We start from the raw sequence: 115343 nt of genomic DNA, 5'->3' as shown, positions 1-115343 counted from the left end.
TCGGTCAAATCCATCAGGTCGCGGTAATCGGTATACGCCTGATAGAACTCCAGCATGGTGAACTCGGGATTATGGCGAGTGGACAAGCCCTCGTTGCGGAAATTGCGGTTGATTTCATAGACCCGCTCGAAACCGCCCACCACCAAGCGCTTCAGATACAGTTCCGGCGCGATGCGCAGATACAGCTCCATATCCAAGGCATTGTGGTGGGTGATGAACGGTCGCGCCGTCGCGCCGCCGGGAATCGGCTGCATCATCGGCGTCTCGACTTCCAGGAAGTCACGCCGGTTAAAAAAGTCGCGGATGTAAGCCACCATGGCCGAACGCAAGCGGAAAGTAGCGCGAGTGGACTCGTTCATGATCAAGTCCACATAGCGCTGCCGGTAGCGGGTTTCCTGATCGGCCAAGCCATGGAATTTCTCCGGCAACGGCCGTAACGATTTGGTCAGCAAGCGCAGCGCGTCCACCTTGACCGACAGTTCGCCGGTCTTGGTCTTGAATACCGTGCCTTCGGCACCCAGGATGTCACCCAAGTCCCAGCCTTTGAAGTCCTCATATCGTCCGTCCGGCAGGGCGCTTTTCTGAATAAACAGTTGCATGTCGCCGGACTGGTCACGCAGGCGCGCAAAACTGGCCTTGCCCATGATCCGCTTGGCCAGCATTCGCCCAGCGATGCAAACCCGCCGGGGTTCAGCGTCCAATTCCACACTCCCTTTATCACCACAGGCAGCGTGCAGTTCCGCCGCCAACGCATCGCGACGGAAATCGGTGGGATAAGCACTGGCAGCCTGGCGCAACTCGTGCAATTTCTGGCGGCGCAAGGCGATCAGTTTGTTCTCATCGAGGTGTTCTTCGGAAATGGCGGTGGGATTTTGTGGTTCCAGGGACATGGGACGAAAACCGGTTTGGGTGAACGAAGGAACGGCTTACAGCCCACTCTTCAGGCTGGCCTCGATGAAGGCATCCAGATCGCCATCCAGCACCGCCTGGGTATTACCGGTTTCGAGCCCGGTACGCAGATCCTTGATGCGTGATTGATCCAGTACGTAAGAACGGATCTGGCTACCCCAGCCGATGTCGGATTTACTGTCTTCCACCACCTGGGCCTGGGCGTTGCGCTTTTGCAACTCCAGCTCGTACAGCTTGGCCTTGAGTTGCTTCATCGCGGTGGAGCGGTTCTTGTGCTGGGAACGGTCGTTCTGGCATTGCACAACGGTATTGGTCGGCAGGTGGGTGATGCGCACCGCCGACTCGGTACGGTTGACGTGCTGGCCGCCAGCTCCGGAGGCGCGGTAGACATCGACACGCAAATCAGCCGGATTGATCTCCACCTCAATGCTGTCGTCGATTTCCGGCGACACGAAGACCGCCGCGAACGAGGTGTGGCGGCGATTGCCGGAATCGAATGGCGACTTGCGCACCAGGCGATGGACACCGATCTCGGTCCGCAGCCAGCCAAAGGCGTAGCTGCCCTCGAAACTGACGCTGGCACTCTTGATTCCCGCCACTTCCCCCGGCGACACCTCCAGCAGTTCGGTCTTGAAACCGCGCCGCTCGCCCCAGCGCAAGTACATCCGCAGCAGCATCTCCGCCCAATCCTGGGCCTCGGTACCACCGGAGCCGGCCTGAATGTCGAGAAAAGCGTTGCTGGCATCCAACTCGCCGGAAAACATCCGCTGGAATTCCAGATCGGCGACCACTCGGCCGTAACCGTCCAGATCGCGAACCACTGCGATCACCGCCGTCTCGTCGCCCTCTTCGCCAGCCAGCGTCAGTAATTCAGCGACTTCGTTCAGACCCCGGTCGAGGCTCTCCAGTCGGTTTACCACGGCTTCGAGCTGGGCGCGTTCCTTGCCCAGCATCTGCGCCCGCTCTGGATCATTCCAGACATTGGACTCTTGCAGTTCCCGGTTGACCTCGTCCAGCTGCTCGCGCCGGGTCTCGAAGTCAAAGATACCCCCTCAGAGACGCGCAGCGCCCCTGGAGGTCTTGAATCTGATGAAAGTAAGGGTTGAGTTCCTGCACGATACAGCTCCGGGCCTAGTGAAAAGGAGTGAATGTCATAAAACCAACATGGTGCGACTCGGCATAGGTTTGACCATGCCGCTGGCCACCGTATTGGCGCCGATGAGTCCGAACACCCCTAATATTTTCTGAAATAAATCTTCGGAAAAAAAAGCCCACCGAAAACCCGGCAGGCTTTTTCCGTACTTAACAGCCAGCAATCAGCAAGCAGCGGTTCTCACGCCGCCAGCGACTTGCCCTTGGAACCAAGATCGGCGAACGCCTCGTTCAACCGCGCCACCATGTTCTGCTCCGCCAGGCGCAGATACTTGCGCGGGTCATAGAACTTCTTGTAAGGCTTGTCGGTTTCCGGGTCGATCTGATACAGAAACGCCTTGGGGTTCTCGCTGACGAACTTGCCGATGGCTTCGGAATAGGCGAACTGCAGGTCGGTGTCGATGTTCATCTTGAACACCCCGTAACTGACTGCCTCGGTGATCTTCGCCTTCTCCGAACCGGAGCCGCCGTGGAAAACCAGATTCAGCGGCTTCGGGCCGGTGCCGCGCTGCTTCTCAATCAGTGCCTGTGAGTTCTTGAGGATTTCCGGGCGCAGTTGGACGTTGCCGGGCTTGTACACCCCATGCACGTTACCGAAAGACGCGGCGACCGAGAAATGGCCGATGGGCGACAAGCGCTCGTAAGCCTGCAACACATCTTCCGGCTGCGTGTAAAGATGGGAATTGTCAGCGCTTTCGTCGAGCTCGCCACCAATACCGTCTTCCTCGCCGCCAGTGACGCCGAGTTCGATTTCCAGGCTCATGTCCAAAGGAGCCATGCGAGCTAGAACACGGGCACACTCGCCAAGGTTGAATTCCATCGGGTCTTCGGAAAGATCCAGCATGTGCGAGCTGAACAGCGGCTTGCCGTGCTGCTTGAAATAGACCTCACCGTGATCCAGCAGCGCATCGACCCAGGGAATCAGGCCCTTGTTGGCATGGTCGGTGTGCAACACCACGCAAACCCCGTAGTGCTCGGCCAGCAAATGCACATGGTAGGCCGCCGCCACCGCGCCCAACACCTTGGCCTTGAAACCATCTTTCATGCCTTGGCCAGCGTAGAACTGCGCGCCGCCGTTGGAAAGCTGGACGATGACGTCGGAATTATTCTTCGCCGCAGCTTCCAGCACCGCGTTGATCGTGCTGCTGCTGGCGACATTGACCGCCGGCAGAGCGTAACCGCCCGCCTTCGCGGCAGCCACGAGAGTAAGGTAGTCTTTGCCAGAAACGACACCGGGTTTGAGCTGCGCCATAAAAAAATCCTCTTATATAGCAATAAGTTGTCTTAGGAGCTACGCTTGATTCAGGGATAATCCGAGTCTTAGTATAGACCGGGTTTGCCAGGGTCACGAACAAAAAACGCAAGACTCAGCGAGCATCTCGCCCATCGCCGCCCGCGGCCTCGCACGCAAGTTCCCGGAAGCGGGGCTGTTGGCTGTTGCGAACCGCCGCCGCTACCGCCTTGCCGCACAACGGATGACAAGCGGACGAGGGAAAAGGTTGGCTTGCACTCAACTCAAGTCCACCAGTCATAATCGCACTTGGGGGCCATGATGAAATTCACCGATCGCTTTGTCCAGAACCCTAAACCCCAAACCAGCCTTCGTGAAGTGTGGGAAGGAACTTGGCTAGGCGTTCGCGTATCCAGAAAAGGCCGCGCGTCTTGGATCATGAGCTGTCGTCACCAAGCCAGGTCGCGTTTATACCACGCATGGAGCCCATCCGGCCATGTTCGTGGCCTTGGCGGCCAAGGCCATCGCGGCCATAGGGATATTGATGAGGACTGGGCAAGCGGACTTCACGGTACCGCCATTCATGCGAGAGGCGGACCCCGTGGAGACGCTACCCGACCGCCGTCCATCTTTTGCCAACCGGCCCGATCCCCACCGCTTCGGCTTTGGAAAAGCCAAAGAAAAACGGCTCGACGTTTTAATGTCAAGCCGCTGTTTTCGTTGGTCGGGGCGAGAGGATTTGAACCTCCGACCACCTGCACCCCATGCAGGTGCGCTACCAGGCTGCGCTACGCCCCGGTTTGCGGCGGATCACCCGCCGCAAGGGTTGGCAATGTTAATTCAATCCATGCCGCTTGCCAAGCGCTTCGTCATGAACGACCTACTGCGCTTCCCCCTTAAAAGCGTCTACCCGTGCCTTGAGCTTCTGTCCAGGCCGAAAAGTCACCACCCGTCGCGCGGTAATGGGGATTTCCTCACCCGTTTTAGGATTGCGGCCCGGGCGCTGGTTCTTATCGCGCAGGTCGAAATTGCCAAACCCGGACAACTTCACTTGTCGCCCCCGTTCCAGAGCGCTGCGGATCTCCTCGAAAAAGATCTCCACCAAATCCTTGGCCTCGCGCTTGTTAATGCCCAGTTCTTCGAACAAACGTTCCGCCATATCGGCTTTTGTCAGTGCCATGCTCTAAACCCTAAGCGTTGCGCCAAACTGTTCCGCCAGTCCAGCGATGATGCCGGATACGGTTTCATCGACCACATTGTCGGTAAGATTGCGCGATAAATCCTGTAAAATCAATCCTAAAGCCAAACTTTTCCAGCCTTCGGAAATTCCCGGACCCCCATACACATCGAAAAGCAACACATCGCGCAATAATTCGCCACCATACCGACGTATGCAATCCTGAACCGCCTGAACCGGGGTCGCCTCATCCACCACAATCGCGATATCGCGGCGACTGGCCGGAAAGCGGGACAATTCGTGAAAGGCTGGCGCCCGCGCCGGTTGCAAATTCGCCAGCGCCAGCTCGAATACGAAGGTGTCGCCCTCCACATCCAGTTCCCGCCCCACTCGTGGGTGTAATGTGCCCAGCCAACCGACCGGTACACCAGCCCTCTCGATCCGTGCGCACTGACCTGGGTGCAACGCCGGGTGAACGGTCGCCACGAAGGCAAACGCCTCCGGCTCGCCGGTCAACGCCAACAGTGCCTCGACATCGCCCTTGAGGTCGAAAAAATCCGCCGCCCGTTTCGGCAATCCCCACTGTTCCGGCAAAGCGGTGCCCGCCAGCACCCCGCCGAGATACGGTTCCTGTCGCAGACCGTCGTTGGCCGGAACAAACGTCAGGCCGTGCTCGAACAGCCTGACCCGCGGTTGCTGACGCTTCTGGTTGTGGATCAGCGCCTTGAGCAGACCGGGCCACAAGCTGGTGCGCATCGCCGCCAAGTCGGCGGAAATCGGATTGGCCAAGGCCAGCGGTTGCCGCGCCGGGTCGAGCGCGGCCTGGAACACCGGATCGACAAAGCTATAGGTGATCGCCTCCTGAAAGCCGCGCTGCACCAGCGCCTCCTTAAACCGCGCCAGCGCAACCTGTCCTTCCGATTGCGGCGGCATCTCCATGCGGGTCAGGGACCGGTTGCCCGGCAGCCGGTCATAACCATGCACTCGGGCGATTTCTTCGATCAGATCCACCTCCAGGCGAATATCGAAGCGGCTGCTGGGAGGAACGACCAACCAGTGATTCACCTCGACCGCCACCGCCATGCCCAACCGCCGCAGGGTGTCCTCGACTTCGACGGCGGGGATGTCCAGACCCAACAACAGGCGGACTCGTTCCGGCCGCAACCGGATAGCCGACTCCGCCGGCAGGAATTCCGGTGCCACCACCTCGACGATCGGTCCGGGCTGGCCACCGGCGATATCCAGCAACAGCCGGGTGGCCCGCTCGGCGGCGCGGCGCTGCAATTGTGGATCGACACCACGCTCGAAGCGGTGCGACGCATCGGTTTGCAGGCCGTGGCGGCGGGCGCGGCCGGCAATGCTGGTCGGAGTGAAGAAGGCGCTTTCCAGAAACACGTCGCGGGTCACATCGGTGCAGGAGCTGATCTCGCCGCCCATGATCCCCGCCAGCGCCAATGGGCCACGCCCGTCGGCGATCAGCAGGGTTTCCCCATCCGGCTCCACCACTACCCCGTTCAGCAGCTCCAGACGGTCGCCGGGCCGGGCACGGCGCACTTCGATGCCGTCGCTCAGTCGACCCAGATCGAAGGCGTGCATCGGCTGGCCGAGTTCCAGCATCACATAATTGGTCACGTCCACCAGCGGCCCCAGGCCGCGCAGGCCAGCGCGACGCAGACGCTCCTTCATCCACAGCGGCGTCTCGGCAGCCGGATCGACGCCACGGATGACCCGACCCACATAGCGCGGACAATCGGCCGGATCGAGCAGGGTCACCGAAAATACCGCGTCCACTACCGGTTTCACCGCCTCGACCGGCAACGGCCGGAACTCGCAACGGTTGAGCGCCGCCACCTCGCGGGCGATGCCTTCCATGCCCAAACAGTCGCCGCGATTCGGCGTCAGCTCGATCTCGATAACGACATCGTCCAGCGCCAGCAACTCGCGCAGGTTCTGGCCGGGCCGGCTATCCGGCGGCAACGGCAACAAGCCTTCCGATGTTTCCGCCAACCCCAATTCCTTGGCCGAACACAACATGCCCCGCGACTCGACGCCGCGCAGAGTGGTTCCTTCGATGGCCAACCCACCGGGCAGCACCGCACCGATCAATGCCGTCGGCGCGCACAGGCCAACGGTCACATTCGGCGCGCCGCAAACGATTTGCAGCGGTTCCGTACCGCCCACATCCACTGTCGCCACGCGCAGCCGGTCGGCCTGGGGATGCGGGATCAGCGCCATCACCCGGCCGACCACGACCTGCTCGAAGACCGGAGCGGCCGGCTCGATACGATCCACTTCCAGACCAGCCATGGTCAGTTGCGCCGCCAGTTCGGCGCTGGACACCGCGGGATCGATCCATTCCCGCAACCATTGTTCGCTTGCTTTCACCTCGGATCTCCCAGTATCGCTCTACTGAAACTGCCGCAGAAAGCGCAGATCGTTATCGAAGAACAGCCGCAGGTCATTGACGCCGTAGCGCAGCATGGCCAACCGCTCGACGCCCATGCCGAAGGCATAACCGGTGTAGCGTTCGGCGTCGATGCCAATCTGCTCGAACACCGCCGGATGCACCATGCCGCAACCCAGTATCTCCAGCCAGCCGCTGTGTTTGCAGACCCGGCAACCGCTACCGCCGCAGATCACGCATTGAATGTCCACCTCGGCGGACGGCTCGGTGAACGGAAAATAAGAGGGCCGGAAACGTACCGCCAAATCGCGTTCGAAGAACTGGCGCAGGAAATCGTCCAACACGCCCCTCAGGTCCGCGAAACTGACCGCTTCATCCACCAGCAATCCCTCGACCTGATGGAACATCGGGCTGTGGGTCACATCCGAATCGCAGCGGTAAACTCGGCCGGGCGCGATGATCCGCACCGGCGGGTCCTGTCGTTCCATCACCCGGATCTGCACCGGCGAGGTGTGGGTGCGCAGCAGGGTATGCGCGTCGAAATAGAAGGTGTCGTGCATGGCCCGCGCCGGATGATGGGCGGGAATGTTGAGCGCCTCGAAGTTGTGGAAATCGTCCTCGACCTCTGGACCTTCGACGACCGTGAAACCGACCTGGGCGAACAGCGCCTCGATGCGGGCCAGAGTGCGGCTGACCGGATGGTGACCACCCGAGCGCTGGCCGCGCCCCGGCAACGTCACATCGATGGCCTCGCCCGCCAGCCGGGTATCCAGCGCCATCGCCTCCAACTCGGCCTTGCGGGCGACCAGCGCGGTTTCCAGCGCCTGCTTGGCCTCGTTGATCGCCTGACCGGCCTGACGCCGCTCCTCGGGCGGCAGCCGCCCCAGTTCCTTCAGGCGCTCGGTGAGCGCGCCTTTCTTGCCCAGATAGCGCACGCGCGTCTGGTCCAAGGCAGCGAGATCGCTGGCCCCGGCAATCGCGGCTTGGGCAATTTGCAGCAGTTCGGGCAATGCATCCACGCGAGTGCTCTCTCCAACTATCAAACAGCCACTCACTCCCCTTGCCCGCTGGCGGGAGAGGGGTTGAAGCGAGGGTGGATTACAAACGAAAAAGGGAAAGGACCACGCCCTTCCCTCGTTGCGGAATCCCGCGAGCCGCCAGACCGGAATCCGGCCCGGCGGACGACTCAGGCGATACCGAGCGCGGCTTTGGCGCGGCTGGCCAATTCGGCAAAGGCCGGCTTGTCCAACACCGCCAGATCGGCCAGCACCTTGCGGTCGACCTCGATGGCGGCCAGCTTCAAGCCGTTGATCAGCCGGCTGTAGGACAGGCCGTTTTCGTGGGCACCGGCGTTGATGCGGACGATCCACAGCGCGCGGAATTCGCGCTTCTTCTGGCGGCGGTCGCGATAAGCGTATTGACCGGCCTTGATCACGGCCTGCTTGGCAACCCGGTACACCTTGCTGCGGGCGCCGTAATAGCCTTTGGCCAGCTTCAGAACTTTTTTATGGCGGGCGTGGGCGGTAACGCCACGTTTCACTCGGGGCATGGCTTATTTTCTCCGGTCCGGTGGCATCAAGTGTAAGGCAGCATCCGACGCACCGCCGGGGTATCCACCGCGGCGACGATCGTGGTACCGCGCAACTGGCGTTTCCGCTTGGTGCTCTTCTTGGTCAGAATGTGCCGGAGATGCGAGTGAGAACATTTGTACCGGCCGGACCCGGTACGGCTGAAACGCTTGGCCGCACCGCGGTTGGTTTTCATCTTGGGCATTGCATGGCTCCGCAATTTTCAAAAAGTCGGTTCAGGGATTAACCCTGATCTGCGTCAGAGGATGGGAGAATCAACGCCTGGCGGGAAGGATTATTGCTTTTTCAGTGGCGCAATGGTCATGACCATCTGCCGCCCTTCCATCCGAGGCCGCTGTTCCACCGTACCATATTGAATCAAGTCGCCCTCGACGCGCTTGAGAAGGTTGACGCCAAGCTCCTGGTGTGCCATTTCGCGGCCCCGAAACCGCAGCGTCACCTTGGCCTTGTCGCCTTCACTCAGGAAACGGATCAGGTTGCGTAGTTTGACCTGATAGTCCCCTTCGTCCGTACCCGGACGGAATTTGATTTCCTTGACCTGGATTTGTTTTTGCTTCTTCCGGGCCTCATTCTGCTTTTTGGCCTGCTCGAACCGGAATTTGCCATAATCCATGATGCGACAAACCGGCGGCTTGGCGCTCGGGGAGATCTCCACCAAGTCCAGTTCGGCTTCCTCGGCCATTCGCCTGGCTTGCATCAGGAGCACAACCCCCGCCTGCTCGCCATCCTGATCGATCAGACGCACTTCGCGCCCGGTAATCTCTTCATTGAGCCGGAGTTCGTTGTTCGCGGCGATGTTGCTGTCCTCCTAAGGATTATTCGACTCGTCCGCGCCGGGCGATGTCGGCTTGCAGGCGCTCGGCGAAAGCCGCCAGTGTCATGACGCCCAGATCCTGGCCGGCGCGGGTGCGTGCGGCGACGGTCTCCGTTTCCAGTTCCCGGTCGCCAGCCACCAGTAAGTATGGGACGCGTTGCAAGGTATGCTCGCGGATTTTAAAGCCGATCTTCTCGTTTCTCAAGTCAGTCGCAACACGGAAACCTTGTTGCATAAGGAATTTTTCGACCTGGGAGACATAATCGGCCTGATGGTCGGTGATGTTGAGCACCACGACCTGCACTGGCGCCAACCAGGCCGGCAGCGCGCCGGCATACTGCTCGATCAAAATACCGATGAACCGTTCCAGTGAGCCGAGAATCGCCCGGTGCAACATGACCGGTACCCGTTTGCCGCCGTCCTCGGCGATATAGTGGGCATCCAGCCGACCGGGCATGGAAAAATCCACCTGAATGGTACCGCACTGCCAGAGTCGGTCCAGGCAATCGCGCAACACGAATTCGATCTTGGGGCCGTAAAAGGCCCCCTCTCCGGGCTTGAGCTTCCAGGGCAATTCGGTGCGGTTCAGCGCCAGTTCCAACGCCTTTTCCGCCTTGTCCCACACCTCGTCGCCACCGACTCGCTGGTCGGGGCGGGTGGCCAGGGCCAGTTGCACTTCGTTGAAACCGAAATCGGCATAGACCCGGAACAGCAGATCCATGAACGCCGATACCTCGACCTGAATCTGTTCTTCGGTGCAGAAAATGTGGGCGTCGTCCTGCACGAAATTGCGCACCCGCATCAATCCGTGCAGCGTACCGGACGGCTCGTTGCGATGGCAGGAGCCAAACTCGGCCATGCGCAGCGGTAGGTCGCGATAGCTTTTCAGCCCCTGATTGAAAATCTGAATATGGCCGGGGCAGTTCATCGGCTTGACCGCGTAGTCGCGGTTTTCCGAAGCCGTGGTGAACATGTCGGCGCGGAACTTTTCCCAGTGTCCGGAACGTTCCCACAAGCTGCGGTCGATAATCTGCGGCGTGTGGACTTCCTGATAACCGTGTTCGCGCAACATCTGGCGGATGTAATTCTGAACTTCGACGTAGACCCGCCAGCCATGATCGTGCCAGAACACCATGCCCGGCGCTTCTTCCTGGACATGGAACAGGTCGAGTGCCTTGCCAACCCGGCGATGATCGCGCTTTTCCGCCTCTTCCAAGCGGTGCAGGTAGGCTTTCAGCGCCTTCTGATCGATCCAGGCCGTGCCGTAGATACGCTGCAACATCTCGTTGCGGGAATCACCGCGCCAGTAGGCGCCGGCCAGCTTCATCAGCTTGAAGGCTTTGAGCTTGCCGGTGGAGGGCACATGCGGGCCACGGCAGAGGTCGATGAAGTCGTCCTGCCGGTACAACGAAATTTCCTGGCTGGCCGGAATGTCGGCGATGATCCGCGCCTTGTACTCCTCGCCCATGTCGCGAAAAAAAGTCACGGCCTCGTCGCGCGGCATAACCGAGCGGGACACGGGGATATCGCGGGCGGCCAACTCCTCCATCCGGGTCTGGATGCGCTCCAAATCCTCGGGAGTAAAGGCGCGTTCGAAGGCGAAGTCGTAGTAGAAGCCGTTTTCGATGACCGGGCCGATGGTGACCTGAGCGCCTGGATACAACTGCTTGACGGCATGCGCCAGCAGATGCGCGCTGGAATGGCGCACGATCTCCAACCCTTCCGGGTCGCGTTCGGTGACGATAGCCAGATTCGCATCCCCGGTGATGAGGTGCGAGGTATCCACCAGCCGGCCGTCCACCTTGCCCGCCAGAGCAGCCTTGGCTAATCCCGCGCCGATCGCGGCGGCAACTTGGTGAACGCTAACCGGCTCGTCGAAAACGCGCTGGCTGCCATCTGGAAGCGTGATTACCGGCATCGCTGCAATTCTCTCGATCCGTTTGTTTAGCCTAGGCTTGTAAATAGTAAAGGGCGCGCCATGAAACCCTTCTTTTGGAAGGAAGGCGCGCCCTTTTGCAAAACGGTCTGTGTGCGCAACTCAACAAAAATCTGGTAGGCGCGATTGGACTCGAACCAACGACCCCCACCATGTCAAGGTGGTGCTCTAACCAACTGAGCTACGCGCCTAATGCGATAGGAGCGGAAGGGTACCCAATGGCGGCCGGCTTGGCAAGAGGTTAAAGGTATTTTTGCGATCCATGCTCGAGTCCCCGTGCCCCAAATCGGCTTGGCACTCATCGCAAAAAGATAATAATTAATTGATAGTTAACGCGATGTTCGACTTTTCAGGCGATCAGGCTCTCAAACTGCAGGTCTGACCGACCGATTTGCCGGTTCATGAAAATACCCAAGGTGTGCGCCAAGATTTTTCGGGCGATCCGACTCGTCAAGTGCCAAACATCCCGCGCCCGGATTTTCTCAAAATGAAACTGCTCGGTCAGTTGACCGATGACGGTTTCCACGAGGCGGCGGGTTCTCGTCAGTTGTTGGATGATCCAAGGCGCACGGGAATCGGCCATGTTCGCCCGCAAGGGGGTTTGCAAATCGATCCCCGTGGTTGCCAGTTCCGCCTGAAGACAGGCGCTCAGGTATCCCTTGTCGCCAATGACCAAGCCGTGAACGCCGTCCGTCAAATCCCAAAGCGCTTCGCGTTCATCACCGGCGGCGGGGGTCACCGTCCACGCCGTGATCACGCCATCGAATGTGATCATCAAGTGACCATGAAGTCCATAATAATACTGCTTTTTTGCCGCGCAATAGCCGAAGCCGGCCGCCTCGGGAAAACATCGGCATTGCGGGGCACGGGTCAGCATACACACCGGCATGGGGCAGCCATCGACGAGGTGAATAGGGTCCGTCACCGCCCCCAAGTCGATCAGCAGATGCCGATGCAGCCGCTGTTTGACGACCCAGAGATTGGCCGCTTGCTGGGCAAACGTGGTTCGCGATCCGAGTCTTGGAAACCACGACGGCCAATGACGACGGAAATACTTCCAGATGCCCACATCGGTATCCAAACCCAGAAACTCACCCACCACCTCCATGGTGATCACTTCGCTGTCCGCCAACTTCGGGGCAAAACCACGCTGGCGCAAGCGATGATCCCCCAGCAGGGCTTCCAGGTGTTCTTCTACCCAGCAAAACACCGTGATGATAAAGTCTTCAAGCGGCATGGCGGTCTCTCCGTGCGGTTGAGGTGGTTGGTTCCTCTCAGCTTAGCTCGCACCGTCATGCCGCATCGGTCTGCCCTCATCTCTCCTCGAAAAAGTCGAACATCGCGTTAGTTAGTGATTATATAGTTAAATCGGCGATGATGGGCCGCAGTACCAGTGCGTCGGATAGCTTGGGTTCAGCGGTTCGATCATGAGATGGGTTTGCCGCAACCTGGCGATCTGCCGCGCCGGTTCGTGATCGAAGGGAAATTCCGGGCGGATGCGAGACGCGGTTCCCCAGTAACCTAATACCATTTACGATTAGATTTTGTTATCATACTCATTTAACCTACTTTTATTGATCCAGTCATGAGCCGCTCATTACAAGTCGAAATCCACGAATCCTCCGAAGAACTAAAGCGCATAATGAATGAACAAACTCACGCCAAGTTTCGAGAGCGATTACAAATTCTATATTGGATTAAAAGTGAGATTTTTCATTCTTTACAAGAGTTAGCCGATCATTTAGGGCGATCGAAATCCGTCATTGTCAAGTGGCTCAAAGTATATCGTACCCAAGGCTTAATCGGGCTGTTGCAGTGGAATTATCATGGCGGCCGTCGTTCGAGAATTACCGAAGCTATGAGAGAGGCACTCCAGCGCCGTCTGGACGATCCGACTCATGGATTTCATAGTTACGGACAAATCCAGCAGTGGCTTCTCCAGGAATACGAGGTCGATATTCCTTATTCAACAGTGCATCAAGTCGTTCGTTATCAACTCAAAGCAAAACTTAAAGTGGCGCGGCCAACGAGCGTTCATCGCCATGAAGAGGCGGTGGTTTCTTTTAAAAAAAACTTCCACGACAACTTGAATTAATTGATATCCTTCAGCAAGTTGAAAATGAAGCAGTCCGGCCTTTACGGTATTGGTGCCAAGATGAAAGTCGCTTTGGATTAAAAACGATCACCCGGCGGGTCATCACCGCACTGGGGATTAAGCCAGTTGGTCCAGTTCAATGGACCTTTCAATCATTTTGGCTCTATGGTGCCATTGAGCCACTGAGTGGCGAAAACTTCTTTTTAGAATTTTCCCATTTAGATGCTGATTGCTTTCAGTGGTTTTTGAATGAATTTTCTAAAACTTATCCGCACAGCCTCAACGTAATTCAATTGGATAACGGTCGCTTTCATTCTGCCAAAAAACTCGTAATCCCCGATAATGTCGTCTTATTATTCCAACCGCCTTACAGTCCCGATGTGAACCCCATTGAGCGTGTTTGGCAATCAATGAAAGATCAATTGTGTTGGATCAATTTAAAAACCCTAGATGAACTACGTAAAAAAGTGGATGAACTCATTCAATCGCTTCTCCCAAGCGAAGTGGTTTCTTTGACCAGTTTTGATTTTATCTTATCCGCACTAAAGTAGTAAAATCTATTAGTAATCGGTATAAACCTTGATCCAGTCGCACCGTCCAGCTGTCGCCGTCGTTCCAAGTCAAGGTCAATTCGCGGGCATGAGGCAGCTTGCGGGAGGGTTTTTCCTGCCAGACCCAGGTTGGCCAAGTGCCCGCAAACCACGTTTCAACCACGCGCCGGCGATCTCCGGCGTCGCGCCAGTCATGAAACAACAGGCGGGGCATTTCCACGGCGGGCCGATCCAGTTCGGCGGTTTCGATGCCGATGGCCGTTTCCGGCGTCAGGCCGCCGGGATAACGGGTCAGACCGGTCAGCACACTATGCAGCAGCAGGAAAACCAGTGGCGAGCGCAGATAACGGTCGGCATAACGTACCGAACGCAAGGGCGTCGTACCGTGCAGGCGTTCGGCCCATTCTGGAACCTGCCGTTCCAGCAATTGCCACATGCGCTCGCCGAAGGTCGCGGATGGGCCATCGAGTTCGCGGGTTATGGACAGGGCGATGAGGCCCGGCGTGGCTTGGCGCAGGTCGGCTGGGGCAAGTCGTCGCCATGTGTCGGGCAAGGGTGTCAGGGGTTCAGATTCGGTTACGCGCACGAAGGGACCGCCATTCTTTCCTCCGCCCCAGGCCGGCCAAGGAATCAGCGCGGCAGGTTCGCGCGCCGCCCAGCGCACCCGCTGATCGACACCACCCATCTCCACCATTAGTGGCAAGTCTGCCGCCCGGCTCACGTCGGGCGCGCGATACAGTTCCGCGTCGGTGTAGGCCACCAGCGCTGCGAGTTCATCGCGCTGGCTGGCGTTGAGCTTGTCCAGCGTTGCCGCCGGGCCAATCAGGCGCACGCGGGTTCCGGCCTGCTTCCATCGTGTCAGATCGTCACGCAGCCGCCAGGCCAGCGGTTCCCAGTCCCGCGCCTCGCCCCCCAGATAAACCCGCAGTTCGGTTGCATCCAGCGATTGCCCTTCGCGGTTCAATGCCAAGACCAGCGGTTCCATTTCCAAGCGACTGTTGGCTCCGAAAGCCCGCAATTCGTCCGGCAACTCCAGCGCGGCCAGAAAATCAGCCGCCAGCAGGGCAATCGCGGCATGGCGATCGAGATGCTCCCGGTGATGTTGGGTATCGTGAGTCAGCAGGCAGCTTTGACAAGCGGCGTCGCAGTCGCGCGGACACTCCAGCGCTTTGCGGGCTTGTCGCAACAGCTCGGGCAAGTGGGAAGCAATCTGGCTGACATAGCCCGCGCCGCCCGTCGCCATATCGTACAGATAGAGCGAATAGGTGGCTTGATCGTCGGCATCATGCCGCTGTTGGGCTGCCGACACGCCGACTTCGGCTTCCTCGATGCCCAGATGCAGGCATAAGGCGCGGCGCAACGCCACGGCCAGGGTGTAAGCGGTCGTCTGGTCGATGGGTCTGCCAGCGAAATCGGACGGTTGTAGCTCGAAAATTTCGGTGTGCGCCACCACGCCCAACCGCACCTCACGCTGGATTGCCCAACTGGCTTCTTGGTTGCCGGGACAAAGTTGTTCCCGGTCGTTGAGGCGCCCACCGCGCAGGCGTTTGTGATTTTTTAGCGTCGAAGGCAAAACGCCCTGCTCGCTTTCCGAATCGGCCCGCCCGCAACGCAAACACAGCGCATAGCCTTCACCGTAAAGTCCGTCGCTGTAGTGGAACAGAGAGCCTTGAGCAGTCGTTCGGTAGCAACCCAACACCGGATTCGGCAACGGCATCCAATCCGCGCCTTCCAGCGAGATGAGCGGATTACGCACCGGGATGTACTGGGGCAAGGTGATGTCATTGTGAGGTTTATCGCGAAGATCGACAGCAAAACCCGCCGGTTGGATGAAGCGATAGTAGTTGAAACTGTTGCGACCGCTCGCGCCGCAATGCGGGCAACGCTCGGGCATGGTGATCCGGGTTCCGTTGTGGCCGCACTTTCGGCAGCGCCAGACCCAGCGCAAGTTCTGAATTTCCGGCTCCGCTTCGGCTTCGGCAGGGATTTGCCAGTTCAGAGTCACGCCGCTGCTGTGATAAACCCGCCCGTCCAGTACGGTGTCCGTGCCGGGCGCATAGTCGCGTATGGCGATAGCAAGATGGCGACTCGGATAGCCAGCCCGACGTGAACGGTTATCCTCGCGCTCGTTGCCGCTGTTTTTCTTCTTCCCAGCCAAGTCTTCCATCGTCGTGGTGACGAACGGCACGACATCGGTGGGAAAACCGTAACCCGGCAGGAATCCCAGATTGGCCAGTTCGCCCAGTAGATATTCACCGCGCAGCCGCTGCAACTGAATCGCGACAGCCTGTTCCGGCTTGCTGTCGCCTTCGCGAGTTGCAACGATCTTTTGTTGGTCCAGCAAAGCGTCCAACTCGCGCCGCCAGCGTTCGGCAACCCGGCGCATGGTTTGCGCGGTGCGAGCCAGCAGGTAGGCGGTGGATCGGCCTGCCAGCACGGTGCGATGGGTCAGGGCGGCCAGCCCCGCGGCCATTTGGTCAGCGGATGATGCTTCCTCGCACCAGGCGGCGAAGCGGTCGCAGGGTGCCGAAGTTTCCGCATCGGCGGATTCAAAAAACCAGCCGGTATGCAGGCGGCGAATGTCGGGCGCGCAGGCGCGCAAAAAAGCCGCCAGCGCCAAGGCATTGAGGTGGCGTTGCACGATGGGTTCGCTTTGCAGGGCGACGCGCGGCAGACCGAGCCGGCTGACGAACGGCCAGAGCGGGTTTTGGAACACCGCCTCGCCTTGGGGAGTGGCCTTGCAAAGCGTGAAACTGAGCGCGGCGGTTTCGCCCCGGCGTCCGGCCCTCCCGGCCCGTTGCAGGAAGTTGGCCGGGTGCGGTGGGACATTGTTCATGGCGACGGCGGTCAAGCCACCGATGTCCACTCCCATCTCCATGGTGGTGGAGCAACTCAACAGATTGATCTGACCGGCCTTGAATGCGGTTTCGCGGCGGGTCAGGTTTGCGCCGGCAATTTGCGCCGAGTGCTCCATGACGCGAATGTAGCGGCGATGTCGGGCCAGCCGGTCGCTGAGGTCGGGCCAGGCGCCCAATGCCCGTAATGCGCGGACCTGTGGATCAGATTCCAGCCAGTTATCGGCTTCTCCAGGATCGCGGCCCAGCCAGAACGGATGCGGAACACGAGGCATTTCGACCCGGTGGCATTGCGTCAGGGCGTCGGGCGCGGGCAGCCCCGGTAGATAGGGCGTGGTCTCGCGGAACACGACGGGCAGCAGACGGCGGGTCATCGGGCAAAACCAGGCTTCGCGTACCTCGGTCAGCACGGCCTGTTTTTCCAATTCCAATTGAAAACCGTTTTCGGTTTGGGAGAGCAAGGGGCGAATGCCGTCCCAGATGGCGATGAGCATTTCCTCCAATTGGCCGCGTTGTTCCGCATCCTCGATATCCAGGCGGAACACATGACCGAGCAGGCGGATCAGGCGAGTTCGCTTGGCCCAGGGGGAATAGGCTGAAGGCCAGGCACGTTGAATTTTCCGATTGACCACTGGCACACCTGGTGTCAGCAGAAAATTAGGCCAGCCGGGATAACCAAGCCAACGAGTCACATCCGGCGGCGCTTGAACGGTCGGTTTTCCGCTGCGCAGAAAGTAATCGACTGCGACTTGCAGCAGCGCCCGCCACTCTTTCGGTTTGACGCCACGCTGCTTCATCACCGCCGGTGGGTCAGCCTTTTCCAAAACCGGGTAGCACAATTGCGCCAGTCCCAGACCCTCCAGTGAAAACTGCCGTCTGGGACGCAGGAAGAATTCTCGTAACAGGCAGAGCTTGACCAATAAACGATCAGATAACAGGCCGAAGGTCAGTTCCTTGAGCGCCGGCAACAACCAGCGATGGAAGTCGTCGGCACCGAGTAGCTTGTTCTCGGCTTCTTCCCACGTCAGGCGGCCCAGCGGCGGCGCTTCCAGTTTCGTCAGTTCCTGGCGCTGTCGCGCAAGCATTCCTTTCAGGTCGGGCACCAATTTGACCGCTTGTTCCAACTTGGCAATATCGGCTTGGATTTTTGCAATTTCCGCCGAAGCGGTTGGTTGAGCGCTGGCGATCAGGGAGTGGTAAAGCAGGCTCCGCACATAGTCGCGTTCGCTTTCCTGCTGCAACTTGGCGGCGAAGCGAGCGGTGCCCTGGCGGCTGTCGGTGAAGGTGATCAGCCGCCGCCCATCGAGCGGTCGGGGTTCCTGTCCCTCGATCAACGGCGGCATGGCTTCAAGCAGAGTTGGAATAGCGACACCCAGCAGAAACGGTGCCCCGACACGCACTGGACGAAACAGCATTCGCTCGCGCTCTTTATCCCCGCAAACCGCGCATTCCAACCCCTTTTCGCCAGGGAACCGCAGATGCACGGGAATACCGGTCGAGCCTGACGAGTCGAGCCGCCCATTCGCAGCCAAGCCCCAATTTTGTTGCGTGGCTTGATCGAATCGGGTCAACAGTCGCGGTTGTTGCATCGTTGGCGCGCTGGGCGTCGTGGCACTTTCCTCACCCTCGTCGTCGGTTATGGGTTCCAGTTCCTGCTGAAACTCGTCCTCGTTCAGATCGCACTCACGCGGAACCAACCAGTCGTTACCGTTTTCGTGCTGTTCGGCGGCTGCCAGATATTCAGCTCCGCATTCCCCGCACTGCACCAGTTCAAAAACCGGATTCCCGCAATGCCGGCAGTGCTCCCGCCGTTCCAGAAACACCGCGCCAAACGGCCAGGCCGATTGATCCAGCACAGTACCGGTTCGCCCGGAACACGCGCCGTTGGCGCAGGCCCACAAGCCGCTGACAGTCCGCTGGAACAGGTGGCCGCGCAATGGCAGGAACGGTTCGTCCTGAGCATTTTCCGCTTGGGCGCAGAGATCGAGCCATTGCAAGGTCTCCCGACGGGCCGACGCATCGTCGCGATTCAGCAGCGTTTGCGCCAGTTCGCTCAACCGGCTGGCTCGCTCCACCAATCGGGCGCGCAACTCACGCATTCGCCCGTCGCTCGCCAAGGCGATAAAGCGTTCCTGGGCGGATCGAGCGCGCAGCGTTTCCAGATCGGGACAAGGCAAGTTGTTATTGAGCAATGCCTCCGGTAGAGCGGGGATTTCGCGCCGGCCTTCGATGACCCGTACCCGATCCACCGATACGCCCGCCACATCCGCCAGAAATTCGGCCAATTGCCGGCGGGAGGTTTCGCTGGCCTCGCCGAGCGTGGCCGACGTGGCGATGAAGCGCACTTCTCCGGGGTGGCAACCGAACGTGTGCAGCACCCGCCGCAACAACAGGGTCAATTCCGCCGCCTGCGAACCAGCGTAGGTATGCGCTTCGTCGATCACGATCCAGCGCAATTGGCCCCGCGATTGTTCGATGATCGGCCGGTCCTCATTGCGCACCAGCAGGTATTCCAGCATGGTCGAGTTGGTGACCAGCAACGGCGGCGGATTCGCGCGCAAGGTTCGGCGGTCGGCCACCTCACATTGCCAGTCGCTGCTTCTGGCCTGATCCGGCGTGTCGCCGTTGTAGAGGCAGAAGCGGATACCGCCGTTGAACGGTTCCGACCAGGCGACCAACCGATCCTTCTGGCTCTTGATCAGCGCGTTAAGCGGGTAGAGAAACAGCGCCATGACCCCGGTCAGTGGCGCTTTCTGGCGCTGTTCGAGTTCTACCGCCAGATCGTTGAGGATCGGGATCAGGAAGCATTCGGTTTTGCCGGAGCCGGTGCCGCTGGTGACCAGAATCGAGCGCGGTGGCTGATCTTGAATCAGGGTTTGCCAGGCTTCCAACTGATGACGGTAAGGCCGTCGTCGGGCGGGAAAGCTGTAATCCTCGCTTAACCCCTTTTTTTGCGGTTCGCGCAAGGCCCGAACCAAATCGGGATGCAGCAGCTTGCCTTCGAGTCCACCGAGCGTCCGCTCTGCCGGTTGCCAGCCAAAGCTGGCCTCGAAAACTGGATCAGCCAAAAATGCGCCCGGTGTGCCCGCCTGCCGGTCGAATAGCGCGCGCAGATACTCGCGCAGAGCATCGTTGCGGAAACCGCACAAACCCAGGACCGCGCGCGTGGCGCGGCGGCCCAGTTGCTCGACCAGCGTGCTGTAAAATTGCGTGCGTTCCATGATTCAGGCTTCCGGCGGTCGTTGAGCGAGGCCCAGGGTCAACGCGATGGCATGGACATTATCGAACCACTCCCGGTCGAAAGCGCGCAGCAGGCGCAGTTCGTAGATCAATCGCTCGTTGGGAGTGACGCCATTCAGGCTTAGATGCGCGGCGACGAAGGGCGCGCACCGTACCGGCTGATAGAAGGGAGCGAGGTGGGCAAAACGGTATTTTGGAGCAATGTCTCGCCGCCAGCCCATCACCTCAACGCTCTCCGGCCATTTTTCTTCTGCGTCATGGCGTCCCATCAATTCCTGCTCCAGCACTTCAATCTGCTGTTCCAAGCATGACGGATAGCAGCGCGCCATACTCAGTTCACTGCCTTGCAGCGGCTGTTCGGGAAATAACAATTCCTGAAGCCAGTCGCACAACGGTCGCCAATAAGGACGACGGGCGCTGGCGCGTTCCCGGAATCCTTGGAACAGGCCAAAAACCATCTCCGCGCCCTCCTCCATTTCCGCCAGCGTAGCCTGAAGTCCCTCAAAATAGGTGATTGCCGCCTCCCGCCAAGTGTTGACCGCCAGCAAAACCCACAAAAACGGCATTTGCCGGGAAAGCGACCAGACCGGCTCGAAAGTCTCATCATCGGCTTTGAATAAGGCCAGCGCCAACGTGTGGGGGTGAGTCGGCAACCCGCGCAGTACATCCAGCGAACTCGGTGGAAATTCCCGCGCCAGTCGCACATAGTCAAATAACAGCGGCCAGTCAGGATGATCGGGGTTTTGCCCCAGTTCGGCGAGAATGGCGTTTAATTTCCGCTCTCGTTGCTCGGAATCGGCTTCCCGAATCGCCACCATCAACGAGCCATCGGAAAATTCGACAGGCGGATCGTCAGCGGTTGCGACCCAGAGCAGCGGGCGAAACCGCGCCCAGTCGCCATCCCGTCCCACCACCCACCAAGGACCAGGATCGAGATCAGGAGGGACTTCCCAACAAGCTGTCTGGTTCGGGCTGGCCTGCGGAACGACAGGTGGATCTGCTGGCGCCCAGAGTCGGATCATCTGCAACTGGACGCGCGTCTTCCATTCTGGGCCAAGCCGGGTCAGGGAATCCTCGGGAATACGCACCAGGCCTGCCGCGCGGTCGGGTTCGATCACTGCATCAAAACGGGACGCTCGTATTTTCGCGAGCCGTTCACCTTGGGCGGTCTCGACCACCAACCGCACTTGAGCATCCAGATTGCGACTGCTGGCCAGCAGGGAAGCGATGCGCTCCTGCCAGGGAAGCAACAAAACTTCGAGTCGCCCCTGTTCGAGAAATGGCAGGCATTCGTGAAATCTTTGGCGAAAGTCTTGCGCGGTTTCGCCCGCGCAAGCGATCAGTTCGCCTTTCAGCCAGAAGTGACGGCCACTGGCCGGGTCCTGAACGAACAGGCGCAGACCGCCCAGTCGATCCAGAGGAATCCAATCATCGTTGGGCAACGACTGTCCTGCCAGTCGAAAAAACGCGCCCCGCTGGGGATAGGGCAGAATCAGCGCAATTGGTTGCGATCCAGGCCAACTCAGCAGAAGGGTCAACGGCGGTGGCAAGACGCCCGGCAAGGACGGGCATACGATCCGCGCCTGATCCTCGGTATGGTTGATGGAGACATCAGCGGGGCTATCCGGGTCGAGCCGCACTTCGGCTCCGGCCAGTCCGGTCAATCGCACGACGCCGACTTGGTTTCCTGTGCCGATATCGGCTTCGATGTGAAAATTGCAGGGCGCCACATCAGTCTGCCGCCGGCAACATTCCGCGCCGCTGGCGTCAATCAGCCGCACCCAAATCCTCCCTCGCGCCGCTTCGCAGCTTTCCCGCCAGGGCTCGGTATTGCCCAGAAACCGCCATTGCCGTGGCCCGATAGCCGGTTGTCGCCGACCCTCCCGATCAAACGCCTGAAAGTGTGGAATACCGCGATACAACGGCCGCTGCTGAAGTGCTTGGGGAATGGTGTCGCCGACCACAACGAAGGTTTCCGCCGACTCGGTTTCCGCTCGGCAGGCGATGCGGTAGCGATCCTGTTGCGGGGTCAATAGCTCGATCTCACCGCTGACCCGGTACACCACTCGGTCGAGTTCGGCGATGGTTCCCAAGCCTTCGCAAACGCCCGCTACCTCTCGTGGAATGAGTTCCGGGGCGGCCAAAACCCAAGCCTGTTCCGACCGGGTGCGGGCCGAACCTTCGGTCAACCATTCCCTTTCTCCCGACGCCCCCCGCCCGACAAATACCCAAGGAGAATCGCCCCACGGTTCGCCATCCCGTACCGTCAGGGCGTACTCCTGCTGGCCGTCGTGCAAGCTCAACCAGTGAGGTTGCCAGACCGCCGCGCCGGCGAGTATCACCCCGCCGTGCCGCAGCCATTCCCGACGGTACGAAGCGGATTTGCCCTCACCTTGAATCCGCGTCAACCAAGCTACTGCTTCGGTACCGGCGGATGTATGCAGCAGCAGGCGCCAGCGGGGCCGATCCACCGCTGACGAACCGATCCATTCGCCGATCTGAACGCCGGTCGGACGCTCCGGCACTTCCAGGCACTTTTCCACCTGCCAGCCGGACAGGGTTTCCCGTAACCGTCCCCGCCAGCGCAGCTGGGCCGTACTCTCACGAGCCAGTTCGCCGGAACGGCGCACCAAACCCGTCAACAGTGTTTCCGCCACTCGATCTTCCAGCCGCAACGGCAAGTTCCGCCGCCAGTCCGGAACTTTGGCGTCAAGCGCCGCGAGGGGATCGACGGCCTCACCGATCAACGATTGCAATTCACCGACTTTGGCAATGAGCGTGCCAGCCAGATGAAACACAGCGTCTTGACGCAGGCTGCGCGGCAAACGGTGGGCTTGTTGCTGGGCAATGAGCGTAGCGGCTTGAACGTCGCCCCGACCGGTTCGGTAATAGCTTTCGAGAACGGTGCGGAAAAACTGGGTCAGGTGGGCATTTTCCTGCTGGAGCAGGCGCAGCGGCAACCCGCCTTCACAGACCATCGTCATTAGGAACAGCCGGCTGCCGTGTGTACTGCGCAGTAGGGGGCGTCGCCACCACTTCAGGCCCTTTTCGACCCACTCACTGATTTGCTGATGAGGTGGCGCTTCCATGCCCAGCGGACGGAACACCGTTTCCCACGTCCAGTTACCCTCGGCGTGTTCCCGGCGGAAGGTCTCAGCGGCGTAGAGGCAGAAAATGGGCGCAAAGCGGGTTGCCAACCGACCTTGCGGGTCCAGGAGAATGATTTGATGAAAGTGGGTTCGGAAGTCCACGTATTGAACATCGCCCATTTTGTACGCATACAACGGGCGACCGTCAGGCGTGGTTTGCCGGGTGTGGGTAAAGAGAAATCGCGCCAACCAGTCCATATCGTCGTTTCCAAATTGGAGTGATACCTGTCATAAAAGTAGTCACTCTGACGCATTTTGCTGGATTCAGTAGACATCCGCGATTTGGCGAAACAGCTCGTTTCAGGTGATTGCGATTCCCTCTCGGTGTTAACGATGGCTCACTGCGGGCATTCCCAACCCCAACCGCTGAATCCGCTGAATTTCATCCCGCAGTTTCGCGGCTTCCTCGAATTCCAGATCGCGGGCGTGGCGATACATCGCCTGTTCCAACTGCTTGATCTTCTTCATCAGCAGCGCCGGTGATTCGCGGGCGTAGGCGGCGGTTTCCTCGGCGACCTTGGCGTATTGCATCGCCGGCGTCGGCGCGCCCGGATACGCGCCTTCCATGATGTCGGCCACCGCCTTCTGAATCCCGCGCGGGGTGATGCTGTGCGCCTGGTTATACGTCTGCTGCTTGGTCCGACGCCGATCGGTTTCGTCCAGCGCCCGCCGCATCGAACCGGTGATCCGGTCGGCGTACAGAATCGCCTTGCCGCGCAGATTACGGGCGGCGCGGCCGATGGTCTGAATCAGCGAGCGCTCGGAGCGCAGGAACCCTTCCTTGTCGGCGTCGAGAATCGCCACCAGCGACACCTCCGGTAAATCCAGCCCTTCCCGCAACAGGTTGATGCCGACCAGCACGTCGAACTGACCCAAGCGCAGATCGCGGATGATCTCGACCCGCTCCACCGTGTCGATGTCGGCGTGCAGATAACGCACCCGCACCCCGTTCTCGGCCAGATACCCGGTCAAATCCTCGGCCATGCGTTTGGTCAAGGTGGTGACCAGCACCCGTTCCTTGCGATCCGCGCGCTCGCGAATTTCGCCGAGCAGATCGTCCACCTGATGCTGGGCGGGACGCACTTCGACCTCGGGGTCCACCAAGCCGGTGGGACGCACCACCTGCTCCACCACCGCGTCGCCGGAATGCGCCAACTCGAACGGGCCGGGCGTGGCGGAAATGAACGCGGTCTGACCGCTCAACCGCTCGAATTCGTCGAAGCGCAAGGGCCGATTATCCAGCGCCGACGGCAGCCGAAACCCGTAATCGACCAGCGTTTCCTTGCGCGAACGGTCGCCCTTGTACATCGCGCCCAATTGCGGCACGGTCACATGGCTCTCGTCGATGAAAATCAGCGCGTTCGGCGGCAAGTAATCGAACAGGGTCGGCGGCGCTTCGCCCACCTCGCGGCCGGACAGATGGCGGGAATAGTTCTCGATGCCGCTGCAATAACCCAGTTCCAGCATCATCTCGATATCGAAGCGGGTGCGCTGCTCCAAACGCTGCGCTTCCAGCAGCTTGTTGGCGGTGTGCATCTCGGCCAGCCGTTCGCGCAATTCATCCTTGACCGCGTCCACCGCCCGCAAAAGCTGCTCGCGCGGGGTGACGTAATGAGTCTTGGGATACACGGTATAGCGCGGCGTCTTGCGCAACACATGCCCGGTCAACGGATCGAACAGACTAAGCGACTCGATCTCGTCGTCGAACAATTCCACCCGCACCGCCTCGGTATCGGATTCGGCCGGATGGATGTCGATCACCTCGCCACGGACCCGAAAGGTGCCACGCGCCAACTCCAGGTCGTTGCGGGTGTATTGCAAATCCGCCAGCCGGCGCAGGATGGCGCGCTGATCGACCCGCTCGCCGCGCACCAGATGCAGCAACATCTTCATATACGACTCGGGGTCGCCCAAGCCGTAAATCGCCGATACGGTGGCCACGATGATGGTATCGGGCCGCTCCAGGATGGCCTTGGTCGCCGACAGCCGCATCTGCTCGATGTGTTCGTTGATCGAGGCATCCTTCTCGATATAGGTATCGGACGAGGGCACGTAGGCTTCCGGCTGGTAGTAGTCGTAATAGGAGACGAAATACTCCACCGCGTTGTCGGGGAAAAACGCCTTCATCTCGCCGTACAGTTGCGCCGCCAGGGTCTTGTTGGGCGCCAGCACCAGCGCCGGACGCTGCACGGCGGCAATGACGTTGGCAATGGTGAAGGTCTTACCGCTACCGGTCACGCCAAGCAGCGTTTGATGCGCCAAGCCGTCGTTCAGACCGGCGACCAGCGCGCGGATGGCGTCCGGCTGATCGCCGGCGGGTTGGAAGCGGGCGCGAAGGGTAAAAGGCTTTTTCGTTTGCATGGGGAAATTGGTTGGCATGGGAATTTTCAGTATGATCCGACAATCTGAGCCATTTCCGTGTTCAACTTTTCGGTCCGTATCCAGGAGTCCCCGTGAGTACCCCTCTTTCCGAACGTGTACAGCGCATCAAACCTTCCCCTACTCTGGCGGTGACCGCCAAAGCCAACGAACTGAAGGCCGCCGGCAAGGATGTGGTCGGCCTGGGCGCCGGCGAGCCGGATTTCGACACGCCCGACTTCATCAAGGATGCCGCCATCCAGGCCATCCACGCCGGTTTCACCAAATACACGCCGGTGGGTGGCACGGCGAGCCTGAAGAAAGCCATCATCGCCAAGTTCCAGCGCGATAACGGCCTGAGCTACGAGCCGAAGCAGATTCTGGTGTCCTGCGGCGGCAAGCAGAGCTTTTACAACCTGGCCCAGGCGTTGCTGGACAGCGGCGACGAAGTGATCATCCCCGCGCCGTACTGGGTGTCCTACCCCGATATGGTGCTGCTGGCCGACGGCACGCCGGTGATCGTCGAGGCCGGCATCGAACAGCATTTCAAGATCACCGCCGCGCAACTGGAAGCCGCCATCACCCCGCGCACCAAGCTGCTGGTGATCAACAGCCCCTCCAATCCGACCGGCGTCGCCTACAACGCCGCCGAATTGAGCGCGCTGGGCGAAGTGCTGCGCCGGCATCCTCAGGTTTATATCGCCACCGATGACATGTATGAGCATATCCAGTGGACGGGAGAACCATTCCGCAACATCCTCAACGTCTGCCCGGATCTCTATGATCGCACCATCGTGCTGAATGGCGTCTCCAAGGTGTATTCGATGACCGGCTGGCGCATTGGCTACTGTGGCGGTCCCAGCGACTTGATTACCGCCATGACCAATATCCAGTCGCAGAGCACCTCCAACCCGACCTCGATCTCCCAGGTCGCGGCGGAAGCCGGGATCAACGGCGATCAGTCTTGCGTCGCGACCATGACCCAGGCGTTCAAGGAGCGTCACGACTACGTCTATCAGATGCTGAAGGCAATGGAAGGGGTCGAGGTCGCGCCGGCCGATGGCACCTTCTACATCTTCCCCAGCTTCCAGAAGGTGATCGAGCGGCTGGGCCTGGCCAACGATATCGCCTTTGCGGAGCTACTGCTGAACGAAGGCGGCGTGGCGCTGGTGCCGGGCTCGGCCTTCGGCGCCGAAGGCTGCGCGCGCATCTCCTTCGCGACCAGCATGGACAATCTGGTTAAGGCACTGGAGCGCATCCAGCGGGTGATCGCGCGCTGAAGATCGCGCCATGCGGCCGGTCACCCGCATTTCAGGGGACCGGCGGTCGCCAAACCCGGCGCGATTCGGCTAAAGTGACCCCTCCCGATTGACTGTTCCCCGGCCCCCTGGCCGGGGATTTGGCCCGAGATGCCTTGCCCATCATGCGCGACTACCTGATCGCACCCTCGATTCTCTCCGCCGACTTCGCCCGGCTCGGCGCGGAAGTGGACGCCGTGCTGGCGGCGGGCGCGGACTGGGTGCATTTCGACGTTATGGATAATCACTACGTCCCCAACCTGACGGTCGGCCCCCTGGTGTGCGAGGCGCTGCGCAAGCACGGGGTCACCGCGCCCATCGACGCCCATCTAATGATCCGGCCGGTGGACCGCATCATCCCCGACTTCGCCCAAGCCGGCGCGACCTACATCACCTTTCACCCGGAAACCAGCGACCATATCGACCGCAGCCTGCAATTGATCCGCGACTGTGGCTGCCGCTCCGGGCTGGTATTCAATCCCGCCACTCCGCTGGAATACCTGAAATACGTGATGGATAAGGTGGATATGGTGCTACTGATGTCGGTCAACCCCGGTTTCGGTGGCCAAAGCTTCATCAACGGCACCCTGAAAAAATTGCGCGAGGCCCGGCGGCTGATCGACGACAGCGGCTATCCGATCCGGCTGGAAGTGGACGGCGGCGTCAAGATCGACAACATCCGGCTCATCGCCGAAGCGGGCGCCGACACCTTCGTCGCCGGCTCGGCCATCTTCAACACTCCCGACTATCGGGCCACCCTCGCCGCCCTGCGCGCCGAACTGGCTCAGGCGGACCCCTAACCATGTTTGAGAATATCGCGGCCCTTTTCTTCGATCTCGACGGTACCCTGGTGGACAGCGTCCCCGACCTGACCGCGGCGATCAATGTCATGTTGCGGCAACTGAAGCTGCCGGCGCGCGAAGAAGCGCAGGTACGCACCTGGGTCGGCAACGGCATGGACAACCTGATTCGCCGTGCCTTGGTCGGCAAGATGGACGGCAGCCGGGTCGAGCCCGAACTGTTCGCCCGCGCCAAACCGCTGTACCGGGCCGCCTACGCCGACCATATCAGCGTCTACAGCGCGGTTTACCCCGGCGTCCGCGCGGGGCTCGCCGATTTGCATGCCGCCGGTTTTCCCATGGCCTGCGTCACCAACAAGCCCGCCGAGTTCGCGCAACCGCTGCTGGAACGGCTCGGCATCGGCGAGTTCTTTGCCACCGTGGTCGGCGGTGAATGCATCCCCCAGCCCAAACCGGCCCCGGACGCGCTGCTGCTGTGCGCGGAACGCCTGCGCGTGCCGGTCGCGCAAGGGCTCATGATCGGCGACTCGATCAACGATGTGGGCGCTGCCCGTAATGCCGGTTGTCCCATCGTGTGCGTGCCCTATGGCTACAACCACGGCCGCGACATCCGCGATGCCCAACCGGACGCCGTGATCGACTCCATCGCCGAGTTGCCCGCCCTGCTGCGAAAGACGACCTGATGTCTCCTCCTCCGCTCCGCCGCCCCGCGCTCCCGAAACCGGCCCCGGATTTTCGATGGCGTCGCCCGGACTGACGCCTTCCGCTTTTTTGACGCCGTTTCCCGTTTCCGTTGCCCGAGGCTGTTTCACCCATGAGCCCGAACGAATTTCAACGCCTGCTTGGCGAGGGTTTCAACCGCATTCCGGTCGCCCGCGAAGTGCTGGCCGACCTCGATACTCCGCTCAGCACCTACCTTAAATTGGCCGACGCACCGTACAGCTACCTGCTGGAATCGGTGCAGGGCGGCGAGAAATGGGGCCGCTATTCGATCATCGGTCTGCCCTGCCGCAAGATCGTCCGGGTACGCGGCCAGCGGATCACCGTCGAACACGCTGGCGAAATCGTCGAAGCGCTGGAGTGTCCCGACCCGCTGGACTGGATTCAGGATTTCCAGAGCCGCTACCGGGTGCCGGCCACCGGCGAAGGCTTGCCGCGCTTCATCGGCGGGCTGGTCGGCTATTTCGGCTACGACACCGTCCGCTATATCGAGCCCCGGCTGGCCACCTGCCCGAATCCCGATCCGCTGGACAACCCGGACATTTTGCTACTGGTGTCCGAGGATCTGGTGGTGTTCGACAATCTGGCCGGACGACTGTACCTGATCACCCTGGTGGACCCGGCGGTGGAACGTGCCCTGGCCCGCGCCCAGCAACGGCTGGACGAGTGGGTGGAGAAACTGCGCGCGCCCCGCTCGCTCTACGCCCCGCGCCGTCCAAGTCCCGAGGTGGACGAGATCCAATTCGTCTCCGGCTTCACCCAGCAGGGTTATGAAAACGCGGTCGAGCGGATCAAGAAGTACATTCTGGCCGGCGACTGCATGCAGGTGGTGCCCTCGCAGCGCCTGTCGGCGCCGTTCCGGGCCGCGCCGCTGGATCTGTACCGGGCGCTGCGCGGCTTGAACCCCTCGCCCTACATGTATTTCCTCAACCTGGGCGACTTGCATATCGTCGGCTCCTCGCCGGAAATCCTGACCCGGCTGGAAGACGGGCTGGTGACGGTGCGGCCGATCGCCGGCACCCGCCGTCGCGGCGCCACCGAGGAACAGGATCGGGCGCTGGAAGCCGAGATGCTGGCTGATCCCAAGGAGCTGGCGGAACACCTGATGTTGATCGATCTGGGCCGCAACGACGTCGGCCGGGTCAGTGAGATCGGCAGCGTCCGCCTGACCGAGAAGATGGTGGTCGAGCGCTACTCGCACGTCATGCACATCGTCTCCAACGTGACCGGGCGGCTGCGTCCCGAACTGAGCACCATCGACGCGTTGCGCGCCACCTTTCCGGCCGGCACGGTCAGCGGCGCGCCCAAGATCCGGGCGATGGAGATCATCGACGAACTGGAGCCGGTCAAGCGCGGGGTCTACGCCGGGGCGGTCGGCTATCTATCCTGGTCCGGCAATATGGATACCGCCATCGCCATTCGCACCGCCGTGATCAAGGATGGGTTTTTGCACGTTCAGGCCGGCGCCGGCATCGTCGCCGATTCCGTGCCGGAAAACGAATGGGAAGAGACCATGAACAAGGGCCGTGCCCTGTTCCGGGCGGCGGCGCTGGCGGAACGGGGGCTGGACGAACCCAGGGCGGTGGGGAAAAAGACCTGAGGCCCAGCGGGAAAGGCGGCCGCCTTCAATCCTGGTCGCCTTCCTCGTACCAGCGGGACCAGACGAACCCGCTGCCACCCATCGGAATCTCCGTTTCGGCATGACCGCTTTCGCGAGTGGTGGGCGCGGGTCCCGGTCTGATCCCGCCGTATTGCCGGAGCTGCTGAAGCTCCGGGTTGATCGCGTTCAGCACCTGTTGCGCGTGGGTAGCGCCCTGGGTGTAGAAGGAAAAACCGCAGACAACCTCACCGGTACTGGCGACCCCGTCTCCCACTCGCCCTACCCCATGCGAATTCCAACGAACCGCATCGAACCCGTACAATGCAGCCAGCACACCAACGAACAAAACGGGTTCCCACCCGGATATCCAGAATATCTGTTGGACGCACTCCCTAGCCGCGCCAAGAGGTTCACTCGTCATGTTGCTCATGATCGACAACCACGACTCCTTCCGGTCAAGAAAAGCGCTTGCACGTCGTCGATAACTTTGCAATTTGGGGAGTGATCGACTCCCACGGCCGCCGGACTTTCTCTGCAAATCAAGGAGATACCATGAGTTCCGCAGCAGCACCACAACCCGTGCCCAGCGTCATACGCACCGAGCTCGCACTCTGGGCAGGCCTAGTCACCACCCTGCTTTTCCTGGTCTTTGGGGACCGCTGGGTGGCCGACCTGTCGAACCTGCTCTGGTATGGCCTGCTCTTCACCTGGCTCTTCGTGGTGATCGCATGGCTGGCGTTCAGCGTCGTCCGGCACGCCGACGCACTGGCCATCCTGCTTGGCGAGCCCTACGGCACGATCATCCTCACACTCTCGGTGATCGTCATCGAGGTGGCCATGATCTCCGCGGTGATGCTCACCGGCGCGGATAATCCCACCCTCGCGCGGGACACCCTCTTCTCGGTCTTGATGATCGTGCTGAACGGCATGCTGGGAGTCACGCTGCTCGTGGGAGGTCTCCGGCATCGCGAGCAGAGCTACAACCTTCAGGGCGCCGCCACCTACCTGGGCGTTCTCATCCCCCTGGCGGGTCTGAGCCTGATTCTGCCGCGCTACATGGAGGGCGCGCCGGGCGGTGAGGTGACACTGCTGGTGGAGGGATGGCTGGTCGTGGTCTCGGCCGGCTTGTACGGAGCCTTCCTCTGGATTCAGACCTTGCGCCACAGCAGCTACTTCACCCAACTCCAACCCCACGACGGCACCGAAGCAGTCTACCCCGATCACCACGGTCATCCACCTGTACGTTCCATTGGATATCACGCCCTCTTTCTACCACTCACCATGCTCCCGATCGTGCTGCTCTCGAAGAAAATGGCGCTGCTGGTCGAGCACGGTCTCAGCAGCCTGGGTGGACCCCAAGCCTTGGGGGGCCTCTTCATCGCGGTGCTCGTGCTGGCGCCGGAAGGCGTCGCGGCCATCAAGGCCGCCCTGGAAAACCAACTCCAGCGCACCGTCAACATTGCCATGGGCTCGGCGCTCTCGACCATCGGGCTGACCATCCCGGCCGTGCTGGTCATCGGCATGGTCACGGGCAAGACGGTGGAGCTCGGACTCAGCCCCGCCAACATCCACCTGTTGCTTCTGACCCTGCTGGTCACCGTCGTGAATTTCAGCGCCGCGCGCACCAACGTCCTGCACGGCATCGTTCACCTCGTGCTCTTCATCACCTATCTGGTATTGATCTTCGACTGAGTACGGTTTTCGTACCATCTCTTGGCTACCAAGCGCTTGAACCCCCTCCCACCTGTATGGACCGGAGAGATGGATAACAGGTGTTCGGGGACATCGGGGTCGTCCAAGAGCAAGGAGACGACACGGTCGCTCCGGAAAAATCCGAGGCCGATCAAGTCAGTTGTGATTTCCCGAAAAACTCGCGCTGCGTGGCCTGGACGACCGCGACGATGGCCGGATGTAGCAGCCGGCGTTCGGTGGTGATGGCGTAGAGCTGCTCGGCCACCGAGTCGATACGCCCAATCGCCTGGACGGCGTATTGCCGGCACACGTACTCGGAAATCGCCGTGGGTGCCACGAACAGGCCGGCGCCGGCCTGACCGAAAGCCTTGAGCAGGGCGCTGTCGTCAAATTCGCCCACGATGCACGGATACAAATGCTGTGCCTCGAACCATTGAATCAGTTTGGGTCGAGTGGCAACGTCTTCTCCCGGCATCAGGAACGGCGCCTTGTCGAGCAGCGCGGGAAACGTCCCCGTCAGGGACCGCGCCAAACCCGGCGTGGCGAACACCGTCAGATCGCTTTCCCCAAGAAAGTGGCTGTAGCCCCGAACGTTCAGATTGGTGGGCATGGGCCGGTCGGCGATCACCAGATCGAGATGATGAACCGCCATCTCCGCCAGCAGTGGCGCCAGCCGGCCCTCCCGGCAGATAAGCCGTACCGGTTCATCGATACGCAGCGCCGGTTCGACCACGCGATAAGCCACCGACTTCGGCACTGAATCGGCGATGCCGACCCGAAACGGCAGGCTCTTGCGCGCCGTCCGGTCGAGAGCGACTTCCAGCAGTTCGTTGCCGAGCGCGAAGATCTCGTCCGCGTAACTGAAGATGCGCCGCCCCATTTCGGTCAGTTCCAGACCGCGCCCGACGCGGCGAAACAGCTCGATACCGAGACTCTCCTCCAGTTCGCCCAATTGACCGCTGATGGATTGCGGCGTCAGATGCAATTGCTTGCTGGCGCTGGCGACGCTGCCCGCCTTGGCGACCATCCAGAAATAACGCAGGTGCTTGAAGTTGAGGTTGGCCATAAGCCTGCAATACATCGAATAAATCGAATGATTATTAAACATTATTCGGATTGTTGGATATTTCATTCATCCCTACACTTCATGATGTTTTCAACTCGATTAAGGAGTGGCTTCATGAAGATCAACATCCAGGCGCGAGGTTTTGAACTGGCCGACAGCTTGCGCGAGCACGCCGAACGGCACCTGCGATTCGCACTCGGTTGGGCCGACGACCACCTGCGTCAGGTCTCGGTCCGCCTTTCCAGTCAAAGCGGTCCCCGCGCAAGCAAGAACAAACGCTGCCTGATCCAAATCGACTTTCCCGGCGCGCAGGACGTGATCATCGAGGATATCGAAGACGATATCTACATCGCCATCGACCGGGCCGCTGACCGGGCCAGCCGCTCGGTGGCGCGCCAGTTGGAGCGACTGCGCGACCATCGTCATGGCCCGGCTCCCGCGGTCGGCGCGGATGACACGAACACCCTACCTCTCCACTGAATCCGATGCGGGCCGCTCCGCGCGGCCTGGGAAAAACCCGATGAAATACCTGCCGGAACTTTTTAGCGCCAACGCCCGCTGGGCCGAGGAGACGCGGGCCGCCGACCCCAATTTTTTTGTTGGATTGGCGGCGCTGCAAACTCCCGCCTACCTGTGGATCGGCTGTTCGGACAGCCGCGTGCCCGCCAATCAGATCACCGGCCTGAAGCCGGGCGAGGTGTTCGTCCATCGCAACGTGGCCAACGTGGTGGTGCACACCGATCTTAACTGCCTCTCGGTGATGCAATTCGCCATCGAGGCGCTCAAGGTCCAGCACATCATCGTCTGTGGTCATTACGGCTGCGGCGGCGTGAAGGCGGCCCTGGAGGGGGCGTCACTGGGGCTGATCGACAACTGGCTGCGCCATATTCAGGACGTGCGCGACCGATATGCGGATTTCCTCGCCAGCCTGCCGGACCCAGAGACACGCTGGCGCGCTCTGTGCGAGTTGAACGTGATCGAACAGGTGCGCAACGTCGCCCGCACCACCCTGGTGGGCGATGCCTGGCGGCGAGAGCAACCGCTGATGCTGCATGGCTGGATCTACGGCCTGACGGATGGTCGCCTGCAGGATCTTCAGGCTTCCATCAAGGAAAGCGCCGAACTCCAATCGACCATCGACCTGGCGACAGCGGGCGTGCGGTCGCGCTACATGGCAACTTGAGATCCGTCTCAATCGGATTCCCTGTGTTTTACCGACCGCACCGTTGTGGACCGTGCGGAAATATCACGAATATCCAACCTCGAAAACTAATGAGGATATAAGCATGGCTAAAGAACTCTACGCCTTAGGAGAACAACCGCCGCTAGGCGAAATTCCCGAAAAGATGCACGCCTGGCTGATCCGCGCCGAGCGATTTGGCACACCGATGGAAGCCTTCCAGCAGGAAGTGGTCAAGGTCCCGCCGATCGCGGATGACGAAGTCCTGGTCTACGTCATGGCCGCCGGCATCAACTACAACAACGTCTGGGCCGGATTGGGGATTCCAGTCAACGTCATTGGCGCGCGCAACAAGGCCGGCGAACCGGAAGACTTCCACATCGGCGGCAGCGACGCCTCCGGCATCGTCTACAAAATCGGCAAGGACGTCACCCACGTTAAGGTCGGCGACGAGGTAGTGGTGCATTGCGGCACCTGGGATCGCAACTGTTCCTGGGTCAAGAGCGGTGGCGATCCCATGTACTCGCCCACCTTCCGCATCTGGGGTTACGAAACCAACTACGGCAGCTTCGCCCAATTCACCAAGGTGCAGGCCCAGCAGTGCATGCCCAAGCCCAAGCACATGAATTGGGAAGAAGCCGCCGCCTACGTGCTGGTCGCCGCCACCGCCTGGCGCATGCTGCACGGCTGGGGCGCCAACGCCATCAAGAAAGGCGACGTCGCCCTGATCTGGGGCGGCGCCGGCGGGCTCGGTTCCATGGCCATCCAGATCGTCAAAGCGGCCGGCGCCACCCCGATCGCCATGGTGTCCGGCCAGGACAAGTTCGACTATTGCATGAAGTTGGGCGCCAAGGGCTGCATCAACCGCAACGACTTCGACCACTGGGGCATGTTGCCGCACTGGAAGGACAGCGTCGGCTACGCCAAGTGGCTCAAAGGGGTGCGGGCCTTCGGCGCCAAGATCTGGGAGGTGCTGGGCGAGAAGCGGGCGCCCAACATCGTCTTTGAACACCCCGGCGAAACCACCATTCCCACCTCCATCTTCGTCTGCGACACCGGCGGCATGGTCGCGGTCTGCGCCGGCACCACCGGCTACAACGCCACCGTCGATCTGCGCTACCTGTGGATGCGGCAAAAGCGTCTGCAAGGCTCGCATTTCGCCAATGCCGAGCAGTCCTACCAAATGAACGAACTGGCGCTGCGCGGGTTGCTCGACCCCTGTCTGTCGCGGGCCTTCACCTATGCCGAACTGCCGGTCGCCCATCAGCTTATGCACGATAATAAGCATCCGCACGGCAACATGTCGGTGCTGGTCGGCGCCACCGCATTTGGCCAGGGCGCCAGCGGCCAGCCGCCGGTCACGACCCCTCACCCGACGCTACCCCAAGGCGACATGCACACCACCCCACATCCCTACCCGATGTCCGAGCCGCTGCCCGGCATCGCCGAGGCCGAGGCGATCGTCATCACCGACGACGGCACCCGGGTCAAGGATCTGATGCATCGCGGGATCATCGCCTGCGGGCCGGACGATACGGTGGCCCAAGTGGCGAAACTGATGATCGACCAGGAAATCCACGCCGTGGTGGTCATGGACGGCGGTCAGGCCACCGGCGTGGTGTCGCAAACCGACCTGGTGCTGGCCCGTCAGGGCCGCACCCCCGAGGAGGCCCGGGCGCTGTTGGCCCGCGCCATCATGACCCCCGGCTGCGCCACCTGCGACGCGGCAATGCTCTTGAGCGAGGCGGTCAGCCTGATGACCGGTCGGCGCATGCACCGCCTGGTGGTCACCGAAAACAACCAGCCCACCGGGGTGATCTCCATGACCGATGTGGTCCGTAAACTCATCGGGGCGTAAATCGGCGAACATAGGGAGGGGTGCTCACGCGCCCCTATCCGGCCTTCTCATACCAATTCTGAATAGGTTTTCGTCATTCCCGCGAATGCGGGAATCCAGGCCGCCGCTGAAAAACGGGATACCCGCTTTCGCGGGTATGACGAACAGGGTGGTTATTGGCCTCCGAAAAGAACAAAACCTATCGGGAAACGATATCACTCCGTTTAGCGTCTTCAAGCCTATGGAGGTGAAGTTGCGACTGATCGAGATCAAGAGCAGCAGACAGGTTCGACTTCACCGTTTGCGGCATCTCGTCAGTTGCACGGCCTCTCAACCCTTCGCCCAAGTCTCGATCCGATAGCTGTAGCCCTGCTCGGTCAGAAACAGTTGCCGGTGACGGGCGAAATCCTCCTCGCAGGTACGCAGGCTGACCAGGGTATAAAACCGCGCCCGCCGGCCGTCCTTCTTCGGCCGCAGCACCCGCCCTAAACGCTGCGCCTCTTCCTGACGCGAACCGTACCTGCCGGATACCTGCACCAGCACATCCGCGTCCGGCAGGTCCACCGCGAAATTGCCCACCCGCGACAGCACCAGCCCCGGCACCGTCCGCTCGCGGAAACCTTGGTACAAGCGTTCCCGCTCCAATTGCGGGGTCTTGCCGGTCAGCAGCGGAAAGCCGGTGTCCACCGCCAGATCCTCCAACTGGCTGATGTACTCGCCGATCACCAAAATCCGATGCCCGGCCTCCTGCTTCAACAGCTCCGCCACCACCGCCCGCTTGCGGGGATTCTCCGCCGCGATCCGGAACTGGTTGCGACGCGGCGCCAGCGCGTATTCCATATCCCGGTCCGGCGTCTGGGCGACGCGGATTTCGGTACAGTCGGCGGCAGCGATCCAGCCCTGCCCTTCCAGTTCGCGCCACGGTACGTCGTAGCGCTTGGGACCGATCAGCGCAAACACATCCTTTTCCAGGCCGTCCTCGCGGATCAGGGTCGCGGTCAGCCCCAGCCGGCGGCGCGATTGCAGCTCGGCGGTAATGCGGAACACCGGCGCCGGCAGCAGATGCACCTCGTCGTAGATGATCAACCCCCAGGACCGGGCGTGAAACAGACCGAAATGGGCGAATTCGGCATCCTGACTCGGCCGGTAGGTCAACATCTGATAGGTCGCCAGCGTCACCGGCCCGGTATCCTTGCGCTGGCTGCTGTACTCGGCGACGGCGTCCGCCGGTAGATCGGTCTTGTCCAGCAACTCCCGCCGCCACTGTTCCATCGAAGTCTGGCTGGTGGTCAGAATCAGGGTGTTTTCCTGGACCAGCGCCATCACCGCCATGCCCACAATGGTCTTGCCGGCGCCGCAGGGCAGCACGATCACCCCGCTGCCACCCTGTGCCCGCCCGCCCTGATGGAAGGCCGCCGCCGCCGCCCGCTGGTAATCGCGAACCAGGAACGGCTCGCCGCCGCTCAGCTCACGCAGCCGCAGCGGCAATTCCTGTCCCTCGTTGTAACCGGCCAGATCGTCGGCCGGATAACCGATGGCGACCAGCGCCTGCTTGAGCAGGCCGCGTACCCCCAGGCGGACGCGAAACACCCGCTCCGCCAGCCGTTCGCCCAGCAGCGGCGCCACCTTGCGGTCGCGGGCCAGCAGTTCCGCCAGCGGCGCGTCGGCGACCCGCAACACCAGTCCCGCTTCGTCGCGCTCGATCACCGCCAGCCCGTAGCGCCGGCCCAGCGCCTCGATCTCCTGGGCCACGCCCTCGGGCACCGGATATTTGGCGTACTCGCGCAGGGTGGCGACCATCGCCCCGGTGCCCAGCCCCGCCGCCCGGGCATTCCAGATGCTCAGTGGGGTGATGCGGTAGGTATGGACGTGCTCCGGACTCTTGATCAGTTCGGCAAAGGGCGCGATGGCGTCGCGGGCCGCCTCGGCGCGAGGCGAATGCACTTCCAGCAGCACGGTCTGATCGCTCTGCACGATCAGCGCATTTTCGGGGAGGTAATCGCTCATTTGGGCAGGCTATAGCCGAGCTTGCGCAGCGCACCGCGAAAACGGGCTTCGGATTCGGTGGGCACCGCAAGATGCCGCTCGCCGGCCAGCAGACAAAACGGCTTGGTGCGGCTGTCGTTGGCGATCAGCGTCGCCAGCACCGCGTCGGCGCATTCGATCAGCCGGGCGGTTCCGGTGGTTTTCAGACTCCGGGCGCGGCGGGCCATATCCTCCAGAAAGCGCTCCACCGTCTCCGGCAAGGGTTGGCCGCCGAGCGAGACCAGCAACTCCGCCAGCACCTCGATGTCGTGCCCTTCCTCCAGGGCCTCCAGCAAACGAGCCTGATCCAGCTTCCATACGGCATCCGAGGACTTGCTCGCATAGCTGTCCAGCAGCATGGCGTCGGCCGGCTCCAGCGGCGCGCCGATGGCGGCAATCTCCAAATTGGGCAGCACTCGCAATACCGGCGCGGCGGGTACCTCCAGCGCGGCCGGCTGGTAGCGGTCCGCCAACCCCAGGCAATAGGCACCCAGCGGATTGATACGGAAATACAGCAGCCCGTCGTAGCGGCTGAGGAACGGCAGATCGTCGGTGCCCCAGTTGTCGCGATAGTCGGGCCGGGCGTCGTGCGGCGGGATATAGGCTACGTCCAGCAGCCCCAGGGTGGCGGCGTATTCGAACAGCAGACAAAGCGCGTAGCGGGCCTGCAAAATCTTCCAGTCGTGAAAACCTTCGTAGCCGAGGCTGCCGTAACCGGCTTCGGCGATGTAGAGATTCCAGGGATCGCGGGTGACCTCGAAATCCTGCCCGCTGGCCCGCATCTGGCGGAACAGGTCGTTCACCGCGATCCACCGCCCGGCCGGACAGTGTTGCAACGCCTGGTGGATGGCGGCGCGGCGGCCGGCGACGGCGGTCAGCCCCCGCTTGCCCTTGCCGGTCTGGCCCTTGATGCAGTCGATGCGCCGCAACTCGTCGATCAAGGTGGTTTTTTGCCAGCGCCGCCATATCTGCGCGATGGCCTTCTCCACCGGTTCGCCGAGCGCCTTTTGTCCGGTTTTGCTCAGTTGCAGCGTTTTGCCGCTCAGCGAAGCCAGCCCACCGGCCTGCACCAGCAGCGGCCAGGCGAACGGCTTGATCGGACCGATCCTGTCGTATTCGTCGTACTCGCTGTCGTCGTAGAAATCACCGCCGAGCAGCAACCCACCCAAAGCTCGGATCGCGGCGGCGCCGGGCTGGTGAGTCTTATCGCTGACCGCCAGCTTGCCGGCATCGATCAGGCGCAGGACCGCCTTGAGGTCGTGGATGGCCGCCCGCTCGGTCAGGCACCGGACGATCGGGATCTTATTCTGATACACCTTCTTCTTACGAGTCTCCTGGTCCCATTCCTCGTAGGTCAGCGCCCACTGGTCGGGGATATCCTCCCGTGGCGACAGCCGCGCCGGTTCGGGTTTTGGCACGAAGGACTTGCAACGCCGGCGCAGATCGTCCGGCATGATGCCGCCGTGGAAAAATACGCCCAACAACGAGGGGTTGCTGTTATAGGAGCGGTTCTCGCCCCAGTTCGGCGACTGGCCGTACTTGGCCTCGAAGCGCCCGGCATTGAAACGCGCATCCGGCCCGTGAACGACTTCGGCCACCGCCGCCTGCTGCATGGGATCGAGCTGGCTCCAAAGGATCTGAAGCCGTTCGCCCTCGGTCCGTTTGCGGATGAATTCGATCAAATCCGCCTTTCGGGTGGGCGGGTTCCCGCCGTCCCCCACCAGCGCGGCGAGTTTTTTCAGAATGTCCACCGTCCAACTCTGTAACGCATCGGCCAGCGTGGGGATGGATTGGGGTTCGTTTTGAATGTAGTAGGCCATGATCAAGACTCGCAATGGACGAACCAGGCACTCTCGGAAGAAGGGCCAGCTCGATTCAGTTCGAGGGAATTTTGCCCGCTTTCGGGCAGTGTGGTTACGATTTTCCTACAATTTCCTATGAGCTGCGTCCGGCTCGACCGCCAACCCGGCATGATCATGTCAAGGACCACCCTATGGAAGAACCCCATCTTTTCCTAATTTGCCTAAACGCCTTCGTGGCGGTCATCGGCCTGCTTGCGGCATTGGCCGGTGCTCTGCGGGGACTGATCGAACTGTTCCCGGAACGGCCCGGCACCGCCGCGCCATCGCCGCGGATCGACATGCGACAATCCGGCACCACCGCGCCACCGCCACGAGCCGCCGCCTGGCAACCCTGGAACGACACGGCCATCGCCGTCGCCATCGCCACCGCCACGAACGCCGCCGCACCCGGCGCGCGCGTCACCCACATCGAAGAAATCCGTTAACTACTTGAGAGCCACCATGATCTTTGCACCCACTCCAAAAAAAATCCAGGTCATGCTGACCGCCTTCCGCGATGGATTGCAAAGCGTGTTCGGCGGCAAGGTGCGCGTCAATGATGTGTTGCCCGCCATGCGGGCCGCCGCCGGGATGGGCGTGCGCCACTTCGAATTCGGCGGCGGTGCCCGCTACCAGGCACCTTACTTCTATGCCGGCGAGGACCCGTTCACCTGCATGGACCAGATGCGCGAGGCGGTCGGCCCGGATGCCGATCTGCAAATCCTCACCCGTTCGGTGTCCGGCGTTACCCTGACCACCCAGCGGCTCAAGGCGCTGGAAATGCAGGCGCGGTTGATGAAGAAACACGGCACCACCATCGACCGCAACTTCGATTTCATGAACGACGTGGACAATCTGATCAAGACCGGCCAGCCGATCGTGGCCGCCGGAATGCATCATCAAGTCTGCGTGGCGATGATGGGCCTGCCGTACCGATCCGAACGAGTCCATACCCCGGAATTTTATGTCGGGATCATCCAACGACTGCTGGAGGCGGGGCTTCATTTCGACTCGGTGTGCATGAAAGACGCCTCCGGCACCACCGACCCGCACACCTGCTACGAAACCGCCAAGGGCCTGAAGCGAATCCTGCCGCCCGAAGTACCGCTGTCCATGCACACCCACGACACCGCGTCGATGGCCGTGGCCTGCTACATGGCCGGCATCGCCGGCGGCGTGGACCGCATCGACCTGTCGGTGCGACCCCTGGCCTCCGGCACCTCGCAGCCGGACGTGCGTTCGATGTGGCACGCGCTCAAGAGTACCGGCTATACGCTCGACATCGACGCCGGCAAGATGAACGAGCTGGAAAAGCTGCTCGACGAGGCACTCAAGGACTATGCGTTCAATCCGGTCACTACCTCGGCCGATGCTCGGGTGGTCAATTTTCCGATGCCGGGCGGCGCCATCGGTCCCAATGTCCACATGATGGCGGAAGCCGGCATTCTCAATCGCTACGGTGAAGTGCTGGCCGAGTTCCCCGAAGTGGTGCGGGCCGGTGGCGCCTGGACCAGCGTGACGCCCGGCAGTCAGCAGTACTGGCTGCAAGCCTTCAACAACGTGCTGCACGGCCGCTGGCAAAAAATCGACGCCGGCTACGGGCGCTCGGTGCTCGGCTACTTCGGCCGCACGCCGGAACCGCCGGACCCCACGGTGATCAAGGTCGCCGCCGAGCAACTCAAGCTGGAGCCGTTCACCGGCGATCCGCTGGAAGAAGCCCCGGACAGTATCGCCACCGCCGAGGAGGCGCTGCGCGAACGCCAGTTGCCGCTGACCGAAGAAAACATCTTTCTGGTTGCCTCCGCCATCGTGCCGGGCAAGAACATGGAATTGAATGAGGGCATCCGGCTGTTGACTGGCAAGGCCCGGATCAACCTGCCACTGAAAACCAAGGAAAAACCAGCCACCGCAACCGTTCCGGCGCCGGTCCCGGCAACCCCCACGCCGACCGCCAGCACTCCCGCTCAAGCGACCCCCGCCCCCGCCCCCGCCCCCGCTCAGGCGGCTCTCGCTCAAGCGACCCCCACCTCCGTTTTCACCGCGCCGGTCACCACCCAATGCACAGTGGTCGAAGGCACCGTAACCCGCACCTTCCGCATCACCATCGAACCCCCGACGGGAACGAACCCGACGAGCGCGGCTCCCGTCACTCCCGCCCCGGCCCCCGCCGTCCCGACATCTCCGCCCCCCCTCGCCGCCGATCAGCGCACGCCGGTATTCTCGCCGTTCGAAGGCAAGGTCGAACTGGTGGACATCAACGTCAAAGTGGGCGATGCGGTGCGCAAGGGACAGGTCGTGGCCGCCGTCGAGGCCATGAAAGCCAAGCACGACGTGCGCGCGCCCCGCGACGGCACGGTGGTGGAAATCAATGCCGAACTCGGCAGCGAGGTCTTCGCCGGCAAGCCCATCCTGACCCTCGGCGGCTGACATGGATACCTTGTCGGAACTGATTGCCCAAAGCGGCTTCCGCGGCCTGAGCTGGCAGAACCTGATCATGTTCGGGATCGCCGGGCTGTTGATCTATTTGGCGGTGAAAAAGAACTACGAGCCGCTGCTGCTGATCCCCATCGGCTTTGGCGCGATGCTCGCCAATCTGCCGGCGGCCATGCTCGACGCTTCCAGCAGCTTTCACGCGGAGCCCGGCCAGACCATACCGTTGCTGCAACTGATCTACAGCATGGGGATCAAGACCCAGTTGCTGCCACCGATCATTTTCATGGGGGTGGGCGCGCTGACCGACTTCCGGCCGCTGCTGAGCCGGCCGCTCACCCTGCTGCTCGGCGCGGCGGCCCAATTGGGCATTTTCGTCGCCGCGCTCGGTGCCTTCTATTTGTTCGGTTTCACGGCCGAGGAAGCGGCGTCGATCGGTATCATCGGCGGGGCGGACGGGCCGACCTCCATTTACCTGACCGCCATTCTCGCTCCGCACCTGCTGGGCGCGGTGGCGGTGGCCGCCTACAGCTACATGGCCCTGGTACCGGTGATTCAGCCACCGATCCTGCGTCTGCTGACCACCCCCGAGGAGCGCGCCATCAACATGCCCCAGGCCCGGCCGGTGTCGCGGACGGCGATCATCATCTTTCCGATCATCATCACCGTGCTGACCGCCCTGGCCATCCCTTCCAGCGCGCCGCTGATCGGCATGCTGATGTTCGGCAATCTGCTGCGGGAATCCGGCGTCACCGACCGGCTGAGCAAGGCGGCCGGTGGATCGTTGATCAACATCGTCACCATCTTCCTCGGTCTGGTGGTCGGCGCCACCATGCAGGGCGACACCTTCCTCAGCCCGCAGACCCTGTTCATCCTGGTGCTGGGAGCGGTGGCGTTCGCCTGTAGCACGGCGGGCGGGATTCTGTTCGCCAGGCTGATCAACCGGTTCCTGCCGGAAGGCAAGCGCATCAATCCCTGCATCGGCGCGGCCGGTGTATCGGCGGTGCCGATGTCGGCTCGGGTGGTGCAAAAGTTCGTTTCCGAGCAGACCGATGGGGAGGTGAACCCGCTGATGGCGGCCATGGGTCCCAACGTGGCCGGCGTGATCGGGTCGGCGGTGGCCGCCGGGATGTTCCTGGCGCTGCTGCGCTAATCCGCCGGTGATGAAGTGGCGTTAAACTCTCGTCTTACTCCTCTCCAACAGCCGAAGGAAAATCGACTCCATGGCCAGCAATTCCCCCATCAGCATCGGCGTCCTGACCAGCGGCGGCGACGCCCAGGGCATGAACGCCGCCGTTCGCGCCGTTGTCCGCACCGCGATTCAGGAGGGCGCCGCCGTCCACGCCATTTACGAAGGCTATCAGGGCATGGTCGATGGCGGTGACCGTATTCGCCCCCTGTCCTGGGACGACATGGGCAGCGTTCTGCACCGGGGCGGCACCGTCATCGGTACTGCTCGCTGCCCGGCGTTTCGCGAGCGGGAAGGCCGGCTGATCGCCGCCCGCAATCTGATCCAGCACGGTATCGACCGGCTGGTGGTGATCGGCGGCGATGGCAGCCTGACCGGCGCCAATCTGTTCCGCCAGGAATGGCCGGAACTGCTGACGGAATTGGTTCAGGCCGGGGAGATCGATGAAGCGACCGCCCAAGCTCACCCGGCGTTGATGATCGTGGGTCTCGTGGGTTCCATCGATAACGATATGGTCGGCACCGACATGACCATCGGCGCCGATTCCGCCCTGCACCGCATCATCGAAGCCATCGATGCGCTGACCAGCACGGCGGCCAGCCACCAGCGCAGTTTCGTGGTCGAGGTCATGGGTCGGCATTGTGGCTACCTGGCGCTGACCAGCGCCATCGCCGGCGGCACCGACTATGTTCTTATCCCCGAATATCCCCCGGCGGAAGGTTGGGAAGATCGCATGTGCGAGATGCTGCGCCATGGCCGGGCGGCGGGTCGCCGCGACAGTATCGTGGTGGTGGCCGAAGGGGCGACCGATCGGGCCGGCAACCGCATCAACGGGGACTACATCCGTCGGATTCTGGAAGAACGGCTGGGCGAAGATACCCGCGTGACCATTCTTGGTCATGTCCAGCGCGGTGGCACGCCCAGCGCCTATGACCGCTGGATGAGCACCCTGGTCGGCCATGCCGCCGTCCAGGAACTGCTGGCGGCCACGCCGGACAGCGAGCCGCAACTGATCGGCGTTCGTTATAACCGGGTTCGGCGGTTACCCTTGATGCAATGCGTCGAGCAGACCCGAGAAATAGCCCGGACCATCGCCGAAAAGAATTACGCCAAGGCCACGGAACTGCGCGGCAGCAGCTTTACCGAGATGACCAAAACCTTCAGGGCCATGGCCGAGGCGTTGCCCAGCGTGACGCCCTCGGTCCGTCCGCGCCGAATTGCCGTTCTACATGGTGGTGGGCTGGCGCCGGGCATGAACACGGCCGCCCGGGCCGCCGTGCGGCTGGGCCGCGATCGCGGGCATGTGATGTTGGGGGTGCGTGGCAGCTTCACCGGGTTGGTCGATGGCCGGATCGAGGAGCTCACTTGGGGCGATGTCGAAGGCTGGACCGCGCTCGGCGGCGCCGAGTTGGGCGCCGGCCGGCAAGTCCCGACCACTGAGCAACTCTATACCGTGGCCCGCTCGCTGGAAACGAACGGCATCGACGCTTTGTTGGTGATCGGCGGCTGGAAAGCGTATCAGGCACTACACCGACTGGATAGCGAGCGGGAGCGTTATCCCGCCTTCAAGATCCCGACGGTTTGCTTGCCGGCCACCATCGACAACAACCTGCCTGGATCGGATTTGAGTATCGGCGCCGACACCGCGCTCAACGTCATCGTCGAAGCGCTGGACCGCATCAAACAATCGGCGATGGCGGCGCGGCGCTGTTTCGTGGTCGAGGTGATGGGCCGACATTGCGGCTATCTGGCCATGATGAGTGGTTTGGCGGCGGGCGCCGAGCGGATTTATCTGCCCGAGGAGGGTATCACCCTCAAGGATTTGCAGGCCGACGTGGAGCGGATGGTCGAGAGTTTTCGCGGCGGGCGGCGCTTCTATCTGACGATCCGCAATGAATACGCCAACGCGCAATACACCACCGATTTTCTGGCCCGGTTGTTTGAAGAGGAAGGTCATCAGCTATTCGATGTGCGCCAGGCGGTGCTGGGCCACATTCAACAGGGCGGCAACCCTTCGCCGTTCGATCGCATCCTCGCGACCCGGCTGGCGGCTTATGGCATCGATTTTCTCACCGGGGAACTGGAACGCGGTTCGGCGGCGGGCGCGTTCATCGGCATGACCGAAGGCAAGCTGAGCACCTTCCCGATCAAACAGATGCCGGATATGGTTGACGCCGTCAACCACCGGCCGCTGGAGCAATGGTGGCTGGACCTGCGAGCGGTCATGCAGGCCATGGCGCAACCGGGCGCCTAGCCCTCACTGGCCTTCATTCGCGCCGGTGAGTGGTGGGAGGAGCGCGCAGAATGTCCAGCGCTTCGGGATATTCGAAGTGCTCGATCCGCCGCTCCAGTTCCACCCACAACGGCCCGAAGGCGGCCTTGAGCAGCGCCCGATGGGCCGAGAAAACCTGGTTGGCGCGCAGCTTGGACGCCGCCAGCAGCGGCTCCAGTTCGGCGAGCACCCGCCCCAACGCGGCCGGGTCCACTTCCAGCACCCGGCCGGGCTCCGCGTCCTCCGCCAGGACGGCGAGAATCTTCCCGGTCAGCGGGGCGATTTCCGCCGCCACCGCCTCAACCCGCGCCGCCACCGCCGCCGGTTCGTCGCCGGCGGCGAGCGCCGCTTCCAGCGCGGCGGCGAGTTGCTGGATTCCCACCACACCCAGCGTGCCGGACACGCTTTTGAGCGAATGCGCCAGCCGCCGGGCTTCCAGGATATCGCCGTTGGCCAGCGCCTGGCGCACCCGGTCCATGTCGCCGGCATGATCGACGGCGTAGCGCCGCAACAGCTCGGCATAACGAGGCCCATGACCGTTCAGCGCTTTCAGACCGGCGGCGGTCTCCAAACCGGGGATCGCGCTCAAACCCGCCAGCGGCACCGCCCCGGATTCCGAGCATGGCGGGGAGGCGTCGGGCGCGACCGGTTCGCCTCCCGTCCGCGCCGGCAGCCAACGCAACAGCTTGGCAAACAGCCGCTCCGGGTCCACCGGCTTGGCGACAAAGTCGTTCATCCCGGCGCTCAGACAGGCGAGGCGGTCTTCCTCGAACACGTTGGCGGTCATCGCCAGAATCGGCGGGTGGACCGAATCGCACTGGACGCGAATCGCCTGGGTGGCCGCCAGACCGTCCAGTTCCGGCATCTGCACGTCCATCAGAATCAGGTCGTAGGACTGGGCGCTGGCCTTGGCCACCGCTTCCCGGCCATCCACCGCCGTATCCACCGTCAACCCCACCCCGTGCAACAGCGCCAGCGCCACTGCCCGGTTGATGGCGTTGTCTTCCGCCAGCAACAACCGTGCCCCGGCGCAGCGACGGCGCAATTCCGCCTCGGCATTGGTTGCGACCCCCTCGGCAACGGCCGGCGGGCTTGGCTGGCCCCGCCTCAGCCGCGCGGTAAACCAGAAGGTGCTGCCCTGACCCGGTTCGCTCTCCACCCCCACCTCGCCGCCCATCAGTTGCGCCAACCGCTGGGTGATCGCCAAGCCGAGGCCGGTGCCGCCGTACTTGCGCGTGGTCGTGGCGTCGGCCTGGACGAAGGCTTCGAATAGCCGGGCGCGGTCCCGCGGGGCCATGCCGATACCGGTGTCCTGTACCTCGAAACGCACCCAGAGAGTCGTGCCGTCGTCGTCCAACAGCCGGGCGCGCAGTGCAATGGCCCCGTGCTCGGTGAACTTGACGGCGTTACCGGCATAGTTGAGCAGGGCCTGACGCAGCCGGGTCGGATCGCCGTGCAGCCAGAGCGGCACGTCGTCGCCGTCCACGGTGACGCTCAGCCCCTTGGCTCGGGCCGATTCGGCGATCAGCGAGCGCACATGATCCAGTACCGCGCCCAAGGCAAAATCGGTCTGTTCCAAAACCAGCTTGCCGGCTTCGATCTTGGACAGATCGAGAATGTCGTTGAGAATGGACAGCAGATGCCGGGTGGCGCCGCTGATCTGAATCAGGTGCGCGGCCTGCTCCGGTGTCACGGCCGTCCGCCGCAACAGGTGAGTCAACCCGACGATGGCGTTCATCGGCGTGCGGATTTCGTGGCTCATGTTGGCCAGAAAGGTGCTCTTGGCCTGGTTGGCGGCCTCGGCGAGCGCGCGCGCCTGCTCCAGTTCGGCGGTCCGTTCCGCCACCAGTTCCTCCAGATGATGACGGTGCCGGTCCAACTCCTCGCCGATCCGCTTCTTCTCGGTAATGTCTTCCTTGACCGCCACATAATGGGAGACGCGCCCGTCCGGCTGGCACAGGGGCGTGATGATGGCAAATTCGACATAGTCATCGCCATCCTTGCGCCGGTTGATGAACTCGCCTTTCCACGGCTGGCCCCGGCTCAGTGCATCCCACAGGGCGGCATAGCGATCGCGAGAGGTCTTGCCGGATTGCAGGAGCTTCGGGTTCTGGCCGACCGTCTCTTCGCGGCTGTAGCCGGTAGTGCGCACGAAGGCCTCGTTCACATACTCGATCCTGGCTTCCAGGTCGGTGATCACGATGCACTCCGGACTTTGTTCCACCGCCTGGGCCAATTTGCGCAGTTGCGCCTCGCTGCGGCGGCGCTGCACGATGCGCCAGATTTCGTTGCCAATGAGCTGGACGGTTTCCATATCCAGCTCGGTGTAATCGGTAGCCTTGTTGCCCACGCCGGTCAGCATGACCACCTGGCCGTTCTCGATCACCGGCACGGAGAGCAAGCGGTTCAGTTCGGCATGACCTTCCGGCAGGCCGTGCTTGTGCGGGCAGGCGGCGTAGTCGTTGAACACCACCGGCTGGCGCCGGCGCAAGGCGTCCGCCCAGATGCCGGCCTGGCTGACCGGATAGTGCGTGTCGTGGACCGCCTTGCAATAGTGTTGCAAGGTGCGCCGCGACCAGGTCACCAGTTCGATGGTCTCCTCGTCATCGTTGACGAAGTGGATGAAGGCGATCTGGCTGCCGGTCAGATCTTCCGCCAGCTCCTGGCCACGCTGCATGAACGCCGTCTCATCCAGTACTTCCCCAGCCTTGGGCAATTCCAGTAGAGCTTCGGCACGACGGGCCTGGAGGGCCAAGGTTTCCTCGGCCCGTTTGCGCTCGCTGATATCGCGGATAAAATCCTGACGATAGCACTGACCATCGATCTCGATGGTGCGCGCGCTGATCTCGACCGGGAACAGACTGCCATCGCGGCGACGGTGCGCGGTTTCGGACAGGATGCCCTCCTGACCGGCCGCGGACTGCCAATGCCGCTCCAGCTTGGCCAGGGTCTCCGGGAGACACAGATCGCGGATGCTCATGCCGCGCAGCTCCTCGGCGCTCCAGCCATAGGCCGCCACGGCCGCCGCGTTGGCTTCGACGATGTGGCCAGCGACATCGATCAGGAGGACGATATCGAGCGCTTTTTCGATCAGAGTGGCGTAACGACTGGCGAGCATCAGGCGCTGCTCGCGCTCGTGGGCGATATCCTGCTCCAGGCGCAGTTGCCTGGCCTGGGCCTGCTGCGTGGCCCGGACAAAGGCCAGTTGCTGGCGCTGACGCACCAGATACCAGCCGGCCACCGACACGAACAGGGCCAGAGCGCCGGCCAGAATAATCCAGAGAAACTCCCCGGCCGTCTCGGCGTACAGCTCCGACCGATCCAGCTTGGCCAGCAGGTACCAGTCGGTGCCGGGGATGTTGCGCCCCACGCCGAACACCGCCGCGCCCCGGTAATCCTCACCTTGCAGCAAATGGCTGACCCCTACTTTGCCGCGCGCCAACTGCGCGGCGAGCAGGTACTCGTCGTTGATCGGTCGATGCAGTTGCAAGGCGGCATCGGGGGCATATTTCAAAGCGTTCAGAAATTCGATCTGCTCGCCGTTACGCCGGAACAGCACCACCTCGCCGCTGGCGCTGGGCACCGGCCAATCGCCGAGATGCCAGGGCAAGTACAGGGTCTCTTCGGTATGCAGGATGACCAGGGGGTGGGGCTGCTGCCCCGCGGCCACGGGCAGGGGCACCGCGAAATCCAGATGGATGCGCCCCTCGGCGTCTCGATAGGGTCCAACCCAGCACACATCGCTGCTCTGGGCGGCCCGCACAAAACCGGCGCGCGCGGTGGGGTCAAGCTCGATGGAAACATGACCGACATGCCACAGGGGCCGAGCCTGTTCGTCCAGTAGCACGATGGCCTCGAAAATGCCCAGTTTGTGGAATTCAATCAGGCGCTTGAATAAGCGGTCACGGCTGGCGGTATCGCCCGTTTCCCGCCAGCGGCGGTAATAATCGGCCAAGGATTCGCTGGTCTGGATCAGGCGGGCATTTCTCAAGCGCTCCTCAAACCAGTCCGCCACCTGCTGGGCCTTCAGATCGGCGATGGTGTGCAGGCGGGCGATTTCCTTCTCCTGTTCCTCCCGCACCGCGTAGGCGATGGCGGCAACGGTGAGCGCGACAATCAAGGTCGCAAGTAGCGCCAGGGGGATCAGCGAGGCGCGCGGCGGCATCGCTACCCCTATCGCGTCGTCGCCCGGCCAACGCCGCCGCAGCAAACCATAAAGCAGCAGGGAGGTAACGGCGATGAAGACCCAGCCCTTGGCGGTACCCGCCAGAGTGATCTGACTCGGGACATCCAGCCACCATTCCATGGCCTTATCGGAGAACAAGATCCACAGGGCGGCAAAGACGGCATAGATGAGGACCACGCGGAACACCCAAAAGCGGGGGGACCGAATCGGCGATGGGGGCGTCTGATCGGCTGCGTGCATGGGATGCGCCTGGTCGTGCTGCGTTTTTAGAGACATTTCCGTGCGGCCGCTGGGCGTTCACACGGCTGAAAAACAGCCTTCATCCCCATCACCCCGTTCTCACGGGGAAAGGGAAGACCGGGCTATGGCGCGGGTACGGAGTCCTGATAACGACGGGCGATGGCGCGGAACGCCTCGAAATCGGCCAGAAAGGCCTCGGCCACATCCGGGTCGAAATGCCGGCCCCGTTCCTCGGCGATGATGTCACGCGCCTGCTCCATGGGCATCGGCGGTTTGTAGACGCGCGGGGAAATGATGGCGTCGAAGACGTCGGCCACGGCCATGAGGCGGGCGGCGACGGGAATCGCCTCGCCGGCCAGGCCGTCCGGATAGCCGGTACCGTCCCATTTTTCGTGGTGCCAGTGGGCGATCTCCTTGGCCAGGATCAAAAAATCCACCGACCGATCAGCGTCGTGTTCCGCCCGTTCGATGGCGTCGCTGCCGCGCTTGGCGTGCGTCTTCATGACCGTCCACTCCGCCGGGGTCAGCGGGCCGGGTTTCAGCAGGATGGCGTCGGGGATGCCCACCTTGCCAATGTCGTGCAGCGGGGCGCAGCGGCTGAGTAGTTCGATGTAGCGCTCGTCCAGGATGGCGGCGAAGCGCGGGTGCTGGCGCAGACGGTTGGCGAGCTGGCGCACGTAGCCCTGGGTGCGCAGGATATGGTTACCGGTCTCGGGGTCGCGGGCCTCGGCCAGATGCGCCAGGGCACGAATGCTGACCTGCTGGATCAGGTCGTTTTCCGCCATGCGCCGCGCCACCTCGGCTTCCAGGAAGGCGTTCTGGTCCCTGAGCCAGTCCCGCGCCCGCTTGAGCTCCAGTTGCGCGCGCACCCGGGCCAGCACCACGGCGGGTTGAATGGGCTTGGCGATGTAGTCGGCGGCGCCCAGTTGCAGGCCCCGTTCCTCATCCTGGGCGGCGTTCAGGGCGGTGAGGAAGATCACTGGAATAGAGCGGGTGACCGGATGCTGTTGCAGGTGGGCCAACACCGTGTAGCCGTCCATGCCCGGCATCATCACATCCAGCAGGATCAGATCCGGCACCGGTTGCCGACCGGCGATTTGCAGGGCGCGCTCGCCCGAAGGCGCGACCAACACATCGTAATGCAAGTGCAGCAGCTCCCCGAGAACCGTCAGATTCTCGGGGGTATCGTCCACAATCAGGATTGTCGCCTTGAGATCACCGGATTGCACAATATCAATCTCCCGAAAATATCCGCGCTACAGGTGTTCACATTATACACTACCGTCGTCCCTCACCGCCGGCCCGCCGCAGGATCGCATCCAATGCGCGGGTCGGCAGCAGACGCCGCAACACCGCGAACAGATGCGTCGGCATGGTCACCGGGTAGCGCGCGCGGGGGCGGGGACTTTCCAGGGCGTGAATCACCCGCTTCAACACTGCTTCCGGCGGCAGGGTGAACGGCGCCGCCGGTCCTTGCTTGCGCAAGCGTGCTTCCATCGCCGCGTATTTTTCCCGGTGCGGACTGCTCTCGGCGCGGATATGCCGCCGGTAAGCCGCATGGGCGTTGTCGCGAAACTGGCTGAGAATCGGCCCCGGTTCGATCAGACAGACGTGAATGCCGGTGCCGACCAGCTCCAATCTCAAAGTATCGGCCACGCCTTCCAGCGCGAACTTGCTGGCGACATAAGCACCCCGGTAGGGAAACGCCACCAGTCCCAGCACCGAGCTGTTGAACAGAATCCGTCCCCCACCCTGCCGGCGCATGACCGGGATGACCTGATTGCTGAGTTCCAGGGTACCGAACAGATTGGTTTCGAACTGCTCCCGCAGCGCCTCGCGGCTCAAATCCTCGATCGCGCCCGGCTGGCCGTAGGCGCCGTTGTTGAACAGCGCGTCCAAGTGCCCACCCGTGCGCTCCAGCACCGCCGCCACCGCTGCCTGGATGGCCGCGGAATCGCGCAAATCCAATGGCAGACTCTCCAATCCCCCGGCTTGCAGCCGGGCCACGTCCGCCGGCTGGCGCGTCGTGGCGAACACCCGCCAACCGCGCGCCTGCAAGCCCTGGGCACAGCACAACCCGATACCGGAAGAACAACCCGTGATCAAAATACTTCCGCCGCTCATCGTCACCTCGTGTCATGAAACCGCAAGCCCACGATTCTCATCGTCGATTCGTTGCCATCGCCCACGCCGCTTGCCATGGCTCGCCAATCCCCACGCTGCAATAAAACTGACATATAAATGAAATATAAAGGCCGTCTTGCGGTAGTAATGTTGTTTTAGGATTTCCAGCCGATCCCCAGGATGGGGTCGCCCCTAACAATTGACCCACCCTCAATCAGGTACCCGGAGGCTATTCGTGCGCAAACAGAAAATTATCCTCGCCATGGCCGCGACTTGCGCGCTGGCTGGCGTGGCCCACGCTCAGTCCGCCCGCGACTATATCAGCATCGTCGGTTCGTCCACGGTCTATCCATTTTCGACCACGGTCGCCGAGCATTTCGGCAAGGCCAACAGCAAATTCAAGACCCCCAAGGTTGAAAGCACCGGCACCGGTGGCGGACTCAAGCTGTTCTGCGGCGGCGTCGGCGTGCAATATCCCGACATGACCAACGCTTCCCGCCAGATCAAGGCGTCCGAAGTGGAGAATTGCGCCAAGAACGGCGTCAAGGAAATCATCGAAGTGAAGATCGGCTACGATGGCATCGTGGTCGCGTCTTCCAAAAAGACCGAGCCGATGACGCTGACCCGCAAGGACCTCTGGCTGGCGCTGGCCAAGGAGGTTCCGGAGCCGGGCACCGGCAAGCTGGTGGCCAATCCCTTCAAGACCTGGAAGGACGTCAACCCGGAACTGCCGGCCCATAAGATCGAAGTGCTGGGCCCGCCTCCGACTTCCGGCACCCGCGACGCCTTCGTCGAACTGGTGATGGACGAGGGCTGCAAGAATTTCCCCGCCATCGAGGCCTTGGAAAAGAGTGACAAAAAGCAAGCCAAGGCGGCCTGCGGCGCCATCCGCGAAGACGGCGCTTACATCGAAGCCGGCGAGAACGACAACCTGATCGTCAACAAGCTGGTGTCCAACCCCAACGCCCTGGGCATCTTCGGCTTCAGCTTCCTGGACGAGAATCTGGACAAGATTCAGGGCGAAACCATCGACGGCGTCCCCCCGACCTTCGAGAACATCGCTTCCGGCCAGTATCCGGTCTCGCGGCCATTGTTCTTCTACGTCAAGAAGGCCCATGTCGCGGTCATTCCCGGCATGAAGGAATTCATCGCCGAATTCACCAGCGAGAAAGCCGCCGGCAACGAAGGCTATCTGGCCAACAAGGGCTTGATCCCGCTGCCGCCGGCCGAACGCAAGCAGCTCGCCGCCGACGCCAACAGCCTCAAGACCATGGCCCCGTAACGGTCCTTTCCGCAACGCCGCCCGTCGCCGCGGATCGCTTTCCCGGCGACGGCGGCGTTTTCGCATCCCGGTGACCGCCCCATGCTGTCCTATCTCCTGCTTATCCTGTTGCTGCTCAGCAGCGCCGCTTACTACCTGGGGCGCAACCGCGCCTTCAGGGTCGCCGGCAACCATATTCGCAACCTGCATTCCCTGCCCAGTTTCTACGGTTCCTACACCGCCCTGTGGTGCGGTCTCCCGGCACTGATCGTGATCGTGGTCTGGGCGGTGCTGCAACCGGGCATCATCCTCGAACTGGTCGTGGCCGGACTGCCGCCGGAACTGCGCGAACTACCGCCGGACCGGCTCGGTCTGGTCCTCAACGACATCAAGAATCTGGTCAGCGGCAACATCGTCTCCGGCACGCCCGATCCCACCATCCTGGCCGCCGCCGCGCATTACCGAAATCTGCAACTGACCAGCCATGTTTGCCTGTGGATCGTCGCCCTGCTCCTCGCCGCCGCCGGCATCGCCCACGGCTGGCGGGCCATCTCGCCGAAGCTGCGCGCCCGCAACCGGGTCGAACAGGTGGTCACGCTGCTGCTCATCGTCAGTTCGACCGTCGCCATCTTCACCACGATCGGCATCGTGCTGTCGGTATTGTTCGAATCCATTCGATTTTTCCACAAGGTGCCGCTGACCGACTTTCTGCTCGGCTTGCAGTGGAGCCCGCAGACCGCCATCCGCGCCGACCAGATCGGCTCTTCCGGCGCCTTCGGCATGGTGCCGCTGTTCGCCGGCACGCTGCTGATTTCCGGCATCGCCATGCTGATCGCCGTGCCGATCGGGCTGATGTCGGCGCTGTACCTGTCCGAATACGCCAGCCCGAAGTTTCGCGCCACCGCCAAGCCGTTGCTGGAAATCCTGGCCGGCATCCCCACCGTGGTCTACGGTTTCTTCGCCGCTCTGACCGTGGCGCCGCTGATCCGCGATGCGGGCACCGCGCTGGGCTTGCAGGTCGCCTCGGAAAGCGCGCTGGCCGCCGGGCTGGTGATGGGCATTATGATCATCCCCTTCGTGTCCTCGCTGTCGGACGACGTGATCAACGCCGTGCCGCAATCGATGCGCGACGGTTCCTACGCGCTGGGCGCAACCCAGTCGGAGACCATCAAACGGGTCCTGCTGCCGGCCGCCCTGCCCGGCATTGTCGGCAGCATCCTGCTGGCGGTCTCGCGCGCCATCGGCGAAACCATGATCGTGGTCATGGCCGCGGGCCTGTCGGCCAATCTGACCGCCAACCCGCTGCAAGCGGTCACCACCGTCACCGTGCAGATCGTCACCTTGCTGACCGGCGATCAGGAATTCGACAGCGCCAAGACCCTGGCGGCCTTCGCCCTGGGGCTGATGCTGTTCGTGGTCACGCTGATCCTCAACATCCTCGCCCTGCATGTGGTGCGCAAATATCGGGAACAGTATGAATAAGTCAGACGATTCCGCCGCCATGCCGCCGGCCGCGTCCCGCGACATCAAAACCATCGTCAACGCCGGCCTCAAGCGTCGGCACGCCGCCGAACGGCGCTTTCGCTGGTACGGGCTGAGCGCCATCAGCCTGGGGCTGGCCTTCGTGGTGCTGATGTTCGCCAACATCATCGGCAAGGGCTATCCGGCGTTCTGGCAGACCTACATCGAGCTGCCGATCACCTTCGACGCGGCGCTGATTGATCCCACCGGCACCCGCGATCCGAAAGTGCTGGCCAACGCCGACTACGCCGCGCTGATTCGCGCCAGCCTGCGCGGGCTGTTCCCGCGGGTCGAGGGCCGGCGCGACCTGCGGGCGCTGTATGGGCTGATCAGTTCCAACGCCCCGCATCGGCTGCGCGGCGAGATACTGGCCGAGCCCACTCTGATCGGCACCACGCAACCGGTCCAGGTACTGGCCAGCGCCGAGGTCGATACTCTGGTCAAGGGCAACATCGATCGTACCCTCGACGAATCGCTGCGCTCGATCACGGATCAGGAGATTGCCTGGATCGACCGGCTCACCGCCGACGGCCGGCTGGAACAACGGTTCAATACCATCCTGTTCAACAACGGCGATTCGCGCGAGCCGGAACAGGCCGGCATCCGTGGCGCGCTGATGGGTTCGTTCTACACCCTGCTGATCACCTTCCTGCTGTCTTTTCCCATCGGCGTGGCAACGGCGGTGTATCTGGAGGAGTTCGCCCCCAAGAACCGCTGGACCGATCTGATCGAGGTCAACATCAACAATCTGGCGGCGGTGCCGTCGATCGTGTTCGGCCTGTTGGGGCTGGCGGTGTTCATCAACTTCTTCGGTCTGCCGCGCTCCGCGCCGCTGGTCGGCGGTCTGGTATTGAGTCTGATGACCTTGCCGGTCATCATCATCGCCGGCCGCGCCGCCCTGACTTCGGTCCCGCCCTCCATCCGTGAGGCGGCGCTGGGCATGGGCGCGTCCAAATTGCAGATGGTGGGCCATCATGTGCTGCCGCTGGCGATGCCCGGCATGTTGACCGGTTCCATCATCGGCATGGCCCGCGCCCTGGGCGAATCGGCGCCGCTGCTGATGATCGGCATGGTCGCCTTCATCGTCGATGTGCCGCGCGGCTTCACCGATCCCGCGACCGTGCTGCCGGTGCAGATTTACCTCTGGGCCGACCTGCCGGAACGCGCCTTCGTGGAACGAACCTCGGCCGCCATCATGGTCTTGCTGGGATTCATGATTCTGATGAACGGACTGGCCATCGTCCTGCGCAAACGCTTCGAGCGGCGCTGGTAATCGCCTCTAAAATCCGAGGATTCATTGCAATGAACACAACGACAATCGAAACCAAGGCCGCCCTGGATGGCGCATTGAACCCCGACGTTCGGGAGACCCCGCTGTCGAGCGCCCAGATCACCGACTACGACCACCGACAGACCGTCGGCAAAATCACGGCGGACCACCCGAAAATGCTCTGCCGCGAAGTCAATGTCTATTACAGCGAGAAACACGCGCTGAGGCAGGTCAGCCTCGATATCGGCGCCAACGAAGTCATCGCGTTCATCGGCCCGTCCGGCTGCGGCAAATCCACGTTCCTGCGCTGCTTGAACCGGATGAACGACACCATTGTCTCCTGCCGGATCACCGGGCAAATCCAGCTCGACGAGGACAACATCTACGACAAGAGCATCGATGTGGTGCAACTGCGGGCCCGGGTCGGCATGGTGTTTCAGAAACCCAACCCCTTTCCCAAATCGATTTACGAGAACGTCGCCTACGGGCCGCGCATCCACGGCATGGTCAACGGCAAGGCGGAACTCGACGAACTGGTCCATGCCAGCCTGGAACGGGCCGGGCTGATCAAGGAAGTTGAAAAGCGCATGGACGAGCCGGGTACCAGCCTGTCCGGCGGCCAACAACAACGGCTTTGCATCGCCCGCGCCATCGCCGTCAACCCCGAGGTGATCCTGATGGACGAGCCCTGTTCGGCGCTCGACCCCATCGCCACCGCCAAGATCGAGGAACTGATCGACGAACTGCGGGAAAGCTACACCATCGTCATCGTGACCCACTCGATGCAGCAGGCGGCCCGCGTCTCCCAGCGCACCGCCTATTTCCATCTGGGCGATCTGATCGAGGTCGGTGAAACCGACCAGATTTTCACCAATCCCAAGCATAAGCTGACCGAAGACTACATCACCGGTCGCTTTGGTTGACGCTCGCCCTCCATCGGGAGTACCCCAAGATGTCCATCAGTCACGATGCTCATACCGTCAAGCAGTTCGACATACAGCTCGCCAACCTGCGCAACCTGGTGTTGGAAATGGGCGGACTGGTCGAGGACCAGATCAAGAACGCCGTCCAGGCCCTGGACGACGAGGACCTGACTCTGGCCCGCGAGGTGATCGCCCGCGACCAGATCATCAACGGCCTGCAGGTCAAGATCGATGAAGACAGCATCACCCTGATCGCCACGCGCCAGCCGGTCGGCGGCGACCTGCGGCTGATCATGTCGCTGTCCAAGGCCGTCACCGACCTGGAGCGCATCGGCGACGAGGCGGAAAAAATCGCCCGGATGACCATCAAGACCTACGATGCCGTCAGCAGCCCGCCCAGCGCCAAACTGTTGCGCGACGTGACACCGATGGCCAAGCTGGCGGCCGACATGCTGCACGGCTGCCTCGACGCCCTGGCCCGGGTGGATGTGGAAATGGCGGTGAGCGTCGCCCGGGGCGACGACAACCTGGATCAGGAGTTCCAGTCGGCGCTACGGCGGTTGATCACCTACATGATGGAAGACCCGCGCACCATCGGCCATGCCATCAACGTGCTGTTCATCATCAAGGCGCTGGAACGGATCGGCGATCATGCCAAGAACATCGCCGAGTACATCATTTATCTGGTCAAGGGCAAGGACGTGCGCCACGTCAGCATGGACACCTTGGAAAAAAACGCCTTGAGGGAATGATACGAGCCGGCCCGCCACCCATGCCAGCCGAGCACGCATCCGCGCCACCTTGACGCCCGGCGACGGTCAGCGAGCGTGGCCGGGCTGCTTGAGCCAAAGCGCGTGTTTCCCGCGCATGTCTTCCAGCACTTCCAGATCGATCCGGTCATCGTCGCGGATGCGTTCGTCGTAGTTCTCCCACCCCATGAAATCGCGCAGAATGCGGAGCAGTTCCTCGTCGTAGACGCCGGTGACCGCACCTTTGTAGAAGCCACGGGCGTGCAGGATCTGTTGCAGTTCGTTGGCGATGGCGGTGTCGATCCGGACCAGTTTATCGGGATCGCTGCGCAGATAGGTCAGCCGGTGGATGGCGTAGAGCCGTTCGAGTTCGGTAATCGGGGTGGGATGATCGCAGACCGAGATTTCCACATAGCGGTCGTCGAAACCGCCGTAGCCACCGCCGGCCCGCTTCACCAGCAAGGCCGCCGACTGCTGACCGCGCCGGTCGCCGCCGGCGGCCTGACCGGCCTGTAGCGCCACCAGCAACCGTTCGGCCAGTGACCCGCGCGTCTCCTCGAACGCCCGCCTCATGCCTTCCACCACGCCCAACCCAGCCAAGGTGTTGCCTTGGGCCGAGCAATATTCGCCGTGGCAATCGCCGGCCCAGTCGAAACAGCGCGCGCCGGTGAAACTGGCGCTGCGCCCTTGCGCGTCGATGATTCCCACCTGCCGATAATCGCGCTGAGGATCGCCACCAATCAGGATTTCCAGCGCCTGTTCGGGTGAGGCCCCGTTTTCCAACAACGCGAACCCGCGTGGGCCGAAACTGGTATTGCAATAAGACTGGGTCGCCACCGCACCCACCCCGGCCTTGGCGAAGGGGATGGAGATACCCACATTGGGGAACTTGGACTGTACGGCCACGCCCAGATCGCCGTTGGCGGGGTCGAAGGCGACGATGGAAAAGGTCATGGAGATCTCCTTGAAGTTCAGGTGAACCGTTCGATCAGTGCGACATGTTGGGGATACTGGCGGAGGAGCGCGGCGCGGTCGGCCAGCTCGAAATCGGCGAAATCGAAACCGGGCGCGACGGTGCATCCGACCAGACCGAAACCGGCGGGATCATCGACGGTCGCCCCGAACCAGCAGCCGGCGCGAACGACGATTTGCAGGCGCTGACCGGCGGCGGGATCGGCACCCAGCCGGAACGCGTCGTACCCGCCTTGCGGGTCGAGGACATGGACGGTCAGCGCCGAACCGGTGTGGAAATGCCAGAGTTCGTCCGATTTCAAGCGGTGCAGGCGGGAATGCCGGCCGCCCTTCAGCAGGTAGAAAATCGCGGTCGCCACCGGGCGCGGCCCGTTCCGATCCGGGAGATCCAGCGTGAGTTCGGCGGTGTAGCCGCGACGGAAATAGCCCCCCTCGGGATGCGGGGCAAGCCGCAGATGGGCGATCCAGTCGTCAGCGGTCATGGCGCGCGCCGCCACAGACCGGACAAGTCGGATCGCGGCGCACGGTCAGCGTCCGCCACTCCATTCGTTTGGCATCCAACAGCAACAGTCGGCCGGCGAGCGTCTCCCCAAGGTCGGTCAGTACCTTGATCGCCTCCAGTGCCTGAATGGCGCCGATGATCCCAACCACCGGCGCCAACACGCCGGTCTGGGCGCAGGTTTCCGTATTCATCTCCGCATCCCGGTACAGGCAGCGGTAGCAGGCCCCCTCCCCGCCCGGCCGCCAGACCAGCACCTGTCCCTCCATCCGGATCGCCGCGCCGGTGACCAGCGGCACACCGGCCCGGACACAGGCGGCATTGATCGCCAGCCGGGCCGGCAGGTTGTCGCAGGCGTCCACCACCACGTCAGCCTGGTGGACCTGTTCCCGCAACGCCGTCTCGTCCAGGGCGTTCGGAACCGTTGCCACTTCGATCAGGGGATTGAGCGCCAGCAGGGTATCGCGGGCCGATTCGACCTTGGGCCGGCCGATGTCGGCGGTACGGTGGACGATCTGCCGTTGCAGGTTGGACAGATCCACGCGGTCGAAATCGACCAGCGTCAACCGCCCCACCCCGGCGGCGGCCAGATACATCGCCACCGGCGAACCCAGCCCGCCCAAACCGACGATCAACGCATGGGATCGGCGCAGCCGCTCCTGCCCGTCGATATCGAAGTCCGGCAACAGGATTTGCCGGCTGTAGCGCAACAGCTCGTCGTCGGTCATGACTGCGATTCCAGTGGATGCGGGTTCCCGGAGGGGATGCGCTTGATTGTAGTCGGCGCGGCCCGCGCCTCGCATCCTCGTTGTGGCCGGCAAGCTGGTAAACTGGGCAACTATGCTGACCCTACGCCAACTCTCTTTGCAACGCGGCGGCAAGCCGCTGTTCGATAACGTGTCGCTAACCGTGCATCCCGGCTGGAAAGTCGGGTTGACCGGCGCCAATGGCAGCGGCAAATCCACCCTGTTCGCCCTGCTGCGCGACGAACTGCACCCCGACACCGGTGATCTCGATGTGCCCCCGCGCTGGACGCTGGCCCATGTCGCCCAGGAAACCCCGGCCCTGCCGACACCGGCGCTGGAATTCGTGCTGGACGGCGACGCCGAGCTGCGCCAGATCGAACGCGAGCTGCTCGCCGCCGAGGCCGCTCACGACGGCACGCGGCAGGCGGAGCTGCATGCGCATTTCGACACCATCGATGGCTACAGTGCCCGCGCCCGCGCCGGCAAGCTGATGGCCGGGCTGGGCTTTACCGCCGATCAATTGGAACGGCCGGTCGCCGAATTCTCCGGCGGTTGGCGGGTGCGGCTGAATCTGGCCCAGGCGCTGATGTGCCGCTCCGACCTGCTGCTGCTGGACGAGCCGACCAACCACCTCGATCTCGACGCCGTGCTGTGGCTGGAACAATGGCTGCGCGCCTATCCGGGCACCCTGCTGCTGATCTCCCACGACCGCGACGTGCTGGACAACGTCGCCGATCACATCGTCCACATCGACCAGCGGCGCATCACGCTGTACACCGGCAACTACACCGCCTTCGAGGACCAGCGCGCGGCGCGGCTGGCCTTGCAGCAGGCGGCCTATGAAAAACAACAGCGGGAAGTGGCCCACCTGGAAAGCTTCATTACCCGCTTTCGCGCCAAGGCCACCAAAGCCAAACAAGCGCAAAGCCGAATCAAGGCGCTGGAACGGATGGAGCGCATCGCCGCCGCCCATGTGGATTCACCATTCTCATTCGGTTTCGCCGAACCGGCGCGTTTGCCCAACCCGCTGCTGGCGGTCGAGAAAGTCGCCGTCGGCTACGGTGAGCGCACGATACTGGACAACGTGAATCTGGTCATCGGCTCCGGGGCACGGTTGGGCTTGCTCGGCCCGAACGGCGCCGGCAAATCGACGCTTATCAAGTTGCTGGCCGGCCTACTGCCACCGCTGGCCGGGCGGATAACCGTCGGTCAAGGTCTGGCTGTTGGCTATTTCGCCCAGCATCAGTTGGAGCAACTGCGGCCGGATTGGAGCGCGCTACAGCACCTGCAAAAGCTGGATGAGCGGGCCAGCGAACAGGCATTGCGCAATTTTCTCGGCGGTTTTTCCTTTAACGGTGATCGGGCCCTGGAACCGGTGGCACCCTTCTCCGGCGGGGAAAAAGCCCGGCTGGCGCTGGCGCTGCTGATCTGGCAACGGCCCAATCTGTTGCTGCTGGACGAACCGACCAACCATCTCGATTTGGACATGCGCCATGCCCTGACCCTGGCTTTGCAGGATTATCAGGGCGCGCTGATCGTGGTTTCGCACGACCGGCATCTGCTGCGCACCGTTACCGATGAATTTCTGCTGGTGGCGGAAGGCCGGGCGCAACCCTTCGACGGCGATCTGGACGATTACCGCAACTGGCTGAACGAACAGCAGCGGGCCGCTAACCGGGACGCCACGCCACGCGCCAGCGGCAACGGCGGCAACGGCGGCAACGGCGGCAACGGCGGCAACGCCATCGAACGCCGCGAACAGAAGCGACAGGAGGCGGAGCGCCGCCAGCAGGCGGCGGCCAAGCGCAAGCCGCTGGAGCAGCGCGTCAAGAAGCTGGAACAGCGAATGGAGAAATTACACGGCGAGCAAACCCGTCTGCACGATGAGTTGTTGGATTCGACGCTGTACGAGGATGCCAACAAAAACCGGCTGAAGGAATTGCTGTTGCGCAAGGCGCAGGTAGACAAGGAACTGGAGGAAATCGAAAGCGCATGGTTGGAAACACATGAGGCGTTGGAGGTGCTGGCGCGTGAGGATTGATGCTTGTTCCCATCCATTCAGGCATTTAATATATACACATCAGGAGGTGTATATGCGCACCAATATCGTACTCAATGATGATCTCATCAACGAAGCCATGCGGCTGGCCAAAGTCAAAACCAAGCGAGAAGCAGTAGACATCGCCTTGCGGCGGTTCGTGGCGAACCAGAAACAGCGACGGATTCTTGAACTGGTCGGTCAGGAACTCATCGATCCCGATTATGACTACAAGGCGGCCCGTGTCGGCGATGATTCTGGTTGATACCTCGGCGTGGATCGGTCTGCTACGGAATGTTGACCGGCCAGCGGTCCATCACTTGAAATGGATACTGGATTCGGAAACGACCGTCGCCCTGACGCCGCTGATTCTTCAGGAAATCCTGCAAGGCGCCCGTTCCGATGTCCATTTCGTTACACTGCAACGGTATTTCGCCGACCTTCCTTTGCTCGTATCCAGCAACTGGACCGCAACGCATATCGCCGCCGCCCATCTGTATGGTCGTTGCCGCTGGGCGGGCGTGACTCCACGCAGTTCAAACGATTGCCTGATCGCGCGCCAAGCCGTCGAGCATGACGTGGCGTTGCTGCACGATGACCGCGACTTCGAAGCGATCGCGCGAGTGGAACCGCAGCTTCAACTATTCACCGGGTGAAAATCCGTTTCCCAGAAAACGAGCCATGAATCCCGAACTGACCGAACGGCTGTTCGCCGAATTCCCCGAACTATTCCGAGGCCGCCACCTCCCGGTCACCCAGAACCTGATGGGCTTCGGTTTCGAATGCGAGGACGGCTGGTACGGTCTGATCCGCCAACTCGCCGCCGACATCGTCACCCACGCCGCGCAAGTCGGGCTAAACCCACTGGCGGTGCAGGTCAAACAGGAACTGGGTGCACTGCGCTTCCGGCTGGATCAGGCGGACGAGCAGCTTTACGCCCTGTGCGCGGCGGCGGAACGCCAATCCCGCACGGTCTGCGAATGCTGCGGCGCACCGGGACAATTGCGTTATCACCGTCGCCGACTACTCGCCTGCTGCGACGAACACACCCCCCTCGGCGCTTGGATCGCTACCCAGCAACCCAAATCGCTTGACACATAATCCACGCCCTGTCCAGCAAATTGCGCACTGCAACATTAGCGCTGAACCGCTATGATTGCTTCTTTCCACGATTCCCCGACCCGGATGGGCGGCATTTAAGTACAGGTAGAGGCTTCATCATGGCATCGCTAAAAAAACTTCAGGTCACCTCCAAACTCGGCCCCAAGTTCACCATCGAAAGTCGCATTCGCGATCACCTGATCTACGTCGATCAACCCACGCCTGGTGGCAACGACCAAGGCCCAACCCCGCTGGAATACCTCTATGTCGCGTTGGCCGGCTGCATCGGCAGCATCGGCCGGATTGTCGCTACCCAGCGCAGACTGACTTTGCGCGGCATGGAAATCACCGTCGAAGGCGAACTGGATGGCGAGGTGCTGATGGGTAAAAGCACCGCCAATCGCACCGGCTTCCAGGGACTGACCTTGACGGTGGATATCGACGCCGATATGACGCGGGAAGAAAAAGAAGAATTCCTGCACGAGGTCGATCGGCGCTGCCCGGTTTCCGAAAACCTCCTCAACACCACGCCGATCACGCTCCACGTTCGCTAAATCGGAAAGCCCGGCGTGGCCGGTGGCGGTCGGCTATGCTTTGCCCATCGTCCGTCACCGGCCACCGCGCATGGACTGGAACCGTCTGCTCTCCCGCGCCCGCCTGGGGGTCTCCCGCCAACACCCCGACAGCGAAGCGCGCACCGACTTTCAACGCGACTTCGACCGTCTGGTCTTTTCCTCGGCCTTTCGCCGCCTGCAAGACAAAACCCAGGTCTTCCCGCTCTCCCAAAGCGACTACGTCCGCACCCGCCTGACCCACAGCCTGGAAGTGTCCAGCGTCGGCCGCTCGCTGGGCACCATGGTCGGCGACAGCGTGATTCGCCGCCATCGCTTGCAACGGGTTTATCCGCAGGATTTCGGCGCGGTGGTCGCCGCCGCCTGTCTGGCGCACGACATCGGCAACCCGCCGTTCGGCCATGCCGGCGAAGACGCCATCCGGCTGTGGTTCACCACCTCCACCACCGGCCGGACGGTGCTGGAACAGCTGGACGACGCGCAACGGCAGGATTTCCTCCGTTTCGAGGGCAACGCCCAGGGCTTTCGCATCATCACCCGGCTGCAAAGCCCCGACAATCCGGGCGGCATGCAATTGACCTGCGCCACCTTGGGCACCTTCACCAAATATCCGTGCGCCTCGTCGCTGCCGGCCATTCCCCCGCCCGGCATCGCCTTCAAGAAATTCGGCTTCTATCGGGACGATGCGGACCTATTCGCGGAAATCGCCGGAGAACTGGGACTGGAACCGGTGCTGCCGGGGGCCTGGAGTCGCCATCCGCTGGCCTATCTGGTCGAGGCGGCCGACGATATCTGCTACCGGATCATTGATGTGGAGGATGCCTTTCGGCTGCAACAACTGGGCTTCGAAGAGGTACGCGATCTGCTGCTACCGCTGACCGGCGAGCCGGATCGCGCCCAGCGCAAGATGCGCCACATCACTCGCTCCAAGGAGAAAATCGAATACCTGCGCGCCAAGGCCATCGGCACCATCATCGATCAGGTTCACCAATGCTTCATGGACAATGAGGCAGTGATTCTGGCTGGCGGTTTCACGGCGGAACTGCTGGACGCGGTCCCCACCGCCAGCGCGATGCGCGCGCTCAAGGAGTGCGGCGAGACCCAGGTTTATGTTTCCAAACCGGTCATCGAGGTGGAAGCCGCCGGTTTTGAGGTGCTGGGTGGCCTGCTGGAAGCCTTCGTCACCACTGTCAACGACCTGGCCGCTCGTGGTCCGGCCGCCTCGCCCAAGAGCCGGATGCTGATCCATCTGATCCCGGAATCCTTCGCCGGCCCCGGACGCAACCCCGATCCCGACCTCTACCGCCGCGTGCTGGCCATCACCGACTTTGTCTCCGGGATGACCGATTCCTATGCGGTGGCGCTGTTCAAGAAGTTGACCGGGATTTCGCTGCCGACCGGCTGAGCCCTCTCGGCGATCGCCGCCCCGGTCGTGACCATGGCCGCTCCTTCCCCACGAGCCGAGTAAAGCTCAGTCTTCGCAATCCCGCACCAGCGGCACAAAGACCACCGGCAACACGCTGCGGCTATGCGGCACCCCCGATTCGTCCTTGCAAACCAGGCGCAGATCCTGACTCCGGTGCCGCGGCCCCACCGGAATCACCAAGCGACCACCTGGCTTGAGTTGCCGCACCAGCGCCGGCGGCACTTCGGTCGCCGCCGCCGTGACCATGATGCCGTCAAAGGGCGCCTTCTCTTCCCAGCCCCGATAACCGTCGGCGGTACGGATTTCCACGTTGGCAATCCCAAGCTCGCACAAGCGCCGTTCGGCGGCTTCGGCCAGTGCGGGAATCCGCTCCACCGAGTACACCCGCCGCGCCAAACTGGCCAGCATCGCTGTCTGATAGCCTGAACCGGTACCGACTTCCAACACCACGGACCGGGCATCGAGCGCCAGCAACTCGCTCATCAAAGCGACAATGAAGGGTTGGGAAATCGTCTGACCGCTACCGATCGGCAGCGGGGTGTCGGCGTAGGCCCATGCGAGCTGGGCCGGCGGCACAAACCGGTGCCGGGGCACCGTCGCCAGTGCGCGCAACACCGGCTCACTCAGTTTGGGGCAACCGGTCAGACCGGCTGTTTCCCGGGTTTCCGCGATCACCTGCTCCAGCAAACGCTGGTGCTCGCTTTCATAATCCTCGACGGGCCTGTCGTTCATGCCGCTCTCCCAGCCGTCGCGCCAAACCACGCTGGATCGCGCTGTCCGGCGTCAGTACTTGGGCCACCAAGCCGCCCGCGCACAGCAGCGGCTGCCGACGCAAGCTCGCCAGCAGGCCGGTCACCGGCGCCGCCACCGGTGCCGGTATATCTCCGCTTAAGCCGTCGTGGATATGGCCCAGCGCCTCACCCGCGCGGACCCAGCGACCGACATTCAGATTGGAGGAAAAAATCCCGGATTGCTCGGCCAGTACGACGCAGATCTGTTCCAGGCCGAAATAATGCAGGTCTTCATCCTCATTGGAGGGCCGCAGGCCACCGATAATCCCGGTACGGTCGAGAAAAGCCACCAAGGCCCGAAACAAAGCCTCGCAATGCCCGGTCTGCAAGGTGCCGGCCTGTCCGGCGTGAATCACGAAATTCTCGCCGCCGCAAGGCCGCCAGGCGCGCATCAGATCGGAAGGAGCGGTCTCCTCGACCGGCCGCTCGATGACCGCCGGCAACCCGAACAGGCAGGCGCTGGCGCGCTCGTCGCCGTTGGGTGCGTAAAGGCACACCTGCGGCATATCCTCGAGCTCGGGGCTGGCCGGGCGGATGTTCACCCGATAGTAGGCGGCCTGGGTCAGCTCCACCACCGCCTCGGTCGCGACCCGCGGCACGCTCGGGCCGCGCCGCCCGCGACCACCGCCGGACCCGGTCGGACCCTCGACCGCGGGAACGATCACGACCCGTTCGCGCAAGCGCAGACCGCGCCGCTCGCCCGCCTCGATGCCACGCAGAAAGGCCGCCAACCGCGACAGCACAAATATGCCGTTCAATTCGGCTTCCCGAGGATCGGCCACCAACGCCAGCTTCGGCGCGCGCGCGCGCGGGCCGAAGTCGTGATGAGGCAGCAATCCTTTCCGCCACAACCGTGCGGATAAACTGGAAACCGTATTATCGCTCAAGGTCTTACCTCGCTTTCGCACCGTCACCCCAACTGAAAGACAGCTTCACGGCTCTATCTATTAAGCATAGTTCACATTGCCGATTTCGCGTGGCGAATTCCGCACATTCATCTCCCTACATGTCGGTGGTGTTTGACCGGAAAAGTTCATTCCCGTATGTTGCAACGCAGCATGAATCCCGCTATATTGCACTGCAACAAATTCACCCACATCTGACGAGGAATACGTCATGGTCATCGATCTGTTCAGCAAGGCACTGGAAACCCCGCAATCTCTGCCGGAACCCTTGGTCAAAGTCAACAAACTGATGGTTGAGAACATCGAAAAGATGATGCTGTTCCAGATGAACTCACTTAAAGCTTACATGGATATCGGCATCAACCAGATGAGAGCCGCCGCCGAGATCAACGACGTTAACAGCTTGCGGAGCTTCTACAAGCGCCAGACCGATATTGCGCAGACGGTCCAGCAGAAGATGCTGCACGATGCCAAGGCGATGTCCGATCTGGCCACGCGTTTCAAGACCGAAATGGACGGTTTGACCAAGACCGCTCTGGAAGATGCGCTGCTCAAGGCGGCCTGAGCCCCGGACCGGTTCTGATCGGCAACCGCCGCGTTCGGCGCGGCGGTTGCGTTTCCCGCTTTGACGGCCGTGGATTTCAGCGCCAGCCCCGAGATCGCGGTCGCCGCGGAACATCCCGCGAATCTGGCCGTGGCGGCCGCATTGGCGGCCGAGTTGCATTTACCCCTGGCCACCATCCCGTTCACCAGCGCTTTCACGCGCCTGTTGGTGGTCACCCCGACGCGGCTGGAACTGCGGACGCTGGATTCCGACGCCCCAGGACCGGTTTATGTCGATTTCATCGCGGGAGCGGCGGCCCACCGGCGGCGGTTCGGTGGCGGCCGAGGCCAGCCACTGGCTCGAGCGATCGGACTGAAGGGCGGCGCGGCGCCGACCGTGGCGGATGTCACCGCCGGGCTGGGCCGCGACGCTTTCGTGCTCGCCTGCCTGGGCTGCACCGTCTGGCTGATCGAGCGCTCGCCGGTCGTCGCCGTTCTGCTGCGGGACGGCTTGCGGCGCGCCGCCCACGATGCGGAGATCGGGCAAATGGTGCGCGAACGACTGCATTTTCACAGCGGCGACGGGCGGGAATGTCTGCCCCGATTGACGGCAAGCCAACGGCCGGACGTGGTTTATCTGGACCCGATGTACCCGCACCGGCAAAAATCGGCGTGGGTTGGGAAGGAAATGCGCCTGTTGCGACAATTGGCTGGCGACGATGCGGACGCGCCGTCCCTGCTGGCCGTGGCGCTGACCTGTGCCGGCAATCGGGTGGTAGTGAAACGGCCACGGCTGGCGCCGGCCCTGAGCGGCCCGCCGCCCACGGCGCGGATCGTCACGCCCAATACCCGTTTTGACCTTTACCGAGTCAACCTTGATTCGCCAGCACGCTAAGCAGCGGCTGCGCGGTATCGGTTCCCGACAAGGCCCCGCTAATCTGCGCCCGGGTGTGGTCAGCCAACTCGTTGCGGGTCCGCCCCAGCGCCGACAGCGGCTCGCAGAACCGCAATGCGACCTCGATGCGGCGCTCGCCCAGCAACCACCACAGATGCGGCAGCAGGGACGCATCACCGACGAAAGGCACGGTCGGATGCACGCCGTCGCGATGAGGATAACGCAGCGCAATCGCCTGTACCGGGCAACGCGCCAGAATGGCGGCCTGAAACAGGCGCGGGAAAAAGCGTCGCACGGTTTCACCCATGGTCGAGGTGCCCTCGGGAAAAACCAGAACCCGCCCACCGTTGCGCAGCCGCCAGCTCAACTGTTCGGCGGCCTCGCCCGCGCCGTTGTCGCCGCCACGGCGGATGAAGGCGGTGCCGGCCCGGCGGCTCAGCCAGCCGAACAACGGCCAGTCCCCCACCTCGCGCTTGGCCAGAAAGTGCGTCGGACACACACCGGCGATGCAAAAAATATCCAACCAGGAAACATGGTTGGCAACGAATAGCACCGCGCCACCGGCCGGGGTTCCAGTCACGGTCGCCCGCATTCCCATGATCCAGCACAACACCCGACTCCACAGCACCAGGGGCCGGTCGGACACCATGCCGTTGCGCCCCGGCCGCAACAGCGCCGCCACCACGATCCCGGCCAGCACATGCAGCGCCACCAGCGGCACCCGTCGCAATCGGCGCCCCGTCCGGGACCAGGCTCTGTCGTCGCTCACGCCGCTCGCTCCAGAAAATGGCGGGCGTAACGCCGCGCCAGTTGCCGGGTTGACAACAGCACGAACACATCGGCTACCTGGAAATCCTCGTCCAGAAACGGCTCGCCGCAAATCCGCGCACCGATGCGCAGATAGGCTTTCAACAGCGGCGGCAGCGGATAATCGCCGCGATCCAGCAGGTCGCGCCGAGGCAAGGGCCGCAAGGGCCGCGCCCGCAACTCCTCGGACGTCAGATAGCGTGGCGCCAGTTCGGAGAAAATCGCCTGTGCCATCGCCCCGTTTTCACCCAGCGGGATGCTGGCACAGCCAATGAGATAGTCGATCCGGTTTTCCACCACGAAATTCGCGATCCCCGACCAGAGCGCGGCGATGGTGACACCGTTGCGGTAATCGCGGTGGACGCAGGTCCGGCCGATCTCGGCGAAGCGGCCCGGCAAGGCCAGCACCGCTCCGATTTCGAACTCGCCCTGCGAGTAGAATCCTCCCACCTGATGAGCGCTATCCTCGCTCAGAATGCGGGTGCAAGCGATCAGTCGCGTGGTCAGCGAGTCCCGCACCAACAGATGGCGGCAGCACGCGTCGAGATGATCATGGTCCAGGCCGGGAATGCGGTTGTGCAGCCGCGCGCCCATTTCCCCGACAAAGATCTCATGGCGCAATCGCTGCGCGGCGCGTACTTCCTTCGCCGATCCGGCAAAATCGACTTGCAACGCCCCCTTGGGCGGCGGTGGGCTGACGGATGCGTAAAGCGGCGATTGAACGTTCAAGACGGCCTCCGGAAACAAGCGGCATAAAGCAGGTTCGAGCGACGATAGCTCAGTCGAATTGCAAGCGCTTTAAAGCTGCTTGACAGTCAAGTGACAATCACTCACTCGACCGTTCAAGCCGGAGGTTCAAAACATTCGGAAGAGGTTGGCGGTTCTCTACGGCTGTGGGTGGGCCGCAACCAGCAACGCCGGCGCCGGCGCCGAGGCGGAATCGGCCGGTGGCCGTTTTAGCGAGGCGGGCCGGGTCACCGGCGCCACTGGAGGATGCCTCAGTTGGCCGTAGGCGCGGGTAATCCGATCGACGTAGGCCCGCGTCTCGGCGTAAGGAGGCACGTCGCCGTAACGCAGCACCGCGCCCTCGCCGGCGTTGTAACCCGCCAGAGTCAGGCGGACATCACCCTGGAAATAGGCCAGCAACCAGCGCAGGTAGGCCATGCCGCCGCGCAGATTCTGCACTGGGTCGTAGGGGTCCCGCACGCCGAAGCGTTCGGCGGTCTCGGGAATCAGTTGCATCAATCCCTGGGCGTTTTTCGGCGACAGGGCTTGGCTGTTGAAATTCGATTCCGCCTCGATCACCGCCAGCACCAGCGCGGGCTGCAGGCCGAAGTCCGGCGCCATCCGCCGCACCAGTGCCTCGATCTTGGCCTGCTCCGGCGCGGGTGGTCCCGATCGGACCCAGCGGGCCGGCGCCGATGGGCGGGTCGGATCGACCGGTTCGACGCAACTTGCCCGCCTGACTTTGGCCGGATCATCCACCAGAGCCAGCATCCGCCGGGCCGGCACGTCGCCTCGCGCCGCCGCCAGGCGAAACCAGGCCGCGGCCTGGACATCGTCCCGCGCCACGCCACGGCCGTTGGCATACATCCAGCCCAATTGATACTGGGCCGCGACATGACCGCGACGGGCGGCCGCGCAGTACAACCGCATCGCCCGCGCGAAGTCTTGGGTTACCCCTTCCCCGTGTTCATAGCGCGCCGCCCATTCCGTCTGCACGGCCGGGGTTTCCCTGACGAGCTTGATCCAATCCGGGTTCCCCTCGGCCCCGCATGCACTGGCGGCGCAGAGTCCAAGCACCCAGAAACCTGGATATCGCCGTAACTTCATCAAGTCATTTTCCTGTAGGAGGCCCTGATTTTCCGTCGTTCGATCATGTTATACCAATTCTGAATAGGTTTTCGTCATACCCGCGAATGCGGGAATCCAGGCCGCCGCTGAAAAACGGGATACCCGCTTTCGCGGGTATGACGAACAGGGTGGTTATTGGCCTCCGAAAAGAACAAAACCTATCGGGAAACGATATTAAGCAGTTTTGCTTTTGCTCGCCAGAAAACCGGCCCGTTCGCCGCCTCGTACCGAGTGCGCCGGGAAGTGGGTTTGCAACCCCGGCGATCATGACAAAATAATGACGGGGTCGGCTGAGAAACCCCACCTGTTCCTGTAGACTTTTTATTTTTATCGCGATCGCTCTATCCATTGAGGATCGCTTCATCACAACAAGCGCTTGGTTGTCCGCACCGAATCCAACAGGAGGCCATGATGGTCAGTTATACCACCGAATCCATCCGCAACATCGCCCTGGTCGGGCATGCCACAGCCGGAAAAACCACGCTGGTGGAAGCTATTTTGCACCATGCCGGCAAGCTTTCCGTTCCGGGCGCGGTGGAAAAAGGCAACACGGTCTGCGATTTCGACCCACAGGAAAAAACCCACCAGCATTCCCTGGACGCCGCGTTGGTGAATCTCGATTACCAGGATACTCACATCAATCTGATCGATACGCCGGGCTTCCCGGATTTTATCGGTCAGGCCATCGCCGTGTTGCCAGCGGTGGAAACGGTGGCGGTGGTCATCAACGCTCAAACCGGCATCGAGGCGGTCACCCAGCGGATGATGGAACGCGCCGCCGAGCGGCGGCTGTGCCGAATGATCGTCATCAACAAGATCGATGCCGAAAACATCGACTTGCCGGGACTGGTCGATCAGATTCAGGAAACTTTCGGCAAGGAATGCCTGCCGATCAACTTGCCGGCCAAGCAGGGCGCCGCGGTGGTGGACTGTTTCTTCAACCCGAGCGGAGACAGCGACTTTTCCAGCGTCGCCGCCGTCCATTCCGCCCTGATCGATCAGGTGGTCGAGGTGGACGAGGAACTGATGGCGCTTTACCTGGAACAGGGCGAAGACCTGCAACCGGAACAGTTGCACGAACCCTTCGAGAAGGCGCTGCGCGAAGGACATCTGATTCCGATCTGCTTCGTTTCGGCCCGTACCGGCGCCGGTCTGCAGGATCTGCTGGACACATTCGCGCGGCTGCTGCCCAATCCGACCGAAGGCAACCCCGAACCGCTCCTCAAGGACGATGGCGAGTCGGTCGAGGAACTCCACGCCATCCCCGACCCTCAGCAACATGTCGTGGCCCATGTGTTCAAGGTATTGATTGACCCTTTTATCGGCAAGCTCGGCATTTTCCGCATCCACCAGGGCGCCCTCACCAAGGACAGCCAGCTCTTTATCGGCGACGGCCGCAAACCCTTCAAGGTCAGCCACCTGTTCCAGATCCACGGCAAAGAGCATCCTGAGGTCGCCACCGGCATTCCCGGCGATATTTGCGCGGTGGCCAAGATCGACGACATCCATCGCGACATGGTGCTGCACGACTCCCACGACGAGGACCAGATCCACCTGCAACCGCTGCGCTTTCCCACGCCGCTGTTTGGGCTGGCCATCCACGCCGCCACTCGCGGCGACGAACAGAAGCTGTCCGACACCCTGCATAAGCTGCTGGAGGAAGATCCCTGCTTGGCGCTGGAGCACAACACGCATACCAAGGAGACCGTATTGCGTGGCCTGAGCGATCTGCATCTGCGCATCACCCTGGAAAAGATGCAGCAGCGCTACAACCTGCACGTCGAAACCAAACCGCCCAAGATCGCCTACAAGGAAACCATTGGCCAGAATGCCGAAGGCCATCATCGCCACAAAAAACAGACCGGCGGCGCCGGCCAGTTCGGCGAGGTCTTCATGCGCATCGAACCGCTGCCACGCGACGCCGGCTTCGAGTTCGTCAGCGCGGTGGTGGGCGGCACCATCCCAACTTCGCTCCTGCCCGCGGTGGAAAAGGGCGTGCGCGAGGCGTTGCAGGAAGGCGCGGTCGCCGGTTACCCGATGCAGGACGTGCGCGCCATCGCTTACGACGGCAAGTATCACCCGGTCGATTCCAAGGAAATCGCCTTCGTCACCGCCGGCCGCGAAGCCTTTCTCGATGCGGTCGGCAAGGCCAAGCCGATCGTGCTGGAGCCCATCGTCAACCTGGAAGTGCGGGCGCCGGCCGACTGTGTCGGCGCCATCACCGGCGATCTGTCCAGCCGGCGTGGGCGCATCGCCGGCACCGACGCCGGGCCGCGAGGCATGAGCGTCATTAACGCGCAGGTGCCGTTGGCGGAACTGGACGGTTACGAATCGCAGTTGAAATCCATGACGGGCGGCCACGGTTCGTACAACATCGAACTGAGCCATTACGATCCCGTGCCGACCGATATCCAGCAGAAACTGCAAGCCCTCCATCAGAAGGAGAAGCAGGAAGGCTAAACCCACGCGGCGCCAGTCGGAGGCGGACTTCCCGCTTGCGCCGCAAAAAACCTTCTGCTATCCTAGGTTATAGAGTTTGTATAATAAAACCCTCATCCGTCCTACTCATATCCTCACTATAATCTAAGTTTTGTACGGAATTTAATTCACAGTTATACAAAACCTTTCATAAACCGGCGTTGCCGGAGGTGAAACATGCGCCATCTATTCCGCAGTATCCGAAGCCGCAAAATTTACTTGGTGCCCGCTTCCTTACTCGTGGTCACCGGCGCCTTGCTGTTGGCCCTGTTGTATTACCCCACATCCGCCGTCACTCCCACCGTCCAGATCGACCATCCGGCAAGGGCGATGGAAGAGCGCTGGCATGCCGACGCCATGTTCGCGGCCATGCTGCTCGACGCTCTGCGTCAGATTCAGAGCGAACGGCAAACCCAGGGGCAAACCCTGATGTATCGCTTCGAGCTGGACCCGTTTTCCCGTGAACAACCGGTCACCCGCCTGACGCCGGTCAACGGCGTCAGGCTGATCAAGCTGTAAACCAAGGGCGGTATCTCCGCCCATCGTTCCGCCGCTCTAACTCTCTTGCAAAGCCTGCTGGTAAGCTTGCCGTACCTCCTCGCCGAAACAAACCAGATAGACCGTTTCGATCCGATCGTCAGTCGCCAGAAAATGCTCGACTTCGCGCACGGCCACCCGTGCCGCCTCATCCGGCGGATAGGCGTACACTCCGCAACTGATCGCGGGAAAGGCGATGGTGCGGACGCCCTGCTCCGCCGCCAGCCTCAGGCTGTTGCGGTAGCAGCCCGCCAGCAAGTCCGGCTCGCCCTGGTCGCCACCCCGCCAGACCGGCCCCGCCGTGTGGATCACATAACGGGCCGGCAAGCGATAACCACGCGTCAGCTTGGCCTGGCCCGTTTCGCAACCACCCAGGGTCCGGCATTCCGCCAGCAGCTCCGGTCCGGCGGCGCGATGGATGGCGCCATCCACGCCGCCGCCACCCAGCAGGGAACGGTTGGCGGCATTGACGATGGCATCGACCTTCAATCGAGTAATATCGTCCGAAACCAGCTGGATTCGGCCAGGATTCGCATTCATATTGGTACTCCCCAAACGAATTCGTACAAGATACCCTTGCATCCGAATTTTATATAGCAACCCTCTTTGAGAGTGGTGAAAGCGTGAACCGCCGAGATCAATCTCCCTGCCGCTGACGCGGCACCCCCTTTGAAAAAGGGGGGTTGGGGGGAATTTCCGCTCCTGAGTCGGCCACCACTCATTGAGGAAAGCTTATAGTTCGATTTGGCTTCCATCGCCGCCCACGCACCCACCGAAGACGCAGCAGCGACTCAAACCCAATATGGCCGCCCCTTCCCAGATCGATCAGGCAGCGCCCCCACTCTGGCAGTATGTTCCCATCGCGGATTATCGAGTCCCCACCGCAAGCGTCGAACACACCGTCAAAACAGGATTGAGCGCTTTGTGGCAACGTCTCCGGCCCAAACCGGCCTCGCCACAGACTCCTCCTCTCAAAACCGACGACGAGTTGCGGACCGTGCCCGAGGCGCAGCTCGACCGGATCGTACCGGCGCCCGACTGGCAACCGGCGGCGGCGGCGCTGGATGAGGCGCTGGCCGGATGGCTGGATACCGAGCAGCCCGCCCGTGCCCGCGTGTTCGTCATCTCTCCCCCGCACGGCGGCAATGGCGACATTCTGACCGCTTGGGCGAAAAACCGCGGATGGCGGGTGATCAGCCCGCCCAGCCCCGAACAAATCCTGGCCCAGGATTCAGCCTGGCTGACCGATTGGACGCAAGATCCATCCCCCTGGGTGCTGCCCAACCTGGAACGCTGCTACCTGCGGCACGCCCGCGGACTCGAGCTGGCGCGGCGTCTGCTCGACCAGGCAGGTAGCGGCGACTCCCTGGGGCGCGGCATCATCGGCTGCGACAGTTGGGCGTGGGCGTTTTTGCGGAAAGCCTGGAACGGCCCAGAACCGCCGCTGCTAACCCCGCAGAGTTTCGATCCACCGAGACTGGCACGATGGCTCCAAGGTTTCAACGCCGGATCGGGAATGGATCATCTGGTCTTTCGCCAAGCGGATAACGGCAAATACGTGCTCCCGCCGTCGACAAGCGCGGTGGAGGACGAGCCCGCCGAGACCAGTGATTTCCTGCGGATTCTGGCCGCGCACAGCCGAGGGATTCCCGGCATCGCCCATACGATTTGGCGCGCCAGCCTACGGACCGTGCCGGACGAAACGCTCTCCGAGACGAAGGCGAATGCGGATCAAACCGACCGGCGCAGTACCATCTGGGTAGCACCGTGGCGCCAGATCCTGCAAACCACGCCCGCGTCAGGCCTGCTGCGCGCGCACGCCAGTCTGCTGCACACCCTGCTCCTGCATGCTGGCCTAACCGGCGGCGTGCTAACCCAACTGTTGCCGCTGGCGACCTCATCGGTCAAGGCGGCACTGGCCTGTCTGGAAGCCGACGGACTGGTCGCGCGGCACGACAGCGAGTGGCGGATATCGCCGATGGGTTATCCCGCCATCCGGCAGTCCCTGCGCGATGACGGCTACCTGACCGACGGATTCTAGGAGAAGAGCATCATGAACGACGATGTCGGCCGGTTGGGAGCGGCGCTAAGCAGCATCAGCGAAACCGCCATCGTGCAAATCCTGCTGATCACGGTCGGCGCATGGCTCCTGATCACCTTGGCCCAGCGCCTGGTTCCGGCGCTGGCTGGCCGCTTATCCGGCCGCCACCGCCTGCGAGCACTGGCCCTGGTGCCCGCCTTCCGGCTGCTGCTAATCGTCGCCGCCCTCCTGCTGGTTTTGCAGCGTATTATCGAACCGACCTTCGAAAATCTGGTGGGCTTGCTGGGTGCGCTGGGCCTGGCGCTGGGCTTCGCCGCCAAGGATTACGCCAGTAGCCTGATCGCCGGCATCGTGGTCCTGTACGAACTCCCCTACCGGCACGGCGACTGGATTGAAGTGAACGGAACTTACGGCGAGGTGCGCGCCATTCACATGCGCACGGTGGAAATCGTCACCCCGGACGACACCGTCGTGCATATCCCACATCTCAAGCTGTGGGACCACGCCATTTTCAACGCCAACGACGGCAGCCAGCACCTGCAATGCGTGGCGGACTTCTACCTCCATCCCCATCACGATGCCGCCCAGGTCCACCAGATGTTGTACGACGTCGCCCTGAGCAGCTCGCTACTGCAAATCGATCAGCCGATCGGCGTGATCGTGCGGGAAAAGCCGTTCGGCACCCATTACCGCCTCAAGGCTTACCCGCTCGACCCGCGCCAGCAGTTCGCCTTCGTCACCGACCTGACCGTGCGCGGCAAGGCAGCGCTGCTCGGCTCGGGCGTGGAACTGGCGTCCTTTCCCACCGTTGCCGGACAGCCGTCCTAAGCGCTGCTTCTCCGAGCCCCTAAATCTCCACCATCTCGAAATCGTCCTTGACGGCGCCGCACTCGGGGCAAGTCCAGGTTAATGGTATATCTTCCCAGCGGGTGCCCGGCGGGATGTCGTCGTCGGGCCAACCCTTTTCCTCATCATAGATCCATCCGCAAATCAGACACATATACTTCTTCATCGGGTTTTATTTTCCTTGATGCCATGTTTTCGGGGTCGCTATTCTCCCACGCTGGCGCATCCCGAAAAACCCGTGGCGTTTGTTAGAATTCTTGAAGTTCCCACTTGCCGAGCGCCGATCGGACCCACCTCCCGATCCATCATCCGCCAGGAGTACCGACTTGACCGATTTTTCCCTCTCACCTCCTCCCGTGGTCATGACCTTGGCCGGCAACGATCCCAGCGGTGGAGCCGGGCTGGCGGCCGATATTACGGCAATCGCCAGTCTGGGCTGCCACCCCGCACCCATCGTGACCGCCCTGACCGTGCAGGACACCCACAATGTCCATGCGTTGCTGCCGGTCGAACCGGATCAAGTGCTGGCCCAAGCGCGGGCCGTGCTGGAAGACATGCCGGTGGCGGCCATCAAGATCGGCCTGATCGGCAGCGTTGAAAACGCCGGCGCGCTGCACGCGCTGTTGGCCGCCTATCCCGGCATCCCGGTGGTGCTCGATCCGATCCTGACGGCGGGCGGCGGCACCGAACTGGCCAATCTCAAGCTGCTCAATGCCGTGCGAACCCTGCTGCTGCCGCTGGTCACGGTCCTGACGCCCAACAGTGTCGAAGCGCGTCGGCTGGCGCCGGAAGCCGATACGCTGGAGGCCTGCGCCATGGCGCTGCTGGGGCACGGCAGCCGCTATGTGCTGATCACCGGCGGGCATGAACCAACCGGGGAAGTGATCAATAGCTGCTACGGCAACAACCGCTTATTGGAAAGCTACCGCTGGCCGCGGTTACCCGGCCATCATCACGGCTCCGGTTGCACTCTGGCCGCCGCCATCGCCGCCCTGCTCGCCCAAGGACGGGAATTGGAATGGGCGGCGCTCAGTTCCGTCGTGCGCCGTGCCCAGGACTACACCTGGCATGCGCTGCAAGCCAGCTACCGGGTTGGCGGCGGCCAACTGCTACCCAATCGGCTGTTCTGGGCCAGCACCCATCGAGGTCCGGCATGAAAACGCCAAGCCGTTGTCGCGGCCTGTACGCGATCACCGATGCCCTGCTGATCCCCGATGACCGGCTGGTCCACGCGGTCGAGCAGGCGATTCTCGGCGGCGCCCGCCTGATTCAGTACCGGGACAAGAGCGCCGACCCGATCCGGCGACTGGCCCAGGTTCGGGCTTTGAACGCGATGTGCCGCCACCATGAAGTACCGTTGATCGTCAACGACGATGTGGAGCTGGCGGCGCAAGCTGGCGCGGCGGGCGTCCATGTTGGTCAGGACGACCCCGCCTTCGCCCACGCTCGTGCCCGCCTGGGTGCGGACGCCCTGATTGGCGTATCCTGTTACGATCGACTGGATCTGGCGCTGGCCGCCGCCGATGAAGGCGCCGATTACGTGGCTTTCGGCGCTTTCTTCCCATCCCCGACCAAGCCCACCGAGATCCGCGCGCCCATCGAGTTGCCGCGGGCGGCGCGGGCAGTGCTGCGCGTGCCGGTCGTCGCCATCGGCGGCATCACGCCGGACAATGCGCCCCTGTTGCTGGAAGCCGGCGCCGATATGCTGGCGGTGGTCAGCGGCGTGTTCGGCCAGCCCGATATCCAGGCCGCCGCCCGCCGCTACGCCACCCTGTTCGCCTGAGGAGATCCACCATGGCCACCCGTTCCGAAAAGCTGTTCGTCGAAGCGCAAAACTACATTCCCGGCGGCGTCAACTCGCCGGTCCGCGCCTTTCGCGGTGTCGGCGGCACGCCGATCTTCTTCAAGCGCGGCGAGGGGGCCTATCTGTACGACGAAGACGGCCGCCGCTACATCGATTATGTCGGGTCCTGGGGACCGATGATCGTCGGCCATGCCCACCCGGCCGTGGTCCGCGCCGTGCAGGACGCCGCCGCCCACGGCCTGAGCTTCGGCGCGCCCACCGAAATGGAAACGGTCATGGCCCGGCGGATTCGGGAACTGGTCCCGTCGATGGAATTGGTGCGCATGTGCAACTCCGGCACCGAGGCGACCATGAGCGCCATTCGCCTGGCGCGCGGCTTTACCGGCCGTAACATCATCGTCAAATTCGAGGGCTGTTACCACGGTCATTCCGACTCGTTGCTGATCAAGGCTGGTTCCGGGGCGCTCACGCTGGGCGTGCCGACCTCGCCCGGCGTGCCGGCGGCGCTGGCGGCGTACACCGTGACGCTGACCTACAACGATCTTCTGGAAGCCCGGCAGGCGTTTTCGAAGCTCGGCGAGGAAATCGCCGGAGTCATCGTCGAACCGGTCGCCGGCAACATGAACTGCATCCCACCCGCGCCCGGTTTCCTGGCGGGGCTGCGCGAACTGTGCACTCGCCACGGTAGCGTACTGATCTTCGACGAGGTGATGACCGGCTTCCGGGTGGCGCTGGGCGGGGCACAGGAACTCTACGGTGTCACTCCCGACCTGACCACGCTGGGCAAAATCATCGGCGGCGGGATGCCGGTCGGCGCCTTCGGCGGCAAGCGGGCGATCATGGAACAACTGGCGCCACTGGGACCGGTCTACCAGGCCGGCACACTGTCGGGCAACCCGGTGGCGCTGGCGGCTGGGCTGGCGACGCTGGATCTCATCGCCAACCCCCGCTTTCATGCCGACCTCGCCACCAAGACCCGGCAACTGTGCGACGAACTGGTGACCGCCGCCGGCGAAACTGGCGTGTTGCTGACGACAAATTATGTCGGCGGAATGTTCGGACTGTTCTTTACCGCGGAGAATGTCACTCATTACGCGCAAGCCACTGCCTGCGATGTCGAGCGGTTCAAGGCCTTCTTCCACGGGATGCTGGCCGAGGGCGTTTATTTCGCGCCGTCCGCGTTCGAGGCGGGATTCATGTCCTCGGCGCATACCGAAGCAGATCTCGACGCCACCGCCGTTGCCGCCCGGCGGGTATTTGCTCGTATTTGACGGGGAGGGTCCGGCCATGTCACGACCTGCCGAACTGTTCGTCACCGCCGCCGACTACCTGGCGCGGGAACGTCAGGCCGAAACCAGGAACGAGTATCTGAACGGCTGTATCTACGCCAATCGAAATCCCGGTCATCGCATGCACCCTGCCTCTGGCCGAAGTCTATGACCGGGTGACGTTTCCCGATCCCGGCAAATCGCTCCATCCAGGTTGACTTTCCCGGTCGGAGTCCTTCTTTCGCGACCCGGACCCTCGTCAGAATACCGGCCCAGCGACGGCTGAGCACCCGCTCAGCTTCGTAGCCGCCAGTTGCCGATCACACCCGCCACGCCCAGCACGACAAACAGCAGCAGCGTCCATTCCGGCATGCTGAAGCCGAGCAAACCCCAGTCCACCTTGGCGCACTCGCCGGAACCGGTCAGCACCTCGCGAATGGTTTCGTTCAACGGAAACGCTTGCAGCATGTACTCCAGGCTCGGCCCGCAGCGCGGCGCGGCCTCTGGAGGCAGATGCTGCAACCAGACGTGCCGAACGGCGATCCCGGCGCCGATCCCGGCGGCAAGCCCCACCAACACGCCATAGACTTTCGCACCCCCATCGCCTGGACCGTGCAGGGTCGCCACTAAAAACACCACCCCAACCGCCAGCAGGGCCAAGCGCTGGAAAATGCATAGCGGACACGGCTCAATCCCCAGATAGTGCTGGACGTAATAGGCAAAACCCAGGCCACCGGCGCAAATCAAAAACCCCAGCCCATTCAACATCCGGCGGGATCGCCATCCGTACCGGTCCGGGGCGGTAGCGCTGATTATTCGAAAATCCTGCATGACACGTCCAATACACTGTGTTGTTAAAGACAGATCGGACCGACTTAGCGATCCGAATGACCCAGATTCCGCTCCGGCGCAATCCGGTCGCGCACTCTTTGTTTGACCTCCTTGGCCTCGGGAAACCGTCCTTCCCGCTGGCGCGACCAGATCAATTCATCGCCGACCCGGATTTCGAACACCCCGCCGGTACCGGGCCGCAGCGCCACTTCGCCCAACTCCTGCTCGAACGTGGTCAACAATTCCTGAGCCAACCAGGCGGCCCGCAGCAACCAGCGGCATTGTGTGCAATAAGTGATGCTGACTCGTGGTTTTTGTTCCATGCCCGTCCACTCACAATCGCTCGAGATAAGCGATACCGCCCAACTGCCGCATCTGCCGTTCGATCCAGCGCTGACGCTTGATCACATAGGCCGAGGGCCGATCCACCCGGTAGCGCCGGGGGTTGGGCAGCACCGCCGCCAACCGCGCGGCTTCCCGGGCGGTCAGTCGGGCGGCGGACTTGTCGAAAAATTGCCGGCTGGCGGCCTCCGCCCCGAAGGTATCTTCGCCGAACTCGGCGATGTTCAGATAGACCTCCAGAATCCGTTGCTTGGACCAGAGCAACTCCAACAATACCGTAAACCACGCTTCCAAGCCCTTGCGGACCCAGTCGCGTCCCGACCATAGGAACAAATTTTTTGCCACCTGCTGGCTGAGGGTGCTGGCCCCGCGCACCGACTTGCCTGCTACCAGATCGTCCAACACCTGCTGGATCTCGATCAAATCGAAGCCGTAATGCTGGGGAAAGCGTTGATCTTCCCCAGCGATCACCGCCAGCGCCGCATAGGGCGAGATTTTTTCATACGGCATCCACTGGTGACGAATCGTCGCGCCATCGCTCCAGGCCGCCCGCCACCAATTCTGTGCCATGACGCTGGAAACCGGCGGCGGCATCCAGCGCAACAGCAGCACCAACGCCAGTGAAATCAAGACGAAAACCCATATCGTCGTCCAGAGTCCTCTGCCGATTCGAGTTAACAGGCCGCGTTTCGGCGACGGTCGGGTGGTCGGTTTGGCACGGGCAGTCCACCCGCGCAACCACCCCTTCAGAAAATCCCCCACGCCACCCCCGAAGCCATGGTTTCGCCCAATTCCTCGCATTGTCGCAGCACTTCGGCAGTCAGTTCACCACGGGCGATGATCGGGTCGCAAACCGGCTTGAGCGGATAACCGCGGGCGATGCGCTCAATACTGGTCAGCGCCCCGCTACCGTCGTTGCCGGCGCTGATGAAAATCGCGTAAGGCAGGCCGCTGATCTTGCCTTGAGCGGGATAATAGGTGCGATCCAGGAAATTCTTCATCGCGCCGGACATGTAGCCGAAATTCTCCGGCGTACCCAGCAGCAAGCCGTGCGCCCATAGCAGATCGTCCAGGCTGGCACGCAGCGCCATCTTCAACCGGGTCTCCACATCCGCCACCCGCCGCGCGCCACGCACCACTGCCCGCGCCATCGCTCGGGTGTGGCCGGTTTGCGAGTGGTAAACGATCAGCAGATGGTGGACAGCGGCATTCAGACAGGGTTTCCGGTCATCTACTTGCCGCGCCATGGGATTTCCGCTATGGTTGCGCGTCTTTTTCAGAGCAGATACGGTAGCAGCGAGAGGAACTATGTCGAAAGAAGACCACATCGAAATGGAAGGCACCGTGATCGACACCCTGCCCAACACCATGTTCAGGGTACAACTGGAAAACGGTCACGTCGTCACGGCGCATATCTCCGGCCGGATGCGCAAGCACTACATCCGCATCCTGACCGGCGACAAGGTGAAAGTGGAGCTAACCCCCTACGACTTGAGCAAGGGACGCATCGTTTACCGCGGGCGCTGAACGGCGCACGACATCGCATCGTCACGTTACGCCACTTCGGAACCCGATAACCCGCGCCTGACACCACCCGCCGCGTCCCGACTAGGGCACCGCCTCCTCTTCGGCGATCTCCACTTGCAAATCGTCGTCGCGCACGGTGACCATCACATGCCCGCCGTTGACCAGCCGGCCGAACAGTAACTCCTCGGCCAGGCGACGCTTGATGCTTTCCTGAATGATCCGCGCCATGGGACGCGCGCCCATCTTGGGATCGTAACCGCGTTCGGCCAGCCAAGCCCGTCCCGCCCGATCCACTTCCACCGTCACCTTCTTCGACTCCAACTGCGCTTCCAACTCGATCAGGAACTTGTCCACCACCTGAGCGATGGTGACCGGCGTCAAGCCCTTGAACTGAACGATGGCGTCCAAGCGGTTGCGGAACTCCGGCGAGAACAGCCGCTTGATAGCCTCCATACCGTCGCTGCTGTGATCCTGCATCGTAAAGCCAATCGAGGGCCGGTCCATCATTTCAGCGCCGGCATTGGTGGTCATCACGATGATCACATTGCGAAAATCGGCTTTGCGGCCGTTGTTGTCGGTCAGCGTGCCATGGTCCATCACCTGCAGCAGCAGGTTGAACACGTCCGGGTGGGCCTTCTCGACCTCATCGAGCAGCAGCACCGCATGCGGGTGTTTGAGGATGGCGTCGGTCAACAAGCCGCCTTGATCGAAGCCGACATAGCCCGGCGGCGCGCCGATCAAGCGCGACACCGTGTGCCGCTCCATGTACTCGGTCATGTCGAAGCGGATCAGTTCGATGCCCATGACCCGGGCGAGTTGCCGGGTGACCTCGGTCTTGCCGACGCCGGTCGGGCCGGCGAACAGGAAATTGCCGATCGGCTTTTGTTCGTTGCCCAAGCCGGCGCGCGCCATCTTGATGGCGTTGGCCAGCATGTCGATGGCCTCGTCCTGGCCGAACACCACCAGCTTCAGATCCCGCTCCAGATTGCGCAACACGTCCTTATCCGAGGAAGACACGGTCTTGGGTGGGATACGGGCGATCTTGGCGATGATCGTCTCGATATCGCCGACGTTGATCACCTTCCTGCGCTTGGCGGCCGGCAGCAGCCGCTGGCTGGCGCCGGCCTCGTCGATCACGTCGATGGCCTTGTCCGGCAAGTGGCGATCGTTGATGTAACGCGCCGACAGATCCACCGCCGCGCGCAACGCCTTGTCGGCGTATTTAACGTCGTGGTGCTCCTCGAACCGGGTCTTCAGCCCGCGCAGGATCTGGTAGGTTTCCTCGACCGACGGCTCGGTGACGTCGATCTTCTGAAAGCGTCGCGCCAGCGCCCGATCCTTTTCGAAAATGCCGCGATACTCCTGATAAGTCGTCGAACCGATGCACTTCATCTCCCCGGAAGCCAGCATCGGCTTGATCAGGTTCGAGGCGTCCATCACCCCACCGGAAGCCGCGCCGGCACCGATGATGGTGTGGATCTCGTCGATGAACAGCACGGCGTGCCGCTCCTTGCGCAATTGCGCCAGGACCGACTTCAAGCGCTTCTCGAAATCGCCGCGATACTTGGTGCCGGCCACCACCGAGCCCAGATCCAGCGCGTAGATGGTGGCGTTGCGCAACACCTCCGGCACCTCGCCATCGACGATCATCTTCGCCAACCCTTCGGCGATGGCGGTCTTGCCGACTCCGGCTTCACCGACGAAGAGGGGATTGTTCTTGCGTCGCCGGCACAGGATTTGAATGGTGCGCTCGACCTCATCGCGCCGGCCGATCAGTGGGTCGATACGCCCCTGCCGCGCCAGTTCGTTCAGATTGCTGGCAAAGTTTTCCAGCGGCTTGGCGCTCTGATTTTCGGGGCCTTCCTCGCCCTGCGGAGGGGTGGCGTCCTGCTCGTCGGACACCTTGGAAATACCGTGCGAGATGAAATTCACCACGTCCAGCCGGCTGATTTCCTGCTGCTTGAGAAAATAGACCGCCTGCGATTCCTGCTCGCCGAAAATAGCCACCAACACGTTGGCGCCGGTCACCTCCTTGTTGCCGGAGGACTGAACGTGCAACACCGCCCGCTGCAGCACCCGCTGGAACCCCAGGGTCGGCTGCGTCTCGCGCGGGTCGTCAGTCCCCAGCAAGGGGGTATGATCGCGAATGAACGCTTGCAAGTCCCGTTTCAGCTTATCCACATGGGCGCCGCAGGCCCGCAGCACTTCCGCCGCCGCGGGATTGTCCAGCAAGGCCAGCAGCAGGTGCTCCACGGTCATAAACTCATGGCGCCGGTCCCGTGCCTCGCGGAAAGCAAGATTGATGGAGAACTCCAGATCCTTGCTCAACATAACTCACACCTCGAATCGCGCTGGGTGATTTTGAACTTAGGCTTCTTCCATGGTGCACAACAACGGATGCTGGTGCCGTCGAGAAAATTCGTTGACCTGCACCACCTTGGTTTCCGCAATCTCGTGAGTGAAGACGCCGCATACTCCCTGGCCCCGGGTATGAACGTGCAACATCACCTGGGTCGCCTTCTCCTGATTCATCCCGAAAAAACGCTCCAGGATCCGTACCACGAACTCCATGGGAGTATAGTCATCGTTCAGCAGGATCACCTTATACAGCGGCGGCTGCTTGAGTTCGGGCTTTACCGGCTCGACCACCAGGCCGCGGTCTTGATCGGGAGTCGATGAATATTCCTTGCTCATGGCATGCGTGTTGGATCTGAGGTAAAGAAGCATCTTGCGTCCGGCAACGCCGCAAGCCGGCGTGTCGTTCCGCTCGTTGGCGTTGGCTGACATTTAGATAATACGCGGAACACAAGTTTCCTCAAGAGCCTTTCGCATGCAAAAAAAACCGATGGCTCCCGCTACCGTGGAGAGAGTGCGGTTATCCCCGGGCGAGGCCGATAGTCCCACCGCAATCAAGTAAACAGCGCGTGGCCGAGGGTACGCACCACGATATCCGCCACCGCGCCCGGCACCGCCGGGCGCCAGACGCCGGCAACACGACGACCCGCCGAAACCAGTACCGCGGCCCCGGCAAGATCAAGCGGATGCATCACGAAACCGGCTCCGCGGTTGAGGGTGGCCACCGTCACGGCGCCACTGCGCAACATCTCATCCATGACCCTCATCATCGCCGCGCCACCAGCAATGTACTTCACCAGCACGGGCGACATGGGCATCCCGCTGGCGCTGTTCGCCTTCGGGGAGCCGGCGCCGCCGGCGGCGATCCTGCCGTTCATCGTCGAAATGCCGGCGATGATGAGCTACCTGCTCACCGAGCGCCACGGCCAGGAGCCGGAAAAAGTGGTGACTCTGGTGCTGCTCGGCAACCTGGGTAGTTTGATCGCGGTGCCGGCGGTACTGTATTTCACCTTGCCATAGCCTGAGACGAGGCCGGCGAACCCGCGCCGAGACCCTCACGCGACAAAAAACAGAATCGTCACATAATGACTGACGCTGCCGGCCAGCACAAACAAATGCCAGATGCCGTGAAAATGTCTGACCTTTTCGTCAAACACGTAGAAAACCAGACCGCCGGTATAAAACAGGCCACCCGCCAACAGCCAGATGAAACCCGCCCACGGCAAAACTTGCAGTAGCGGTTTAAGCACCACCAGCACCAACCAGCCCATGAGCACATAAACCACCAACGACAGGGTGCGATGGCCTTTCTGGGGCAGCGATTCCAACACCACCCCCAACACCACCAATCCCCAAATAATGCCGAAGATCGTCCAACCCCAACCGCCACGCAGGGTGACCAGGGTAAAAGGGGTATAAGTGCCGGCGATCAGAAAATAAATCGAGTAGTGATCCAGTTTGTGAAAAAACCGCTTCGCCCGACCGCGCAAGCTGTGATAAAGCGTGGAAACAGTGTAAAGCAGAAACAGGGTGGTTCCGTAGATACTGAAACTCACGATCTTCCACGGATCGCCCTGCCGTGCCGCCGCCACCACCACGATCACCAAACCCGCCAGCGCCGCCACCGCGCCGATCAAGTGGCTAATGCTGTTAAAACGCTCACCCTTGTACATACACACCCACACCGTGCCTTGTGATCATTCCGAAAGACTCGAAACCACACTCACGCCGCAACAACGAACCTCGAACCTCGAACCTTCAACGCCCCCTGCCCCCGCTCCGTTTGCGCCGCGCCCCACTCTTGGCCGCCACCTCCCGCAACCGTACCGCCCTCACCTCACCGATACCCGCGTTCCGGCCCGCCTCGGTCAGGTAAACCCGACGGAAGGGAATCACCTTGCCGTCGCGGCTGAAGGCGTCCTCTTGCAATTCAAGCAGACCGGCGCCGGCCATCGCCTCCAACAACCGTTCGAACTCCCGCCGCTCGGCCTGCCCCTCCGTCAACCGTTCACACAACTGCCGGGGTGTTTGACCCTCGCGCCAGCGCAGCGTGTCCAGCACCTGCAAGACCCGCTCGCTCTCGGCGCGGTTCAACCGGCGAGTGCGCCGGGCCACCGCCGCTTCCGGCGCGCACACATCGCAGATCCGGCAGGGCTGATCGTCGTCCCGGTCGCCGAAATGCCGTACCAGCCGGACCATGCGGCAACCGGTCGCCTGATCGGCAAAATCCAGAATCTGTTTCAACTCGCTCAGCTTGTGCTCGCGCTGCCGCTGGTAGGGCGGACACCAGCCCTCCTCGCCGCGACTGAGGTTGCCCTCGACATCGCGCCGGGCGCCGCCATGCACCAGCAGCTTTTCCACGGCGGCCTCGAACTCCTCCAGCGCCATGCCCGATCGGTCGCGCAACAGCACCCGGGGTTGAGGATCGCCGCCGAGCGCCTGAAAGATCGCCGCCAGCCGCTCCGGGTCGGGATAGCCGCGCTTGAAGAAAAACTCGTGGGTGCGCAGATCGGCATAGGAATACAGCAGGATGGCGCGGGCCGGCTGACCGTCGCGCCCGGCGCGACCGATTTCCTGGTAATAACCCTCGACGCTGCCCGGCAGGGCGGTATGAATCACGGTGCGGATATCCGGCTTGTCGATGCCCATGCCGAACGCGATGGTGGCGACGATCACCTGCAAGCGGCTGGCGCCGAATAAGCCTTGCACCCGCTCGCGCTCCTGCGGCGTCATCCCGGCGTGATAGGCGGCGGCCGGATAAGCCGCCCCCAGCTCCAGCGCCAGCAACTCGGTCTCCTTGCGGGTCGGCGCGTAAACGATGGCGGGCCGGCGGCCCGGATCGGCCAGCACCCGCCCGACCGCCGCGTGCCGGTCGGCCATCGGCGTCTCCACCGTCTCGACCGCCAGATTGGCGCGGCGGAAACCGTGGATGTAGCGTGTCGCCTTCGGCATATCGAGCTGACGCACAATGTCGTCCTGCACCAGCACGGTGGCGGTCGCGGTCAGCGCGATCACCGGCGCCGGTCGCAACAGGGGCAAATGCCGGCCCAGCATCCGGTAGTCCGGGCGGAAATCGTGGCCCCACTGCGAGATGCAATGCGCCTCGTCCACCGCGATCAGGACCGGCTTACGCTTGGCCAGCATCTCGGGAAAACCGGGCACGCTCAGCCGCTCCGGCGCAATGAACAGATAATCCAGTTGGCCCTGCAAATACTCGACGCAGACCTGACGCGACGTGGCCCGGTCGCGGCCGGAGTGGATGCGCTCGGCCCGCAGGCCCAGCTCGCACAGCTTGGCGACCTGATCTTCCATCAGCGCGATCAACGGCGAAACCACCAGCGTCGTCCCCGCCCGGGCGATGCCGGGCAACTGAAAGCACAACGACTTGCCGGCGCCGGTCGGCATCACCAGCAACACGTCCCGGCCCTCGGTCACGGTCCGGCACACCTGTTCCTGATACGGACGAAAGGCTGGCAAGCGAAACTCGCTGTGCAGCAACTCCAGCAGACGGTCCACCGGCACCGGTTCCCGTCGCGGCGCGGCTTCCCGATTCTCCCCTTCTCCATCGATGGCGAGAGGACCAGAGAGTGAGATCGGCCGCGCCACCGCGAACGCCTGGGTCACCGCTTCGCCGACATAGCCGGCGATGGCGGTCATGAACCCGTCCAGATCTCCCTCACCGCGCTGGATGCGCTTCAGTCGCGCTTCCCACTCGCCGGTCATGATCGGGCTTTTAATCGGTGGCTGTACCGCCTGAATCAAGCCAATGCCGCGCTCGGTGGCGTTCAGCGCTTTGCCGTCGCGAGTCAGATAGCGGCGTTTGAGCAAAGTTTCGATGATGTCGGCGCGGGTGGCCGGCGTGCCCAGTCCGCTGTCCTTCATCGCCGCCGACAGCTCCTTGTCCTCCAGAGCCCGGCCGGCGGTCTCCATCGCGGTGAGCAGGGCCGCTTCGGTCAGGCGCGGCGGCGGCCGGGTCTGCTTGGCCAGCGCGCGGGCGTCCAGCACCCGCAATGGCTGGCCGACGGTCAGCCCCGGCGGCAGGTTTTGCTCGGCCTCGTTCTCTTCGGTTGCCGCGCCCGCTTTAGCCTTGCGTTTACCGGCGGCTTTTTTCAGCGCCGGCGCGGTTTCCACCTCCAATATCTTCCAACCGACCTGTTCCACCGCCGTGCCGCTACTGTGGTAGCGATCGATCACAGCCACGCCATCCGTCTCGCCCGTGGCGATCGCGGTGATCAGTGTGGTCACCGCCCAGAGATGGTCGTCGTGCCAAGCTATCAGCAAGCGGCGGCAAATCAGATCGTAAATTTTCCGCTCGTCGGCGGCCAGGGCGGCACGCGCCGGCAACGGGGTGGGAATGATGGCGTGATGGTCGGTCACCTTGCCGTCATCGACAAAGCGTTTACCCAATGGCTGCTGGCCGGTGCCGGACGCCAACCGGTCCTGGTAGGGCGACTGAATCGCCGCGACCACCGCGCCCAGGGTCGCCGCGACCGCGCCGGATAGATGGCGGCTGTCGGTGCGCGGGTAACTGATCAGCTTATGCTGCTCGTACAGCTTCTGAGTGAGGTCCAGCGTGGTCTGGGCGCTGAAGCCGTACAGCCGGTTGGCGTGACGCTGCAATTCGGTCAGGTCGTACAGCAGGGGCGGCGCGGCGCGGCGGGTTTCGGCGGTACGGGATTCGACGGTGGCCTGTCCCGTCCGGGCGCGGGCGACAATGCGTCCGGCTTCCTCGCCGTCGGCGGGCAGGCGCTTGGCCTTGGGGTCGGGGCGGTCGCCGCGAAACCAGACGCCTTGATACGGGCTGACAGGAAGGTCTGTCCCTGCCTCGGGCGTGAAGGTCGCCACCACCTCCCGGTAATCTTCCGGCACGAAGGCGCGAATCGCCAGATCCCGTTCCACCACCACCGCCAGCGTCGGCGTCTGCACCCGTCCGACCGACAGCGCCTCGTCGCCCGGCGTGCCGCAAGCCAGGGTATAGGCTCGCGACAGGTTCATACCCACCAGCCAGTCGGCCTGACTGCGGCCGCGGGCGGCGGCGGCCAGCGGATCGAATTCGCAACTGTCGCGCAAATGCTGGAAACCCTGGCGGATGGCGTCGGGAGTCAGCGAGGAAATCCACAAGCGGCTGAACGGCTTGCTACAGCCGGCGGCTTCGTAGAGATAGCGGAAGATCAGCTCGCCCTCGCGGCCGGCGTCGGTGGCGCAGATCACCCGCTCGATGGCCTCGTCGTTGAGAATGCGGCGGACCGCCTCAAACTGATCGCGGGTTTGCTCGCCGACCACCAGCGGCCAGCGTTCGGGCAGCAATGGCAGCAGCTCGCGCCGCCAGCGCTTCCAGGCCGGATCGATCTCGTGTGGCTCGGCCAACCGCACCAAATGACCGACCGCCCAGGTAACGACATAGCCGTTACCGTGCAGGAATCCTTCGCCGCGCTGGCGGGCGCCCAGCACCTTGGCGATATCGCGGGCGACGGAAGGTTTTTCGGCAACGACCGCAATGCTCACAATCCGCGCTCAGTCCGTCAGTGCCGGCTTCCAGCTCCACTGTTCGCCCGACTCCGCGCCGGTCGCGGCCCACCAGCTCGACTCCAGATTTTCCCCGATTCCCTCCACCACCGCGCCGTCCAAGCGGTTTTGCCGGACGAAAGTCCGCAACATTTCCAGAATCTGGGCCGGAGACAGCGGCTGCCGATAAGGCCGCTGTTGCGCCAGCGCCTGAAATACATCGGCCACGGCGATGATCCGCATTTCCAGAGTCAGATCCGCGCCACCGCGATGGAACGGATAGCCTTGACCATCGGGTGTCTCGTGATGGTAGGCGGCCCAAATGGCGATATCCTCCAGACCGCCGATGCCACGCAAAATCTGGTAGGTCTCGAAACTGTGGCGCTGGATCATGGCTCGCTCCTCGGCGGTCAGCGGGCCAGGCTTTTCCAAAATCTCGTCCGGCACCTGCAACTTGCCCAGATCGTGCAGCAAACCGGCGATCTCGATCTTCTCGCAAGTTTCGGCCGGCAACCCGAACCGTTCGGCCAGCAAGCGCGCCAGTCGTGCCGTACCCAGGGAATGCTCCATGGTATACGGGCTCTTGGCATCCACCACCCGGGCAAATAGCAACGCGAGTTGCCGCAACTCGGGGAAACTGATGAGCACCAGGCGGGATTCCTGCTCCCGTTCGTAGACGAACCGGAGCAGATGGCGTGCCTCCAGGCTAAGCCAAAATGCCTCGCTGGCGGACAGGTCCATGAACAGCGCCGCCAGATCCGGCGCGAAAAAGGAACCGCTTAACCGCCAGATCGTATCGCGGATGACATGCCGAGCCAGCAACAGATCGCGTTCGTAGTGCGGTATGGCCAGCGCGTCCACCCGGTTGCTCAGATAGATCAGGTTGGCCAGCCGGGCGGTGGTTTCGGGGATTTCCAGCGTGGGGAAGACATCCCAATGGGTATGGTGATAACGGACCAGCGGCGCCAGATGGGCCAGCGGCGCGAATGAGGCGAGCAGTTCACCGCCCCGGACACAGTGGAAATCCGCCCCCTCCCAGTCCAGTTCGTTGATCAGCCGCCGGTGCAGGGTCGTGGACGATACCGCGCAGTCGTGCAGCAGTCCGGCATGAAACAGATCTTCCTGTTCCGGTCCGCCCAAGCCCAATGCGCCGCCGCATTGCATCGCCATGAACCCAACCCGCTTGCCGTGGAACACTTCGTCCACGCCGACCAGGTCGAGGGCGTCCGACAGCGCGTGAATGGCCTGACCAAGATTGATGGTAACGCTCATCGATCTGATTCCTCACTAAAAAAACCCGCTCTACCGGCGGGTGAGCAGGTCGGGGCGCATGGGTTGATATCGAGGGAATTTTCAGGATGCAAAAAAGCGCATGATTGCCGCATGATCGTTATCGTCCAACCGCCGGTTCATGCAGCCTCCACCATCATTCGCATCATCTTTGCGGTATCCGGCGCTCGCACCACCCCGCGCTCGGTCACCAGCGCATCCACCAGTTCCGCCGGCGTCACATCGAACGACGGATTCCAGGCTTCGGCCCCGGCGGCGGCGACCGGCTGGCCGGCCAAAGTCAGCAATTCTTCGGGCGCGCGCTGCTCGATGGGAATGGCCGCGCCGCTGACAAGGCTCATGTCCACCGTCGAGGCCGGCGCCACCACCATGAACCGCACGCCGTGATACCGCGCGGCCACCGCCAGATGATAGGTACCGATCTTGTTGGCGACATCGCCGTTGGCGGCGATCCGGTCCGCCCCGACAATGGCCCAGCGCACTTTGCCTTCCCGCATCAGCGCCGCCGCCGCTCCATCCGCCAGCAACGTCACCGGAATGCCATCCCGCACCAATTCCCAGGCGGTCAGACGAGCGCCCTGCAACCATGGCCGGGTCTCGTCGGCGTAGACCCGCTCGACCAGACCCACCGCGTAGCCTTCGCGGATCACGCCCAGCGCCGTACCGTAACCGCCGGTGGCCAGCGAACCGGTATTGCAATGAGTCAACACCGCCCCGCGTTCGCCCAGCAACGCCGCGCCCAGCTGCCCCATGCGCCGGTTGGCGGCGAGATCCTCTTCGTGGATCGCCCGCGCCTCGGCCAGCAACCCCGCCGCCGGATCACCGGAGGAGCGGGCGATCGCCCGCTCCATCCGCCGCAGCGCCCAGAACAGGTTGACGGCGGTCGGCCGGGCCGCCGCCAGCATGGCGAGATCGCTCCCAACCGCCGTCCGCCATCGCGCCGCATCCACGGCATATCGAGCGCGGGCGGCCAACACCACGCCGTAGGCGGCGGCGATACCGATCGCCGGCGCGCCGCGCACCACCATGTCGCGGATCGCCTGAGCCACGTCCGCCGCGCCCGTCAACTGTCGGTAGCGTTCCACAGTCGGTAACAAGCGCTGGTCCAGTAGTTCCAGGGCATCCTCGCGCCAGACAACGGCGCGCACTGTGTCATGGGCATACGGCATGACAAACTCCGATTCGGTCAATGACCTATGGTGGAATATGCAAAAACATTTTAGAGATGCTCAAGCCGCGCACAGGCCACCCACAGGGTTTGTTGCTATTTTACGACAAGCCTGATTTTCCCCGGCTTATCGCAAAAAATCTCTTGCCTAGAGATTAAGATAGCGCGCAAAATTAGGGTATTTATTGTTGGCACAACATTTTTTGCAATTCTGACACAATGTTGTATCATTACACACCATGGCCGGCCGGTTTGCCGCGCGCAGCGGTTACCGCTCGGGTATACTGGTCGGTGGAAGATTACGGTTCGAACGAATCCGGTCCCCGCGACCTGAAGGCTAAACGTACCGCGCACAGAATTTTTCATGCCTGCTTGGGAGAGTATATCGATGAAAGTGAAACTGTATAAGCTTAGCTTGGGCTTGGCTGCCTCAATGATGCTGTTCGCCGCGCTGCCCGCGCACGCCCAGCTCAACAAATACGGCTGCATCTACGCCGTCGACCCCTATGGCAAGATCGTCAAGGACCCCTACGGCAACTGTATCCGTACCCCGTACTGGACCGCCGAGAAGAACGTTCCGGAATGCGGCGCCGTGGCAGTGGTCGAACCGGCCGCCCCGGTGGTCGAGACCCTGAGCCTGGGCGCGGACGCCTATTTCGATTTCGACCGGGCTAATCTGAAGCCCGCCGGACGTGCCAAACTGGACAAGCTGGTCACCGACCTGCGCCGGGTTTCGTCGGTCTCCTCAATCGAAATCGTTGGCCACACCGACAGCAAGGGTACCGAAGCCTATAATTACCGGTTGGGCCAGCGCCGCGCCGACTCCGTGGCCAGCTACCTGACCGCCCGGGGCGTGCCCGGTTCCATCATCTCGACCCGCAGTCGCGGCGAACTTGATCCGGTCGCCCCCAACACCCTGCCGAACGGCCAGGACAACCCGGCTGGCCGCGCGCTGAACCGTCGGGTGGTGATCACCGTGACCGCCATGGAACACGTTATCAGCCAGTAAGCTGCCTGCGTTTTTCGGCATCCAGCGCCCCGGTTCGCCGGGGCGCTTTTTTTTTGCGCCACCCCGGTTCGCCGCTATAATCCGCCGTTATAACTCGGAGAACCCCGCATGCCGCAAGCCATCTCCGCCCTGCTCAACGCTCGCTGGATCGTTCCGGTCGAACCGGAAGGCCGGGTTCTCGAACACCACGCCATCGCCATTCAGAACGGCCGCATTCTCGCCATCCTGCCGCGGGACGAGGCCATGGTCCGCTTTAGCGCCGAGACGTACCTGAACTTCGAAACGCATGTTCTCATTCCCGGTCTGGTCAACGCCCACACCCACGCCAGCATGACCCTGCTGCGCGGACTGGCCGACGACCTGCCACTGATGGCTTGGCTGCAAGACTATATCTGGCCCACCGAAACCCGCTGGGTCGATCCCGAATTCGTCCGCGCCGGAACCCGGCTGGCGATCGCCGAGATGCTGCGCGGCGGCACCACCTGCTTCAACGATATGTACTTTTTCCCGGAAGCGACCGCCGCCGCCGCCCGCGAATGCGGTATCCGCGCCTGCGTCGGGCTGATCGCCCTGGACTTCCCCACGGCCTACGCCCGCAACCTGGACGAGTACCTGGATAAAGGACTGGCCCTGCATGAAGCGCTAAAGGGTGATGCGCGGGTCCGCGTCGCGTTCGCGCCGCATGCCCCCTATACCGTCTCGGCCCCGGCGCTGGAGCGCATCGGCCGACTGGCGGCGGACTTGGGCATTCCAGTCCACATCCACGTCCATGAAACCGCCGCCGAAGTCGCCCGGTTCCAGGCCGAACACGGCTGCCGACCGTTGGAGCGGCTGGAACAGCTCGGCCTGTTGTCGCCACGACTGCTGGCCGTGCACATGACCCAGCTCGAACCGGCCGAAATCGAACGGCTGGCGGAGGCCGGCGCCCATGTCGTCCACTGCCCGGAATCCAACCTCAAGCTGGCCAGCGGGTTCTGCCCGATCGCCCGACTCGATGCCGCCAAGGTCAACGTCGCGCTCGGTACCGACGGCGCGGCCAGCAACAACGATCTCGATCTGTTCGGCGAACTGCGCACCGCCGCCCTGCTGGGCAAGGGCGTGGCCGGCGATGCCGCCGCGCTGCCCGCCGCGCGAATGCTGCGCATGGCCACCCTTGATGGCGCCCGGGCGCTGGGGCTGGGGCGGGAAACCGGCTCGCTCGAACCGGGCAAGGCCGCCGACATCGTCGCCGTCGATCTCGGCCAGCCGGAAACCGAACCGGTCTACCACCCCGTCTCGCAACTGGTCTACGCCGCCGGCCGCCAGCACGTCACCGACGTCTGGGTCACCGGCCGCCGGTTGTTGGCCGACCGGCGCCTGACCACGCTGGACGTGGCGGACACGCTCCAGGAAGCGCGCGGCTGGCGGGAACGCATCGCCGCGAAACGCCAAGCGTAACCCGCAACGTCCGCCAGTCGAAACCATGGCAACGAGACCCTCATTTTCAGCTTCCAGCAAGGTAACCCGCACATGACGACCGCGAACCCCAACGTGGACCCCGAGGAAATCGCCAAATTCGAGCAACTGGCCAGCCGCTGGTGGGACCCGGATAGCGAATTCAAGCCGCTGCACGACACCAATCCGCTACGGCTGGATTTCATCGACGCGCGGGTCGGCGGGCTGGAAGGCCAACGGGTGCTCGATGTCGGCTGCGGGGGCGGTATCCTGGCCGAGAGCATGGCGCTACGCGGCGCGCGGGTGCTCGGTATCGACATGGGCGAAGCGCCGCTGGCGGTCGCGCAACTGCACCAACTGGAATCCGGCGCGGTACTCGACTACCGCCGCGTCACCGCCGAGGAACTGGCGGAAACCGAGCCGGCCGGTTTCGATGTGGTGACCTGCATGGAAATGTTGGAGCACGTACCCGACCCCGCCTCGACGATCCAGGCCTGTGCCCGGCTGATCAAACCCGACGGACACTTGATTTTCTCCACCATCAACCGCAATCCCAAATCCTATCTGTTCGTCGTCGTCGGCGCGGAATACCTGTTGCGGATGCTACCCAAGGGCACCCACGACTACCGCAAGTTTATCCGCCCCTCGGAACTGGACGGCTGGCTGCGCGCCACTGGCCTGACGCTGCGGGAGATCATCGGCCTGCATTACAACCCGCTGACCCGAAGCTATCGGCTGGGACCGGGCGTATCGGTCAACTACATGGTTTATTGCCGACCGGACGATTTGGCATGAACCCCAGCTCTACCGGCGGCGCGCCGCCGGACTGCGTGCTGTTCGACCTGGACGGCACGCTGCTGGACACCGCCCCCGACATGACGGTGGCGCTGAACCGGCTGCGTCGGGAGCGCGATCTGCCCGACCTGCCGGTCGAGGCCATCCGCCCGACGGTCTCGCACGGCTCGCCGGGCATGCTGAAAGCCGGTTTCGGACTGACCCCCGACGATCCGCTCTACGCCGAACTCAACCCGCGCTTTCTGGCACTTTATCGGGAGGCCATCGCCGTCAAGACCACGCTGTTTCCCGGCATGGCCGACGTACTGGATTACCTGGAGGCTGGTGCCATTCGCTGGGGCGTGGTCACCAACAAGCCAGGCTGGCTGACCGAACCGCTGCTGAAGGCGCTGGATCTATGGCCGCGGATGGCCTGCGTGGTCAGCGGCGACACCCTGAACGCGCGCAAACCGGACCCGGAACCGCTGCTGTACGCCTGTGCCCGCATCGGGGCGCTGCCCGGCCGCTCGCTGTACGTGGGTGACGCCGAACGCGACATACTGGCCGGCAGGCAGGCCGGCATGACCGCGCTGGTGGCCGGTTTCGGCTATCTGGGCGCCGAGGACCGGCCGGAATGCTGGAACGCCGATGGCTTCCTGCGGCGACCGAGCGATTTGTTCGCCTGGCTGGGCACGCCGGCCGCCCCCGCAACCCGGAACCGCTAGGGCGGCGCGAAAGCGCTGACCACCGTCTCCACCCCGTTTCGGGCCAACCACCACGTACCGCCAACCGCCAATAAGGCCGCCACCAGCAGGACAAGCAGCGGTGTGCGTCCCCCAAGCCGGCGCCAAGCCACAGGCGGCCGATCCGCCGCCGCGGCCCACAGCACGGTCACGTTGTCCTGATGGGGACATTGATGGGTCTCCACCGCCTCCAGCAACCGCCGGCACGGTTCTCCGCCACGCGCTCGGGTCAGCAGGGCGGCAATCTCGTTTTCGCTGAGCGTCAGCAGACCATCGCTGGCCAACAACACCTGGTCGCCACCACGCCTGAGCGGATAGGGGTGGCGCGGCAGGTCCACCAGTTCGATTTCCTCGCCGGTGATGGCGCTCACCAGCGCGTTGCGGGCGGGATGACGAGACGCATCGGCGGCGCTGATCTCGCCGGCGCTCACCTCGGCGGCCAAAATGCTACGATAGGCGTGATCCTGATTCAGACGGTGCAAGCGCCCCTGTCGCCACAACCACAATGGCGAATCGCCCACGCTGATCCAGTACAACCCCTCCTCCGCCAACACCACGGCCAGCAGCGTGCAACCCATCCCCTTCAGACTCTCCAGATCGGACGCCACCTCCAACGCCATTCGCTCGTTCACATGCGCCAGAGTCCGCTCAAGCCGTTCGGGGATGGCGACGGCCGGCACCGTATCGTAGGTTTCGATGAAATCGCGGACCGTCAGGGCGCTGGCTCGAGCACCCGCCTGTTCGCCCCCCATGCCGTCGGCCAATACCAGCAGCAGGTCACCCGCCTCCAGCTCCGGCGGCAATTCGAATACCCCGTAATCATCTTCCTGTCGGGCACGGTCTCCTTGGATCGTACCTTCGTCGTGCACCCAAGCCACCATGCCGCTCTCTCCAGCTTACTCGCCTTCGCGCCAGTCGAAACCGGGGCCGCACAGCGGCACGAAGCGCAAATGGGTCTGCCCCATTCGCAAGGTTTCGCCACCGGTCAGTTCCACGGATTTGCCCACCACCGGACAGCTACCCACCCAGTTGCCCGGCGCGATCGATTGCAGGTAAAAACGGCGGGAACGCGCGGTGTAGATGATCGCCGCCTGACTGTGGAGATCGATCGTGGTATCGCCGAAATCCAATCGAATCCGGGCATCCGCGCCGCGGCCGATATCGTTGACTCCGTAGCCCAGCACCAGCACCTCGCCTCGCCCCGGACCCTCGACGACCACCAGCCAGCCGACGACCTGGGTTGGCGCCAGATCGCGGGCGGGCGTCGCCGAAACCGGAATCGCCCGATCTCCGCTCGGCCGGGGTTTCGCCGCTGCTTCAGAACGGGCAACACGGCGGGTCGGCTCCACGGGTGGAGCCTCGGACGAACCTTTCTTGAAGAAACCACCACGATAAAGAGGCATGACCGATTTCTCTTGAGATCGACGCCGAGCAGGCGAACGGGCGGGCGTTCAGGTATCGCCGGCTCGGAAATGCAAACGCACCTCGCCCAACTCCACCACGTCACCGTTACACAGCAGATAGACATGAACGCGTTGGCCATTCACCCAGGTTCCGTTGGTGGAATCCAGATCGCGGATCTGGAACGCGCCATCGGGCAGATGGTAAATCTCGGCATGGTGACCCGATACGGAATCGTTGTCGAAACGCAGATCGTTGTCCGGTACCCGGCCCAAGCGGCACAATGGCGAAGACAAGCGCAGCTCGCCCCCACTGAACCGGTCGGTGCGAATGAACCGCGCCCGCACCAGCACCTTTTCCGACTGGCCGCGCCGACGGTGGGAAAAAGGCCACAGCGAAAATTTCATTTCTGGTTAAAACCTGTCGAGGTGGGCGGTTCCCAGAGCTTTCGGCTGGACGGCGCCGGCCGGGTTCGCCGCAGGGCCGGGGGCGTCACCACAATCGGTTTGAGTTCATTCCGTTTCTGGCTTGCCCGGGATCGCTCGACTCGTCGCGCGGCTTTCCTGGATCTCGGCGCCGGCTCGGCGGCGACCGGTTTGGGGGCGGGCTGGGCAACCGACGACTCGCCACGGCTCGCGGCGGCGGGAAGCGCGGCGGGCGCGGGAGGAACCACTCCGGTTCCGGCGGTGGATTCCGCCGCGTCAACGGCGGCAGTGGGTTCCTCCGGGAGCGGCGGTTCCGCAACCACATCGGCGGCGGTGGCCGGTTTTTCCTGAGACGGTGGCTCCGCGGCCATGTCGGTGACGGTCGATGGCGGTTCGGCTGGCGCGTCCGCCCCGACCACGGGCGGCTCCGACAGGCTTGGGCTCGATGGCGTTGCGGACGGAACGTTCATCACCGGCGCGGCGGGTGGCTCCAACACGGCTGTTCCGTTCGAAGCCGATATTCCAGGAGATTCCGTAACAGCGGCGGGCGGGACCACGGCCGGCTGCTCATGCTGACCGAGACTGTAGCGGGGCGGCGATTGTTCCTCCGAAGTGGGCGCGGACGGCCACAGCCAGACCACCACGGTGACCACCAGCCCCGCCGCCACCGCTAGAACCAAACTGCCACCAACCTGCAAACCCAGCGACCGCCACTGCAAAACATGCGGTACGAAAGATCCCGTCTTCTCCGATTTCCGCGCAACCAATGACCGCTGGCCCGCGGCGGCGGGTTTCTCGGTCACCTCCCGCCAGTTCTCGCCGGCCGGCTGGCTCTCCATCGGCGTTCGCGCCGGTTCGTCCCTGGGTGGAGGCGGTTCCGGCACTGGCATGGCCTTGCTGGATCGAGCCCGCGGCAACACGATCACCGTCTCGTCGCTGCCCTCGACCTGCGACCCATCCAGTGCCGCCTGCATTTCGGCCACGGTGCGAAACCGCCACTCCGGCCGCACCGCCAGCGCTCGATCGATCACTCGCAGCAAGTTGGTGCTGTAACGACCGGCACCCACCTCGGTCGCCGGTTGCAAGTGATCATCCAGCAGACGTTCGGCCGCTTCCACCGGGGGGTGGCCGGTCACGCAACGGTAAAGCACGGCGGCGAGGGCGTAGATATCGGTCCAGGTCCCGTAACGTTCGTTGCGGGTGGTGTACTGCTCGGGCGGCGAATAGCCGGGCGTCACCAGGCTGGTCACGCTCTTGCTTTGGCGGCCGACCGATCCCCGCGCCGCGCCAAAATCGATCAGTATGACCCGATGGTCGTTCGCGCGCAGATACAGGTTGGCCGGCTTGATATCACGGTGCAGGTAACCCTGCTCGTGGACCGCCTGCAAGGCTGGCAACACGTCCTCCAGCAATCCGCGCACCTCCTCCTCGTCCAGCGTTTCGCCGTCCTGCAACACCGCGCTGAGCGGTTCGCCCTCTTCGTAATCCATGACGATGTAGGCGGTGCCGTGGGCGCGAAAATAGCGTTTCACCCGCACCACATAGGGATGCTGGATCTGCGCCAGCACCCGCGCCTCGTCGAGAAAACGCTCCAAGCCCCATACGTAGTCCGAGATCTGGCCGTCGTTCTGGCTACTCTGGCCTTGGGTGTTGGCGTACACCGTCACACCGTCGCTATCGCGGAACGACCACTCCACCGGAAAATATTCCTTGATGGCGACCCAGGTCCGCAGGTGCGTGTCCAGCGCCTTGTAGGTGACGCCGAAACCGCCGGCTCCGAGAATGGAATCGATCCGATACTCGTCCAGCATGTAGTCCGACGGCAGGGCGTTGGCCCGGCGGGAGCCACTCTTGGAGGGAGTAGCCGGAGAGGTGATATCATTCATGGCGTGAATCGGGCAACCTTGGGGTCCAGCGTTAAAAATCGGCGCTGCGGGGCGTGCGCGGAAACGGGATGACATCCCGGACGTTGCTCATGCCGGTCGCGTAGCTGACGGTGCGTTCGAACCCCAGCCCGAACCCGGCGTGCGGCACGCTGCCGTAACGGCGCAGGTCACGATACCAATTATAGGCGATCTTGTTGATACCCATTTCATCCAGGCGCGCGTCCAGCACGGCCAGCCGCTCCTCGCGCTGGCTGCCGCCGATGATTTCGCCGATGCCGGGCACCAGCACGTCCATCGCCGCCACCGTGCGGCCGTCGTCGTTCAGCCGCATATAAAAGCTTTTGATTTCCTTTGGGTAATTGACCAAAACCAGCGGCCGGCCCACATGCTGCTCGCTCAGATAGCGCTCGTGCTCGGACTGGAGGTCCACGCCCCAGCGGATCGGGAATTCGAAGGTTTCGCCGGCATTTTCCAGGATGCGGATGGCTTCACCGTATTCCATTCGCTCGAACGGCGCGTTCACCACCTGTTCCAAGCGGTGGATGCAGGTCTTGTCGATGCGTTGGGCAAAAAATGCCAAGTCGTCGGCGCGCTCCTCCAGCAGCGCCCGGAAGATGAACTTCAGCAGCGCCTCGGCCAGATCGGCGTTGGCATACAAATCGGCAAAGGCGGTTTCCGGCTCGATCATCCAGAACTCGGCCAAGTGACGGCTGGTGTTGGAGTTCTCGGCGCGGAAGGTCGGACCGAAGGTGTAGACTTTCGACAGTGCCAGGCAGTAAGCCTCGACGTTGAGCTGGCCGGAGACGGTCAGGAAAGTCTCCCGCCCGAAAAAATCCCGCGAGAAATCAACATGGCCATCGGGCGTGCGCGGCGGGTTGATCCCATCCAGGGTGCTGACCCGAAACAGCGCGCCGGCACCCTCGCAGTCGCTGGCGGTGATGATCGGGGTATGCACCCAGAAATAACCCCGCTCGTGGAAGAAACGATGGATCGCCTGGGACAGGGAATGTCGCACCCGCGCCACCGCGCCGATACTGTTGGTGCGCGGTCGCAGGTGCGCCACCGTCCGCAGATATTCGAAGCTGTGCGGCTTGGGAGCAACCGGATAGCTTTCTGGATCGTCAATGCCTCCGATCGTCTCGACCGACTCCGCCCGCAGTTCGACGGCCTGCCCCTTGCCGGTGGAAACGACCAGTTCGCCGTGAACGCGCAGCGCGCAGCCGGCGGTCAGATGGAGTACCTCGCCCTGATAGTTTGGCAGCTCGGCGGAAGCGACCACTTGCAGCGGCTCGAAGCACGAACCGTCATGGACGGCGATGAAGGACAGGCCCGCCTTGGAATCGCGGCGGGTGCGCACCCAACCCTGCACGGTCAACCGGCTGCCCGGCGAAATCTGGCCGCCCAGCACGGCGGCGATGGCGTGAACGGACATCGATTGGCCTGCTCCGATAGCCGCTGGGCCGCTGGACCCGGCGTTGCAAGAATTGAAACGGGTTAAAGCGATTCCTGATACTTCCGCAAATGCTGCGCCCTGGCCTGACCGACCCAGTCGTCGCGACGGATGCGACCGAACGATTTGATGGCGGCTTCGATCCGTTCGATTTCCTCATCGCCGAGCGCCGCCAGTTGCCGGTAGGTGAATATGCCACAGGCGTTCAGCTTCTTTTCCAGCGCCGGACCGATACCGCTGACAAGTTTGAGATCGTCCGGCGGCAACTCGACGGGTGCTTCGACGATCCGTGCTGTTGGGGGCGGCTCATCGTTCACGGCGGCGGGCGGCTCGGCGGTGGACGTGGCGACCGGTGGCTCGGCGACCACCTCCGCCATCGGTTCCGGCCGCGCCGAGGCGGCGGCCTTGGGCGGCGCGCTCGCCGGTTTTTCGGAAGCCGTCGGCGCCGATGCGGCCACCGGGGCCGGCCCGGAAACCGCAACCGCGTCGATATCGGCCTGATCCAGTTTAACCAGGCCACCGCGACGCAAAACCGCGAAATATTCATCCCACCACTGATTTTGGGACTGAATCCAGCGTTGCAGCACTTCTTCCATCTGCCGTACCCAGGATGCCATCATTTCCGGCGTTCCTTTTTCGTGGGCGACCCGCTGCACCCATTGCTGGACCCAGGCGGCTTCCTGTTCCAGAGTCTGCCTGACCGCGGATTCCCAAGTCGCCAGGTTTTTCAAATACGTCTCGCGCCAGGCTTCAACCCCGACCGGTGGCTGAAATGGCACCGCCGAGCACAGGCTTTCCCAAAGACGTTTCTGGGCGTCGGTCCAGGTCTTGATGGTTTCTTCGTTGATCCACGGCTTCACTATCGCTACCCTCCACTCTCAACCAAAGTTCGGCTCCGGCCCGAACCCGCTTGTCGGACCACAAGTTATCCCGCGAACGCAATCTTAGGGCTACGTACCGTTCAAAGCCATATACCCGTTGCTCGCGAGCACGCCCGTGATCCTGAATAATCCGATAATCCGAGCCCCGTGGCGATGGGCTGGAATAACGCCATGTCCATGCGCCGGCTTGCTATAATCTTCCGCCCTCGCCGCCGCGCCATGCGGGCGGCTTCTTCACTTCAACCTTTGGATGAGTGGCTATGGTGTTTTGGCAGCGTCTGCGGGAAGACATCCACTCGGTATTCGACCGCGATCCGGCGGCGCGCAGCGTGCTTGAAGTCATCACCGCGTATCCCGGCATGCACGCCCTGGTCTTTCATCGGATCAACCATGTACTTTGGAATCTCGGGCTGAAGTGGTTGGCGCGGTTTTTTTCGACCATGACCCGCTGGTTGACCGGCATCGAAATCCACCCCGGCGCCAAAATCGGCCGACGCTTCTTTATTGACCACGGCATGGGCGTGGTGATCGGCGAAACTGCCGAAATCGGTGACGATTGCACCCTGTATCAGGGAGTCACCCTGGGTGGCACCAGTTGGAACAAGGGTAAGCGTCATCCCACGCTGGGCAATAACGTCGTCATCGGCGCGGGCGCCAAGGTGCTGGGTCCCTTCAAGGTCGGCGACAACGCCCGCATCGGCTCCAACTCGGTGGTCATCAAGGAAGTGCCGGCCAACGCCACCGTGGTCGGCGTACCGGGCCGGGTGGTCGAAGCAGGCGGCGGCGCGGACGTGCGGCGGGAAATCGCCCGTAAGCTGGGCTTCGACGCCTACGGTACCACCCCCGACATGCCCGATCCCGAGGCGCACGCCATCAACCAGATGCTGGATCATATCCATACCCTGGATCGCGCTGTCCGCCAGCTCTGCCAAACGCTGCGGGAGGCGGGCATCGAACCGGGCACGCCGCAACTACCCGAGCTGAAAGGCTGCGAGCTGCACTCGGCCGCCAGCCGGGAGGGCTGGCCCGAGCAAAACGGCAACGGCGCGCTCGACCAGAAACGGAATGCCGGAATTTCGAACTGAGCGCGGCCATGCTGGAATTGAGCGCACCCGCGCGGGAATATTTCACGCAGCCCCGCCATGCCGGCGATTTCGACCCGGACTCACTCGATGTGACGACGGCGCGGGTGGGTGAACCGGTCAGTGGGGATATCCTGCAACTCCAGTTACGGATCAACGCACAGGAGATGATCGGCGCCATCCGGTTCAAGGCTTATGGCAGTGCCTGGATCATTGCCTGCGGTTCGTTGCTGGCCGAACGCATCCAGGGCCGGACACTGACCGAAGCCGCGCAATTTCAGCACGATGAACTGGTCGAAGCGCTGGAGGTGCCGCCGGCCAAACTGCACTGTGCCGTGCTGGCCGAAACCGCGCTCAAGGCGGCGCTGCGTGCTTGGGCCGCGCCGCGAACTCCAACCGAGGCCGTCACTCAAACCCATCAGTCCCGCACTTGCTCATAGAGGAAACCGCCATGTTAATCACGTTGACCGAAAAAGCCGCCACCCGCGCTCACAGCTACTTGGCCAAGCAGGCGAATGCCCAAGGTTTGCGACTGGGCGTTCGCAATACCGGCTGTTCCGGCTATATGTACACCGTCGGACTGGCGGATACGATCAACCCCGACGATCAGATTTTCGAATCGCAAGGCGTCAAGGTCGTGGTCAGCACCAAGAATCTGCCCTATCTGGATGGCATCGAGGTGGATTACGCCAAGGAGGGATTGAATGAGGGGTTCCGTTTTCGCAACCCTAACGCCAAGGAAATGTGCGGCTGCGGCGAAAGCTTCAGCGTCTGAAGAACACCCTGCCCCTCTCCGGTTTTGGCCAAGCCTTCAGCCAGAGTTAGGGCTGTTATGGCGGCGAGCCTGTAAGACCTGCTTTGTAGCAACCGTTTAATCCCTCCCCCACCTGCGGGATAAAGGTTGGGGGAGAGGGCCGCGAAAAATCAACGAGCACCGCCAAAGCCGCCTTATGGAAATAAATGCGGCCCCATGTCACTTCCTGAGAGCAATTAAGCGAAAAACCATATCCGCTCCGGATTCATGTTTGGGCACTGCTGTTCGGTACAGCCCATTGTAATATGACAACGGAGTTTGGGATGATGCGGGCGATGGAGAGGGGGCGATTTTCTCGATAACCCACGCAAAAGCCCTCTGGTTCAGGAGAGCGTGATGGAATATACCCCTTCGAGGTGGGATTTATTACACCTTATTAGGACGCGATGTTCGACTTTTTCGAGGAGAGATGAGGGCAGACCGATGCGGCATGACGGTGCGAGCTAAGCTGAGAGGAACCAACCACCTCAACCGCACGGAGAGACCGCCATGCCGCTTGAAGACTTTATCATCACGGTGTTTTGCTGGGTAGAAGAACACCTGGAAGCCCTGCTGGGGGATCATCGCTTGCGCCAGCGTGGTTTTGCCCCGAAGTTGGCGGACAGCGAAGTGATCACCATGGAGGTGGTGGGTGAGTTTCTGGGTTTGGATACCGATGTGGGCATCTGGAAGTATTTCCGTCGTCATTGGCCGTCGTGGTTTCCAAGACTCGGATCGCGAACCACGTTTGCCCAGCAAGCGGCCAATCTCTGGGTCGTCAAACAGCGGCTGCATCGGCATCTGCTGATCGACTTGGGGGCGGTGACGGACCCTATTCACCTCGTCGATGGCTGCCCCATGCCGGTGTGTATGCTGACCCGTGCCCCGCAATGCCGATGTTTTCCCGAGGCGGCCGGCTTCGGCTATTGCGCGGCAAAAAAGCAGTATTATTATGGACTTCATGGTCACTTGATGATCACATTCGATGGCGTGATCACGGCGTGGACGGTGACCCCCGCCGCCGGTGATGAACGCGAAGCGCTTTGGGATTTGACGGACGGCGTTCACGGCTTGGTCATTGGCGACAAGGGATACCTGAGCGCCTGTCTTCAGGCGGAACTGGCAACCACGGGGATCGATTTGCAAACCCCCTTGCGGGCGAACATGGCCGATTCCCGTGCGCCTTGGATCATCCAACAACTGACGAGAACCCGCCGCCTCGTGGAAACCGTCATCGGTCAACTGACCGAGCAGTTTCATTTTGAGAAAATCCGGGCGCGGGATGTTTGGCACTTGACGAGTCGGATCGCCCGAAAAATCTTGGCGCACACCTTGGGTATTTTCATGAACCGGCAAATCGGTCGGTCAGACCTGCAGTTTGAGAGCCTGATCGCCTGAAAAGTCGAACATCGCGTTTATTAGGGGGCCTACTTAACGTTAGGCCACATCAGTGACCTTATTTTTTACGGAGAGATTACCATGCCACTGCAACCGCCGAACAATCCGACACCGCCGAACAATCCGTTTGAGTCATTTTCTTGGCTACATGACTTTATCGCTACTATACCTAAGATAGTTGGTGGAAACGATAATGGCTTTGGATGCGAACCATATCTTAAAGAACCATGTGTCGTAAATGGAATTGTTTACAAGGAAGGCAAAGGACCAGGACCAGCAGGAATTCATACCAATGGTACATATTGGGTTGGTTTTTACTATAAACTTTGGAATAATCAACATCCAAACGCTAAAGCTTTGCCTTGGTTTGGATGCGGATTTAGTGATGAATTTACTATTGAGATTTGTGTACACCCTATTCAAAATTCAACAGTTGGTACTCGTCAATTGTTTAATTATCTTCGTGATCATCTTCATAATACTGGTAATCATGCAACCCTTCAGAAACCATTTTGTTCACAACAAGAACAAAAAGGATATTATGTTCGATGCCGCTTTCATGATTACATGAGAATAGGTTTTGGGAGTAGAGCACCCGATCCAAATTTTAGTCTTAGTAATTGGATTTGTTCAAGTCAAACTCAGGAGAAGGACCTTAGCGATTTTTTTGAGACTATCAACGCTAAGTTTTTAGTACCTCACATTTAGTGGCGCAAGTCAGGTTGCCGCCTTTTAGCAATAGCCTAATCGGGTAAGGGCGGGTGATTAACCCGCCCTCCCCACACCACCTAGCATGCGGGTCCGCACTAGGCGGTTCACAAGAAGGGAGCACACGACGATCTCAGGCATAACCATGCGCCTTCATCCAGAGATCACGCACGGAGATCAAGCCCTGGCTCTTCAGCCACTCAGGGCTTGGCGGATCGTCGGCCCGCTCGAACGCGCAAACTCGGCAAAGTCCTCGGTGCCCATCCCGTCGATGCCGGGCGCACCCCGATTGGACTTCACCCGCTTCCAGGCCCGTCGCATGTTCTCGCTCTCCAGCACCCGCTCCATCAGGTCGTCGTGCAAGGTTGGCTGCATGGCATCGCGCCGCCGTTCGTCTCCCCCGAGCGGGTTCGTCAACGTCTGCGAGCAATCCACGGCTCCACCTTGGCTTCTCATGTTCGGCCCTTCGCCGGCAACGCCCTCCAGGGCGTGCCTGCTACTATGGCCTCTGCTGACTTCTGTCCCATCACGCCGGACGTTGCCGCCCGACGCGCTGCCCGAGTCGCGGTAGGGTCCGGTGGCGATGCCAGCACTTTCGCGCCGGGCCTCAGGCCGGCTCCCCTGGCGACCACAGCCCCCGTAGGGTTCGATGGTCTATCCAGCCCTTTCGGACTGGGCCTCAGTTCGGCTCCCATAGCGGTACGGGCTGCATGCGGGACAGATCTCCCCGGATAAGGACATGAACTTTCCGTGCACAACCGCCGCATTTACCCTATCCCCTGCACCTGTCGGGCTTCGTCACCTTGTGCTGACTCGCCCGGGGACTGAGCCTTCTATGCGGTTTCTGTCCGTCGGCTCGCACGTTTGCACTCGGGCTTCCTCCAGACAGACCCTCACGGGGCTGCCCTTGCCGTCGGCTAGTAGTTACTATCCACATTGTGGACACAGGTACTCCTACAGGGGGCTTTCACCCCATCAGTTCACACCCGTGCCGGGCGTACACAAATAACTCCAGCGGACGCGCCAAAGGCGCGCGCCGCTGATGCTTAACATTTGGCAATTACTTCTACACATGTTTTCAAGGGGCTAGCCATGAATTTAAGCTTTAAACTTATAATCACCACCGTACTTATCTGTGCCAACCAATTCGCTTTTTCCACTGGCGAATGCGACAAGTACACCACCAGTTACGATAGAACTTATTGTTTTTCAAAATTGTTCGTCGAATCCGACAAAGAATTGAATATCGTCTATAAAGAACTCCAAAGCAAACTTAAAAGCAACGCCAAAAAATCCCTAACTGAAGTGCAACGGGAATGGATCAAATACCGCGATGACGCTTGCCAACCGAAAGAAGGCACCATCAACGTCGATTGCAATTACGATATCAATCGCGAACGCACCAACTACTTAATGGATAGGCTGACAGAATGCAAAGCGGGCACCTGCCGAGACGACATGATTGGCAGCAAAAACTGGAATTAACATTGCGGATTTTTAAACCAGTTGCAGTTATCCTGCTTATCTACACCTGCGGGTTAAATGCAGTCTGTGCGCAAATTAAGCAAAATAAAACTATTGTCCTTGACCCTGGACACACCCCCAGGCAACCTGGTGCCTTAGGGGTGCGCGGCAAATATGAAGTCGATTATAACGACCACTTTACAGCAATGCTGGCCGATGCGCTCAAATCCGCCGGTTATTCGGTCATTATTACCCGAAAGCCAGACCAAAATATCGGATTTCTTGACAGGGTTACCATGGCCAATGATACCAATCCATTGCTTTTCCTGTCTATTCACCACGACTCGGCACAACCCAAATATCTGGAAAAAATTACCATAAGCCCTAGGCGAAAAGGTTATAAAACCGTAAAACCCATCGTGGGCTATTCGATATTCACTTCGAAGCTGAATCCAGCCTCTGTCAAAGCTTATCGTTTTGCGGAAATATTGGGTGATCACTTGCTTAAACTAAGACGCCCACCGTCTTTACACCACGCCGAAGCAATCAAAGGCGAAAACCGAGAATTATTAAATAAAGATTTGGGCATTTATCGTTTCGACGACCTTATCGTCCTGAAAAAAGCCACTATCCCGGCGGTGCTATTGGAAATCGGCGTGATTGTGGACGCAAAAGATGAAGCCTACATCAGCGATTACCATAACCAGGATGTCTTATGCAAGGCCATCGTTGCGGCAATTGAAGCTTATAGGGAGTTGAAATAAGTATTGGCCTAACATTACGCTCAAGCGGGACGTGCCTTCTCGTGACAGTTTTGAAGGTTTATATTTTTCCGGCTTCGGTAGCTTCTCTTACCTTCCGTGGAAGGCACGCTCCTTAGCTTTACGTTATGTGTAGAACAGAACATGAGCCCTACCGTATTTAGAGAGAGCGAATACAGATTTTTCTTCTTCTCAAGGGAGGAGGAACGATTGCACGTTCATGTCATATCCGGCGACGGTGAGGCAAAGTTCTGGTTGGAACCGGAAATCGAATTAGCGAAAAATCATCGTTATTCTAGAAAGCAACTGAAACAGATTGAATCACTGATTGAGGTTCGTTACAATGAACTCATTAGCGCATGGCACCAACACTTCGGCGGTTGAAGTAACAAATATCTCGGCGCATGGTCTATGGATACTTGCTCACAGCAAAGAACTATTTATGTCATACGAAGATTTTCCATGGTTTAAGGATCAGACCGTGAAATCAATCGTAAACGTCGAAGAACAATCTCCAGGGCATTTCTACTGGCCCGATCTTGACATTGATCTAACGGAGCAAATCATTGAGCATCCAGAGCGTTTCCCACTCTCGGCAAAAAGCACATAAAAGCAAATCCAGCCGACGCCAAAAAGCGGCGCGGCTGGTTGGAGCAGAGATCAAGGCACGGGGCCATGTCGAGAAGTACCGCGCCACGGGCGAGCCGATTCACTGGATCGGGGTCGAGTGCAGCCGGGAAAGCCGGACCGTGGTGGGATTCGAAGTCGAGACCCGGTAACGGCCGCTCCGTCCGCCTAATATCGTTTCCCGATAGGTTTTGTTCTTTTCGGAGGCCAATAACCACCCTGTTCGTCATACCCGCGAAAGCGGGTATCCCGTTTTTCAGCGGCGGCCTGGATTCCCGCATTCGCGGGAATGACGAAAACCTATTCAGAATTGGTATAACCCAACCATTTCAACCCTACTCCCACCCCGCCAGATCGGCGCGCGCGATCCGAATCCGCCGCAGGATCACTTCCCGCTTGAGGTTGAACACCACCATGCCAACGGTAATGGCCGCCCCCAGCCCGAGCAGAATCAGTGCCCGGCTCAAACCCTGTTCGGGATAGAAGCGAAGCAGTTGCCCGATCACGTTCAACACCAGGAACGCCACGCCGGCATAGAGAAAGGCCCGGATGCGCAGGGCGATGCCGGCGACGATCCCGGTCAGCGCCAGCGCCAGCGCCAGCACGAACACGCTCAGTTCCGGTCGCAGGAACACGTCCAGCCCCGCCCCGGCGTACAGCACACTCAGCGCCGCCAGCCGCGCCCCGTTCAGCACCTTCGGCCGCAGTTCCCGGCGGTGCAGATGCAGCAGCGCCAGCACCGACACCGCTCCCGGCACGATGTAGAACTGCCACAATCCGTAGCGCTCGGCCCACAGCGGCGCCCACAGGTATACCGCGCCGTTCAGCGCCAACACCCCCAGATACAGCGGCCAGGGATTGCACAGCGTGCCGGCCAGCGACAGGTACAGCACGGCGGCGGCCAGCAGCGCCCCGCCGGTCCACGCCGAGGCGAGCTGCCACGGCGCGGTCGCCACCGCCAGCACGGGCAGCAGCAGGGCCAGACGGTACAGCGGTTGCAATCCGGTGAATTGATGCAGCAGGAACGCGGCGGCGGCGGCGGCCAGCAGCCCGGCGGTATCCCACGGGGTGAACGGCGCCAAACCCAGAACGACCAATCGCCCGTAACCGGCCAGCAGGCCCAGCGCCAGCGCCGCCGCGTAAATCCAGTTGGGCTGATCCGGTCGCCGCCAGGCCCGAACCGCCGCCAGCCCTGCCAGTAGCGCCAGCGCCGTGCCGGCCGCCAGCGGATCGGCGGGAACGCCGAAATGCCACGACGCCGGACCCAATCCAGCCAGATACGCCACCAACACGTAAGCATGCAATCCCAGCCAGAGCCCGCTCAGACTCAACAGCCAAGGGATCAACTCATCAATGGCCTGCTCCAACGCATACCATCGGCCGAACCGCTCCGCATCGGCTTCGGGATCAGCCCCGGCTAGCCGGGTCGTCACGCGCCGCCGGACCGCCATGAATCCCAGCATCAGCAACACGGTCTGCGCGGCGTACCAGGGCGCCAGCCCGGCCAGCGCCGCGAACGATACGACATCTCCCAGCCAGACCGCGTAACCGCCGGCCAACGCCAGCAGCACCCCGAGTTGCAACCAGCGCCGGTCTTCCCGCCACCAGCCCTGGGCCAGCATTGCCAGCGCCAGAACTCCCAGCGTCGCGGCGGCAGACCCGCCATCGATTCCGGGAACGACCGCCAGCAGCGTCACCGCAATCGCCGGTAGCAAAACCAGCCAGATTTCCAGCGAATGTCGCCAAACCGCCCAGCGGTTCGACCCGTAGCGCCATGTCAGCAACAGCACGGCATTCCACAGCGCGACCGCCAGCGGCAACCCTGAGGGTGGCACGGCCAAATCCAGCAAAACGGCGAGAACCACCGCGCCGAGGGCGGTCAACAGCACTTGCGCCGGCCACCGTTCCAACCGGAGCGTGCAGGCGTGTCCAGCGGTTGCCGCCAGCAACAGCGCCGACCCGGTCAGCAGCCAGGACAATCCCGCCAGCGACGACCACAACAGGCCAAACTCCAGCGCCAGCAGATGCGCCAATAGCAGGATCAGAACCGCAAAAGGCAACCCAAACAGCGGCGCTGCCAGATCGTGCCGCCGCCAGCGCAACCATTGCGCCAAACGCCGACCATGACGCCGCCACAGCCGCGCCAGCAGAAATAGTCCATTCAGCCAAACCAATGCGGCCATCTGCCAGCGGATCGCGGCGAAAAACCCTTGATCACCCAGCCAATTCCAAACCGGAACGTCAGTGACCAGCAACCCGCCCGCCGTCAGCGCCGCGACCGCCAGCCAGCCGATGCCCGACCAGTCGGTATTCCGCGATAGCAGGAACAAATAGGGCGCCAGTCCGGCCAGCCCCACGGCGGGCGACCAGCTACCGGCCGTCACCGCCACCGCGCCGGCACCCAGAACGGCCATCAAACCCAGCAGCGGCCAGAGCGCCGGCGTCACCGCCCAGTTTGGCCACAAGCTGTTCCAGCGCGGCAACAGGAGATTGCCGGCAAACCAGAGCGCATAACCCCAGGCAACGACCATCGTCGCACCCATGGCCGGATTGAAGCCCGCCTGATTCGCCACGTTCCAGACCAGCGCGCTCAACAGCAGCGCCAACCCCAACCCTCGCCAGGCGGCGGCGCTGGACAGGGGTCGCACCACCGGAAACAGGGCGATGCACAATAGCGCCAGCAGGATCGGCAACCGGGGATCGGCGACCAGAAATCCCAGCACCGCACCCATCAGCGCCAGCACGTACAGCAGACCACTAATCCGGCGTAACGGCCCCCGCCAGTACGCCAGCGGCGCGGCCCGCTTCGTTTCCAATCCGATCGCCGCCAGTGCCATGCCCAAGCTCAGCATCCCGTTGCCGAGCGGCTGACCCAGACCGAACAACGCCGCCGGCGTCAGCCAGAAGCCGGTCAGCCAAACGCCAACCGTCACGGTGGCCAAGGCTGCGTAAGCGTGCGCCGCCAGCCGGTAACGCCAGCCAAGCAGCACGAACGACAGCAGGCTCAGCGTCAGAGCCGGCAGCAGCTCCAGCGCCGGCGCCCCCAGCAGACCTAGCACCGGACCGGCCGCCACCGGCAAGGCCGCGACGCACAACACGCCATAATGCAGGCTCTCCTCGACCTGCCGACGCCCGTCAGCCCCGCCCGGCACAGTGAACCGCAGCATTCGCGCCAAGCGCCAGGTCAACGGTTGATCCAATGCCACGACCACCAGCCGCCAGACCAGCAGCACGTACAACACGGCCACCGCTCCCAGCCATGGCGACGGCAACCCGGCCCGACCCAGCCCGACCAGCAAGCCCGCCAGTCCCAACAGCATCGGCAGCGCCATCCAGCGAAATACATGGAAGTACCCGACCAGCAACAGGCCGCTCAGCGTCGCCAACCCCGCCGTCCCCGCCCACTTCGACGTTATGACGCCATCCAGCAACCGCAAACCCAGATGCGCCAGCCCGACCACCCACAGCAGAGCCATGGCCTGCTCCAGCGGTACCCGAACCCAGGCAAGAGAATCTCTCCCATACCTTTCCGGTGTCTCTGGAAGCCACTCCTCTCCCTTCTCGATCACCCGCTGGTCTTGCAGCGCCTCCCCGCCGAATGAAAACCGCCAGGCCAGCCACCACAGCAACGACCACAGCAGTAAAACTCCGGCGAATGGACCCAGACCGGTGCTCGGACCGGGGAAATAACCGCGCTTGATCAGCATGGCGATCCCCCCGACGCAGGCCAGCACGCCGTAGATCAGTGCTTGCCGGCGCAAACCCAGGCTTAGCCACAACAGCAGTCCGCCCGCCAGCGCCAACAACAGGATTGGTTCCAACCGGCCCAGCAGTGCCGGCCACAACAGCCAAGCGCCCAGCGCCACCGCCAGCACCACGTTCAACAGTGCGGCGGCGATGAACACGGTTCGACTGGGGGCGGACTGCCGGTGATCATGCAAACCCAGGCCGCTCCACAGCGCCGCCAGCGCCAGCAGACCGAAGGCGGTTCGTATTTCCCAAGCGAACGGCATCCACACCGGTGCGTAGGCGACCGCTGTCGCCGCCAGCGCCACCACGCCGGCATCGGCATAGGCCCAGCGCGGGTCCGCCGCCGGCAGCGCCAACGCCAGCCGCACGGCGAAGTACCCGAGTAGCGCCCCCGCCGTTGCGGTGGCAAAACTCAACTCGCCCGGCCGCGCCCAAAGCAGGCTCCAGACCGTCACGCCAACCAGCGCGATCCCAAACACGATCAGGCATTGCAGCGCAATGGCACGCGAGCGCGAACCCGCCCAGCGCCCCACTCCAAGCAGCGCGGCCAAGCCTGGCAGGCTGGCCAAACCGTGCCAGACGGGTGGCAGGTAGGCGACGATCCCGAATCCATACAATCCGGCCACACAGCCGAACAGCAGATACAGCGGTGGCAAGGTCCGATAGCGCCAGGTCATCCACCCGTACAGCATCGCACCCAGGGCCAGAGTCAGCAGCGTCGCCGGCGTGCTCTGGATGGCCACCGCCACCGCCACCGCCGACAGTGCGTACAGCGCGAAACTGAAGCGGGACAGGAAAGTATATTTGTTCACCCATTCCTTGAATGCGGCGTCCACCGGGAACAACAGTCCGCACAGCGCCATCAGCAAGGGACCCGAATAACCGGCCGGTGGCGATTCGGGCCAGATCCAGCTCAGATGAACGAACGATACCGCCGCCGTGTAGACCAGCACGCCCGCCGCGTAATACGCCGTCCGCTTCTGGTCCACGAACAGCCGCCGCAGCCAGGTATGAGTGAAAGTCCACAGACCGTAACCGAGCAGCACCAGCAGGACGACATGCAGCGCCGCCAGCCCCCACCAGTCCGGCGCAACCGCCGCCAGCGGCGCGGCCAGTTGCACCGCCGCCAGCGCCGCCAGCAGATGCGCGTAGCGCCCCGGCAACGCCCGGTCCACCAACGCGCTGGCCAAGGTGGCGGCCCAGACGTAGGCCGCGAGCGTGACCGCCGCAATCGTCAGGCTGACCGCCAGCAGCACGCCATCGCCGCCGCTGGCGCTCGCCAGCCGGACCGCGACCGCCAGATCCAGCGGTGCCAACAGCATGGCCAGCGTCAGCAACACGCTGCTGGCGACGATCAGATCGCTGCCCTTACGGCGGAACTGATAGCCCGCCCACAGCAGGAAAGCGGTGGTACTAAACAGGCTGGCGAACACCACCAGGGCGTTGACAAAACCACTGGTATTGGCAATCAGGAACAGCGCACCGGCCACGAAACAGAATCCGCCGACGAACCAGCCGATGTTTTGCGCCAGGAACGGCGCGATCAATTTCGGCCAGCCGGACAGAACGTGCAGCATCTTTTCCAGCGGACTGGGTACGGCCGGTCGCCAGTCGTCGGTGGGAACCGCCGCCGGCCACCGGCTCGGCGCGGCCGATTTGCCCGCTTTTCGCGGAATATCTGGAATTGGTGGCGTAGACGGCAACGGTCGCGCCGACGCCGGCGGTTGGAACGAGGGTATCGATACCGGTTCGGACACCGCCCGCGGCGATCCTTTGGAAGCTTCCATCGCTTCGGCGGACGGGGCGGGCTCCAGCACCACGGGTTCCGGTTCGGGGACAACAGGCACCGGTTCCGAAATGGCCGGCTGCCAGGGCGGTGGTCCCAGGGGTGTATCCAGTGCTTGCGCCAGCAGGCTCCAGGCCTCGGCGCGC

The 115343-nt window shown here is 62.4% G+C and carries 98 protein-coding genes, 2 tRNA genes and 2 pseudogenes (2 of these 102 running past the window's edge); 50 read left to right on the top strand and 52 right to left on the bottom strand.

Features of this window, described 5'->3' with window-relative positions:
- The 13 genes from lysS to IPM89_03835 form a co-directional block, all read right to left on the bottom strand.
- Nucleotides 1–890: the 5' portion of a lysine--tRNA ligase gene (lysS, locus tag IPM89_03895; GenBank protein QQS54982.1), read on the bottom strand. The gene continues 631 nt to the left of window position 1, outside the view; only the first 890 of its 1521 coding nucleotides appear in the window; the start codon lies at nt 888–890; its stop codon lies beyond the left edge, outside the window.
- A gap of 36 nt (nt 891–926) precedes the next feature.
- Nucleotides 927–2025 (bottom strand): peptide chain release factor 2 gene (gene prfB, locus IPM89_03890; GenBank protein QQS54981.1). Its coding sequence is split into 2 segments (ribosomal slippage): nt 927–1949 and nt 1951–2025, totalling 1098 coding nucleotides; the frame shifts between segments, so codons are not numbered across the junction.
- A 217-nt stretch (nt 2026–2242) separates the two neighbouring features.
- Nucleotides 2243–3313, bottom strand: coding sequence for a class II fructose-bisphosphate aldolase (gene fbaA, locus IPM89_03885; protein QQS54980.1), 1071 nt, complete (start codon nt 3311–3313; stop codon nt 2243–2245).
- Nucleotides 3314–4013: 700 nt separating this feature from the next.
- Nucleotides 4014–4090 (bottom strand) — tRNA-Pro (locus IPM89_03880).
- Between the two features lie 82 nt (nt 4091–4172).
- Nucleotides 4173–4472: an integration host factor subunit alpha gene (gene ihfA, locus IPM89_03875; GenBank protein ID QQS54979.1), complete on the bottom strand. Its 300-nt coding sequence runs from the start codon at nt 4470–4472 to the stop codon at nt 4173–4175.
- 3 nt (nt 4473–4475) lie between these two features.
- Nucleotides 4476–6854, bottom strand: coding sequence for a phenylalanine--tRNA ligase subunit beta (gene pheT / locus IPM89_03870; protein ID QQS54978.1), 2379 nt, complete (start codon nt 6852–6854; stop codon nt 4476–4478).
- Between the two features lie 21 nt (nt 6855–6875).
- Nucleotides 6876–7892 (bottom strand): phenylalanine--tRNA ligase subunit alpha, encoded by a 1017-nt coding sequence (gene pheS, locus IPM89_03865; GenBank protein ID QQS54977.1) that lies wholly within the window; start codon nt 7890–7892, stop codon nt 6876–6878.
- 167 nt (nt 7893–8059) lie between these two features.
- Entirely contained in the window at nt 8060–8422 is a 363-nt protein-coding gene (rplT, locus tag IPM89_03860; GenBank protein QQS54976.1) for a 50S ribosomal protein L20, read from the bottom strand.
- A 26-nt stretch (nt 8423–8448) separates the two neighbouring features.
- Nucleotides 8449–8646 carry a 50S ribosomal protein L35 gene (rpmI, locus tag IPM89_03855; protein ID QQS54975.1) on the bottom strand — a complete coding sequence of 66 codons (198 nt, stop codon included), beginning with the start codon at nt 8644–8646 and terminating at the stop codon, nt 8449–8451.
- 90 nt (nt 8647–8736) lie between these two features.
- A complete protein-coding gene (gene infC / locus IPM89_03850; protein QQS55777.1) occupies nt 8737–9258 on the bottom strand; it encodes a translation initiation factor IF-3 in 522 nt (173 codons plus the stop codon).
- Nucleotides 9259–9277: 19 nt separating this feature from the next.
- Complete coding sequence (gene thrS, locus IPM89_03845) at nt 9278–11194, bottom strand: threonine--tRNA ligase (GenBank protein QQS54974.1); 1917 nt, start codon at nt 11192–11194, stop codon at nt 9278–9280.
- A 132-nt stretch (nt 11195–11326) separates the two neighbouring features.
- A tRNA-Val gene (locus tag IPM89_03840) sits at nt 11327–11403 on the bottom strand.
- Between the two features lie 158 nt (nt 11404–11561).
- Nucleotides 11562–12449 carry an IS982 family transposase gene (locus IPM89_03835; protein ID QQS54973.1) on the bottom strand — a complete coding sequence of 296 codons (888 nt, stop codon included), beginning with the start codon at nt 12447–12449 and terminating at the stop codon, nt 11562–11564.
- 348 nt (nt 12450–12797) lie between these two features.
- Between IPM89_03835 and IPM89_03830 the strand changes: the two are divergent.
- Nucleotides 12798–13858 (top strand): annotated as a pseudogene (locus IPM89_03830) (IS630 family transposase).
- Here IPM89_03830 and IPM89_03825 read toward each other — a convergent pair.
- The 3 genes from IPM89_03825 to uvrB all read right to left on the bottom strand — a co-directional run bounded on the left by IPM89_03825 (nt 13836) and on the right by uvrB (nt 25463).
- Nucleotides 13836–19934, bottom strand: a complete 6099-nt coding sequence (locus IPM89_03825; GenBank protein QQS54972.1) for a DEAD/DEAH box helicase — start codon at nt 19932–19934, stop codon at nt 13836–13838. The pseudogene IPM89_03830 and the gene IPM89_03825 sit on opposite strands and share 23 nt — an antisense overlap.
- A 3-nt stretch (nt 19935–19937) precedes the next feature.
- Nucleotides 19938–23291 carry a hypothetical protein gene (locus IPM89_03820; protein ID QQS54971.1) on the bottom strand — a complete coding sequence of 1118 codons (3354 nt, stop codon included), beginning with the start codon at nt 23289–23291 and terminating at the stop codon, nt 19938–19940.
- A gap of 138 nt (nt 23292–23429) precedes the next feature.
- Nucleotides 23430–25463: an excinuclease ABC subunit UvrB gene (gene uvrB / locus IPM89_03815; GenBank protein ID QQS54970.1), complete on the bottom strand. Its 2034-nt coding sequence runs from the start codon at nt 25461–25463 to the stop codon at nt 23430–23432.
- A gap of 92 nt (nt 25464–25555) precedes the next feature.
- Between uvrB and IPM89_03810 the strand changes: the two genes are divergently transcribed.
- From IPM89_03810 to IPM89_03795, 4 genes are all read left to right on the top strand, one after another.
- Nucleotides 25556–26740 carry a pyridoxal phosphate-dependent aminotransferase gene (locus IPM89_03810; protein ID QQS54969.1) on the top strand — a complete coding sequence of 395 codons (1185 nt, stop codon included), beginning with the start codon at nt 25556–25558 and terminating at the stop codon, nt 26738–26740.
- Between the two features lie 143 nt (nt 26741–26883).
- Nucleotides 26884–27558, top strand: coding sequence for a ribulose-phosphate 3-epimerase (gene rpe / locus IPM89_03805; protein QQS55776.1), 675 nt, complete (start codon nt 26884–26886; stop codon nt 27556–27558).
- 2 nt (nt 27559–27560) lie between these two features.
- Nucleotides 27561–28241 (top strand): phosphoglycolate phosphatase, encoded by a 681-nt coding sequence (locus IPM89_03800; protein ID QQS54968.1) that lies wholly within the window; start codon nt 27561–27563, stop codon nt 28239–28241.
- A 131-nt stretch (nt 28242–28372) separates the two neighbouring features.
- Nucleotides 28373–29878 (top strand): anthranilate synthase component I, encoded by a 1506-nt coding sequence (locus IPM89_03795; protein QQS54967.1) that lies wholly within the window; start codon nt 28373–28375, stop codon nt 29876–29878.
- A 25-nt stretch (nt 29879–29903) separates the two neighbouring features.
- Here the strand turns inward: IPM89_03795 and IPM89_03790 are convergent, their stop codons facing one another.
- On the bottom strand, nt 29904–30224 hold the full coding sequence (locus IPM89_03790) for a hypothetical protein (GenBank protein QQS54966.1): 321 nt from the start codon (nt 30222–30224) through the stop codon (nt 29904–29906).
- Between the two features lie 206 nt (nt 30225–30430).
- Here IPM89_03790 and IPM89_03785 point away from each other — a divergent pair, with 206 nt between their 5' ends.
- Entirely contained in the window at nt 30431–31570 is a 1140-nt protein-coding gene (locus tag IPM89_03785; protein QQS54965.1) for a calcium:proton antiporter, read from the top strand.
- Between the two features lie 151 nt (nt 31571–31721).
- Here IPM89_03785 and nhaR read toward each other — a convergent pair whose 3' ends face one another.
- Complete coding sequence (nhaR, locus tag IPM89_03780; protein QQS54964.1) at nt 31722–32636, bottom strand: transcriptional activator NhaR; 915 nt, start codon at nt 32634–32636, stop codon at nt 31722–31724.
- 114 nt (nt 32637–32750) lie between these two features.
- Here nhaR and IPM89_03775 point away from each other — a divergent pair, with 114 nt between their 5' ends.
- From IPM89_03775 to ccrA, 3 genes are all read left to right on the top strand, one after another.
- Entirely contained in the window at nt 32751–33116 is a 366-nt protein-coding gene (locus IPM89_03775; GenBank protein QQS54963.1) for an HPF/RaiA family ribosome-associated protein, read from the top strand.
- Nucleotides 33117–33156: 40 nt separating this feature from the next.
- Nucleotides 33157–33819 (top strand): carbonate dehydratase, encoded by a 663-nt coding sequence (gene can, locus IPM89_03770; protein ID QQS54962.1) that lies wholly within the window; start codon nt 33157–33159, stop codon nt 33817–33819.
- Between the two features lie 103 nt (nt 33820–33922).
- The gene (gene ccrA / locus IPM89_03765) at nt 33923–35674 is read left to right on the top strand and encodes a crotonyl-CoA carboxylase/reductase (protein ID QQS54961.1); all 1752 of its coding nucleotides are present in this window, start codon (nt 33923–33925) and stop codon (nt 35672–35674) included.
- Between the two features lie 309 nt (nt 35675–35983).
- On the opposite strand, the gene IPM89_03760 is transcribed toward ccrA, so the two are convergent.
- Nucleotides 35984–37660 (bottom strand): DEAD/DEAH box helicase, encoded by a 1677-nt coding sequence (locus IPM89_03760; GenBank protein ID QQS54960.1) that lies wholly within the window; start codon nt 37658–37660, stop codon nt 35984–35986.
- Complete coding sequence (locus IPM89_03755; GenBank protein QQS54959.1) at nt 37657–39498, bottom strand: helicase-associated domain-containing protein; 1842 nt, start codon at nt 39496–39498, stop codon at nt 37657–37659. The genes IPM89_03760 and IPM89_03755 overlap by 4 nt, the downstream gene beginning before the upstream one ends.
- 173 nt (nt 39499–39671) lie before the next feature.
- Between IPM89_03755 and IPM89_03750 the strand changes: the two genes are divergently transcribed.
- The 4 genes from IPM89_03750 to IPM89_03735 all read left to right on the top strand — a co-directional run bounded on the left by IPM89_03750 (nt 39672) and on the right by IPM89_03735 (nt 45392).
- Nucleotides 39672–39965, top strand: a complete 294-nt coding sequence (locus IPM89_03750) for a hypothetical protein (protein QQS54958.1) — start codon at nt 39672–39674, stop codon at nt 39963–39965.
- Between the two features lie 16 nt (nt 39966–39981).
- Nucleotides 39982–41946, top strand: a complete 1965-nt coding sequence (locus IPM89_03745; protein QQS54957.1) for a biotin attachment protein — start codon at nt 39982–39984, stop codon at nt 41944–41946.
- Nucleotide 41947: 1 nt separating this feature from the next.
- Nucleotides 41948–43102 carry a sodium ion-translocating decarboxylase subunit beta gene (locus IPM89_03740; protein QQS54956.1) on the top strand — a complete coding sequence of 385 codons (1155 nt, stop codon included), beginning with the start codon at nt 41948–41950 and terminating at the stop codon, nt 43100–43102.
- A gap of 70 nt (nt 43103–43172) precedes the next feature.
- Nucleotides 43173–45392, top strand: coding sequence for a 6-phosphofructokinase (locus tag IPM89_03735; protein QQS54955.1), 2220 nt, complete (start codon nt 43173–43175; stop codon nt 45390–45392).
- Nucleotides 45393–45405: 13 nt separating this feature from the next.
- Here the strand turns inward: IPM89_03735 and IPM89_03730 are convergent, their stop codons facing one another.
- The 3 genes from IPM89_03730 to IPM89_03720 all read right to left on the bottom strand — a co-directional run bounded on the left by IPM89_03730 (nt 45406) and on the right by IPM89_03720 (nt 51960).
- Nucleotides 45406–49836 carry a PAS domain S-box protein gene (locus IPM89_03730; protein ID QQS54954.1) on the bottom strand — a complete coding sequence of 1477 codons (4431 nt, stop codon included), beginning with the start codon at nt 49834–49836 and terminating at the stop codon, nt 45406–45408.
- 122 nt (nt 49837–49958) lie between these two features.
- Entirely contained in the window at nt 49959–51065 is a 1107-nt protein-coding gene (locus IPM89_03725) for a two-component system response regulator (GenBank protein QQS54953.1), read from the bottom strand.
- A gap of 49 nt (nt 51066–51114) precedes the next feature.
- Nucleotides 51115–51960: an SDR family oxidoreductase gene (locus IPM89_03720; GenBank protein ID QQS54952.1), complete on the bottom strand. Its 846-nt coding sequence runs from the start codon at nt 51958–51960 to the stop codon at nt 51115–51117.
- A 262-nt stretch (nt 51961–52222) separates the two neighbouring features.
- Between IPM89_03720 and IPM89_03715 the strand changes: the two genes are divergently transcribed.
- From IPM89_03715 to phoU, 5 genes are all read left to right on the top strand, one after another.
- Entirely contained in the window at nt 52223–53242 is a 1020-nt protein-coding gene (locus IPM89_03715; GenBank protein ID QQS55775.1) for a PstS family phosphate ABC transporter substrate-binding protein, read from the top strand.
- Between the two features lie 81 nt (nt 53243–53323).
- Complete coding sequence (gene pstC, locus IPM89_03710; protein ID QQS54951.1) at nt 53324–54703, top strand: phosphate ABC transporter permease subunit PstC; 1380 nt, start codon at nt 53324–53326, stop codon at nt 54701–54703.
- A complete protein-coding gene (gene pstA, locus IPM89_03705) occupies nt 54696–56015 on the top strand; it encodes a phosphate ABC transporter permease PstA (protein ID QQS54950.1) in 1320 nt (439 codons plus the stop codon). Before pstC ends, pstA begins: the two co-directional genes overlap by 8 nt.
- 29 nt (nt 56016–56044) lie before the next feature.
- Nucleotides 56045–56935 carry a phosphate ABC transporter ATP-binding protein gene (locus tag IPM89_03700; protein QQS54949.1) on the top strand — a complete coding sequence of 297 codons (891 nt, stop codon included), beginning with the start codon at nt 56045–56047 and terminating at the stop codon, nt 56933–56935.
- A 29-nt stretch (nt 56936–56964) separates the two neighbouring features.
- Nucleotides 56965–57687 (top strand): phosphate signaling complex protein PhoU, encoded by a 723-nt coding sequence (phoU, locus tag IPM89_03695; protein ID QQS54948.1) that lies wholly within the window; start codon nt 56965–56967, stop codon nt 57685–57687.
- A 66-nt stretch (nt 57688–57753) separates the two neighbouring features.
- Here the strand turns inward: phoU and IPM89_03690 are convergent, their stop codons facing one another.
- The 3 genes from IPM89_03690 to moeB are packed head-to-tail and all read right to left on the bottom strand — an operon-like array spanning nt 57754 to nt 59883.
- Nucleotides 57754–58638: a DUF1028 domain-containing protein gene (locus tag IPM89_03690; GenBank protein ID QQS54947.1), complete on the bottom strand. Its 885-nt coding sequence runs from the start codon at nt 58636–58638 to the stop codon at nt 57754–57756.
- 17 nt (nt 58639–58655) lie between these two features.
- Nucleotides 58656–59138: a cupin domain-containing protein gene (locus IPM89_03685; GenBank protein QQS54946.1), complete on the bottom strand. Its 483-nt coding sequence runs from the start codon at nt 59136–59138 to the stop codon at nt 58656–58658.
- A complete protein-coding gene (moeB, locus tag IPM89_03680) occupies nt 59128–59883 on the bottom strand; it encodes a molybdopterin-synthase adenylyltransferase MoeB (protein QQS54945.1) in 756 nt (251 codons plus the stop codon). Before moeB ends, IPM89_03685 begins: the two co-directional genes overlap by 11 nt.
- 112 nt (nt 59884–59995) lie before the next feature.
- Between moeB and IPM89_03675 the strand changes: the two genes are divergently transcribed.
- The 6 genes from IPM89_03675 to IPM89_03650 all read left to right on the top strand — a co-directional run bounded on the left by IPM89_03675 (nt 59996) and on the right by IPM89_03650 (nt 65017).
- A complete protein-coding gene (locus IPM89_03675; protein QQS54944.1) occupies nt 59996–61942 on the top strand; it encodes an ATP-binding cassette domain-containing protein in 1947 nt (648 codons plus the stop codon).
- A gap of 52 nt (nt 61943–61994) precedes the next feature.
- Nucleotides 61995–62204, top strand: coding sequence for a type II toxin-antitoxin system VapB family antitoxin (locus IPM89_03670; GenBank protein QQS54943.1), 210 nt, complete (start codon nt 61995–61997; stop codon nt 62202–62204).
- On the top strand, nt 62191–62595 hold the full coding sequence (locus IPM89_03665; protein QQS54942.1) for a PIN domain nuclease: 405 nt from the start codon (nt 62191–62193) through the stop codon (nt 62593–62595). The genes IPM89_03670 and IPM89_03665 overlap by 14 nt, the downstream gene beginning before the upstream one ends.
- A 25-nt stretch (nt 62596–62620) precedes the next feature.
- Complete coding sequence (locus tag IPM89_03660; GenBank protein QQS54941.1) at nt 62621–63040, top strand: hypothetical protein; 420 nt, start codon at nt 62621–62623, stop codon at nt 63038–63040.
- A 119-nt stretch (nt 63041–63159) separates the two neighbouring features.
- A complete protein-coding gene (locus tag IPM89_03655) occupies nt 63160–63594 on the top strand; it encodes an OsmC family protein (GenBank protein ID QQS54940.1) in 435 nt (144 codons plus the stop codon).
- A 70-nt stretch (nt 63595–63664) separates the two neighbouring features.
- On the top strand, nt 63665–65017 hold the full coding sequence (locus tag IPM89_03650) for a deoxyguanosinetriphosphate triphosphohydrolase (protein ID QQS55774.1): 1353 nt from the start codon (nt 63665–63667) through the stop codon (nt 65015–65017).
- Nucleotides 65018–65083: 66 nt separating this feature from the next.
- Here IPM89_03650 and IPM89_03645 read toward each other — a convergent pair whose 3' ends face one another.
- A complete protein-coding gene (locus IPM89_03645; protein QQS54939.1) occupies nt 65084–65770 on the bottom strand; it encodes a protein-L-isoaspartate(D-aspartate) O-methyltransferase in 687 nt (228 codons plus the stop codon).
- The gene (locus tag IPM89_03640) at nt 65742–66716 is read right to left on the bottom strand and encodes a hypothetical protein (protein QQS54938.1); all 975 of its coding nucleotides are present in this window, start codon (nt 66714–66716) and stop codon (nt 65742–65744) included. The genes IPM89_03645 and IPM89_03640 overlap by 29 nt, the downstream gene beginning before the upstream one ends.
- Nucleotides 66717–66945: 229 nt before the next feature.
- On the opposite strand from IPM89_03640, the gene IPM89_03635 reads away from it, so the two are divergent.
- The gene (locus IPM89_03635) at nt 66946–67299 is read left to right on the top strand and encodes a phasin family protein (protein QQS54937.1); all 354 of its coding nucleotides are present in this window, start codon (nt 66946–66948) and stop codon (nt 67297–67299) included.
- 93 nt (nt 67300–67392) lie between these two features.
- Nucleotides 67393–68172: a class I SAM-dependent methyltransferase gene (locus IPM89_03630; GenBank protein QQS55773.1), complete on the top strand. Its 780-nt coding sequence runs from the start codon at nt 67393–67395 to the stop codon at nt 68170–68172.
- Here IPM89_03630 and IPM89_03625 read toward each other — a convergent pair.
- From IPM89_03625 to IPM89_03615, 3 genes are all read right to left on the bottom strand, one after another.
- Complete coding sequence (locus tag IPM89_03625; GenBank protein QQS54936.1) at nt 68147–68941, bottom strand: 1-acyl-sn-glycerol-3-phosphate acyltransferase; 795 nt, start codon at nt 68939–68941, stop codon at nt 68147–68149. The genes IPM89_03630 and IPM89_03625 overlap by 26 nt on opposite strands.
- On the bottom strand, nt 68938–69573 hold the full coding sequence (locus IPM89_03620) for a GNAT family N-acetyltransferase (protein ID QQS55772.1): 636 nt from the start codon (nt 69571–69573) through the stop codon (nt 68938–68940). The genes IPM89_03625 and IPM89_03620 overlap by 4 nt, the downstream gene beginning before the upstream one ends.
- 291 nt (nt 69574–69864) lie before the next feature.
- Nucleotides 69865–70812: a transglycosylase SLT domain-containing protein gene (locus IPM89_03615; GenBank protein ID QQS54935.1), complete on the bottom strand. Its 948-nt coding sequence runs from the start codon at nt 70810–70812 to the stop codon at nt 69865–69867.
- 432 nt (nt 70813–71244) lie between these two features.
- On the opposite strand from IPM89_03615, the gene IPM89_03610 reads away from it, so the two are divergent.
- Both IPM89_03610 and IPM89_03605 read left to right on the top strand, forming a co-directional pair.
- Complete coding sequence (locus IPM89_03610; protein ID QQS55771.1) at nt 71245–73293, top strand: elongation factor G; 2049 nt, start codon at nt 71245–71247, stop codon at nt 73291–73293.
- Nucleotides 73294–73488: 195 nt separating this feature from the next.
- Nucleotides 73489–73830 (top strand): hypothetical protein, encoded by a 342-nt coding sequence (locus tag IPM89_03605; protein ID QQS54934.1) that lies wholly within the window; start codon nt 73489–73491, stop codon nt 73828–73830.
- 36 nt (nt 73831–73866) lie between these two features.
- Here IPM89_03605 and IPM89_03600 read toward each other — a convergent pair whose 3' ends face one another.
- Entirely contained in the window at nt 73867–74388 is a 522-nt protein-coding gene (locus IPM89_03600; protein ID QQS54933.1) for an O-acetyl-ADP-ribose deacetylase, read from the bottom strand.
- Between the two features lie 262 nt (nt 74389–74650).
- Here IPM89_03600 and IPM89_03595 point away from each other — a divergent pair, with 262 nt between their 5' ends.
- Entirely contained in the window at nt 74651–75889 is a 1239-nt protein-coding gene (locus tag IPM89_03595; protein ID QQS54932.1) for a MarR family transcriptional regulator, read from the top strand.
- Nucleotides 75890–75901: 12 nt separating this feature from the next.
- Entirely contained in the window at nt 75902–76717 is an 816-nt protein-coding gene (locus tag IPM89_03590; protein ID QQS54931.1) for a mechanosensitive ion channel, read from the top strand.
- A gap of 19 nt (nt 76718–76736) precedes the next feature.
- Here the strand turns inward: IPM89_03590 and IPM89_03585 are convergent, their stop codons facing one another.
- Nucleotides 76737–76901: a rubredoxin gene (locus tag IPM89_03585; protein QQS54930.1), complete on the bottom strand. Its 165-nt coding sequence runs from the start codon at nt 76899–76901 to the stop codon at nt 76737–76739.
- Between the two features lie 196 nt (nt 76902–77097).
- Here IPM89_03585 and IPM89_03580 point away from each other — a divergent pair, with 196 nt between their 5' ends.
- The 4 genes from IPM89_03580 to IPM89_03565 are packed head-to-tail and all read left to right on the top strand — an operon-like array spanning nt 77098 to nt 79979.
- Nucleotides 77098–77892 (top strand): hydroxymethylpyrimidine/phosphomethylpyrimidine kinase, encoded by a 795-nt coding sequence (locus IPM89_03580; GenBank protein ID QQS55770.1) that lies wholly within the window; start codon nt 77098–77100, stop codon nt 77890–77892.
- On the top strand, nt 77889–78518 hold the full coding sequence (locus tag IPM89_03575) for a thiamine phosphate synthase (protein QQS54929.1): 630 nt from the start codon (nt 77889–77891) through the stop codon (nt 78516–78518). The genes IPM89_03580 and IPM89_03575 overlap by 4 nt, the downstream gene beginning before the upstream one ends.
- Nucleotides 78519–78529: 11 nt before the next feature.
- The gene (gene hemL / locus IPM89_03570; protein ID QQS54928.1) at nt 78530–79810 is read left to right on the top strand and encodes a glutamate-1-semialdehyde 2,1-aminomutase; all 1281 of its coding nucleotides are present in this window, start codon (nt 78530–78532) and stop codon (nt 79808–79810) included.
- Nucleotides 79811–79826: 16 nt separating this feature from the next.
- Nucleotides 79827–79979 (top strand): hypothetical protein, encoded by a 153-nt coding sequence (locus tag IPM89_03565; protein QQS54927.1) that lies wholly within the window; start codon nt 79827–79829, stop codon nt 79977–79979.
- 122 nt (nt 79980–80101) lie between these two features.
- Here the strand turns inward: IPM89_03565 and IPM89_03560 are convergent, their stop codons facing one another.
- The 4 genes from IPM89_03560 to IPM89_03545 all read right to left on the bottom strand — a co-directional run bounded on the left by IPM89_03560 (nt 80102) and on the right by IPM89_03545 (nt 82227).
- Entirely contained in the window at nt 80102–80575 is a 474-nt protein-coding gene (locus IPM89_03560; GenBank protein ID QQS54926.1) for a disulfide bond formation protein B, read from the bottom strand.
- A gap of 107 nt (nt 80576–80682) precedes the next feature.
- On the bottom strand, nt 80683–80961 hold the full coding sequence (locus IPM89_03555; GenBank protein QQS54925.1) for a SelT/SelW/SelH family protein: 279 nt from the start codon (nt 80959–80961) through the stop codon (nt 80683–80685).
- 10 nt (nt 80962–80971) lie between these two features.
- A complete protein-coding gene (mtgA, locus tag IPM89_03550) occupies nt 80972–81781 on the bottom strand; it encodes a monofunctional biosynthetic peptidoglycan transglycosylase (protein QQS54924.1) in 810 nt (269 codons plus the stop codon).
- Nucleotides 81727–82227: a flavodoxin family protein gene (locus IPM89_03545; GenBank protein QQS54923.1), complete on the bottom strand. Its 501-nt coding sequence runs from the start codon at nt 82225–82227 to the stop codon at nt 81727–81729. The genes mtgA and IPM89_03545 overlap by 55 nt, the downstream gene beginning before the upstream one ends.
- A 61-nt stretch (nt 82228–82288) precedes the next feature.
- Between IPM89_03545 and infA the strand changes: the two genes are divergently transcribed.
- Nucleotides 82289–82507: a translation initiation factor IF-1 gene (infA, locus tag IPM89_03540; protein ID QQS54922.1), complete on the top strand. Its 219-nt coding sequence runs from the start codon at nt 82289–82291 to the stop codon at nt 82505–82507.
- 81 nt (nt 82508–82588) lie between these two features.
- On the opposite strand, the gene clpA is transcribed toward infA, so the two are convergent.
- From clpA to IPM89_03525, 3 genes are all read right to left on the bottom strand, one after another.
- Entirely contained in the window at nt 82589–84838 is a 2250-nt protein-coding gene (clpA, locus tag IPM89_03535) for an ATP-dependent Clp protease ATP-binding subunit ClpA (protein ID QQS54921.1), read from the bottom strand.
- A 36-nt stretch (nt 84839–84874) separates the two neighbouring features.
- The gene (clpS, locus tag IPM89_03530) at nt 84875–85201 is read right to left on the bottom strand and encodes an ATP-dependent Clp protease adapter ClpS (protein ID QQS55769.1); all 327 of its coding nucleotides are present in this window, start codon (nt 85199–85201) and stop codon (nt 84875–84877) included.
- 215 nt (nt 85202–85416) lie between these two features.
- Complete coding sequence (locus IPM89_03525; protein QQS54920.1) at nt 85417–85620, bottom strand: hypothetical protein; 204 nt, start codon at nt 85618–85620, stop codon at nt 85417–85419.
- On the opposite strand from IPM89_03525, the gene IPM89_03520 reads away from it, so the two are divergent.
- On the top strand, nt 85619–85882 hold the full coding sequence (locus tag IPM89_03520) for a hypothetical protein (protein ID QQS54919.1): 264 nt from the start codon (nt 85619–85621) through the stop codon (nt 85880–85882). The genes IPM89_03525 and IPM89_03520 overlap by 2 nt on opposite strands.
- Nucleotides 85883–85917: 35 nt before the next feature.
- Here IPM89_03520 and IPM89_03515 read toward each other — a convergent pair whose 3' ends face one another.
- The 4 genes from IPM89_03515 to mtnA form a co-directional block, all read right to left on the bottom strand.
- The gene (locus IPM89_03515) at nt 85918–86535 is read right to left on the bottom strand and encodes a hemolysin III family protein (GenBank protein QQS54918.1); all 618 of its coding nucleotides are present in this window, start codon (nt 86533–86535) and stop codon (nt 85918–85920) included.
- An 85-nt stretch (nt 86536–86620) separates the two neighbouring features.
- On the bottom strand, nt 86621–90370 hold the full coding sequence (locus IPM89_03510) for a DNA topoisomerase 3 (protein QQS55768.1): 3750 nt from the start codon (nt 90368–90370) through the stop codon (nt 86621–86623).
- Nucleotides 90371–90376: 6 nt separating this feature from the next.
- Nucleotides 90377–91639: an HD domain-containing protein gene (locus IPM89_03505; protein ID QQS54917.1), complete on the bottom strand. Its 1263-nt coding sequence runs from the start codon at nt 91637–91639 to the stop codon at nt 90377–90379.
- A 137-nt stretch (nt 91640–91776) separates the two neighbouring features.
- Nucleotides 91777–92826: an S-methyl-5-thioribose-1-phosphate isomerase gene (mtnA, locus tag IPM89_03500; protein ID QQS54916.1), complete on the bottom strand. Its 1050-nt coding sequence runs from the start codon at nt 92824–92826 to the stop codon at nt 91777–91779.
- A gap of 387 nt (nt 92827–93213) precedes the next feature.
- Here mtnA and IPM89_03495 point away from each other — a divergent pair, with 387 nt between their 5' ends.
- The 4 genes from IPM89_03495 to IPM89_03480 all read left to right on the top strand — a co-directional run bounded on the left by IPM89_03495 (nt 93214) and on the right by IPM89_03480 (nt 96767).
- Nucleotides 93214–93834, top strand: coding sequence for an OmpA family protein (locus IPM89_03495; protein ID QQS54915.1), 621 nt, complete (start codon nt 93214–93216; stop codon nt 93832–93834).
- A 108-nt stretch (nt 93835–93942) separates the two neighbouring features.
- Nucleotides 93943–95271, top strand: a complete 1329-nt coding sequence (locus IPM89_03490) for a TRZ/ATZ family hydrolase (protein QQS54914.1) — start codon at nt 93943–93945, stop codon at nt 95269–95271.
- A 72-nt stretch (nt 95272–95343) separates the two neighbouring features.
- A complete protein-coding gene (gene ubiG / locus IPM89_03485; protein ID QQS54913.1) occupies nt 95344–96063 on the top strand; it encodes a bifunctional 2-polyprenyl-6-hydroxyphenol methylase/3-demethylubiquinol 3-O-methyltransferase UbiG in 720 nt (239 codons plus the stop codon).
- Nucleotides 96060–96767 (top strand): HAD-IA family hydrolase, encoded by a 708-nt coding sequence (locus IPM89_03480; protein QQS54912.1) that lies wholly within the window; start codon nt 96060–96062, stop codon nt 96765–96767. The genes ubiG and IPM89_03480 overlap by 4 nt, the downstream gene beginning before the upstream one ends.
- On the opposite strand, the gene IPM89_03475 is transcribed toward IPM89_03480, so the two are convergent.
- The 6 genes from IPM89_03475 to IPM89_03450 form a co-directional block, all read right to left on the bottom strand.
- Entirely contained in the window at nt 96764–97666 is a 903-nt protein-coding gene (locus IPM89_03475; protein ID QQS54911.1) for a serine/threonine-protein phosphatase, read from the bottom strand. The two genes, IPM89_03480 and IPM89_03475, sit on opposite strands and share 4 nt — an antisense overlap.
- Nucleotides 97667–97681: 15 nt before the next feature.
- Nucleotides 97682–98188 (bottom strand): hypothetical protein, encoded by a 507-nt coding sequence (locus IPM89_03470; protein QQS54910.1) that lies wholly within the window; start codon nt 98186–98188, stop codon nt 97682–97684.
- 48 nt (nt 98189–98236) lie between these two features.
- Nucleotides 98237–98593 carry an FHA domain-containing protein gene (locus IPM89_03465; protein ID QQS54909.1) on the bottom strand — a complete coding sequence of 119 codons (357 nt, stop codon included), beginning with the start codon at nt 98591–98593 and terminating at the stop codon, nt 98237–98239.
- Nucleotides 98590–100497, bottom strand: a complete 1908-nt coding sequence (locus tag IPM89_03460) for a protein kinase (protein QQS54908.1) — start codon at nt 100495–100497, stop codon at nt 98590–98592. Before IPM89_03460 ends, IPM89_03465 begins: the two co-directional genes overlap by 4 nt.
- A 31-nt stretch (nt 100498–100528) precedes the next feature.
- Nucleotides 100529–101929: an asparagine--tRNA ligase gene (gene asnS, locus IPM89_03455; GenBank protein QQS54907.1), complete on the bottom strand. Its 1401-nt coding sequence runs from the start codon at nt 101927–101929 to the stop codon at nt 100529–100531.
- Between the two features lie 62 nt (nt 101930–101991).
- Nucleotides 101992–102807: a hypothetical protein gene (locus IPM89_03450; GenBank protein ID QQS54906.1), complete on the bottom strand. Its 816-nt coding sequence runs from the start codon at nt 102805–102807 to the stop codon at nt 101992–101994.
- A gap of 281 nt (nt 102808–103088) precedes the next feature.
- Here IPM89_03450 and cysE point away from each other — a divergent pair, with 281 nt between their 5' ends.
- The 5 genes from cysE to IPM89_03425 all read left to right on the top strand — a co-directional run bounded on the left by cysE (nt 103089) and on the right by IPM89_03425 (nt 106809).
- Nucleotides 103089–103913 carry a serine O-acetyltransferase gene (cysE, locus tag IPM89_03445; GenBank protein QQS54905.1) on the top strand — a complete coding sequence of 275 codons (825 nt, stop codon included), beginning with the start codon at nt 103089–103091 and terminating at the stop codon, nt 103911–103913.
- An 8-nt stretch (nt 103914–103921) separates the two neighbouring features.
- The gene (locus IPM89_03440) at nt 103922–104350 is read left to right on the top strand and encodes an iron-sulfur cluster assembly scaffold protein (GenBank protein ID QQS54904.1); all 429 of its coding nucleotides are present in this window, start codon (nt 103922–103924) and stop codon (nt 104348–104350) included.
- A gap of 11 nt (nt 104351–104361) precedes the next feature.
- Nucleotides 104362–104685, top strand: a complete 324-nt coding sequence (locus IPM89_03435) for an iron-sulfur cluster assembly accessory protein (GenBank protein QQS54903.1) — start codon at nt 104362–104364, stop codon at nt 104683–104685.
- A gap of 528 nt (nt 104686–105213) precedes the next feature.
- Nucleotides 105214–106101, top strand: a complete 888-nt coding sequence (locus IPM89_03430) for an IS982 family transposase (protein ID QQS54902.1) — start codon at nt 105214–105216, stop codon at nt 106099–106101.
- Between the two features lie 81 nt (nt 106102–106182).
- On the top strand, nt 106183–106809 hold the full coding sequence (locus IPM89_03425) for a hypothetical protein (GenBank protein QQS54901.1): 627 nt from the start codon (nt 106183–106185) through the stop codon (nt 106807–106809).
- Nucleotides 106810–107010: 201 nt separating this feature from the next.
- Here the strand turns inward: IPM89_03425 and IPM89_03420 are convergent.
- Nucleotides 107011–107265: pseudogene (locus IPM89_03420) on the bottom strand (group II intron reverse transcriptase/maturase).
- Between the two features lie 636 nt (nt 107266–107901).
- Here IPM89_03420 and IPM89_03415 point away from each other — a divergent pair.
- From IPM89_03415 to IPM89_03395, 5 genes are all read left to right on the top strand, one after another.
- Nucleotides 107902–108294, top strand: a complete 393-nt coding sequence (locus IPM89_03415) for a DUF1311 domain-containing protein (protein ID QQS54900.1) — start codon at nt 107902–107904, stop codon at nt 108292–108294.
- Nucleotides 108240–109037 (top strand): N-acetylmuramoyl-L-alanine amidase, encoded by a 798-nt coding sequence (locus IPM89_03410; protein QQS54899.1) that lies wholly within the window; start codon nt 108240–108242, stop codon nt 109035–109037. The genes IPM89_03415 and IPM89_03410 overlap by 55 nt, the downstream gene beginning before the upstream one ends.
- A gap of 141 nt (nt 109038–109178) precedes the next feature.
- On the top strand, nt 109179–109418 hold the full coding sequence (locus tag IPM89_03405; protein QQS54898.1) for a DUF4160 domain-containing protein: 240 nt from the start codon (nt 109179–109181) through the stop codon (nt 109416–109418).
- Entirely contained in the window at nt 109378–109644 is a 267-nt protein-coding gene (locus IPM89_03400; protein QQS54897.1) for a DUF2442 domain-containing protein, read from the top strand. Before IPM89_03405 ends, IPM89_03400 begins: the two co-directional genes overlap by 41 nt.
- Nucleotides 109601–109813 (top strand): hypothetical protein, encoded by a 213-nt coding sequence (locus tag IPM89_03395; protein QQS55995.1) that lies wholly within the window; start codon nt 109601–109603, stop codon nt 109811–109813. Before IPM89_03400 ends, IPM89_03395 begins: the two co-directional genes overlap by 44 nt.
- Before the next feature lie 183 nt (nt 109814–109996).
- Here IPM89_03395 and IPM89_03390 read toward each other — a convergent pair whose 3' ends face one another.
- Nucleotides 109997–115343 carry the 3' portion of a hypothetical protein gene (locus tag IPM89_03390; protein QQS54896.1) on the bottom strand. The gene runs 371 nt beyond the window's last position, so 5347 of the gene's 5718 nt are visible here — the last part of the coding sequence; its start codon lies beyond the right edge, outside the window; the stop codon is at nt 109997–109999.

This window comes from Candidatus Competibacteraceae bacterium, assembly GCA_016699715.1.
Taxonomy (GTDB): domain Bacteria; phylum Pseudomonadota; class Gammaproteobacteria; order Competibacterales; family Competibacteraceae; genus Competibacter.
This window is presented reverse-complemented; position numbering and strand designations above follow the sequence as displayed.

Coding starts and splice junctions, on each gene's coding strand:
- fbaA (QQS54980.1), bottom strand. CDS start 3,313: ATGGCGCAGCTCAAACCCGGTGTCGTTTCTGGCAAAGACTACCTTACT.
- ihfA (QQS54979.1), bottom strand. CDS start 4,472: ATGGCACTGACAAAAGCCGATATGGCGGAACGTTTGTTCGAAGAACTG.
- rplT (QQS54976.1), bottom strand. CDS start 8,422: ATGCCCCGAGTGAAACGTGGCGTTACCGCCCACGCCCGCCATAAAAAA.
- rpmI (QQS54975.1), bottom strand. CDS start 8,646: ATGCCCAAGATGAAAACCAACCGCGGTGCGGCCAAGCGTTTCAGCCGT.
- thrS (QQS54974.1), bottom strand. CDS start 11,194: ATGCCGGTAATCACGCTTCCAGATGGCAGCCAGCGCGTTTTCGACGAG.
- IPM89_03835 (QQS54973.1), bottom strand. CDS start 12,449: ATGCCGCTTGAAGACTTTATCATCACGGTGTTTTGCTGGGTAGAAGAA.
- IPM89_03825 (QQS54972.1), bottom strand. CDS start 19,934: ATGGAACGCACGCAATTTTACAGCACGCTGGTCGAGCAACTGGGCCGC.
- uvrB (QQS54970.1), bottom strand. CDS start 25,463: ATGCAAACGAAAAAGCCTTTTACCCTTCGCGCCCGCTTCCAACCCGCC.
- rpe (QQS55776.1), top strand. CDS start 26,884: ATGCGCGACTACCTGATCGCACCCTCGATTCTCTCCGCCGACTTCGCC.
- IPM89_03800 (QQS54968.1), top strand. CDS start 27,561: ATGTTTGAGAATATCGCGGCCCTTTTCTTCGATCTCGACGGTACCCTG.
- IPM89_03795 (QQS54967.1), top strand. CDS start 28,373: ATGAGCCCGAACGAATTTCAACGCCTGCTTGGCGAGGGTTTCAACCGC.
- IPM89_03785 (QQS54965.1), top strand. CDS start 30,431: ATGAGTTCCGCAGCAGCACCACAACCCGTGCCCAGCGTCATACGCACC.
- nhaR (QQS54964.1), bottom strand. CDS start 32,636: ATGGCCAACCTCAACTTCAAGCACCTGCGTTATTTCTGGATGGTCGCC.
- IPM89_03775 (QQS54963.1), top strand. CDS start 32,751: ATGAAGATCAACATCCAGGCGCGAGGTTTTGAACTGGCCGACAGCTTG.
- can (QQS54962.1), top strand. CDS start 33,157: ATGAAATACCTGCCGGAACTTTTTAGCGCCAACGCCCGCTGGGCCGAG.
- ccrA (QQS54961.1), top strand. CDS start 33,923: ATGGCTAAAGAACTCTACGCCTTAGGAGAACAACCGCCGCTAGGCGAA.
- IPM89_03760 (QQS54960.1), bottom strand. CDS start 37,660: ATGAGCGATTACCTCCCCGAAAATGCGCTGATCGTGCAGAGCGATCAG.
- IPM89_03755 (QQS54959.1), bottom strand. CDS start 39,498: ATGGCCTACTACATTCAAAACGAACCCCAATCCATCCCCACGCTGGCC.
- IPM89_03750 (QQS54958.1), top strand. CDS start 39,672: ATGGAAGAACCCCATCTTTTCCTAATTTGCCTAAACGCCTTCGTGGCG.
- IPM89_03745 (QQS54957.1), top strand. CDS start 39,982: ATGATCTTTGCACCCACTCCAAAAAAAATCCAGGTCATGCTGACCGCC.
- IPM89_03740 (QQS54956.1), top strand. CDS start 41,948: ATGGATACCTTGTCGGAACTGATTGCCCAAAGCGGCTTCCGCGGCCTG.
- IPM89_03735 (QQS54955.1), top strand. CDS start 43,173: ATGGCCAGCAATTCCCCCATCAGCATCGGCGTCCTGACCAGCGGCGGC.
- IPM89_03730 (QQS54954.1), bottom strand. CDS start 49,836: ATGCACGCAGCCGATCAGACGCCCCCATCGCCGATTCGGTCCCCCCGC.
- IPM89_03720 (QQS54952.1), bottom strand. CDS start 51,960: ATGAGCGGCGGAAGTATTTTGATCACGGGTTGTTCTTCCGGTATCGGG.
- IPM89_03715 (QQS55775.1), top strand. CDS start 52,223: ATGGCCGCGACTTGCGCGCTGGCTGGCGTGGCCCACGCTCAGTCCGCC.
- pstC (QQS54951.1), top strand. CDS start 53,324: ATGCTGTCCTATCTCCTGCTTATCCTGTTGCTGCTCAGCAGCGCCGCT.
- pstA (QQS54950.1), top strand. CDS start 54,696: ATGAATAAGTCAGACGATTCCGCCGCCATGCCGCCGGCCGCGTCCCGC.
- IPM89_03700 (QQS54949.1), top strand. CDS start 56,045: ATGAACACAACGACAATCGAAACCAAGGCCGCCCTGGATGGCGCATTG.
- phoU (QQS54948.1), top strand. CDS start 56,965: ATGTCCATCAGTCACGATGCTCATACCGTCAAGCAGTTCGACATACAG.
- IPM89_03690 (QQS54947.1), bottom strand. CDS start 58,638: ATGACCTTTTCCATCGTCGCCTTCGACCCCGCCAACGGCGATCTGGGC.
- IPM89_03685 (QQS54946.1), bottom strand. CDS start 59,138: ATGACCGCTGACGACTGGATCGCCCATCTGCGGCTTGCCCCGCATCCC.
- moeB (QQS54945.1), bottom strand. CDS start 59,883: ATGACCGACGACGAGCTGTTGCGCTACAGCCGGCAAATCCTGTTGCCG.
- IPM89_03675 (QQS54944.1), top strand. CDS start 59,996: ATGCTGACCCTACGCCAACTCTCTTTGCAACGCGGCGGCAAGCCGCTG.
- IPM89_03670 (QQS54943.1), top strand. CDS start 61,995: ATGCGCACCAATATCGTACTCAATGATGATCTCATCAACGAAGCCATG.
- IPM89_03665 (QQS54942.1), top strand. CDS start 62,191: ATGATTCTGGTTGATACCTCGGCGTGGATCGGTCTGCTACGGAATGTT.
- IPM89_03660 (QQS54941.1), top strand. CDS start 62,621: ATGAATCCCGAACTGACCGAACGGCTGTTCGCCGAATTCCCCGAACTA.
- IPM89_03655 (QQS54940.1), top strand. CDS start 63,160: ATGGCATCGCTAAAAAAACTTCAGGTCACCTCCAAACTCGGCCCCAAG.
- IPM89_03650 (QQS55774.1), top strand. CDS start 63,665: ATGGACTGGAACCGTCTGCTCTCCCGCGCCCGCCTGGGGGTCTCCCGC.
- IPM89_03645 (QQS54939.1), bottom strand. CDS start 65,770: ATGAACGACAGGCCCGTCGAGGATTATGAAAGCGAGCACCAGCGTTTG.
- IPM89_03635 (QQS54937.1), top strand. CDS start 66,946: ATGGTCATCGATCTGTTCAGCAAGGCACTGGAAACCCCGCAATCTCTG.
- IPM89_03620 (QQS55772.1), bottom strand. CDS start 69,573: ATGGGCGCGCGGCTGCACAACCGCATTCCCGGCCTGGACCATGATCAT.
- IPM89_03615 (QQS54935.1), bottom strand. CDS start 70,812: ATGAAGTTACGGCGATATCCAGGTTTCTGGGTGCTTGGACTCTGCGCC.
- IPM89_03610 (QQS55771.1), top strand. CDS start 71,245: ATGGTCAGTTATACCACCGAATCCATCCGCAACATCGCCCTGGTCGGG.
- IPM89_03605 (QQS54934.1), top strand. CDS start 73,489: ATGCGCCATCTATTCCGCAGTATCCGAAGCCGCAAAATTTACTTGGTG.
- IPM89_03600 (QQS54933.1), bottom strand. CDS start 74,388: ATGAATGCGAATCCTGGCCGAATCCAGCTGGTTTCGGACGATATTACT.
- IPM89_03595 (QQS54932.1), top strand. CDS start 74,651: ATGGCCGCCCCTTCCCAGATCGATCAGGCAGCGCCCCCACTCTGGCAG.
- IPM89_03590 (QQS54931.1), top strand. CDS start 75,902: ATGAACGACGATGTCGGCCGGTTGGGAGCGGCGCTAAGCAGCATCAGC.
- IPM89_03585 (QQS54930.1), bottom strand. CDS start 76,901: ATGAAGAAGTATATGTGTCTGATTTGCGGATGGATCTATGATGAGGAA.
- IPM89_03580 (QQS55770.1), top strand. CDS start 77,098: ATGACCTTGGCCGGCAACGATCCCAGCGGTGGAGCCGGGCTGGCGGCC.
- IPM89_03575 (QQS54929.1), top strand. CDS start 77,889: ATGAAAACGCCAAGCCGTTGTCGCGGCCTGTACGCGATCACCGATGCC.
- hemL (QQS54928.1), top strand. CDS start 78,530: ATGGCCACCCGTTCCGAAAAGCTGTTCGTCGAAGCGCAAAACTACATT.
- IPM89_03565 (QQS54927.1), top strand. CDS start 79,827: ATGTCACGACCTGCCGAACTGTTCGTCACCGCCGCCGACTACCTGGCG.
- IPM89_03560 (QQS54926.1), bottom strand. CDS start 80,575: ATGTTGAATGGGCTGGGGTTTTTGATTTGCGCCGGTGGCCTGGGTTTT.
- IPM89_03555 (QQS54925.1), bottom strand. CDS start 80,961: ATGGAACAAAAACCACGAGTCAGCATCACTTATTGCACACAATGCCGC.
- mtgA (QQS54924.1), bottom strand. CDS start 81,781: ATGCGAGGAATTGGGCGAAACCATGGCTTCGGGGGTGGCGTGGGGGAT.
- IPM89_03545 (QQS54923.1), bottom strand. CDS start 82,227: ATGGCGCGGCAAGTAGATGACCGGAAACCCTGTCTGAATGCCGCTGTC.
- infA (QQS54922.1), top strand. CDS start 82,289: ATGTCGAAAGAAGACCACATCGAAATGGAAGGCACCGTGATCGACACC.
- clpA (QQS54921.1), bottom strand. CDS start 84,838: ATGTTGAGCAAGGATCTGGAGTTCTCCATCAATCTTGCTTTCCGCGAG.
- clpS (QQS55769.1), bottom strand. CDS start 85,201: ATGAGCAAGGAATATTCATCGACTCCCGATCAAGACCGCGGCCTGGTG.
- IPM89_03520 (QQS54919.1), top strand. CDS start 85,619: ATGACCCTCATCATCGCCGCGCCACCAGCAATGTACTTCACCAGCACG.
- IPM89_03525 (QQS54920.1), bottom strand. CDS start 85,620: ATGGATGAGATGTTGCGCAGTGGCGCCGTGACGGTGGCCACCCTCAAC.
- IPM89_03515 (QQS54918.1), bottom strand. CDS start 86,535: ATGTACAAGGGTGAGCGTTTTAACAGCATTAGCCACTTGATCGGCGCG.
- IPM89_03505 (QQS54917.1), bottom strand. CDS start 91,639: ATGAGCGTTACCATCAATCTTGGTCAGGCCATTCACGCGCTGTCGGAC.
- mtnA (QQS54916.1), bottom strand. CDS start 92,826: ATGCCGTATGCCCATGACACAGTGCGCGCCGTTGTCTGGCGCGAGGAT.
- IPM89_03495 (QQS54915.1), top strand. CDS start 93,214: ATGAAAGTGAAACTGTATAAGCTTAGCTTGGGCTTGGCTGCCTCAATG.
- IPM89_03490 (QQS54914.1), top strand. CDS start 93,943: ATGCCGCAAGCCATCTCCGCCCTGCTCAACGCTCGCTGGATCGTTCCG.
- ubiG (QQS54913.1), top strand. CDS start 95,344: ATGACGACCGCGAACCCCAACGTGGACCCCGAGGAAATCGCCAAATTC.
- IPM89_03480 (QQS54912.1), top strand. CDS start 96,060: ATGAACCCCAGCTCTACCGGCGGCGCGCCGCCGGACTGCGTGCTGTTC.
- IPM89_03475 (QQS54911.1), bottom strand. CDS start 97,666: ATGGTGGCTTGGGTGCACGACGAAGGTACGATCCAAGGAGACCGTGCC.
- IPM89_03470 (QQS54910.1), bottom strand. CDS start 98,188: ATGCCTCTTTATCGTGGTGGTTTCTTCAAGAAAGGTTCGTCCGAGGCT.
- IPM89_03465 (QQS54909.1), bottom strand. CDS start 98,593: ATGAAATTTTCGCTGTGGCCTTTTTCCCACCGTCGGCGCGGCCAGTCG.
- IPM89_03460 (QQS54908.1), bottom strand. CDS start 100,497: ATGAATGATATCACCTCTCCGGCTACTCCCTCCAAGAGTGGCTCCCGC.
- asnS (QQS54907.1), bottom strand. CDS start 101,929: ATGTCCGTTCACGCCATCGCCGCCGTGCTGGGCGGCCAGATTTCGCCG.
- cysE (QQS54905.1), top strand. CDS start 103,089: ATGGTGTTTTGGCAGCGTCTGCGGGAAGACATCCACTCGGTATTCGAC.
- IPM89_03440 (QQS54904.1), top strand. CDS start 103,922: ATGCTGGAATTGAGCGCACCCGCGCGGGAATATTTCACGCAGCCCCGC.
- IPM89_03435 (QQS54903.1), top strand. CDS start 104,362: ATGTTAATCACGTTGACCGAAAAAGCCGCCACCCGCGCTCACAGCTAC.
- IPM89_03430 (QQS54902.1), top strand. CDS start 105,214: ATGCCGCTTGAAGACTTTATCATCACGGTGTTTTGCTGGGTAGAAGAA.
- IPM89_03425 (QQS54901.1), top strand. CDS start 106,183: ATGCCACTGCAACCGCCGAACAATCCGACACCGCCGAACAATCCGTTT.
- IPM89_03415 (QQS54900.1), top strand. CDS start 107,902: ATGAATTTAAGCTTTAAACTTATAATCACCACCGTACTTATCTGTGCC.
- IPM89_03410 (QQS54899.1), top strand. CDS start 108,240: ATGCAAAGCGGGCACCTGCCGAGACGACATGATTGGCAGCAAAAACTG.
- IPM89_03405 (QQS54898.1), top strand. CDS start 109,179: ATGAGCCCTACCGTATTTAGAGAGAGCGAATACAGATTTTTCTTCTTC.
- IPM89_03400 (QQS54897.1), top strand. CDS start 109,378: ATGAACTCATTAGCGCATGGCACCAACACTTCGGCGGTTGAAGTAACA.